Origin of the sequence: Streptomyces sp. NPDC032161 (assembly GCF_040636995.1) — a bacterium.
Taxonomy (GTDB): domain Bacteria; phylum Actinomycetota; class Actinomycetes; order Streptomycetales; family Streptomycetaceae; genus Streptomyces.
This window is the reverse complement of record NZ_JBEZVN010000009.1, coordinates 1-115343: the sequence shown is the minus strand read 5'-3', so window position 1 is coordinate 115343 and position 115343 is coordinate 1. Positions and strand designations below refer to the sequence as shown.

Genomic DNA, 115343 nt, shown 5'->3' with positions numbered 1-115343 from the left:
GGCCCGCGCCCGACAGGTGCGAGACATCACACGCGAGGAGCATTCATGACAGAGCGCGCGCAGGCGGGTCCCGGCCGCAGGACGATGCTGGGGGCGGGGGCCGCCGTCCTGGGCACGGCCGCCCTCGGACTCGCCGGCGGAACGGCCGAGGCCGCCGGCACGACCGGCCGCGACGCCGCCGAACGGGCGGGCCGGCCGGGCACCGGACACGGCTTCCGCCTCGACCTGCCGGTGCCCACCGTCATCGGGCACCGCGGCGCCAGCGGCTACCGGCCCGAGCACACCCTGGGCTCCTACCAGCTCGCGCTCGACATGGGGGCGCACGTCATCGAGCAGGACCTGGTGCCGACCAAGGACGGCCATCTCGTCTGCCGGCACGAGAACGACATCACCGCCACCACCGATGTCGCCGCGCACCCCGAGTTCGCGAGCCGCCGGACCACCAAGCAGGTCGACGGGGTCTCGCTCACCGGCTGGTTCACCGAGGACTTCACCCTCGCCGAACTGAAGACGCTGCGGGCCGAGGAGCGCATCCCCGGCACCCGGCAGAAGAACACGCTCTACGACGGCCGCTGGGAGGTCCCCGCCTTCGAGGAGGTCCTGCGCTGGGCCGACCGCGAGGGCCGTCGGCGCGGAAAGCCGGTCTGGCTGTACGTCGAGACCAAGCACCCCACCTACTTCCGCGGTCTGGGCCTCGGCCTGGAGGAGCCCCTCGCCAAGCTGCTGCGCCGCTACAACCGCCACCGCCGCGACGCGCCGCTCATCCTCCAGTCCTTCGAGCCCAGCAGCATCCAGCGGCTCTCCCGGCTCGTCGCCATGCCGGGCGTCGTCCTGCTCTCCGGGCCGTCCGAGCGGCCCTGGGACTTCGTCGCGTCGGGCGACCCGCGCACCGTCGCCGACCTGGTGAAGCCCGAGGGGCTGAAGTGGATCGCCTCCTACGCCCAGGGCATAGGGCCCACCCTGGACCTGATCATCCCCAAGGACGCCTCCGGGCGGCTCACCGAGCCGACCACCCTGGTGCGGGACGCGCACGCCCGTGGCCTGGTCCTCCACCCGTACACCCTGCGCAACGAGAACTCCTTCCTGCCGGCCGACTTCCGGCGCGGCACGGACCCCGCCGCGTACGGTGACGCGTTCGGCGCCCTGCGGACGTACTTCGAGGCGGGGATCGACGGCATCTTCTCCGACAATCCGGACACCGCCCTTCTCGCCGCGGCGGACTTCACCGCGAGGTGACACCTGCCCGTGCGCGGGACGTCGTCACCATCCGGCCGGGGAATGCCCCGGTCGGATGGTGACCGCCGGACCGGGTGACCGGTTGCCGGGGCGGGGCAGTTGGTTGGGGCATGACCCTTCCCGATCCCGCCGCGAGCACCGCCACTTCCGCGGCCGTCGTCCACGCCCTCCGTCCACTGGTGCACGCCGAGGCCGCGGCGGAGGCCACCACCTGCGCGACCGGGGCCGCGATCGAGCCCGCCGACCTCGAACAGGCCGTCTGGCTGCGGCTGCTGGAACGGCTCGCGCGGGGCGGGCCACCGGCCGACACCGGCCGCTGGGTGCGCGAGACCGTGCGGGCGGAGGTCCGCCGGGCCCGACGCACCGCCCGGCGCGAACACCCCTACCGCGACGCGGCCTTCGCGGATCCGTCCGAAGGACCCGAACGGACCGCCCTCGACGCCGAGGAACGCCGGGCCCTGCGTGCCGCGATCGGGCGGCTGCCCGGCCGGTGCGCCCGGCTGCTGGCGGCGCTGCTCGCCCCCGAGGACCCGACCTACCGGGAAATCGCAGGGAAGTTGGGTATGTCACAGGGGAGTTTGGGCCCTATCCGTTCCCGATGCCTTGGATGTCTGCGCAGAATGCTCGCGGCGGAGGTTGTCGCTCCCGGCCCCCGGGGAAGGGAGCGTGAGACAACCGGTGGATCAGGTGGGCGGAGGCATGCGCACATGGGCATGAGCGTGATCATCTCGGCGGCGACGGCACAGGACGCCGAAGAGATCCTGAAACTTCAGTACCTCTGTTTCCAGGGCGAGGCCGAGCTGTACGGCAACTACCGCATCGATCCGCTCGTCCAGACGCTCGACTCGGTACGCGCCGAGATCGCCACGCAGCTGGTGTTCGTGGCGCGCCTGGGGGACGAGGTCGTCGGTTCGGTCCGCGGCTTCGCCGACGAGGACGGCACCGGCCGGATCGGCCGGCTCTGCGTCCACCCCCGGCTCCGGGGACACGGGCTCGGCGCCCGGCTGCTGCGGGCGGCCGAATCGGGACTCGTCGACGAGCGGTCGGCCACCCGCTTCCGGCTGTGCACCGGGCATCGCAGCGAGAACAACCTCCGGCTGTACCAGCGCGCGGGATACGCCGCGGTGGGCAACGAGACCGGACGGGACGGCGTCCGGATGGTCCTGCTGGAGAAGGACGTGACCGCTCCCGCGTACGTGGCCAGCGCGTAGACACCGGGTACGGGGCGAACAGGCAAGGACGCGGCGGGGTACGGGGGCCCGGTGCGCGCCGGTTCCGCCCGGCGCGCACCCGCGTTCACGCGCTCTTCGCGCGGCGCAGCCAGATCATTCCGGTGACCGGCAGGATCACCGGAATGAACAGGTAGCCCATCCCGAAGTCGGACCAGACGGTGGCGTCCGGGAACGCCGAGGGCGCCACCATCGTCCAGGTCCCGACGACCAGCACACCCAGCAGCTCGGCGGCGCAGCACACCAGCGCCGACCTGCGCGCCCGCTCGCCGCCGCGCGCCAGCGAGTACGTGATGAACCCGTAGACGACGGCGGCACAGGCCGACAGCACATAGGCGAGCGGCGCCTTGTCGAAGTCCAGGATCATCTGCACGATCGAACGGGACGCCGCCGCGACGGTGAAGACCCCGTAGAACCAGAGCAGCACCCGGCCGGGACCGGTGCCGAGGTCGAAGGGCCGCTGCTCGCCGGAGTCCGTCGCGGGGGTGCGGTCGGTGTCGGTCACGGTCGGTTTCCCCACATGTCCACGGTCAGTTTCCCCAGATGTCGTAGAGCCGTACTTCCAGCACGGCCAGCACGACCGCTCCCGCCGACACCGTCACCGAACCCCACCGGGTCCGCTCGCTGAGCGACAGGAAACCGGCCGCGGGCACGGCGAGGAAGGCCCCGGCCAGATAGGCGATGAAGATCGCCGTACCCTGCTCCGGCCGCTCGCCCCGGGCCAGCCGCACGATGCCCACCACCAGCTGGGCCAGCGCCAGCAGCAGGACCACGGCCATCCCGATGAAGTGCCAGTCCTTGGTCGGCTGGTCCCGGTACGCGGCCAGTCCGCACCAGGCGGCGAGGGCGAGCGCGGACACGGCGACCGCGACCGTCAGGGCGTCAAGCATGAAGCGAGGGTATTACGGGGGAGACGACGCCCCGCGTGCGCCCCCGTCCGACGCGAACCGGTCCGACGCCGACCGGTGCGACGCGAACCGGACCGGGGCGCCCCGCCCGCGCCCGCCGGACGTACGGACCGCGGCGTCCCTCGCCCCGGATCGTGGCCTTGACCACAGCGCGTGCCGTCGACGGGGCTGCGGCGCGTGGCGGAGACAGCATGTGCCCGGACGTATTTGCGCAGGTCAAAGCCCCGGAAGCAGGAATTTTGGTGGGCGCGGGAGTGGGTCGGCACGAGTGTCCACGGCTGTCCGCCATCCGGACGCATCGGCAGGGCGGAATCTGACATCTGTTTTACTTGGGACATGACCACGACGAGCAGCCGCACCCTTGCGACCGAGGCGAACATGACGCCCGGTGCTCGTTGTATGTGTCGAATGCGCACCTTCTGAGGGCCCCCGCCCGATCCTCGCGCCCCGAAGCGAGACCGAGCCCGCGCCGTCCGCACCCAGCGGAACGAGCCCTTCCGTGCACCGCCGCCCAGGCCGTCACATGCCTCGCGGCCGTGCCCGGCCCCGCTCGGAACGTCCGAACAGGTCTCATCAGACGAATGCCCCGTGCCCGGCGGACATCGCGCCGCGCACTCGACAGTGACGGAAACCCTGTGATCACCACTACGGGCCTCACGAAGGTCTATCAGGCGCGCGGCCGTGAGGTCACCGCGCTGGACGGCGTCGACCTGCACGTCCGCGAGGGCGAGGTGTACGGCGTCATCGGGCAGAGCGGCGCCGGCAAGTCGTCCCTCATCCGCTGCGTCAACCTCCTGGAACGCCCCACGTCGGGCACCGTGACCGTGGCCGGACAGGACCTCACCGCCCTCGCCGGCCGGGGACGGCGGGCCGGGAAGGAGCTGCGCGAGGCGCGCAGCCGCATCGGCATGGTGTTCCAGCACTTCAACCTGCTGGCCTCCCGCACCGTCCAGGCCAACGTCGAACTGCCGCTGGAGATCCTCGGCGTCGGCGCCAGGGACCGGTCCCGCAAGGCCCTCGAACTCCTCGGCCTGGTCGGCCTCGCCGACAAGGCCGGGGCGTACCCCGGTCAGCTCTCCGGAGGCCAGAAGCAGCGCGTCGGCATCGCCCGCGCCCTCGCCGGGGACCCCAAGGTGCTGCTCTCCGACGAGGCCACGTCGGCGCTCGACCCCGAGACCACCCGTTCCATCCTCCAACTGCTGCGCGACCTCAACCGGCAACTCGGCCTGACCGTGCTGCTCATCACGCACGAGATGGACGTCGTCAAGACGGTCTGCGACTCCGCCGCACTGATGCGCAAGGGGCGCGTCGTCGAGTCCGGCACCGTCTCCGAACTGCTGGCCATTCCCGGCTCCGAGCTGGCCCGCGAACTCTTCCCTGTCGGCGGCACGCCCTCCGGCCCCGACCGCACGGTCGTCGACGTCACCTTCCACGGCGAGGCCGCCACCCAGCCGGTGATCTCCCAGCTCTCCCGCACGTACAACATCGACATCTCGATCCTGGGCGCCGCGATGGACACCGTCGGCGGCAGGCAGATCGGCCGGATGCGCATCGAACTGCCCGGCGGCTTCGACGAGAACGTCGTCCCGATCGGCTTCCTGCGCGAACAGGGACTCCAGGCCGAGGTCGTGACCGACGGCGTCGGTGCCACCGCCGGGAACACCCCGGCACCGCTCACCAAGGAGGTGGCGAAGTGACCTGGTCGGACATGCAGCCGCTGCTGGCCCAGGGGACCGTCGACACCCTCTACATGGTGCTCTGGTCCACCGTCGTCACCGTTCTCGTCGGACTGCCGCTCGGCGTCCTGCTCGTCCTGACGGACAAGGGCGGACTGCTCCAGAACGCCGTGGTGAACAAGGTCGTCGGGGTGATCGTGAACATCGGCCGCTCGCTGCCGTTCATGATCCTGCTGATCGCCCTGATCCCCTTCACCACCTGGGTCGTCGGCACCTTCATCGGCCCCACCGCGATGATCGTGCCGCTCACCGTCGGCGCCGTCCCGTTCTTCGCGCGGCTCGTCGAGACCGCCGTGCGGGAGGTCGACCACGGACTCGTCGAGGCCGTCCAGTCGATGGGCGGATCCATCCCGACGATCGTGCGCAAGGTGCTGCTGCCGCAGGCGCTGCCCTCGCTCGTCTCCGGCGTCACCACCACCGTCATCGTGCTCGTCGGCTACTCCGCGATGGCCGGCGCGGTCGGTGGCGAAGGGCTCGGCTCCAAGGCCGTGACCTACGGATTCCAGCGCTTCGACAACCAGTTCATGCTCGCCACCGTCGTGCTGCTCGTCGTCATCGTGAGCGTGATCCAGCTGATCGGCGACCTGGTGGTACGGCTGCTGGCCCGCCGCGGCCGCGCCACCACCTGACGCGCCGCCACCCGAGACTCCCTTCCCCTCAAGCCCGAACTCCTTGTCCGGGCGCATCACCCTCATCACCAGAAAGAGGCACTTTTCGTGCGTAAGAACATCAAGATCACCGCGGCTGCCGCCGCCACCGCCGCCCTGGCCCTCGGCCTCACCGCCTGCGGCACGGACTCCGACCCCGCGTCCAAGACGGACGGCGCCAAGGCCGACACCTCCAAGGCGCTCGTCATCGGCGCCTCCCCGACCCCGCACGCCGACATCCTGAACTTCGTCGAGAAGAACCTGGCGGCCAAGAAGGGCATCAAGCTGGAGGTCAAGGAGTTCACCGACTACGTCCTGCCGAACACCGCCACCGAGAACGGCCAGGTCGACGTCAACTTCTTCCAGCACCAGCCCTACCTCGACGACTTCAACAAGAAGAACAGCACCCACCTGGTCTCCGTCGCCACCGTCCACCTGGAGCCCCTCGGCGTCTACTCCAAGAAGGTCAAGTCGATCGCAGAGATCAAGCCCGGCCAGACCATCGCGGTGCCCAACGACACCACCAACGAGGGCCGTGCCCTCCACCTCCTCGCCGACAACGGCCTGATCAAGCTGAAGGCGGGTGTCGGCACCGACGCCAATCTCGGTGACATCACCGACAAGAAGGGCCTGTCGTTCAAGGAGCTGGAGGCCGCGACCGTGCCCCGCGCCCTGAACGACGTCGACGCCGCCGTCATCAACAGCAACTTCGCGATCGGGGCCAAGCTCGACCCCACCAAGGACGCCCTGGTGCAGGAGAAGGCCGACGGCAACCCGTACGCCAACATCGTCGTCGTGAAGCAGGGCAACGAGAAGGACCCGCGCGTCCAGAAGCTCGTCGAGCTCCTGCACTCCGACGAGGTCAAGAAGTACATCGAGGACACCTACAAGGGCGCGGTCGTCCCGGCCTTCGGCACCTCCTCCTGACCCTCGCGCACCCGGCCGCCGCACCGGCCGGACGAGCCCCGCGCACCCCGGCCCACGGGGTGCGCGGGGCTCCGTCGTACCGACCCGCCCATGCGCGACGCCCGTCCGATGCGCCATGCTGTGCCTTTACACGGTCTTCGGCATGGAGCGGCGCATGACTTCCACCTTCCCGGACATCTCCATCAGCACGGACCGGTTGGTGCTGCGCCCGTTCGACATGGTGGACGTGCCCGCGTACATCGAGATGATGAACGACGAGCTGGTCACCGCCTGGATCGACGCCCCCCACCCCTTCGGTCGGGTCGACGCCGAGCGCTGGGTGCGCCGGATCGCCCCCGCGCAGCGCACCACCGGTGACGGCATCGTCCTCGCCGTCACCGAGTTCCTCACCCAACGGCTCGTCGGCTCGGTCCGCCTGCACCGCACCGACTGGCGCACCCTCGCCACCGAGGCCACCTACATCACCGCCCCCTGGGCGCGCGGCGAGGGATACGCCACCGAAGCCGTACTCGCACTCGCCCAGTGGCTCTTCCGCGACCAGGGCTTCGAACGGATAGAACTGCGCACCCCCGCCGGAGACACCGCCGCCCAGCAGGTCGCCCAGAAACTCGGCTGCATCAGCGAGGGAGTCCTGCGCAACGCCCGCATAGCCCGCACCCGGACGGAGGACGGCGGCTGGACCGACATCAGGACCGACCTGATCGTGTGGGGCCTGCTCCCCGAGGATCTCGACGGCGTCGCCGAGCAACTCGCCGACGCGGGCGGCTACGGCGCCCGCGGCGACTGGCACTGACCCTTCCCCGGGGGCTCGGGTCCGTACCGGTACCGACCGGGTACTCTCCCCCTCGCACCCCTTTCACGCACTTTTGACCTGCGACAACTCCAGGAGACTGACGACAGATGGCCGATCGGGTCACCGTGATCGGCTGGGACGGGTCGCCCCTGACCGGAGCGGCCACGGCCGCCCTCTCGGCCGCCACGCTCGTCGCCGGAGCCGCCCACCACCTCGCCCTGCCCGAAGTACCCGCGCACGCCGAACGCATCCGCCTGGGCTCCATCGACCTGGCCGCCCGCCGCATCGCCGGACACCGCGGCAGCGCCGTCGTCCTCGCCGACGGCGACCCCGGCTTCTTCGGAGTCGTACGCAACCTCCGCGCGCCCGTGCACGGGCTCGAAGTCGAGGTGGTGCCCGCGGTGTCGTCCGTCGCCACCGCGTTCGCCCGCGCCGGAATGCCGTGGGAGGACGCCCGGATCGTCGTCGCCCACCCCCGCACCCTGCGCCGCGCCGTCAACGTCTGCCGCGCCCACCACAAGGTCGCCGTCCTCACCTCGCCCGGCGCGGGCCCCGCCGAACTCGCCCTGCTCCTCGAAGGAGTCCACCGCACCTTCGTCGTCTGCGAGGAACTCGGCACCGCGCGCGAACAGGTCAGCGTCGTCACCTCGGAGCGCGCCGCCGACCACGTCTGGCGCGACCCCAACGTGGTGATCGTCATCGGCGGCGGCTCCGAACCGCAGGCCGCCGGCGCCTGGATCGCCGGCCACGACCCCGGCGGGCCGCGCGGCGTACGAGGCTGGGCGCTGCCCCCCGAGGCCTACCCGGCCGACCTCCGGGGAGCGAGCGGCGAGGGCGGGGCGCCGGGCCTGCGCGCCGCCCAACTGGCCCTGCTGGGCCCCCGCACCGGGGACCTGCTGTGGGACATCGGTTCCGGCGGCGGGGCTCTGGCCGTGGAGGCCGCGCGCTTCGGGGCGGCCGTGCTCGCCGTCGACAGCGACCCCGCGGCCTGCGCCCGGACAGTGGCCGCCGCCCGCGCGTTCGGGGTCCAGGTCCAGGTCGTCGAGGGCCGGGCGCCGCAGGTGCTGGAGCGACTGCCGGAGCCCGACGTCGTACGGATCGGGGGAGGCGGCGCCGCCGTCGTCACCGCAGTCACCGAACGGCGGCCGGAACGGATCGTGACCCACGCGTCGACACGCGACGAGGCCGAGGCGCTCGGCGCGGCACTCACCGGGCACGGATACGCCGTCCGGTGCTCGCTCCTCCAGTGCGTCGAACTCGAGACATCGGCCTGGTCGGAGCGCGAACGCTCGGTCGTCTTCCTGCTCTCGGCGGTCCGTTCGGACCTCGCCCCCTGACCAGGTCGGCACGGAGCGCGAGGTAGGCTGGCCGATCGTTGCACCGCGGCTGGGCGTTCGTCGCTTCGTTCGTCAATGTCCGGAAAAGGGGACCGTTTTGGTCCCTGTTGTGGTACGGCAGAACCGGGGGACGCGCGACGTGGCGCAGTCCACAGCGGGCCGTGGCGAAATGAGCTGCCGCGGTGGCGAACGACCGGGAGAATGCGGTATGTCCGCGACTCTCTCGTGCCGCGCGGCGCGCCCGCTCGTTCTCATCGACGAGCATCGGCGCGGCGTGGTCGGGCGTCCCGGACGAAGGGCCGAACTAGCACTGACGATGGGCGAGGGGTACGCATGAGTGACACCGGCCAGATCCCGGGTGAGGGACTGCCGGAGAACGCAGGCACGGTGGAGCAGCCGGGCGTCGCCGCCCCGGCCGACTACGCCTACCTCGCCCCCTCCGACTACGTGCCCGAGGACGACGACCTCCTTCTCATGCCCAGCCCCCAGGGCGCCTGGAGCGACCCGCAGCCGGTTCCGGCCCCCGGCCAGTACCCCGACGCCGCCGCGCACGCCTCCGTGCCCGCGCAGGGCGGCCAGGCGGCGCAGGCGGTGCACGTCCAGGCGTCCGAGGAGTCGTCCGCGCGACCGCAGGGGTCCGCGCCGGTTCAGGAACCCCCCCGGGCGCAGCAGCCCGTCCAGGCGCCGGTGCCGGTACCCGCCCAGGTACCGGACGCGTACGCGGGACAGCAGGCGACGGCCGAGCCGCTGCCCGGTACGCACGCGCAGGTGGCCGGTGGCCAGGGCTCCGGCCCCGCCGACCCCGGGGGCGCCCGCGTTCCCGCGCCCACCCCGCCCCCCGGGGCGATGCCGCAGCCCAAGGCCGCGCCGCGTCGGCCGCTGCACCGCGGTCCCGTCGCGGCAGACGGACCGTCCTACGGCGGAACGCCGGCCGGCGGCGTGGTCCGCTCGCTCGCCGACCGCGGCCCGGCGGGCGCACCCCAGCCCCAGGCCCGGCCTCAGCCCCAGGCCCAGGCTCAACCCCAGGTACAGCCCGCGACCGTCGCGCCGCAGGCCGGACTGCCCACCGGTGGGCCCGAGTACCTCCGGACGCCGGGCGACGCGTCGGTGCTGCCCGGCCCGCAGCTGGGCCAGATCCTGCCGCAGGGCGGCAGCCCGTGGTCGGCCCCGACGCCTCAGACGCCTCAGCAGGCCGCTGCCCCGGTGACGGCGGAAGCCGTCGCTCCGGAAGCGCCGGGCGGGGAGTCCGTGGCTCCGGAGGCCGTCGTGCCGGAAGCGGTGGCTCCTGCAGCGGCCCCTGAAGCGCCGGCCGCGGAAGCCGCTCCTCCGGAAGCGGTGGCCCCTGAGGCCGCTGTCGAGCCGGACGTGGAACCGGTCGCCGAGCCCGCCGTGGAACCGGTGCCCGTGGCGGCATTCCCGGAGCAGGTCGTCGCGCCGGAGGCCGTGAGCGCCCCGGAACCCGCGAACGTTCCGGTGGCCGAGGCGGCCCCGGACCAGGCCGGGGCACCGGTCGACGCTCCCGCCGAAGAACCGGTGGACGCCGCGCCGGTCGACGACGCGGCCGCCGGAGCGCCGGATGCCGGGACCGTCGTGCCGGCGGAGGCCGAGGCGCCGTCGGACACGGCGCCGGAACCCGTGATCGAGTCGTCCGAGTCCGAGTCCGAGTCCGAGCCCGTGGCCGAAGCGGCCGAGTCCGTCGACGTCGTCGCCGTACCGGAGCACGCGGAGGCCGGGCCCGCCGCCGAGGCCGTCGAGGGCGCCGCACCCGTCGAGGTCCCGGTACCGGTGGAACAGGCCCCGGCTCCCGTCGCCGAGGAGGCCGTCGCGGCGCAGCCCGAGGACGCGGCGATCGCCGTCGAGCCGGTCCCGGCCGAGGCCGTGGAAGCCGCGACCACCGAGGACACGGCCGCCCCCGAAGCCACACAGGTTCCCGAAGCACCCCAGGCCCCCCAGCCCGCGCAGGCTCCCGAGGCCCCCCAGGCCGTCGAGAACGCCGTACCGGCCGAGGACGCCCCCGCGCAGGCCGCCGAGCAGAGCCCCGCGCAGGCCGCAGAGCAGCCCGTCGCGCCGACGTCCGTCCCGGTGGCCGAGGCCGCCGCCGAGGTGCCGTCGGCCGGCGTCCCGGAGCCCGGAGCGGGCCCGGAGGCCCCCGGGACGGCCGCGGAGGCCCCCGAGGCGGGCCCGGAGGCCGTCGCGGCCCCGGACGCTTCGACGCCCGCGGAGACCGCTCCCGCGCAGGCCGCCGAGCAGGGCCCCGAGCCGTCCGTCGCGCCGGCGTCCGTCCCGGCCGCCGAGCCGCAGCCGGGACCGGAGGGCCACGCCGGGCCCCCGGCCGTGCCGCAGGCTCCCGTGCAGGAGACACCGGCCCCCGTGCAGGAGGCGGAGGACCCCGAGGCACCCGCGCCCGACGGGACGGGGGCGCCCGCCACCCCGCCCGCCCCCGGGTACGACGACGCCGAGCGCGAGGCCGTGCTCCGCGTCATGCGCGAGCGCCGCGACATCCGCAACGGCTTCCGCGGCGACCCGATCCCGCACGAGGTGCTGCTGCGCGTCCTCGAAGCCGCGCACACCGCGCCCAGCGTCGGCCACTCGCAGCCCTGGGACTTCGTCGTCATCCGCTCGGCGGAGACCCGCCGTTCCATGCACGAACTGGCACAGCGTCAGCGCGACGCCTATGCCAAGTCGTTGCCCAAGGGCCGGGCCAAGCAGTTCAAGGAACTCAAGATCGAGGCCATCCTCGACACCCCGGTCAACATCGTCGTCACCGCCGACCCCACCCGCGGCGGCCGGCACACCCTCGGACGGCACACCCAGCCGCAGATGGCCCCGTACTCGTCGGCGCTCGCCGTCGAGAACCTGTGGCTCGCCGCCCGGGCCGAGGGCCTCGGCGTCGGGTGGGTCAGCTTCTTCGACGAGCGCGAGATGGTCCGCGCCCTGGGCCTGCCCGAGCACCTGGAAGTCGTCGCGTACCTGTGCGTCGGATACGTCGACGAGTTCCCCGAGGAGCCCGAGCTGATGCAGGCGGGCTGGTCCAAGCGCCGTCCGCTGTCCTGGGTGGTCCACGAGGAGACGTACGGCCGCCGCGCCCTGCCCGGTGAGGAACCGCACGACCTGCTCCAGGAGACCATCTCCAACATCCGCCCGCTGGACGCCAAGGCGCTCGGCGAGGCGTGGGAGCGCCAGAAGCGGATGACCAAGCCCGCCGGCGCGCTCGGCATGCTGGAGATCATCTCCGCGCAGCTGTCGGGGCTCTCCCGGGTGTGCCCGCCGCCGGTCCCGGAGCCCGCGGCCGTCGCGATCTTCGCGGGCGACCACGGGGTGCACGCCCAGGGCGTCACCGCGTGGCCGCAGGAGGTCACCGGCCAGATGGTCGCCAACTTCCTCGGCGGGGGCGCGGTCTGCAACGCGTTCGCGGCGCAGGTCGGTGCCGAGGTCTGCGTGGTCGACGTCGGCGTGGCCATGGACCTGCCCGCGACGCCCGGTCTCCTCCCGCGCAAGGTGCGCGCCGGAACGGCCGACTTCACGGCCGGCCCCGCCCTCACCCGCGAAGAGGTCCTCGCCGCCGTCGAGGTCGGCATCGAGACCGCCCGCGATCTGGTGGCGGCGGGCAACAAGGGCCTGCTGATCGGCGAGATGGGCATCGCCAACACCACCGCGTCGGCCGCGCTGATCTGCGTGTACACGGGCCTGGACCCGGCCGAGGTGACCGGCCGGGGCACCGGCATCAACGACGAGATGCACGCCCGCAAGGTCGACGTCGTCCGCCGCGCGCTGGAGCTCCACCAGCCCGACCCGGCCGACCCGATCGGCGTCCTGGCAGCGGTCGGCGGACTCGAACACGCGGCGATGGCCGGCTTCCTGCTGGGCGGCGCTTCGCTCCGCACGCCCGTCATCCTCGACGGCGTCAGCGCGGGGGCCGCGGCCCTGGTCGCCCGGGCGATCGCCCCCGAGGCCCTCGCCGCCTGCATCGCGGGCCACCGCAGCGCCGAGCCCGGCCACGTCGCCGCGCTCAACAAGCTGGGGCTGCGCCCGCTCGTCGACCTCGACCTCCGCCTCGGCGAGGGCACGGGCGCGCTGCTGGCGCTGCCGATCGTGCAGAGCGCGGCCCGTGCGATGCACGAGGTGGCGACGTTCGACGCGGCAGGCGTCACGGAGAAGTAGTGCGGTGGGCCTCCCCGGCACCCGGGGAGGCCCACCCGCCCGTGCCGGGGCTCCCGCCGTGCCACTCCGGCCCGCGCCCGCCGCGTATCGTGGACCCACCCGCGAACCCCGCATCACCTCGCATCACCCCACGTCACAGCCGCTCCACCGCCGCAGCGGCCGTCGCACTCCGACCCCGCACGAGGAGCCCGCACCGCCATGGCCGAGCACGCAGACCGCGCCGATCACCCCGCGTACCCCGTCGGACTGCGGCTCGGCGGACGCCGCGTCGTCGTGGTCGGCGGGGGCCAGGTCGCCCAGCGCCGCCTCCCCGCGCTCATCGCGGCGGGCGCCGACGTCGTCCTCGTCTCGCCGACCGCGACCCCGTCCGTCGAAGCCATGGCGGACGCCGGGGAGATCCGCTGGGAGCGCCGCCGGTACGCCGACGGGGACCTGGCCGAGGCCTGGTACGTCCTGATCGCCTCCGACGACACCGCGGCCAACGACGCCGCCTCCGCCGAGGCCGAACGCCACCGCGTCTGGTGCGTCCGCAGCGACGACGCCGATGCCGCCACCGCCTGGACCCCGGCCACCGGCCGAGGCGAGGGCGTCACCGTCGCCGTGCTCACCACCGACACCCACGGCCGCGACCCGCGCCACTCCGCCGCCGTCCGCGACGCCATCGTCGAGGGGCTGCGCGACGGCAGCATCGCCGCGCCCCACCACCGCACCCGCACGCCCGGCGTCGCCCTGGTCGGCGGCGGTCCCGGCGACCCCGACCTGATCACGGTGCGCGGACGCCGCCTCCTCGCCGAGGCGGACGTCGTCATCGCCGACCGCCTCGGCCCGCGCGACCTGCTCGACGAACTCCCCCCGCACGTCGAGGTGATCGACGCCGCGAAGATCCCGTACGGCCGCTTCATGGCCCAGGACGCGATCAATCAGGCGCTCATCGAGCACGCCAAGGCCGGCAAGGCCGTCGTACGGCTCAAGGGCGGCGACCCCTTCGTCTTCGGCCGCGGCATGGAGGAGGCACTGGCGCTGGCCGCCGAGGGCATCGCCTGCACGGTCGTCCCCGGCATCTCCAGCTCCATCTCCGTGCCCGGCGCGGCGGGAATCCCCGTCACCCACCGGGGCGTCGCCCACGAGTTCACCGTCGTGAGCGGCCACGTCGCCCCCGACGACGCACGCTCATTGGTCGACTGGCAGGCCCTCGCCAGGCTGCGCGGCACGCTCGTGCTGCTGATGGCCGTCGACAAGATCGGCGCCATCGCCCGTACCCTCATCGCCCACGGCAAGGCCCCCGAGACCCCTGTCGCCCTGATCCAGGAGGGCACCACCGCAGCCCAGCGCCGGGTCGACGCGACGCTCGCGACCGTCGCCGAACGCGCCGCCGCCGAGGACGTACGCCCCCCGGCCGTCATCGTCGTCGGCGACGTCGTGGCGGTCGGCACGGACATCGCGCCGCCCCGCGCCGAATGACCGGCACCCGCACCTCCCGCCCCGCACCGAGTAACCGGCGGTAACGGAACTCCCGTCAAGCCGTTGGCACCACACACCGGACAAGGCAGTATCGAACCCGTGGCTGACCTCATCACCGTCGACGACCCCGACGACCCCCGCCTGCGCGACTACACCGGACTCACCGACGTCGAACTCCGGCGCAGACGGGAGCCCGCCGAGGGCCTCTTCATCGCCGAGGGCGAGAAGGTGATCCGACGCGCCCGGCACGCCGGGTACGAGATGCGGTCCATGCTGCTGTCCGCGAAGTGGATCGACCTGATGCGCGACGTCATCGACGAGGTCCCCGCCCCGGTGTACGCGGTCAGCCCCGAACTCGCCGAACGGGTCACCGGCTACCACGTCCACCGCGGCGCCCTCGCCTCGATGCAGCGCAAACCGCTGCCGGACGCCGCGGAACTGCTGGCGAAGGCCCGCCGGGTGGCCGTCATGGAAGCCGTCAACGACCACACCAACATCGGGGCGATCTTCCGCAGTGCCGCCGCCCTCGGCATGGACGCCGTCCTGCTCTCCCCGGACTGCGCCGACCCGCTCTACCGGCGCTCCGTCAAGGTGTCGATGGGCGCGGTCTTCTCCGTGCCGTACGCCCGTCTCGACACCTGGCCCAAGGGGCTGGAGACGGTACGGGAGGCCGGCTTCGAACTCCTCGCGCTGACCCCGGACGAGAAGGCCGACAGCATCGACCGGGCGGCCCCGCACCGGATGGACAAGGTGGCGCTGATGCTCGGCGCCGAGGGCGAGGGACTGTCCACCCGGGCCCTTGTCGCCGCCGACCGATGGGTCCGCATTCCCATGGCGCACGGCATCGACTCGCTGAACGTGGGAGCGGCCGCCGCCGTCGCGTTCTACGCCGTGGCCTCGGGCCGCCCGCAGCCCTGAGCGGCCATCGGAGCCTCCGCGGCCGGCCCTAACGGAGTCCCGGGCCCCGGATTCCGCTCGCGTCCGCGTCGGTCTTCCCGGTCCCGCTCCCGTCGTGCCGCTGCGGCTCGACCTGCGTGCGTTCCGTGCCCAGCCCCCTGGCCGGGCCCTGGCAGCCCTGCGCCACCGCGATGCCCAGCGCCACCAGCAGCGTCACCACGACGAAGACGACGAGGCGCTGGCGCAGCAGCCGCGGGTTGGCGGGGCGACGGCCGGTCGAGGTCGTGCGGGTCCCGGGCCGGGTGCCCGGGCGACCGTTCGTCCCGTGCGTGCTCTGCGGGCGCCTGCCGGGCCGGGTGGTGTCACGCACCTGCTGCGGCCGCTGAGGCCGCGAACCGCCCGTGCGCGGCGCCCCGGGACGCGACGGCGCCACCTGCCGACCGCTCTGCGGCTGCCTCTGCTGCTGTTGTTGCCGGCGGGGCGCCGGGGGAGCCGTCCGCCGGGTCCGCTGCTCGGTGTACGGGCCCCCGGTGCGGCCCGTCGGCCGGTCCGGCTCCCGTGCCGAACGCTGCACCGGAGGGCGGCTCTCGTGCAGCCCCTGTGCCTCCCGCGCCGCGATCTCCTTGAGCCGCATGGAGAGTTGGAGCGTGCTCGGGCGTTCCTGAGGGTCCTTCGCCAGGCACGCGCTCACCAGCGGCGCCAGCGCGTCGTGCACGTCGTACAACTGCGGTTCCTCGTGCACCACGCGGTACAGCATCACCTCGGAACTGCCGTGTCCGAAGGGCGAGTCCGCCGTCGCCGCGTACGCCAGCGTGGCACCGAGCGAGAACACGTCCGTCGCGGGTGTCACGGCAGCGCCGCGCACCTGCTCGGGAGCGAGGAATCCGGGCGACCCGACGGCCGTGCCGACGTGCGTGAGCGTGGAGGCCCCGGTCGCCCAGGCGATCCCGAAGTCGATGATCCGGGGGCCCTTGGGGGAGAGGAGGATGTTCGACGGCTTCAGGTCGCGGTGGACGACCCCCGCCTCGTGCACCGCCACCAGCCCCTCGGAGAGCGCCGCCCCGATCGAGGCCACCTCGGCCGCCGACAGCGGGCCCTCCTCGGCCACCTTGTCGTGGAGCGAGGGCCCGGGCACGTACTGCGTGGCGAACCACGGGCGGTCCGCGTCCAGATCGGCGGCCACCAGCCGTGCCGTGCAGCCCCCGCGGATCCGCCGCGCGGCGGACACCTCGCGAGCGAACCGCGAACGGAACTCCTGGTCCTCCGCCAGATCCGGCCGGATCACCTTGAGCGCCACCCGCTGCCCCCGCCGGTCCGAACCGAGGTAGACGACCCCCATCCCGCCCGCGCCGAGCCGCCGGTGCAACCTGAACGAGCCGACGACACGCGGGTCCTCGCGCCGGAGCCGCATCATCGCCATTTTCTGCCCATCCCCGCTGCCTGGTACGCCTGACGAGCACAGCTTACGTACCCGGCGCCCGGGGTGCTCAGAGGCCGCGCCCTCGCCCGCCGATCGTTTACCGGCGCATGGCACGGTCCATGACGACGTGTGGGCACGCTCCGGTTCCCGCGACGTGCGGAACGGAGCATCAAGAGATGTGCGCGGACGTGGTGTTGACACCGCGGCCGCGGCCCGGAGGTGCCGGCTCCGGTACCCCGAGCCCGGTGCGCTCGGAGCCGCGGGAACCGTGCGGCGCACCTGCGGCCCGCCGCTCCCGGGGCGCGACGAGTGAGTGACGTCACGCCCGCGGGGCCGGTCACCGGGGCCCGCCGGTTCGTGTCGGGGACGATCCCCCGGGGACCGGGCGGCCGATCTCCACCCAGGGGAGTACGACGACCGCCCGCGGCTCCTCCTCCGGGATGCCCGGCATTCGGTACGCGGGCATGACGCCGTCCCGCTCCCGCGTCCCTAGTGTTGAGATCAAGCGGTGGGCGGTACTCGTCCCCCGAGGTCACTCGCCCGCCGCCCCATATCGGTCAGGAGAGGAAACATGGCGGACACGGCAACGCGGACCATGATCCGTGCGCGGGGAAGCAGGCTCCACGCCTCCTTCCGCCGTCGCTCGTCGTCCGGCCACCGCCACCCGCTGGTGGCGACGGCGATGGTTCTTCCCCTGGCGGCCCTGCTCGTGGTCGTCTTCGGCGGCTGGGACGCGGTGGTCACACAGGCGTCGTCCGTGGCCGTGATGCTGGGGCGCTGAGCGGCGCCCCGGGTCCGGAAGAGCGGTCCGGACCGGGACATCCGGCCAACAACCCCGTGGGGACGGGGGTGCGGCGGACGGCAGCGTTTGTCCGGTCAGCTGGGGAGCTGACCGGACATCGCGCTGCCCTGGCCCTTTCCGGCCGCGTACGCTCGTCGCCGGGCACGGTGCGACGGACCGGCCCGCATCCGTCCACCACCGGGCCGCGCACGGACCGGCCCGCGTCCGTCCGACCCCGGGGGAGACCGTGACCACCGCAGTCGTACGGGCGCTGGGCGCCCTCGCCCACCGAGCCGCCCATCCGCCGTCCAGGACCGCCTGCGCCTGCCCGCCGCCGGAGACGCTCGCGGACCGGGCGGACGGAACGGTGGTCCGCAGCGGACCCGTCGTGGCCAAGGCCCACGCCCCCGGCACGCCCGTCCCCGACCTGCTGACCCGTATCGCCCTCGCCGACCACCCCCGGCTGACCGGCATCCTGCTCGCCCCGCTGCGGCCCCGGCCCGACGAGGCGTCCGCGGTTCTCCACGGCCGCCCCGTCACTCTGTGGCCGTACGGCGAGCCCGTCGCCCCGGACGATCCCGGTGCGGCCCCCTGGGGGGAGGCGGCCGCGCTGCTCGCCGCGCTGCACCGCACTCCGCCCCCTCCTTCCCTCGCCCTCCCGCCCATGCGGGGACCCGCCAAGGCTGCGCTCGCCGTCGCCCGGATGCGTGCCGCCCGGCCCGACGACCCGGCGACCGCCCCCGTACTCGAGGCCTGGCAGCGCCTGCCCGGCTGGGCACGCGGCGAGGCCCCGCCGCCCGCGCACCGCGCGTGCTTCCTCTGCCACGGCGATCTGCACCTCGGACAACTCGTCCGCCACCCCGCGCCGCACGGCCCCTGGACGCTCATCGACATCGACGACGCCGGACTCGGCGATCCCGCCTGGGACCTCGCCCGCCCCGCCGCCTGGTACGCGGCCGGGCTGCTGCCGCCCGACGTCTGGCTGCGGTTCCTCGACGCCTACCGGGCGGCGGGCGGACCCGCCGTACCCGCCGGGGGCGACCCCTGGCCCGAACTGGACGTCCCGGCCCGGGCCCTGACCGTGCAGACCGCCGCGCTGGCGTACGCCAAGTCCGCGGCGGAGGGCCGGGCCCCGGACGAGGTGGAGCGGGCGATGATCGACGCCTGTGTCCGAATAGCCTCCCTCCCACCCGAGTTGACGGCCGGACACACGTCGTAGGCTGAACCGACCGTCGGCGGGTACGCCGTCCGGCGGCGGCCACCCGACGGCGAGGAGTTGAGAGTCGAATCATGCAGTGTCCCAAGTGCCACGCACCCATGCACACCTACAACCGCAACGGCATACAGATCGAACAGTGCAGCGGCTGCCGGGGGATCTTCCTCGACTACGGCGAGCTGGAGACCCTGACCCGCATCGAGGCGCAGTGGACGCAGCAGGCCCCGCCCGCGCCGCCCGCCCCCCAGGCATACCCGGCCGCGCAGGCCCCCGCCTGGGGCGCGCCGCAGCACCACGGCGGTCACTACCGTCACAAGAGCTTCGGCCGCATGCTCTTCTCGTCCTGATCCCCGCCCTGCGGGGACGGACACCGTTCTCCCGCGCGGGTGACACCGGACTCTCCCCAGTGGGGACACCGGCCGACGGATCACCGCGGGCCCGGACACCCCGTCCGGGCCCGCGGCGAGGCCTCGCCCCGCCCGCCGTCCACGGGCGTGACGCGGAGACCATGGCGTGCCGCAGAAACGGAAAAACCCCCGGCCGCCAAGACGACCGGGGGTTCGGTGGTGCGCGATACTGGGATTGAACCAGTGACCTCTTCCGTGTCAGGGAAGCGCTCTCCCGCTGAGCTAATCGCGCAGGGTGAACCCACGTGTACTGCGTGCGCGATACTGGGATTGAACCAGTGACCTCTTCCGTGTCAGGGAAGCGCTCTCCCGCTGAGCTAATCGCGCGGGGATCCTTGCGGACCAGTGGACGATACTGGGATTGAACCAGTGACCTCTTCCGTGTCAGGGAAGCGCTCTCCCGCTGAGCTAATCGTCCTTGGAGGTGGAGACGGGATTTGAACCCGTGTAGACGGCTTTGCAGGCCGTTGCCTCGCCTCTCGGCCACTCCACCACGAGTGAGGGCTCGGGAAGATCCCCCACCTTCATGCGAGCGGACGACCAGGTTCGAACTGGCGACCTCAACCTTGGCAAGGTTGCGCTCTACCAACTGAGCTACGTCCGCTTGTCTTTCCCGGTCCGCTTCCGCGTCCCGGCGACGTGTTGAACTCTAGCGGATTCCCGGGCCAGTACAAAAACGCGTTTGTGCAGCGTGCTGGCGCGCGTCCGTCCCCGAAGCCCTCCGGGTGCGCCGTTCTAGACTCGACGACGTGCACGACCTCGCTCCCATGGCCCGCTTCGGCGGTCTCGTCGCGTCCGGCCTGCGGGACGTGACCAGTGATCCCGCGGCCCTCGAATCGTCCGGCTTCTGGGCCGTTTCCGCCGACTTCGAGGGCCGCCTCGTCTGCGCGCGCTTCGACACCGTGCGTACGGAGAAGGTGCCCGCGCCGGTGCGCGGGGCCTGGTACGGACCCGCCGCCGACGCCTGGACCTCGTCCCTGGACCGGGCCGCGTACACGGAGGGCGTACGTCGGATCCGTGCGTACATAGCGGCGGGCGAGGTCTACCAGGCCAACCTCTGCCGGGTGCTGACCGCGGCACTGCCCGACCCGGCGGCGGACGTGGACGCGCTCACCGCGCTCCTGGCGCGCGGCAACCCCGCCCCCCACGCCGGAACGATCCGGTTGCCCGCGCACGGCGTGGAGATCGCCACCGCGTCCCCCGAACTCTTCCTCAGCCGGGACGGGCGCACCGTGGAGTCGGGACCCATCAAGGGCACCGGGCGGACCGAGGACGACCTCCTGGACAAGGACCACGCCGAGAACGTGATGATCGTCGACCTGGTCCGCAACGACCTCGGCCGGATCTGCGCCACCGGATCGGTCACGGTCCCCGACCTGTGCGTGGTGGAGAAGCATCCGGGCCTCGTCCACCTCGTCTCCACCGTGCGCGGAGAGCTGGCCGAGGGAACCGGGTGGCCCGGACTCCTCGCAGCCGCCTTCCCGCCCGGTTCCGTCACCGGGGCGCCCAAATCCAGCGCCCTGCGCATCATCGAGGAGCTGGAGACCGCGCCGCGCGGCCCCTACTGCGGCGGCATCGGCTGGGTCGACGCCGACCGCCGCACGGCCTCCCTGGCCGTCGGCATACGGACCTTCTGGATCGACCGGACGCGGGGCGCGCCGGTCCTCCGGTTCGGCACCGGGGCCGGCATCACCTGGGGCTCGGACCCCGAGCGCGAGTGGGACGAGACCGAACTCAAGGCGTCGCGGCTGCTCGCCGTGGCGTCGGGCGAACACGAAGCGACTGACGAACACGAACCGACTGGAGGAATCGCGTGATGAGGATGTGGGTCGACGGCGCACTGAGGGACGCCGACGAGGCCCGGGTGTCCGTGTTCGACCACGGGCTGACCGTGGGCGACGGCGTCTTCGAGACGGTCAGGGCCGTCGACGGCAGGCCCTTCGCCCTCACCCGCCACCTCGACCGGCTGGCCCGCTCGGCCCGCGGCCTCGGCCTGGCCGAGCCCGACCTCGACGAGGTGCGCCGCGCCTGCGCCGCCGTCCTCGGCGCCAACCCGATGCCGCTGGGCCGACTGCGCATCACGTACACCGGTGGGGTCTCGCCGCTCGGCTCCGACCGCGGCGATGCCGGTCCGGGCCTCTTCGTCGCCCTGGGCGAGGCGACCCGCCGCCCCGACAGCACCGCCGTGATCACCGTTCCCTGGACGCGCAACGAGCGCGGCGCGCTGGTCGGGCTCAAGACCACGTCGTACGCCGAGAACGTCGTGGCGCTCGCCCGTGCCCACGAGCACGGCGCCTCGGAGGCCCTCTTCGCCAACACCGCCGGACGGCTCTGCGAGGGGACGGGGTCCAACGTCTTCGTCGTGCTCGACGGGCAGCTGCACACCCCGCCGGTCGCCTCCGGCTGTCTCGCCGGAATCACCCGCGCGCTGGCCGTGGAGTGGACGGGGGCCCAGGAGACCGACCTGCCGTTCGACGTCCTGGAGCGGGCGGAGGAGATCTTCCTGACCTCCACCCTGCGCGACGTGCAGGCCGTCCACCGGGTGGACGGCCGGGAGCTGCCCGGGGCTCCCGGACAGGCGACCGCGAAGGCCATGCGGATCTTCGACGAGCGGGCCGGGAACGACCTCGACCCGTAGACGTGTTCACCCGCGGTTCCGCGGACCGTGGTGCCGGGTCCGCGGAACCGAATCCGTGAAACGGGGTGACGAGCCGGGCGCCGACGGATAGAACAACACCGATGACCACCACCATCCGGCCGACCGGGCCGATTCGGGAAGGCACCGACGGTGCGAGGAACCGCGCGTACGACGTGTGCGACAACGGACGGCCCGTGGGGACCGTCGAGATCGGTACGGATCCGGCGTTCGGCACGACAGCCGGTGTGCTGCGCTCCCTGAGCATCGCCGAGCCGACGCGGCGGCGCGGGCGCGGCACCATCGCCGTGCTCGCCGCCGAGGAGGTGCTGCGCGTCTGGGGCTGCACCCGGGTGTCCGTCGAGGTGCCCGCGGGCAACGAGGCGGCGGCACGACTGGCGGCCGCCCTCGGCTACACCGAGCGCGGCCGCAACATGACCAAGGACCTCGGCCCGACGGCGCCGCCGCTCCCCGAGGACGTCGCCGCCCGGCCGATGACGCCCGAGGAGTTCGCTCACTGGCACGAGACCGCCGTCGAGGCGTACGCGCGGTCCTGGACCGAGCGGGGCGTCCCGGCCGAGCAGGCGATGCGCAAGTCCCGGTCCGACCACGCCCGGGATCTGCCGGACGGCCTGCGCACCGCGGGCGCGCACTTCCACGTCCTCGTCCACGGCGGCGTGGTCGTCGGGTACGTCTGGGTGACGGTGCGGGGGACCGGCCGGGACGGACCGGCCGGGTACGTCTTCGACGTCGGGGTGGGGGAGGAGCACCGGGGCCACGGTTTCGGGCGCGCCCTGATGCTGCGGGCGGAGCACATCACCCTGGACGCGGGCGGCCGCAGCCTCGGACTGCACGTCTTCGCCGCCAACACGCCGGCCCTGCGGCTGTACGAGTCGCTCGGCTACCGCACCACGCGCCGCCACCTGACCAAGCCCCTCTAGGACGTGTTGCGAAAGTCCAGTCCGGCCCGCGACGCCTGGCGCGGCGCCTCGCCACGTGCCGGGATCGTCCTCGTACCGGACGTACGAGGACGGGTCCGACAGCACTGCGAGCGTGTGCGCCGGGCGTCGCACGGCAGGGAGCACTTCGACGACACGGCCTGGGCCCCGGGCGCTCCTCTCGGCACCGGTCCGTTCCCGGGCGGAGGCCGCGTGGTGCGGCGGGTCAGCCCCGCCCGGTGCCTTCGGCGAGCAGCCGGTCGGCGATCTCCTCGATCCGCTCGCGCAGCCCGTCCTGGCTCTTGCCGCCGTCCAGCCGCTCGCCGCCGATCACGTACGTCGGGGTCCCGGTGACCCCGATCGCCTTGCCCTCGGCCTGATCGGCGTCGACGATCAACATGTGACGCCCGTCGATCAGCGCGGTGTCCATCTCCTCGGCGTCCAGGCCGAGTTCGCGCGCCACCTCGATCAGCAGCGGCTCACCGGAGCGGTCCAGGTCGCCGCAGCGGGCGAGGACCGCCTCGACGTACGGCCGGCCCCGGCCCTGGGCCGCGGCCTCCTCGGCGGCCTGCGCGGCGGCGTAGGCGTGCTTGTGCTTCTCCAGGGGGAAGTGCCGCAGCCGCACCTCCAGCCGGTCTCCGTACCGGGCCCGCAGGGCCTGCACGTCGGAGAGGGCGCGGTGGCAGTCGGGGCACTGGAGTTCGCACCAGACGTCGAGGACGAGAGGGGCCGCGGGGGTCGGATCGCTCATGCGGCCAGTCTCGCAGGGCCCGCCGCGACGGCCCAATCGGCTCCGGGGCCGCCGGAGCCGTACCGGGAACCGCCGGTACGGCGGAGTGCTCCTCGGGGCGTCCGGGGAACCTCCCCGGGGCGCGCCCGGATCGGCACCTGGGGAGGATCCCGGCCCTGAGATCACCCTGAAGTGATCCGGGACCGTGGCCGCCCGGCCGTCGGCCGGTGCAGGATGGAAGGGACGTTTCTCTCGTGGGGCGTCAGACGTTCCGCTCGTACCTGGAGGCTCCGATGCTTGCCGAGACCATCTGCTCCGCGGCGTCCGCGGCGGGCCTGGGCATCGCCGCCGTCACCGCGTACCGGAAGCGTTTCCTCGCCGCGACCCGGATCGCCGCCTACTCACTGGTGCCGATCGGCCTGGTCCTGACCGGTGTCGTGGAGTGGGTCGCCGGGATCGCCTTCAAGCCGAGCGTGTGGCTCGGCTTCGGGCTGCTCGCCGTGGCCTGGGTGCTGTTCATGACGACCCGCGCCGTCGAACGCCGGGGGTCCGGCACTCGAAAGGAACGCAGGGCGGCCGAACGGGCGGCGCGCGGCGGTGCCGTCGCCCCCGCCGCGTCGGCGCCCTCGCTCGGCTCCCCGGGCGCCCGCACGCAGCCGGTTGCGGGTACGAGGACCGGGCAGTCGTCCGCGTCCCCCGACGACGACTTCAGCGACATCGAGGCCATTCTGAAGAAGCACGGCATCTGATCGGCGCGCCGCCCCGCCCTCCACCCGGTGGGGCGGCGCGGGGCCGGCCGACGGGCCCGCCGGAGCTGCGACGCGAGCCCGCGCGACCGGCTCCGTACGATGGGGCGACGCCGCGCACCGGCGCGGCGGAGGGCATCTGTGGGGCAGGACGAGTGGCGCGCGTGGCAGGGATCAAGGACGTGGCCCGGCAGGCCGGGGTCTCCGTGGGCACCGTGTCCAATGTGATCAACCGGCCCGAGGCGGTGTCGCCGGAGACCCGGACCAGGGTACTGGCCGCCATCGAGGAGCTCGGCTACGTGCGCAGCGAGTCGGCCCGCCAGCTGAGGGCCGGCCGCAGCCGGATCGTGGCGCTGCTCGTCCTCGACATGGGCAACCCGTTCTTCGTCGACGTGGCTCGGGGTGCCGAACGCGCCGCCCGGGACGCCGGGCTCGGAGTGATGGTCTGCAACAGCGACCAGAGCCCGTCGGAGGAGGCCGAGTACCTGGGCCTCTTCGCCGAGCAGCGGGTGTGCGGGGTGCTGGTCACCCCGGCCGACGCGACCGGTGGCAACCTGGAGGCGTTCCGCCGCCACGGGATCCCGTACGTCCTGGTGGACCGGGTGGCGTCCGGTGCGGACGTGTGCGCGGTCTCCGTCGACGACGTGCGCGGCGGGGCCCTGGCCGTCGGACACCTGCTCTCCTCCGGGCACCGCTCGGTGGCCTACGTCAGCGGTCCCGACGACCTGCAGCAGATCAGGGACCGGCGTGAGGGCGCGCTGTCGGCGCTCGCCGACGCGGGACTGCCGCCCGAGGCCCTCGTCGAGATTCCCTGCGAACGGCTGGACGTGGCGGCGGGCCGGGACGCCGGGGCCCGGCTCCTCGGCCTGGCGCCCCGGCCCACCGCGGTGTTCTGCGCCAACGACCTGCTCGCCCTCGGTGTGCTGCAGGCGCTGTACGCGGCGGGGGTGCGGGTGCCGCACGACGTCGCCCTCGTCGGCTACGACGACATCGAGTTCGCCGCCGCCGCTGCCGTACCGCTCACCTCGGTCCGCAGGCCCGCGGCCGTGATGGGCCGGATGGCCGCGGAACTGCTGCTGGAGGAGGCCGACGATGCCGGCGGCACGCACGAGCACCGCAGCGTGGTGCTCCGGCCGGAACTCGTGGTGCGCGCCTCCAGCACGCCGCCGGTGAGCTGACCGGGCCGGACCCGGACCCTCCGCCACGGTCGGACGCCCATTCCACGTACGCCAATTCGGTTCGAAAAGGGCGAAGTTGGGAGATGTAGGCGTCAACAGTGGGCTACCGCCAGGTCATCGGGCCGAATGGCTGGCGGATGATCGGACGGAGAAGCGAACGCACGTGTCCCTGAAGCGGGTGAACTCCCCTTCTGGGGAGGCTGGTTGGCAGTGAGCAGGCTCCGAGGTGCGTCATGATCGTTCCGAGATGGTCGACACTTCCCGGGGCGATGTCCCCGCAAGCCCTGCCGAAGAGCCGCGTGGTTGCCTCTTCGCGCTGTCCCAGCCCCCTTTGATGATCTTCCTCGGGGTGATCGGCAGCCTGCTGCTGATGGCCGCGTTGCATGATCTGTTCATGCTGTGAGCGGTCAGCCGGCCGCTTCCTTGCGGCGCGCCCGGTACGCGGCCACGTGCAGACGGTTACCGCAGGTGCGGCTCGAGCAGTAGCGGCGTGATCGGTTGCGGGAGAGGTCCACGAAGGCGTGCCGGCAGTCCGGAGCCTCGCAGCGGCGCAGCCGCTCCTGCTCGCCGGCCACCACGATGAAGGCCAGCGCCATGCCGCAGTCGGCCCCGAGGTGGTCGGCGATCGAGGCGTCCGGCGCGAAGTAGTGCACGTGCCAGTCGTAGCCGTCGTGGTTGCTGAGCTGCGGTGTGGTGCCGGCGGCGGCCACGAGGCCGTTCACGAGCGTGGCGGCGGTCTGCGCGTCGTCCGTCGCGAAGATCGTGGCGAAGCGCGTCCGCACGTCCCGTACGGCCCGCAGGTCCTTCTCGTGCAGCTCGCCCACGCCGCTGATGCGATGGCGGCGCGCGAAGTCGTAGAGCGCCGCGACGTCGGGGAGGCCGTCGGCCTGCCCGCCCTCCGGCCGCCCGCTCGCCGGTGCGGTGTTCAGCAGATCGACCACCGTGTCGAGGGCGATCCGGGTGTCGTGGGGGATCAGCACGCTTTCGCTCCCTGGCCTCCGGCGGGCGGCGCCCGCAGTCGATGCCGGCTGACTCTACTGGCTCGGTGCCGCCGCACAGAGGGCCCAGAGGGCCCGTGAACGGCCCGACGAGCGCATACCGGCCACGCCCGGGCGGGGGTCCCGGACGGCGAGTGCTCGTCCGGGCCCGGGGCGGGCCGCTGCGGCCGGGAAGGGCGGGGCGGTGCCGGGCGGCGGTGGAGGGCAGTGTGCTCCGGAGGGGGGCGTACGCCGACGCCGTCACCACGGTGGATTCCGTGATGACGGCGTCGGCGTCACCCTGTGTGGTTTTCCGCGCGGCGCCGTCTCCCCGAGTCGGACGGCGCCGTGCAGCTCTCGGCCTGGCTCAGCTCTCGGCCAGGATGTGTGAGAGCTCCGTGTCGAGGTCGAAGTGACGATGCTCGGTGCCGGGCGGAACCGCGGCGTCGGTCCTCTTCAGGAACGACTCCAGGGCCCGTGCCGGGGCCTCGAGCAGGGCTTCGCCCTCCGGGGAGCTCAGTGCGATGCAGACGACCCCCTGGCCGTGACTACGGGATGGCCAGACGCGGACGTCTCCGGTGCCGGTGGGCCGGTGCAGCCCTTCGGCGAGGAGGTCACGGGCAAAAACCCACTCGACCGTTTCCTCCGCTCCGGTGTGGAAGGTGGCGTGCACGGCATAAGGATCGGCCGTGTCATACCGCAGGCCCGCAGGTACAGGCAGTGATGACTCGCTCGACACAACGAGGCGCAGGTGCAGCTCGCAGCTGACCGTGGTGTTCATAAGCGCCAGGGCCTTTCGCTCAGTGTGCGCTCGGGGATTCGCACGTCGGCGAAATCGACATGCCACCTACGGTGGCGTTGTAAACCCCTCTGACCTTTTTGTGTTCCTTCGGGTCGCTCGTACGGCGCTGTGTAACTTCGGGTTATACGGCCATTCCGGTGATGAAGTCCGTTCCGGTAGGTTGGCTGTCGTGAATGCGGAGAGCGATGAGCGGGACGGTGACGCCGCGGCGGCGAAGCCCGGACCCGTCACGGGGGACATGGCCGAGGGGATGCCCGGAGACGCCTCGGGGAGCGTGACGAAGGAGGACGGCGCGCTCGGCTCCCGGGCGCCCGGCTTCATCAAGGCATCCAGGGCCCTGCACCTGAGCTGGCAGGTCGGCGTCTTCGTGGTCGGCCTCGCGGTGGTCGTGGCCGGGATCGTGATGCTGCCGCTGCCGGGCCCCGGCTGGCTGGTGATCTTCGGCGGCATGGCGATCTGGGCGACCGAGTTCGTCTGGGCGCAGCTGGTCCTGCGCTGGACCCGGCGGAAGGTCACCGAAGCCGCTCAGCGGGCCCTCGACCCCAAGGTCCGGCGGCGCAATGTCATCCTCACGGTGATCGGCCTGGTGATCGCAGCGGTGCTGGTGGGGGTCTACGTCTGGAAGTTCGGCATCACCATGCCCTGGAAGATCCACGAGTGACCCCGGGGTGGTCATGAGGGGCCGCTGACATGGGGTAATGTTTGGTCTGCGCCCGGGCGATTAGCTCAGTGGGAGAGCGCTTCGTTCACACCGAAGAGGTCACTGGTTCGAACCCAGTATCGCCCACCGGGACGGAGGGGCCCATGAGACCGAAGTGTCTCATGGGCCCCTCCGCGTCGTGCGGAATGGCCGGATGCCGGGCGCGGTCGAGAATTCCCGCGTCGTCTTCGCGTGAGCGAAGGCGGAGTCCTTTGTTCGGGAACTGTCGTTCGAATCTCGGGCCGGTGCGGCTCCCGGCGCGCCTCATTCGCATTTCCCTCGCGCACTGTTAGGGGAACGGCCCTCCGGGCAAGCGGAATTCCCGGCGAGTTCGGTGCGCGGGACCGCTTGAACGCAGTTCCCCGACGACTTGCCGAACTCCGCCGCAATTCCCCGCCGGTGCGACGGAATTCGCTGAATTCCGTTCGGGTCGGGGACAGTTCGGCCGGCGCCTCCGCTCTTCCGGTGGTGCCGGGGCAGGGCGTTTGTGGCGTACGGGCGGGGGAGCGGGCCGGCCCGTGGCCCGTGGGGGCGACCGGACCGGCCCGTACGGCGGACCGTCAGCGCATGCGGCCCAGAGCCTCCTTGAGGCGCCGTGCGTCGCGCAGCCGCTGCTCGTACGTGGCACCGACCACCAGGAGCAGCACTCCGGCCAGCGCGGGCGGCACCCAGCGCGGCAGGACGCCGACGACCTGGACGACGTACGGCGCGAGTTCGTGCACGGCGTCCAGGGCCAGCACCGCGCCACCGATCAGCAGCAGGGCCTGAAGCCGCAGCCGCGCACCCAGCAGCGTGATCACCAGCGCCGCCGTGCCCAGCAGCAGCGGTCGCGGCCAGTCCGGATCGGACCACGCCGCGAAGAGGCTCGGCACCAGCGTGGCCGCGAGCCCCGCCCCGTACGCCGTCCACGACGACGCCTCGGGATCACGGCGGCGGCGCAGCACGCCCACCACCAGCGCGGGCACCGTCACCGGCAGGGTGTACGCCTCGGGGGCGAGGACGCCGGAGGCCGACAGCCTCAGCCAGGCCGCCAGGACGAACAGCGCCGTCGCCGCGTATCCGGCCACCGGCCGCCGCTCGGGCCGCAGGGCCGTACCCGCCGCCAGCACCCCGCACAGCGACAGCACCAGGGCCAGGAACGCCCGGTCCTGGACCGCCATGCCGACCGCCACCACCGCGGCCACGGCCCCGGCGGCCTCCACCGCGAGCGCCGGGGGCCGCCCCCGCAGCCACGCCCCTGCCAGCACGGTCAGCGCGGGGACGACGAGGACCACCGGGGCCGCCCGGTGCGCGTCGAGCCCCAGCGACGCCCCGGCCGCGAGGGCCAGCACCGTCGCGCACGCGACCGCCCCGCACGCCGCCACCGCCTGCGCGATGTGCAGCACGTCCTCCCGCCGCACCGCCCGGACGGTCGGTGCCGCGGGCCGTTCCCCGGCCGCCGACGCCGCCACGTCGCCGATCACCACCGCGACCGCCCCCGACACCACCAGCAGCACCCCGAACACCGCGTACGTCGCCGCTTCCGCCGCGAGCGACAGCAACCCCGTACTCCCGGCGCCGACCAGACCGCACACCAGCGCGGCCGTTCCCACCGCGCCGTTCCCGCGACGCAGCGCCCGCACCGCCCCCGCGAACAGTGCGACGACCAGCAGCAGCCACACCGTCACGGCCGCCGCGTACGACAGCCCGAGCACCGCCGGGGTCACGGCGAGCCCCGTCCAGCCGAGCACGACCGCCACGGCCCCCGCCATGCCCCGCCACGCCGGGCCCGGCGCCGACGCCGCGCCGACGATCCGCGCCGCACGCGTCCACCACCGGTGCGCCGCCCCGGCCAGGACGGCCACCAGCACGAGCACCACGGGGGCCGAGCCCGTCCGGGACCACGCCAGGTCCGCCGCGCCCAGCGCGCCCCGGGCACCGCCGTCCGGCGCACCCGCCCACACCCGCGCCAGCTGTGACACCGCGCCTGTCAGCGACAGGACGACCGGAGGCAGCGAGGTCAGCACAGCCGCCGCGACCACCGACGCGGAGGACCACACCACCCCCTGCCCGACCCGGCGCGGCAGCGGGGCCCGCACCACTGCCGACAGCGCCAGCCCGCACAGCAGATAGGCGAGCACCGACCAGCCCCAGGGCTGCCCGGCGCGCAGCACGCCACCCACCGCGGCCACGGCGCACCACCCGGCCACCACACCACCGGCGACCGCGAACCCGGTCGGCGCGCGCCACGCCGCAGACACCGCGACCGCCGCCCCCGCGAGCAGCAGCGCCGTTGGGGCCAGTGCGGCCCCCGCCGTACCGGACGTCAGCGACAGCGTCAGGCCGATCAGCAGCCCCACCGGGCCCGTCGTCCAGCACCCCGTGCAGGCCGTCACCCGCACTTCGAGACCCTTGCCCCGCAACGCGATCGCGCCGTCCATCGCCGCCGTCACCAGCAGCGCCCAGCCGAACGCCGAGGCCCCGGCCCCCGCCGACCACGCCCAGAGCAGCAGCGGGAACTGTGCGCTCACCACCGCCAGGGGCAGCGGCAGCCGCAGTCGGTCCAGCAGCAGTCCGTACCCGGCCCAGAGCGCCGCCAGCACTGCCGAGGCCACTGCGGCGAACCCGGGGCCGTCGGCGTCCGGCACCGCCACCCGGTGCAGCGCGTACGCGTCCAGCACCATCAGCACCGACGCCAGCGCGGCGACCGATTCCGCCGTCGCGGGCAGCCCGCGCCGCAGCAGCACGGCGGGCACGCCCAGCGCCGCGAACGTCACCACCGCGAGCACCGCCGAACGGCCGACGATGCCCATCTCACCCCAACTGACCAGGGTGAACGCGATCGCCGCGACCGCCAGCAGCAGGCCGCCCAGAGTGAGCAGCACGTTGCGGACGCCGCGCTGCCCGGCCGGCGCGGCGTCCACACTGGGCGGGGCCGCGAACGGGACCGGCGGACGGTCCGGAGACGGTCCGGGCGCAGCGGCGTACGGCGGCGTGGGCGGCACGGCGGGTCGCGACAACACGCTCACCAGCCAGGCACGGCGGACGAGCAATTGGGACCGGCGGGCGTCCAGTCGGGCCAGTTCGTGATCGAGGAGCGCCAATTCCTCCGCGGGCGGCGGCACGTGTTCCATGGACGGGAGTGTGGCCGTGGCCCCGGCATCGGACATGCGTGCGCATACTCAGTTCCCCGCATGAGTACACGCCGGACACGGAGACTGGGGGCATGGACTGGAACCACTACCGCTTCACGAGCGTCTGGGACCTGCCCGCCCCGCCCGCCGCCGTCTACGCGGTTCTCGAACGGGCCGACGACTACCCGCGCTGGTGGCGGCAGGTCCGCGAGGTCACCCCGCTCGATGCCGCCACCCGCACCACCCGGATCCGATCGGTCCTCCCGTACGGCCTCGTCGTGACCATGCGCGAACGGCTCCGTGACCCCCGCGCCGGGGTACTGGAGGCGGAGCTCGGCGGTGACCTGGAGGGCTGGGCCCGGTGGACGGTCACCGCGCGCGGCACGGGCAGCCGGGTCGTCTACGAACAGGAGGTGGAGGTGCGCAGGCGGCTGATGCGGCTGCTCGCGGTGCCCGGGCGCGCCGTGTTCCGGGCCAACCACGCCTTGATGATGCGTGCCGGACGCCGGGGTCTCGCGGCCCGGCTGGAAGCGGTTTGAACCGGGGCCGCCGAGCCCTGTATGGTTCAACCCGTTCCCGGGCGATTAGCTCAGTGGGAGAGCGCTTCGTTCACACCGAAGAGGTCACTGGTTCGAACCCAGTATCGCCCACCGGGAGAGGCCGGTCCGTCAGCGGAAACGACGGACCGGCCTCTGTTGTCGTGTCACCGCAGCCCGCGACGCGTCTCGGCGGGGTCACGCCGCGCTGGGAAGCGCAGGGCGCAGCGGCCACGCCGGATCCACCGCCTCTTCCGTGCCGTTCTTCGCGAACCACGCCTGCAGGCCGCGCGCCTGCGCCGCGTGCCACACCGCCTGCAAGGAGTGCAGTTCGGCCGGCGTGAGCCGCTCCAGGCGGGACGAGAAGCGCCGCCCCACCGCCCGTACCAGCTCCAGCGATGCCGTCGCGTCGGCCGCGGCGTCGTGCGCGCCGTCCAAGGTCACCCCGTACAGCGCGCAGAGATCGGTGAGTGTCCGCCGCCCCTTGCGGTATCGGTCCAGATGTTTGTCGAGCACGCGCGGATCCAGCACGCACAGCGGCACGTTCTGCAGGCGCCCGGCCAGAGATGATGCCCGGTGCCTCCTCAACTCGCGGTCCAGCAAAGTCAGATCGAACGGAGCGTTCATCACGACGAGCGGCCGCCCGGCCGTGCACTGCTCGGCCAGCGCACGCGCCAGCTCCTCCATCACCGGTGCCGGCCAACGGCCGTTGCGCTGGAGGTGATCGTCCGTCAGTCCATGGATCTCGGTGGCCGGAGGCGGCACCGGAACCCCCGGATTCACCAGCCACCGGGTGACCTGCACCCGGCCGCCCGCCGTTTCCTGGACGACGAGGGCGGCCGAGACGATCCGGTCCTCCTCGACGTCCACGCCCGTCGTCTCCGTGTCGAAAGCGGCCAGTGGCCCCTCGTACCAGTGAGTCATCCCCGAACTCCTCGCACCCGTAAGGCGGATGGCGGTCCCCGCCCGCAACGCTGATACCCGCGCCCGTGGTTCCGTACGCCGTCTGCGGGTCGCCCCGCGCGGTGACAACTCGGGCGAGGGACAAGGAAGTTGCCCGGCCCCTCCACCGAGGAACCCATCGGCACCGCCCGGGGATCTCTCCGCGCCAGCCGGGAGCGACGTCCGCCTTCACCCTCGACAACGCCCATCCAGCGAAGTTCGCCCGGACGCCTGTCTCGGTGCACCGGATCCTGGTCGTGATGACCGGGCCCCGCGTCCGCGACGACTGGCCGCGCGCCGGTCCCGACGAGCTCGCCCTGCGGCACTGCTGCTACCTACCTGGCGGGGCACGCGGTGACGGGCCGGAACCGGACCACCGTGCGCATCCCACCTCGCGGATCTCCGACGACCGGGCGCTCTGCGAGAGCGCGGCCCGAGTGGGGGCCGGAGGAAGGCCCTGACGCGCCGGCCTGACGCATGATCCCGGCGACGACGACGCCCTCGCGGTTGCCCGTTCGCGCCCCGCCGCCCCGTTCGCGCCCCGCCGACCCGGCCGGGGCCGTCGACCGGCCGGGGCTGGGGAAATGCGCACCGCCGCCCGGCGGGTCCTGCTCGCCGCGGCGCTGTCCGCGCCGGCTACCACGGGGCGTACCACCGCCGGGCACGGGCGGCCCTCGCGGGCGTCCTCGTCGGACCGACGGCCGCCGGTCCACCGCGTTCGTCCCCGCGGAGACGGGGCGGGGCGTGCCGTCGGCGTACGGTTCCACCAGGCCGGCCGTGGACCACCAGCGGGCGACCGGCCGCTTCGACGTGTTCGACGACGCGGTCGCGGCCGGTGCGTGCGGGAGCTCACCCAGGCCGTCGTCGCCCTGGTCCGGGACCGGAGGGGGCCCGCGTCGCCCTGGAGCGGGGAGCCCGCGGCAGGTGTCCCCGAGGGCTGCACGCCCCGCCCCGGGCCGGTCGAGTTCACCTCCGGCGACCTGCCCGCCCTGCACGGGGCGGGCGTCCGCTACCTCCGGGACGAGTCCGCCGTGCGCGTCCGGATCACCGGCACCGTCGTCCGGCTGCGCCGTTCGAGGCCGCGTGGTGCGGGTGTCGTTCCGTTGAGGGTGCTGACCGGTGCCGAGGTGAACCACGTGCGGCTGGAGCCGGACGAGCAGGCGTACGAGATCGCGGGCCACGCGCATCTGGCGGGCCCGCCGGTCCGGGTGGAGGGCCGGCTGGAGAGCCGGGGCGGGTTCCGGCGCCCGACGCGGCTCTCGCGGGTGGCGCCCGTGCGGGTCGACGAGGCGGAGTGCGACCGGCTCATGAAGACGCTCCAGGGCGGCGCCGACTCCGTCGAGGAGGAGCGCGCGGGCGAGGAGGGGCATCCGGGCACGGAAGGGAGCGCGGGCGCATGGCGCCGTCCGCCCCCTCCCGCCGTGCGCGCACCACCGGCCGTGCGCCCGCGACGGCGTCCGCACGGACCCGGCCGGGAGGGTGCCCGCCGGGGGAGTGGCGGGCTTCGCCGCCAAACCGTTTCGCAGAGGGCGCCCGCGGCTCGGTACGATTCGTATCGCACGCCCATCGACGAGAGCGTGCGTTCCCCCTGAGTCAGGAGAGACCGGTGTCAGACGTCCGTGTGATCATCCAACGCGATTCCGAGCGGGAAGAGCGCGTGGTGACGACGGGCACTACGGCCGCCGAGCTCTTCTCCGGCGAGCGCACCGTCGTCGCGGCCCGGGTCGCCGATGAGCTGAAGGACCTCGCGTACGTCGTCGCCGACGGCGAGGTCGTCGAGCCCGTCGAGATCTCGTCCGAGGACGGCCTGAACATCCTGCGGCACTCGACCGCGCATGTCATGGCGCAGGCCGTGCAGCAGCTCTTCCCCGAGGCCAAGCTGGGCATCGGCCCGCCGGTCAAGGACGGCTTCTACTACGACTTCGACGTCGAGAAGCCGTTCACGCCCGAGGATCTCAAGGCCATCGAGAAGAAGATGCAGGAGATCCAGAAGCGGGGGCAGCGGTTCTCCCGCCGGGTCGTGACCGACGAAGCGGCCCGCGAGGAGCTCGCGGACGAGCCGTACAAGCTGGAACTCATCGGCATCAAGGGCTCCGGCTCCGTCGAGACCGCGGGCGATGGCGCGGACGTCGAGGTGGGCGGCGGCGAGCTGACCATCTACGACAACCTCGACCCGAAGACCGGCGAGCTGTGCTGGAAGGACCTCTGCCGCGGCCCGCACCTGCCGACCACCCGGTTCATCCCGGCCTTCAAGCTGATGCGGAACGCCGCGGCGTACTGGCGCGGCAGCGAGAAGAACCCCATGCTCCAGCGCATCTACGGCACCGCCTGGCCCACCAAGGACGAGCTGAAGGCGCACCTGGAGTTCCTGGAGGAGGCCGCCAAGCGCGACCACCGCAAGCTCGGCAACGAGCTGGACCTCTTCTCCTTCCCGGACGAGATCGGCCCGGGTCTCGCGGTCTTCCACCCCAAGGGCGGTGTCGTCCGGCGCGCCATGGAGGACTACTCGCGGCGGCGTCACGAGGAGGAGGGCTACGAGTTCGTCTACTCGCCGCACGCCACCAAGGGCAAGCTCTTCGAGAAGTCGGGTCACCTGGACTGGTACGCCGACGGCATGTACCCGCCCATGCAGCTCGACGACGGGGTGGACTACTACCTCAAGCCGATGAACTGCCCGATGCACAACCTGATCTTCGACGCGCGGGGGCGTTCGTACCGCGAACTGCCGCTCCGCCTCTTCGAGTTCGGCACGGTGTACCGGTACGAGAAGTCCGGCGTGGTGCACGGCCTGACCCGCTCGCGCGGCTTCACGCAGGACGACGCGCACATCTACTGCACCAAGGAGCAGATGGCGGACGAGCTCGACCGCACGCTGACCTTCGTCCTGAACCTGCTGCGCGACTACGGTCTGACCGACTTCTACCTGGAGCTGTCCACCAAGGACCCGGAGAAGTTCGTCGGCTCCGACGAGGTGTGGGAGGAGGCCACCGAGACGCTGCGCCAGGTCGCCGAGAAGCAGGGCCTCCCGCTCGTCCCGGACCCGGGCGGCGCCGCGTTCTACGGCCCGAAGATCTCGGTGCAGGCCCGGGACGCGATCGGCCGCACCTGGCAGATGTCGACGGTGCAGCTCGACTTCAACCTGCCCGAGCGCTTCGACCTGGAGTACACCGGCCCGGACGGCTCCAAGCAGCGCCCGGTCATGATCCACCGCGCCCTGTTCGGTTCCATCGAGCGCTTCTTCGCGGTGCTCCTGGAGCACTACGCGGGTGCGTTCCCGGTGTGGCTGGCCCCGGTGCAGGCGGTCGGCATCCCGATCGGCGACGCCCACATCCCCTACCTCCAGGAGTTCGCGGCCGAGGCCCGGAAGCGGGGCCTGCGGGTCGAGGTGGACGCCTCGTCCGACCGGATGCAGAAGAAGATCCGCAACGCGCAGAAGGCGAAGACGCCGTTCATGATCATCGTCGGCGACGAGGACATGAACGCGGGCACGGTGTCGTTCCGGTACCGCGACGGCTCGCAGGAGAACGGCATCGCCCGTGACGAGGCGATCGCCAAGCTCGTCGACGTGGTGGAGCGCCGCGTGCAGGTGTGACCCGCCGGTCCGGGAGCCCGTCTTTCCGGACACGGCCCGCGCCGGTGAGCGCGGGAGCAGGGCCCCGGGAGCCGACGACCGCCCCCGGGGCCCTGCGCCGTTCCGCCCGCGGCGAGCGGCCACACCCGGGCTTGAGCGGCGGCGGGGGCCGCCGAGCCGGGCCGTACGGCGGGGTCCGCGACGCAGACCACGCCGGGGCGGCCGGGTGCTCCTGGCCCCGGATCCGGAGTGCGCCCGCGGGTGCGGCCCCGGCCACACGTCGCCCCGGAGCGAAGCAATATGCTGATCGGCATGACGAGTGAGCCGGAGCAGCAGATCGGAGTGGGGACGCCCGACGCCTTTCAGCGCCTGTGGACGCCCCATCGGATGGCGTACATCCAGGGCGAGAACAAGCCGACCGGTTCGGAGGCCGGTGACGGCTGTCCGTTCTGCGCGATCCCGTCGAAATCGGACGAGGACGGGCTCGTCGTCGCGCGCGGCAGCAGCGTCTACGCCGTCCTGAACCTGTATCCGTACAACGGCGGGCACCTCATGGTGGTGCCGTACCGGCACGTGGCCGACTACACGGAGCTGGACGGTCCCGAGACCATGGAGCTGGCGGACTTCACCAAGCGGGCGATGGTCGCCCTGCGGGCGGCGTCCGGGGCGCACGGGTTCAACATCGGGCTCAACCAGGGGGCTTCCGCGGGGGCCGGTATCGCCGCTCACCTCCACCAGCACCTGGTGCCGCGCTGGGGCGGCGACACCAACTTCATGCCGGTGATCGGGCACACGAAGGTGCTGCCGCAGCTGCTCGCCGACACGCGTGCGATGCTGGCCGCGGCCTGGCCGACGGACTGATTCCGGTGGACGGACCGGTCCCCGGCGTCGGGCCCGGCTCCGGGCGGCCGACCGGCCGGACCCGGCCCTGACCGACAGCCGGACCCGCCCCTGACCGACAGACCGGGTCCGGCCGCGTTCCGGGCCGCAGGCCCCCGGGGTCCCATCATGGGCCGGCGTGCTCGGCGGTTCGAGTCAGGCCGTGACCATACGGGAAGGCCGCCCCGCGTGCCGGACGACCATGTGTCGTCCGGCACGCGGGGCGGCCTTCGTGCGTCCGGATCCGTGGTGCGGACGGTCGGACTGGGCCGGGGCGGCGGTGCCCGCCGTCCGAGCCGGGCCGCGGGAGCCCGGCGCGATCCGCAGGCGGTGTCACGCGTCGTACAGGTCGGCCTTGCGCGGGGTCGGGTCCTGCACCAGCCCGCTCAGCACCATCGAGCGGTTGTCGAAGCGCTCCGTGTCGACGCCGTTCTCCTCCAGGACGCGCAGTGCGGCGCTGTGCACGGCGCGCAGCACGGGAGTGGCCGCGCGCATCGCGTCGTCCGCCATGAAGCGGTGCCGCCACGGCTTCTCGGCCCAGGCGTGGCGCAGACCGAACGGCTCGGGCAGGGCGATCTTGCCGCCCAGGTAGTCGAGCAGCGGCGGATACCAGGTCAGCGGGGCGCGCAGGGCGAGACGCACGACCTCCGAGGCGTCGACCAGCGGGAGGGTGATGTCGCGCGTCTCCCAGAACCGGACGGTCTTGTTGACCGTCTTCGTCTTCGCCGAGGGCTTGCTGGTGAAGAGCGAGTGGACCGGGCCGAGCGCATGACCGGTGACCTCGATGCGCAGGGTCTCGTAGAGCACCGTGACCGTGATCATCATGGTGATGACCAACTGGCCGTCCCACAGGGTGAACTGGACGCCCAGATAGTGCCGGTCGCCGCCGCCGAACTGCTGATGGTTGCAGATCCGCTGTATCTCGTGCGGCTTGACCTGGAACGTCGCCACGTCCTCGCCGTCCGGACGGGACACCGAGTCGGCGTTCTCGCCGACGGGCGACACGATCCAGTGGGTGACCGACGGCGTGGGGAATCCACCCGTGTTCAGCGGGCCGCGCTCCAGCACCTTGAGCTGGTCGTGGACGGCTCGTATCAGATCCCAGCTCCGGAAGCGGTTGAACTCCTTGTCGGGGTCCTTGGAGACGAGTTCCTCGGCGAGCTGCCAGCTTCCCCACCGGGTCCCCATGCCGAGGATCCCCTTGGGGCCCGCGTAGAAGACCGAGTTGGACTGCTGCTCCGCGGAGAGCTTCTCCAGGCTCTGGCGCAGCGCCTCGCGCGAGGTCTCGCTGGGGTTCTTCGGCGAGGCCTCGGGGACCTTGGCGACGATGCCGCCACCGGAGAGCAGCCCCTCCCAACGGTCGCGCAGGTCCTTGGCGGAGGACTCGGCGATCCGTTTGGCGACGTACCAGCCGATGACGGGCGCGACGATCACCGCCCGTGCGTAGATCGCCAGGAAACCGGTGAGCGGGAGCTGGAGCAGGAGGAGCACGGCCACGATGCCGACGACCGGCAGCAGGAGGTTGCCCAGCGAGGAGAGCGCCTTGTCCTTCGTCCGGCCGAGCCCGTCGCGCAGCCGGAACGCGATGATCCACAGGAGCATCCCGGGCAGGAAGAGAACGCCGAACAGGACGGTGACGGCGGTCAGTTTGATGTCGCGGGCCCGGCGCAGACGCGTCGCGGACAGGCAGTGCTCGACGACCGTCCGCGGGTCGCTCCCGAAGGACTGGATGAGCGCCTTGCGGGCACCGCCCAGCGTGCGTTCCTGCACGGCACGGGAGAACGCCTCACCGAGGTTGGGCTTGAAGTAGTCGGACTTGAAGAACTTCGAACGCCCCGCTTTCACCTCCGACTTGTGCCACTCGCTGTTGGCGTCGAGGATCTTCTCCACGGGGCTGTCGCGGTACGCGGCGGAGGCGAGGGCGTTCGTCGCCACCGCCGCTCCGCCCGAACCCTGGATCGGGATCTGCGCTCCGGGAGAGAAATCGAATCCTTCGTTGGCCACCGTCGCCCCCACTCACCGCCGAGGAACCACTCCTGCGGCTGTTTCCCAACTGCCGTGCCCCGCACACCTTCTGAGCTGGGACCACAGGGTAACGTCCGGACCCCCGCGCCGTCCGCCCCTGTGGACAAACGGCGGACGGGGGAGGGCGGTGTGGGTGATTACACGCCAACGGGGCTGATTTCCTGCTGCTCGCGGATGCGTTCGGCCAGCCGCGGGGGCATCGGTTCGTGCCGGGCGTACGCCCGGTCGAACCGCCCGGTGCCGTGGGAGAGGGAGCGCAGGTCGACGGCGTACCGTCCGACCTCCAGCTCCGGGACCTCGGCCCGCACGAGAGTACGTCCAGGGCCGGACTGTTCGGTCCCGACGACCCGGCCGCGCCGCCCGGACAGATCGCTCATCACCGGCCCCACGTACTCGTCGGGCACCAGGACCCGGATCTCGGCGACCGGTTCCAGGAGCTGGATGCGGGTGTCCGCCGCGGCCTCGCGCAGGGCCAGCGCGCCCGCGGTCTGGAACGCGGCGTCGGAGGAATCCACCGAGTGCGACTTCCCGTCCCGCAGCGTGACGCGTACGTCGACGAGCGGATATCCGGCCGCCACTCCGCGGGCCGCCTGGGCGCGCACCCCCTTCTCCACGGACGGGACGAACTGACGGGGCACCGCCCCGCCGACCACCGCGTCGACGAACTCGAGGCCCGACCCCGGCGGCAACGGCTCCACGTCGATCTCGCAGATGGCGTACTGGCCGTGCCCGCCGGACTGCTTCACGTGCCGGCCCCGTCCACTGGCGGGCGCGGCGAAGGTCTCGCGCAGTGCCACCTTGTGCGGAACGGCGTCGACCCGGACCCCGTAGTGGCTGCGCAGCCGGTCCAGGGCGACGTCCTGATGGGCCTCGCCGAGACACCACAGCACCACCTGGTGGGTGTCCTGATTCTGTTCGAGACGCAGGGTCGGGTCCTCGGCAACGAGCCGCGCGAGCCCCTGGGAGAGCTTGTCCTCGTCCGCCTTGCCGTGGGCCCTGACGGCCAGCGGAAGCAGCGGGTCCGGCGCGGCCCAGGGCTCCATCAGCAGCGGCAGGTCGCTGCCGGACAGGGTGTCCCCGGTCCCTGCGTCGCCCAGCTTGGCGACGCAGGCAAGATCGCCGGCGACGCACGCGGTGAGCGGGCGCTGCTGGGCGCCGAAGGGCGAGGAGAGCGCCCCGACACGCACCTCGGATTCGTGGAAGGGGGTCTCCCGGCCGGGTTCGGCGAGGCCGTGACCGAAGACGTGGACGGTGTCGTCGGGGCGCAGCGTGCCGGAGAAGACCCGTACGAGCGACATCCGGCCGACGTACGGGTCGGAGGTCGTCTTGACCACCTCGGCGAGGAGCGGGCCCTCGGGGTCGCAGGTCAGGGTCGGGGGCCGGGCGCCGTGCAGCGGGGTGACCCCGGGCAGGGGGCGTTCCCGCGGGGCCGGGAGACCGCCGGTGACCAGGTCCAGGAGTTCGACCGTGCCGACGCCCTGGCTGGCCCCCTCTGCGGCGGGCGCAGCGGCGAGGACGGGGTGGAAGGTTCCGCGCGCGACGGCGCGTTCCAGGTCGCCCAGGAGCGTCTCGACGTCGATGTCGGCGCCGCCCAGATAGCGGTCCATCAGGGTCTCGTCCTCGCTCTCCGCGATGATGCCCTCGATGAGCCGGTCCCGCGCCTCACGGAGCGGGGCCCGCCCGCTCTCGTCGGGGGGCGTCTCCCGGCGCTCGCCCGAGGAGTAGTCGAGGACACGCCGGGTGAGGAGCCCGGTGAGCCCGGTGAGCGGGGCGTGCCCGTCGGCGCCCGCGGGGCCGTGCACCGGCAGGTAGAGCGGGAGCACGGCGTCGGGGTCGTCGCCGCCGAGGGCCTCGCCGCAGATCCGGGTCATCTCGTCGAACGAGGTGCGCGCGGTGTCCAGGTGGGTGACGACGATGGCGCGCGGCATGCCGACGGCGGCGCACTCGTCCCACACGGCCCGGGCCGCGCCGACCACCGCGTCGGCCTCCTGGGCGGCCGACACCACGAACAGGGCCGCGTCCGCCGCCCGCAGACCGGCCCTGAGTTCCCCGACGAAGTCGGCGTACCCCGGGGCGTCCAGCAGATTGATCCGGCAGCCGCGCCAGACGACGGGCACCACCGAGAGCTGCACGGACCGCTGCCGCCGCCGTTCGATCTCGTCGTAGTCGGAGACGGTCGCGCCGTCCTCGACCCGGCCCGCCCGGTTGACCGCCCCGGCCGTCTGCGCCAGCGCCTCGACGAGGGTGGTCTTGCCGGAGCCGCTGGGGCCGACCAGCACCACGTTCCGGAGGGACGGCGCCGGGTCGGCCGTCGCCGCCCCGCCGGCGGCCCCGGTGTGTGCGTGTGTCCTGTCGCCCATGATGCGTGCCTCCCAGGTAGTGGCCCGGATCGGGAAGGAGAACCTGCGCGATGTGGGAAGAAAGGCCGTACGGGCACGGAGAGCCCACGCGGCGGCCACCGCCGACGCCCGCGGTAATTCGAGCTTTCCACTCGGGCCGGGCCGCGTCCATCCGTCGCCGGCCCGGCCCGCATCCGGCGCCATGACCCGCGGTGTCCGCCCGCCCTCGCATCCGGTCGCCCGCGCCCGCGCGTTCCCGGGCCGCAGAGCGGGTTCTCGGGCCGCGACCGCGGTGCGCCGGGCCGATTCCGTACTCCGCCGCGCAGCGGCCGTCCGTCGTGCGGCCCGGCGCGCGGCCGGTGCCCGGGGGGTGGAGTCCGGCGGGCGTGACTACGATGGGCCAGCCGGAGGCCGAAGGGGCCGCCCGGCCCACAGACCCTCGGGAAGGCCATGCTGAACAAGTACGCGCGTGCCTTTTTCACGCGTGTCCTCACACCGTTCGCCGCACTGCTGCTCCGTCTCGGCGTGAGCCCCGACGCGGTCACCCTGATCGGTACGGCAGGGGTGGTGGCAGGTGCGCTGGTCTTCTTCCCCATGGGGGAGTTCTTCTGGGGCACGGTCGTCATCACGATCTTCGTCTTCTCCGACCTCGTCGACGGCAACATGGCCCGGCAGGCCGGGATCTCCAGCCGCTGGGGCGCGTTCCTCGACTCGACCCTCGACCGGGTCGCCGACGGCGCGATCTTCGGCGGCTTCGCGCTCTGGTACGCGGGCCGGGGCGACGACGACGTGCTGTGCGCGGTCGCGATCTTCTGCCTGGCGAGCGGCCAGGTGGTGTCGTACACGAAGGCGCGCGGCGAGTCGATCGGGCTGCCGGTCGCGGTCAACGGGCTCGTGGAGCGCGCCGAGCGGCTGGTGATCTCGCTGGTCGCGGCCGGGGTCGCGGGCCTGCACACCTTCGGCGTCCCCGGCGTCCAGGTCCTGCTGCCGATCGCGCTGTGGATCGTCGCCGCGGGCAGCCTGGTCACGCTCGTGCAGCGGGTGGTGACCGTACGCCGCGAGTCCGCCGAGGCCGACGCGGCCGACGCCGCCGCCGGGCGGGGGAGCGGGGCGGCGCGGTGAGCGACGCGACGGGTGACGCGCGCACCGGGCTGCGGGACCGGCTGACCGACGGCCTGTACGGGCTCGGCTGGACCGCGGTCAAGAAGCTTCCCGAACCGGCCGCCCGCGGCCTCTTCCGTACGCTCGCCGATCAGGTCTGGAAGCGACGGGGCAAGGGGGTGCTGCGGCTGGAGGCCAATCTGGCACGCGTCGTGCCCGGGGCGTCACCGGCCCGGCTCGCCGAGCTCTCCCAGGCCGGTATGCGTTCGTACATGCGCTACTGGATGGAGTCGTTCCGGCTCCCCACCTGGAGCCCGGCACGGATCAAGGCGTCCATAGAGGTCGCCGACGCGCACCGGCTGACCGAAGGTCTCGACGCCGGCCGCGGCGTCGTCCTCGCCCTGCCGCACCTGGCGAACTGGGACCTGGCGGGCGCCTGGGTGACCACCGAGCTCAAGGTCCCCTTCACCACGGTCGCCGAGCGGCTGAAGCCCGAGACGCTGTACGACAGGTTCGTGGCCTACCGCGAGGGACTCGGCATGGAGGTGCTCCCGCACAGCGGCGGTGCCGCCTTCGGCACCCTGGCACGGCGGCTGCGCGCGGGCGGCCTGGTCTGCCTGGTCGCCGACCGCGACCTGTCCGCCTCCGGCGTCGAGGTGAGCTTCTTCGGCGAGAGCGCGCGCATGCCCGCCGGACCCGCGCTGCTCGCTCAGCAGACCGGCGCGCTGCTGCTGCCGGTGACGCTCGGCTACGACGACACGCCCGTGATGAAGGTGCGGGTCCACCCGCCGGTCCCGGTCCCCGAGTCGGGCAGCCGCGCGGAGAAGACGTCCTCGATGACGCAGGCGCTGGCCGATGCCTTCGCCGTCGGGATCGCCGACCACCCGGAGGACTGGCACATGCTGCAACGGCTCTGGCTCGCGGACCTGGAGCCCCGGAACGGGACGAAGGACCGGGCGCACGCGCAGGACCGGGAGAACGGGGAGGTCCGCCCGTGAAGATCGGCATCGTGTGCCCGTACTCCTGGGACGTGCCCGGCGGAGTGCAGTTCCACATCCGGGACCTGGCCGAGCACCTGATCCGGCTCGGGCACCAGGTCTCGGTGCTGGCCCCCGCCGACGACGAGACGCCGCTGCCGCCGTACGTGGTCTCGGCGGGCCGGGCCGTGCCCGTGCCGTACAACGGCTCCGTGGCCCGGCTGAACTTCGGCTTCCTGTCCGCCGCGCGGGTGCGCCGCTGGCTGCACGACGGCACCTTCGACGTCATCCACATCCACGAGCCGACCTCGCCGTCGCTGGGGCTGCTCGCCTGCTGGGCCGCGCAGGGGCCGATCGTCGCCACGTTCCACACCTCCAACCCGCGCTCCCGGGCCATGATCGCCGCGTACCCGATCCTGCAGCCCGCGCTGGAGAAGATCAGCGCGCGCATCGCGGTGAGCGAGTACGCGCGCCGGACCCTGGTCGAACACCTCGGTGGCGACGCCGTCGTCATCCCGAACGGCGTCGACGTCGGCTTCTTCGCCTCCGCCGAACCCCGGCCCGAGTGGCAGGGGGGCACGATCGGCTTCATCGGACGCATCGACGAGCCCCGCAAGGGCCTGCCCGTCCTGATGCGGGCGCTGCCCGCGATCCTCGCCGCACGCCCGGACACCCGACTTCTGGTGGCGGGCCGGGGCGACGAGGAGGAAGCCGTCGCCCAGCTGCCGCCGGAGATGCGCGGGCGCGTCGAATTCCTCGGCATGGTGAGCGACGAGGACAAGGCACGACTGCTGCGCAGCGTCGACGTGTACGTCGCCCCCAACACGGGCGGCGAGAGCTTCGGGATCATCCTGGTCGAGGCGATGTCGGCCGGCGCACCGGTCCTGGCCAGCGATCTGGACGCGTTCGCACAGGTCCTGGACCAGGGCGCGGCGGGGGAACTCTTCGTCAACGAGAACGCCGAGGCGCTGGCGACGGCCGCCATCGGGCTGCTCGGCGACCCGGACCGGCGCGCGGAACTGCGCGAGCGGGGCAGCGCGCACGTGCGGCGCTTCGACTGGTCGACGGTCGGCGCCGACATCCTCGCGGTGTACGAGACCGTGACGGACGGCGCGGCGTCGGTCGCGACCGACGAGCGCACGGGGCTGCGCGCACGCTTCGGACTGGCGCGGGACTGACCGGACGCGGGACCGGGAAGGGCACCGGCCCCGGGGCCGGGTCCGGCCCGTGCTCCGGGCCGCGCACGCGCCGACGGTAGCCTTGCCGCCCGTGATCGAAACCCTTATCTGGATCGCCGTCGCGCTCGTCGCGATCGGCATGTACCTCAGCTGGACCGCGGGACGGCTGGACCGGCTGCACACTCGCATCGACGCCGCCCGGGCCGCCCTCGACGCGCAGTTGCTGCGCCGTGCCTCGGTGACCCAGGAACTGGCGACGTCGGGTGTGCTCGATCCGGCCGCGTCCATCGTGCTGTACGAGGCCGCGCACGCCGCCCGTCAGGCGGAGGAGGAGCAGCGCGAGGTCGCGGAGAGCGAGCTGAGCGCCGCGCTGCGGGCGGTGTTCGGCGAGACGGCGCAGGTGGAGGCCGTGAAGGAGATCCCCGGCGGCCAGGAGGCGGCACTCGAACTCGCCGCGGCCGTGCGCCGGGTGCCGATGGCCCGGCGCTTCCACAACGACGCGGTGCGCGCGGCACGCGCCCTGCGTCGCCACCGCACCGTGCGGTGGGTCCGGCTGGCCGGGCACGCCCCGTTCCCGCTCGCCTTCGAGATGGACGACGAACCGCCGGTGGCCCTGGCGGACCGTCCCGCCGGCTGATCCCGGCGGCCGTTCCCGCGCGTGACCGGGGTCACAAGCAGCCCCGTACGCGTCCAAAACGATCCACCGGCCTCGCATTGGCCCTTGAAGTGGACCGCTCCCGGAGAGTTTGCTCAGGCCTGCACCAATCAGCGCTTTTCAGCGACTTTCTCCGAGTGAGGTCGATCCGTGTCCACTCTCCCCACCACCCCGCAGTCCGCCGACTCCCCGGCCACCGGCACCGCCCGCGTCAAGCGCGGCATGGCCGAGCAGCTCAAGGGCGGCGTGATCATGGACGTCGTCAACGCGGAGCAGGCGAAGATCGCCGAGGACGCGGGTGCCGTGGCCGTCATGGCCCTGGAACGGGTGCCGGCCGACATCCGCAAGGACGGCGGTGTGGCCCGCATGTCCGACCCGAACATGATCGAGGAGATCATGGAGGCCGTCTCCATCCCGGTGATGGCCAAGTCCCGCATCGGCCACTTCGTCGAGGCCCAGGTCCTCCAGGCACTCGGCGTCGACTACATCGACGAGTCCGAGGTCCTCACCCCGGCCGACGAGATCAACCACAGCGACAAGTTCGCGTTCACCACCCCCTTCGTGTGCGGCGCCACCAACCTCGGCGAGGCCCTGCGCCGCATCGCCGAGGGCGCGGCCATGATCCGTTCGAAGGGCGAGGCCGGCACCGGGAACGTCGTCGAGGCCGTCCGCCACCTGCGCCAGATCAAGAACGAGATCGCCCGCCTGCGCGGCTACGACAACAACGAGCTGTACGCCGCCGCCAAGGAGCTGCGCGCCCCGTACGAGCTGGTCAAGGAGGTCGCGGAGCTCGGCAAGCTGCCTGTCGTGCTCTTCTCCGCGGGCGGCGTCGCCACCCCCGCCGACGCGGCCCTGATGCGCCAGCTCGGCGCCGAGGGCGTCTTCGTGGGCTCCGGCATCTTCAAGTCCGGCGACCCGGCCAGGCGCGCCGCCGCCATCGTGAAGGCCACCACCTTCTACGACGACCCGAAGGTCATCGCGGACGCCTCCCGGAACCTGGGCGAGGCCATGGTCGGCATCAACTGCGACACCCTGCCCGAGGCCGAGCGCTACGCCAACCGCGGCTGGTAAGCACCGATGAGCGACACCCCTGTGATCGGAGTCCTGGCCCTCCAGGGCGACGTACGGGAGCACCTGATCGCCCTGGCCTCGGCGGACGCCCAGGCCAGGCCGGTCCGGCGGCCCGAGGAACTCGCCGAGGTCGACGGCCTGGTCGTGCCCGGTGGCGAGTCCACCACGATGTCCAAGCTCGCGTCCCTGTTCGGCATGCTGGAACCGCTGCGCGAGCGGATACGGGACGGGATGCCGGTCTACGGCACCTGCGCCGGGATGATCCTCCTCGCCGACAAGATCCTCGACCCGCGCTCCGGACAGGAGACGCTCGGCGGCATCGACATGATCGTGCGCCGCAACGCCTTCGGGCGTCAGAACGAGTCGTTCGAGGCCGCCGTGGAGGTCGCCGGGATCGGGGGCGGCCCCGTCGAGGGCGTCTTCATCCGGGCCCCCTGGGTGGAGTCGGTCGGCGCGCGGGCCGAGGTGGTGGCCGAGTACGGCGGCCACATCGTCGGCGTGCGCCAGGGAAACGCGCTGGCGACATCCTTCCACCCGGAATTGACCGGGGACCACCGTGTTCACGCCTTGTTCGTGGACATGGTGCGCGCAGTCGGCTGATTCGATCCCGGTAGGATCTCCCGGGTTCGGATCGATTTTTGGTGACGCGAAGGAGAAGGCAGATGTCCGGCCACTCTAAATGGGCTACGACGAAGCACAAGAAGGCCGTGATCGATGCCAAGCGCGGCAAGCTCTTCGCGAAGCTGATCAAGAACATCGAGGTCGCGGCCCGCACCGGCGGTGTGGACCCCGATGGAAACCCGACCCTTGTGGACGCGATCCAGAAGGCGAAGAAGAGCTCCGTACCGAACAAGAACATCGATTCCGCGGTCAAGCGCGGCGGTGGTCTCGAAGCGGGCGGGGTCGATTACCAGACGATCATGTACGAGGGTTACGGCCCGAACGGTGTCGCGGTGCTCATCGAGTGCCTCACCGACAACCGGAACCGTGCCGCCTCCGACGTGCGCGTCGCGATGACCCGCAACGGCGGTTCGATGGCCGACCCCGGTTCGGTCTCGTACCTCTTCAACCGCAAGGGCGTCGTCATCGTCCCCAAGGGCGGGCTGACCGAGGACGACGTCCTCGGTGCCGTGCTCGACGCGGGCGCCGAGGAGGTCAACGACCTCGGCGAGACCTACGAGGTCGTCAGCGAGGCCACCGACCTGGTCGCGGTCCGTACCGCGCTCCAGGGGGCCGGCATCGACTACGACTCCGCCGAGGCCAGCTTCCTGCCCACCATGCAGGTCGAGCTGGACGAGGAGGGCGCGCGCAAGATCTTCAAGCTGATCGACGCCCTGGAGGACAGCGACGACGTCCAGAACGTCTTCGCCAACTTCGACGTCTCGGACGAGGTCATGGAGAAGGTCGACGCCTGAGCCGGGCTCGGGACGGTACGGCACAGCCTTCTACGCACGGGCCGACGGGGACACGCCCCGTCGGCCCGACGCATTGTCAGCGCGAGCCGATAGCCTGCGGGAACAGTTGACCGATCGGTACGGAGGGGGATCACCCATGCGGGTACTCGGCGTCGACCCGGGGCTGACCCGGTGCGGTGTCGGCGTCGTCGAGGGCGTGGCCGGCCGGACCCTGACGATGCGCGGCGTCGGCGTCGTCCGCACCCCGGCCGACGCGGAGCTCGGTCACCGCCTGGTCGCCATCGAACGCGGCATCGAGGAGTGGCTCGACGAGCACCGCCCCGAATTCGTCGCCGTGGAGCGGGTCTTCAGCCAGCACAACGTCCGCACGGTGATGGGCACCGCCCAGGCCAGCGCCGTCGCCATGCTCTGCGCGTCCCGCCGCGGCATACCCGTCGCGCTGCACACCCCCAGCGAGGTCAAGGCGGCCGTCACCGGCAGCGGCCGTGCCGACAAGGCACAGGTCGGTGCCATGGTCACCAGGCTCCTGAGGCTCGACGCCCCGCCGAAACCGGCCGACGCCGCCGACGCCCTCGCCCTCGCCATCTGCCACATCTGGCGTGCCTCCGCCGTCAACCGCCTCCAGCAGGCGCACGCGGCGGCCGTCGGCGCGTCCCGAACCCCGCGCGCGCCCCGTACCCCCGCGGTCCGTACACCCGCGCCCCCCGTCCGGAAGGTCCCCCGATGATCGCCTTCGTCAGCGGCCCCGTCGCCGCGCTCGCCCCGACCACGGCCGTGATCGAGGTCGGCGGCGTCGGCATGGCCGTCCAGTGCACCCCGAACACCCTCGCCGGCCTCCGGATCGGCGAGGAGGCCAGGCTTGCCACCTCCCTCGTCGTACGGGAGGACTCGCTCACCCTCTACGGCTTCGCCGACGACGACGAGCGGCAGGTCTTCGAGCTGCTCCAGACCGCCAGCGGAGTCGGCCCGCGGCTGGCCCAGGCCATGCTCGCCACGCACAGCCCGGACGCCCTGCGGACCGCGGTCGCGACCGGCGACGAGAAGGCGCTCACGGCCGTCTCCGGCATCGGCAAGAAGGGCGCGCAGAAACTCCTCCTCGAACTGAAGGACAGGCTCGGCGAGCCCGTCGGCGCCCGGATCGGCCGGCAGGGCGTCGGCACCGCCGTGACCCCGTCGTGGCGCGACCAGCTGCACGCCGCGCTGATCGGCCTCGGCTACGCCACCCGGGAGGCCGACGACGCGGTCGCCGCCGTGACCCCGCAGGCCGAGGCGGCACTCGCCGAGAACGGGCAGGCCCCCGTGCCGCAGCTGCTGCGGGCCGCGCTCCAGACCCTCAACCGCGCGCGCTGACCGGAGCGCGCACCCGGGCACCACACCCCGACGCCGCGCCGGGCACCGCACGGCACCGAAACACCCGAGGCGGGACAGACTGAATGAACTGGGACGAGACCGGACCCGACGCCGACGAACGACTCGACGGGCGATTCGACGAGCGCCTCGTCGACGCCGACGCGGACGGCGAGGACACCGCGGTCGAAGCCGCGCTGCGACCGAAGGACCTCGACGAGTTCGTCGGCCAGGAGAAGGTGCGCGAACAACTGGACCTGGTCCTCAAGGCGGCCAGGGCCCGCGGCGCCACAGCCGACCACGTCCTGCTCTCCGGCGCCCCCGGCCTCGGCAAGACCACCCTCTCCATGATCATCGCGGCCGAGATGGGCGCCCCCATCCGGATCACGTCGGGCCCGGCCATCCAGCACGCGGGCGACCTCGCCGCGATCCTCTCCTCGCTCCGGGAGGGCGAGGTCCTCTTCCTCGACGAGATCCACCGCATGTCGCGGCCCGCCGAGGAGATGCTGTACATGGCGATGGAGGACTTCCGGGTCGACGTGATCGTCGGGAAGGGCCCGGGAGCCACCGCGATCCCGCTGGAACTCCCGCCCTTCACCCTGGTCGGCGCCACCACCAGGGCAGGGCTGCTGCCGCCCCCGCTGCGCGACCGCTTCGGCTTCACCGGCCACATGGAGTTCTACGCCCCCACCGAACTCGAACGCGTCATCCGGCGCTCGGCCCGCCTCCTCGACGTGGCGATAGACGAGGACGGCGCCGCCGAGATCGCCGGGCGGTCCCGCGGCACCCCGCGCATCGCCAACCGGCTGCTGCGCCGTGTCCGTGACTATGCCCAGGTCAAGGCCGACGGGCGGATCGACCGACCGGTCGCCTCCGCCGCCCTCGGTGTCTACGAGGTCGACGCGCGTGGTCTCGACCGGCTGGACCGGGCGGTGCTCCGCGCGTTGCTCACGCTGTTCGGCGGCGGCCCCGTGGGCCTGTCGACCCTGGCGGTCGCCGTGGGCGAGGAACGCGAGACGGTCGAGGAGGTCGCCGAGCCGTTCCTCGTCCGGGAAGGGCTGCTCGCCAGGACCCCGCGCGGGCGCGTCGCGACCCCCGCGGCATGGGCCCATCTCGGTCTCGTCCCTCCTCAGCACGGCGGAAAGGGACAACAGGGCCTGTTCGGGGCGTGACGCGTCACAGGTTCACCCGGACAGGAACCAACGAGCGGCGTCGGGCGTTGTTCCATCGATGCGGACTCGCCTAGACTCCGCCGATGCCGCCCCAATGGGTCGGTGTGCCCACCCCCGAAGACCAGGCCGCCCCTCAGCGCGGTCGTGCGAAGGAAACTCGTCCCGTGAATCTCGTGTCTCTCCTCCCTTTCATCGTGCTCATCGGGGCCATGTTCCTGATGACGCGGTCCGCCAAGAAGAAGCAGGCGGCCGCCGTCCAGATGCGTGACGAGATGCAGCCCGGCGCCGGTGTCCGGACGATCGGGGGCATGTACGCCACCGTCAAGGAGGTCCACGACGACACGGTTCTCCTGGAGGTCGCCCCCGGCGTCCACGCCGTCTACGCCAAGAACGCCATCGGCGCCGTTCTCGACGACGCCGAGTACAACCGCATCGTCCACGGCGACGACGGCGCCCTGGATCTCGACGGCACGGTCGTCCCGGACGACGCCTCCTCGCTGACCGGGGCGGACGCCGCGTCGGACACCTCGGACGACGCCAGGATCGACCTGGGCAAGAAGGCCGACGACGCCGAGCCGAAGGACGCCGAGTCCGGCAAGAAGTCCGAGGGCAAGACCGACGGCGAGGCCGACGCGAAGTAGTCGCGCGAACCGGGGATGCCGCGGGCCCATGGGCGTCCGGCACTCCCCGGCCCGTGCGATCTTCTGCGGGGTGGGTCCCCACTACACTTCGTGGCCGCTCGGGCGCGCACCCGGCTCGGGGCGGTTGGACAGGGAGAAACGAGAAGGTGGCAGCACCGAAGAAGAGCCGGGGACCGGCCGGCGGTCAAGGCAGGCCGGGGCGATCCCTGGCTCTGATCCTGATCGCCATGGTCGCCCTCACCGGAGGGATGTTCCTGGCTGATCAGCCGACGCCACGACTGGGCATCGACCTGGCGGGTGGCACGTCCATCACGCTCAAGGCGCAGAGCCAGCCCGGCAAGCCGAACGCGATCAACCAGACGAACATGGACACGGCGGTCGGCATCATCGAGCGCCGGGTCAACGGTCTGGGTGTCTCCGAGGCCGAGGTCCAGACCCAGGGCCGGGACAACATCGTCGTCAACATCCCCAAGGGGACGAACTCGCAGCAGGCCCGGGAGCAGGTCGGCACGACCGCCCAGCTCTACTTCCGGCCGGTGCTCAGCATGGCGGCCGGCGGCCCCACGCCCAAGGGCACCGCCAGCCCCTCGCCCTCCGGGTCGCCGAAGCCGAGCGCGTCCACCGCCACCGGTGAGAAGGCGTCCGGTTCCTCGGCCACTCCCTCGGCCACCGCGACCACCCAGGGACGTGCGGTCACCGGCGCCCTGACGAAGGACACGCCCAGCCCCGGGGCGTCCGACGATCCCAAGGCGTCCACGACCCCCCCGGCCCCCGCCGACCAGGCCGGGACGGCGCTGGAGAAGAAGTTCGCCGCCCTGGACTGCTCCACGAAGGCCGGCCGCGCGGCGGCCGGTGCCAACGTGAAGCCCACCGAGCCCACCGTCGCCTGTGACTCCACGGGTGAGGCCAAGTACATCCTCGGCCCGGCCGAGGTCTCCGGCACGGACGTGGACAGCGCCAAGGGCGCGATCAACCAGCAGACCGGCCAGTGGATCGTCCAGATGGAGTTCACCAAGGGCGGCGCCAAGAAGTTCCAGAAGATCACGGGCCGGCTCGCGCAGCAGCAGACCCCGCAGAACCAGTTCGCCATCGTGCTCGACGGCGAGGTCGTCTCCGCCCCCTACGTGCGCGAGGCGCTGAGCGCCAACGCCGAGATCTCCGGCAGCTTCGACCAGCAGTCCGCCGAGGACCTGGCCAACGTGCTCTCCTACGGTGCCCTGCCGCTCAGCTTCAAGGAGCAGACGGTCACCACCGTCACGGCCGCCCTCGGCGGCGAGCAGCTCCAGGCGGGCCTGATCGCCGGCGCCATCGGCCTGGCACTGGTCGTCATCTACCTGGTCACCTACTACCGCGGCCTGGCGTTCATCGCGCTTCTGAGCCTCCTGGCCTCGGGCATCCTGACCTACACCCTCATGTCGCTGCTCGGCCCGGCCATCGGGTTCGCGCTCAACCTCCCCGCGGTCTGCGGGGCCATCGTGGCCATCGGTATCACCGCCGACTCCTTCATCGTGTACTTCGAGAGGATCCGCGACGAGATCCGCGAGGGCCGCACCCTGCGCCCCGCCGTCGAGCGGGCCTGGCCGCGCGCCCGGCGCACCATCCTGGTCTCCGACTTCGTGTCCTTCCTCGCCGCGGCGGTGCTCTTCGTCGTCACAGTCGGCAAGGTCCAGGGCTTCGCCTTCACGCTGGGGCTCACCACCCTCCTCGACGTGGTCGTGGTCTTCCTCTTCACCAAGCCGGTCATGACGCTGCTGGCCCGTACGAAGTTCTTCTCCAGCGGTCACCCGTGGTCCGGGCTGGACCCGAAGCGCCTCGGTGCCAAGCCGCCCCTGCGCCGCTCGCGGCGTGTCAACGCCCGTACCGACCACCCGAAGGAGGCGTGAGATGTCGCGACTCGGCACTCTCGGCGCCCGTCTCTACCGCGGCGAAGTCGGCTACGACTTCATCGGCAAGCGCAGGATCTGGTACGGCGTCTCCATCCTGATCACCATCACGGCCATCGTCGGCCTGGCGGTCAGCGGCCTCAACATGGGCATCGAGTTCAAGGGCGGTGCCGTCTTCACCACCCCGAAGACGAGCGTGACCGTCAGCGAGGCCGAGGACATCGCGACCGAGGCCTCCGGCCACCAGGCGATCGTCCAGAAGCTCGGCAACGGCGGTCTGCGCATCCAGATCACCGAGGTCGACACGGCGAAGTCCGACGAGATCAAGGACCTGCTCGCCAGGGACCTCTCCGTCCCGGAGGAGAAGATCGCCGCCGACCTGGTCGGTCCCAGCTGGGGCGAGCAGATCGCCAACAAGGCGTGGACCGGTCTCGGCGTCTTCATGGTCCTCGTGGTGATCTACCTGGCCATCGCGTTCGAGTGGCGCATGGCGATCGCGGCCCTGGTCGCGCTGATCCACGACCTCACCATCACGGTCGGCGTCTACGCGCTGGTCGGCTTCGAGGTCACCCCGGGCACCGTGATCGGTCTGCTGACCATCCTCGGGTACTCCCTGTACGACACGGTCGTCGTCTTCGACAGCCTCAAGGAGAGCACCGTCGACGTCACCAAGCAGACCCGGTGGACGTACGGCGAGATCGCCAACCGCTCGATCAACGGCACCCTGGTCCGTTCGATCAACACCACCGTCGTGGCCCTGCTCCCGGTCGCCGGCCTGCTGTTCATCGGCGGCGGCGTCCTCGGCGCCGGCATGCTGAACGACATCTCGCTGTCGCTGTTCGTCGGCCTCGCCGCCGGTGCGTACTCCTCGATCTTCATCGCCACCCCGCTCGTCGCCGACATCAAGGGGCGCGACCCGCAGATCAAGGCGCTGAAGAAGCGGGTCCTCGCCAAGCGCGCGGCCGCCGCCGCCAAGGACGAGTCCGCCGGGGACGAGGATCCCGGCGACGACCTCCCGCAGGACACCGCGCCCGCCGCCGCGGTCGTCGGCCAGCGCCAGCAGTCCCCCAGGGGCCGCGGCCGGACCCCTGGGAAGCACTGATGACCAGCAGCACCACCGAAAGCGTCCGGGAGCTTCTGCTCAGCCGGATCCGTGACATCCCGGACCACCCGAAGCCGGGTGTGGTCTTCAAGGACATCACCCCCCTGCTGGCGGACCCGACGGCGTTCGCGGCCCTCACCGACACCCTCGCTGAGCTGTGCCTGCGGCACGGCGCCACGAAGATCGTCGGGCTCGAGGCGCGCGGCTTCATCCTGGCCGCCCCGGTAGCGGTGCGGGCCGGTCTCGGCTTCGTGCCCGTCCGCAAGGCGGGCAAGCTTCCCGGAGCCACCCTCGGCCAGCGCTACGAGCTGGAGTACGGCACCGCCGAGATCGAGATCCACGCGGAGGACCTGTCCGCCGACGACCGGATCATGGTCATCGACGACATCCTCGCGACCGGCGGCACCGCGGAGGCGTCGCTGGAGTTGATCCGGCGGGCCGGTGCCGGCGTCGCGGGCGTCGCGGTCCTCATGGAGCTCGGCTTCCTCGGTGGCCGGGCCCGTGTGGAGCGGGGCCTGGCGGGCGCGCCGCTGGAGGCCCTCATCCACGTGTGAGTGCCCGAGAAGACATGAACCGGGTGGCCAGACGCTGTTCTGGCCACCCGGTTCTCTTCGTGTGCGCACCGCGGGCCGGACGGCCGCCCGGCCCGGGGCTCGGCACACGGCGCGAAACGGCAGGGCCAGCACCGAGGCCGGGAACACGTGTGCGGCGAGGCCGGGAACAACCGGCTGCCGGTCCGTCGTTGTGAGTGGTCTCACCGTCCCCGGGGGAGGACCGGCCACCGGCTCGATACGATGGCCTTTCCGGGAGTCCGGACCCGCACGAGGAGCGCTCTTGCCAGACGAGGCCCAGCCAGTCGCCGCCCCGCAGCCCGACAAGCCCGCGGCGGCCTCAGCCGCGCCCGGGACGAGGCAGCCCGCGCAGCAGCCGAAGCCCCCGGCACCCGAGGCCGGCTCGGGCCCGGAGCGGTCCGCCGCCCCGGCACTGCGGCCCGCCTCGCCCGCGCAGCCGGCCGCCCCGGCCTCCCCGGTCGCCTCCACGCCGAAGCCCCCGGCGAAGCCCGCCGCCAGGCCGGCCGTCCCGGCCACCTCGGCATCGCGTTCCGGAGGTTCCTCCAACCGGGTACGGGCCAGGCTCGCCCGCCTCGGCGTGCAGCGTTCGAGCCCGTACAACCCGGTGCTCGAACCGCTGCTGCGCATCGTCCGCGGCAACGACCCCAAGATCGAGACCGCCACGCTCCGCCAGATCGAGCGCGCCTACCAGGTCGCCGAGCGCTGGCACAGGGGGCAGAAGCGCAAGAGCGGCGACCCGTACATCACCCATCCGCTCGCCGTCACCACGATCCTCGCCGAACTCGGCATGGACCCGGCGACGCTGATGGCCGGGCTGCTGCACGACACGGTCGAGGACACCGAGTACGGCCTGGACACCCTGCGCCAGGACTTCGGCGACCAGGTCGCCCTGCTCGTCGACGGCGTCACCAAGCTGGACAAGGTCAAGTTCGGCGAGGCCGCGCAGGCCGAGACCGTGCGCAAGATGGTCGTCGCCATGGCCAAGGACCCCCGGGTCCTCGTCATCAAGCTCGCCGACCGGCTCCACAACATGCGCACCATGCGCTATCTCAAGCGGGAGAAGCAGGAGAAGAAGGCCCGCGAGACGCTGGAGATCTACGCCCCCCTGGCCCACCGCCTGGGCATGAACACCATCAAGTGGGAGCTGGAGGACCTCGCCTTCGCGATCCTCTATCCCAAGATGTACGACGAGATCGTCCGCCTCGTCGCCGAGCGGGCCCCCAAGCGCGACGAGTACCTCGCCGTCGTGACCGACGAGGTCCAGGCCGACCTGCGCGCCGCCCGGATCAAGGCCACGGTCACCGGACGGCCGAAGCACTACTACAGCGTCTACCAGAAGATGATCGTGCGAGGCCGGGACTTCGCCGAGATCTACGACCTGGTGGGCATCCGGGTCCTCGTCGACACCGTCCGCGACTGCTACGCGGCGCTCGGCACCGTGCACGCGCGATGGAATCCGGTCCCCGGCCGGTTCAAGGACTACATCGCGATGCCCAAGTTCAACATGTACCAGTCGCTGCACACCACGGTGATCGGTCCCAGCGGCAAGCCCGTCGAACTCCAGATCCGCACGTTCGACATGCACCGGCGCGCCGAGTACGGCATCGCGGCGCACTGGAAGTACAAGCAGGAGGCCGTCGCGGGCGCCTCCAAGGTGCGCACCGACGTCCCGAAGAGCACCGGCAAGGGCGCGCGGCAGGACACCGTCAACGACATGGCGTGGCTGCGGCAGCTCCTGGACTGGCAGAAGGAGACCGAGGACCCCGGCGAGTTCCTGGAGTCCCTGCGCTTCGACCTCTCCCGCAACGAGGTCTTCGTCTTCACGCCCAAGGGTGACGTCATAGCGCTCCCCGCGGGCGCGACCCCCGTCGACTTCGCGTACGCGGTCCACACGGAGGTCGGCCACCGGACCATAGGGGCGCGGGTCAACGGGCGGCTCGTACCGCTCGAATCGACCCTCGACAACGGCGACCTGGTGGAGGTCTTCACCTCCAAGGCGGCCGGCGCCGGACCCTCCCGGGACTGGCTGGGCTTCGTCAAGTCGCCCCGCGCCCGCAACAAGATCCGCGCCTGGTTCTCCAAGGAGCGCCGCGACGAGGCGATCGAGCAGGGCAAGGACGCCATCGCACGCGCGATGCGCAAGCAGAACCTGCCGATCCAGCGCATCCTGACCGGCGACTCGCTGGTCACCCTCGCGCACGAGATGCGCTACCCGGACATCTCGTCCCTGTACGCCGCGATCGGCGAGGGCCATGTGGCCGCGGCCGGGGTCGTGCAGAAGCTGGTCCAGGCACTCGGCGGCGAGGACGCGGCCAACGAGGACATCGCGGAGAGCTCGCCGCCCTCGCGCGGCCGCGGCAAGCGCCGCTCCAACGCCGACCCCGGAGTCGTCGTCAAGGGTGTCGAGGACGTCTGGGTCAAACTGGCCCGCTGCTGCACACCCGTCCCCGGCGACCCGATCATCGGGTTCGTCACCCGCGGCAGCGGCGTCTCCGTGCACCGCGCCGACTGCGTCAACGTCGACTCGTTGTCGCAGCAGCCGGAACGCATCCTGGACGTCGAATGGGCGCCCACCCAGTCCTCGGTCTTCCTGGTCGCCATCCAGGTCGAGGCCCTGGACCGCTCCCGGTTGCTGTCGGACGTCACCCGCGTCCTGTCCGACCAGCACGTCAACATCCTGTCGGCGGCCGTGCAGACCTCCCGGGACCGGGTGGCCACCTCGCGCTTCACCTTCGAGATGGGCGACCCCAAGCACCTCGGGCACGTGCTCAAGGCGGTGCGCGGAGTGGAGGGCGTCTACGACGTCTACCGGGTGACCTCGGCCCGCAGGCCCTGACCAGGCCGCCGGGATCCGCGCGCCGGCCGGGCCCGTACGCACGACGGGCAAAGGCCCCCGTACACGTCCTTCGGGACGCGTACGGGGGCCTCGACGGCGGCGGGGATCAGCCGCCGAACTCCTCCAGCCCCTTCAGCGCCTGGTCCAGCAGCGCCTGACGGCCTTCGAGCTCCTTGGCCAGCTTGTCGGCGCGGGCGTTGTTCCCCGACGCGCGGGCGGTGTCGATCTGGGCGCGCAGCTTGTCGACGGCGGCCTGCAGCTGACCGGTCAGACCCTCGGCACGCGCACGTGCCTCCGGGTTCGTCCGGCGCCACTCCGCCTCCTCGGCCTCCTGGAGCGCTCGCTCCACCGCGTGCATCCGCCCCTCGACCTTCGGGCGGGCGTCACGCGGCACATGGCCGATGGCCTCCCAGCGCTCGTTGATGCCCCGGAACGCGGCGCGGGCCGCCTTCAGGTCCTTCACCGGCACCAGCTTCTCGGCCTCGACCGCGAGCTCCTCCTTGAGCTTGAGGTTCTCGCCCTGCTCCGCGTCCCGCTCGGCGAAGACCTCGCCGCGGGCGGCGAAGAAGATGTCCTGGGCGCCGCGGAAACGGTTCCACAGGTCGTCCTCGGCCTCGCGCTGGGCGCGGCCCGCCGCCTTCCACTCCGTCATCAGCTCGCGGTAACGGGCGGCCGTGGCCCCCCAGTCCGTGGAGCCGGAGAGCGACTCGGCCTCCGCGACCAGCTTCTCCTTCGCCTTGCGGGCCTCCTCGCGCTGGGCGTCCAGCGAGGCGAAGTGGGCCTTGCGGCGCTTGGAGAACGCCGAGCGGGCGTGCGAGAAGCGGTGCCACAGCTCGTCGTCGGACTTGCGGTCGAGCCGCGGCAGGCCCTTCCACGTGTCGACGAGCGCGCGCAGCCGCTCGCCCGCCGAGCGCCACTGCTCGCTCCGCGCCAGCTCCTCCGCCTCGGCGACCAGAGCCTCCTTGGCCTGCCTCGCCTCGTCGGACTGACGCGCCTTCTGGGCCTTGCGCTCCTCGCGCCGCGCCTCGACCGTCGCCACCAGGGCGTCGAGCCGCACGCGCAGGGCGTCGAGGTCGCCGACCGCGTGATGCTCGTCCACCTGCAGACGCAGATGCTCGATGGCGGCCGTCGCGTCCTTCGCCGACAGGTCGGTGGTCCTCACCCGACGTTCGAGGAGGCCGATCTCGACCACCATGCCCTCGTACTTGCGCTCGAAGTAGGCCAGAGCCTCCTCGGGGGAACCCGCCTGCCACGATCCGACGACCTTCTCGCCGTCGGCCGTACGCACGTACACGGTGCCCGTCTCATCGACGCGGCCCCACGGGTCGCTGCTCACAGCGCCTCCTCCACCTGATGCCCGCGAGAGGGTTCGCCCCCCTGGCATCGTCCACAGTTTCCTCGGGCGGGCAGCGCCCGCCCTGCACAACGCCAATCTAGGCGACCGGCCGCCCGGCTGTCCGCACTCGGCGGGGCCGAAAATAATCCGCTCCCACCGAGGTCGTCGCCACCGGACGGCCCGGGCCGGTCGCCCGGTCGCCTCACGACTTGTCGACGGCGGCCTTCGAGATGTCCACGGCCGTCTTCGGCGCACCGTCGCCGCCCGCACCACCGGCCACTCCCGCCGCGCCGACCTTCTCGACGGTCTTCAGCGAGGCGGCGTCCATGGTGCCGAACGGGGTGTAGCTCGGCGGCAGCTTGCTGTCCTTGTACACCAGGAAGAACTGGCTGCCTCCGGTGTGCGGCTGCCCGGTGTTGGCCATCGCCACCGTGCCCGCCGGATAGGTCACCGTGCCGTCCGCGCCCGCCTTGCCCAGCGCCGTCAGGTTCTCGTCCGGGATCGTGTAGCCGGGGCCGCCGGTGCCGTCGCCCTTGGGGTCGCCGCACTGCAGCACGAAGATGCCCTGCGTGGTCAGGCGGTGACATTTCGTGCCGTCGAAGAAGCCCTTGTCGGCGAGCGCCTTGAACGAGTTGGTGGTGTGCGGGGTCTTCGCCGCCTCCATGGTGAACGCGATGTCGCCCGCTCCGGTCTTGAGCGACATCGTGTACTTCGCCTTCTTGTCGATCGCCATCGCGGGCTCGGGCTCGGCGCTCTCGGTCGTCGACGGCGAGGGGGAGGCGCTGGCGGCCGCGTCGCTCTTGTCCTTCTTGTCGTCGCCGTCGAGGACGAGGTACGTGCCCACTCCGCCGACCGCGACCACGGCCACCGCGGCCGAGACGGCGATGGTCAGCCGCTTCGACCGGCGGCGGGCCTCCTCCCGGCGCTGCTGCTGCCGCTCGAACTTCTCCCTGGCGAGCTGCCGCCGCCGCTGATCGTTGCTGACCACCGGGTGATCTCCTTGTAGGTCGTTTGTGGGGCCTGGGTTGCCCGTACCGTATCTGGGTTGGCTGTGTGATGAGGAGCGCCGGTAGGCTCTGAACTGCCGCGACCTTCGTCAGTCGCGAATCCGCCGTCGGACGACCAGTAAGGACGATCGTGCTCATTGCCGGGTTCCCCGCAGGGGCCTGGGGGACCAACTGTTACCTGGTCGCCCCGGCCGCAGGCGAGGAGTGCGTGATCATCGATCCGGGCCATCGGGCCGCGGCCGGGGTCGAGGAGGCGCTGAAGAAGCATCGGCTGAAGCCCGTCGCCGTCGTCCTGACCCACGGACACATCGATCACGTCGCCTCGGTCGTCCCGGTGTGCGGCGCGCACGACATCCCCGCCTGGATCCACCCCGAGGACCGGTACATGATGAGCGACCCGGAGAAGGCCCTCGGCCGCTCCATCGGCATGCCGCTCATGGGTGAGCTGACGGTGGGGGAGCCGGACGACGTCAAGGAGCTGAGCGACGGTGTGCCGCTGAAGCTGGCCGGTCTGGAGTTCCACGTCGCGCACGCGCCCGGCCATACCAAGGGGTCGGTGACGTATCGGATGCCCGAGGCCGCGGACGTTCCGCAGATCCTCTTCTCGGGCGACCTGATCTTCGCCGGCTCCGTCGGACGCACCGACCTGCCCGGTGGCGACCACGCCGAGCTGCTCGAGTCGCTGGCCCGTGTGTGCCTGCCGCTCGACGACTCGACCGTGGTGCTGTCGGGCCACGGCCCCCAGACGACCATCGGCCGCGAGCGCGCCACGAACCCGTATCTGCACGGGATGGACGCGCCCCGACGAGGAATGTGACGAGAGTAAAGACCGTGAGCACCTTCAAGGCCCCCAAGGGCACGTACGACCTGATCCCGCCCGATTCCGCGAAGTACCTCGCCGTGCGCGAGGCGATCGCCGCACCCCTGAAGAACTCCGGCTACGGATACATCGAGACGCCCGGCTTCGAGGACGTCGCCCTCTTCTCGCGCGGAGTCGGCGAGTCCACCGACATCGTGACCAAGGAGATGTACACCCTCACCACCAAGGGCGGCTCCCAGCTGGCGCTGCGCCCCGAGGGCACCGCCTCCGTGCTGCGCGCCGCGCTGGAGGCCAACCTCCACAAGGCGGGCAACCTCCCCGTGAAGCTGTGGTACTCCGGCTCGTACTACCGCTACGAGCGCCCGCAGAAGGGCCGCTACAGGCACTTCTCCCAGGTGGGCGCCGAGGCGATCGGCGCCGAGGACCCGGCGCTGGACGCCGAGCTGATCATCCTGGCCGACCAGGCGTACCGCACGCTGGGCCTGCGGAACTTCCGCATCCTGCTCAACTCGCTGGGCGACCGGGAGTGCCGCCCCGTCTACCGGGACGCGCTCCAGGGCTTCCTGCGCGGGCTCGACCTTGACGAGGACACCCGCCGCCGCATCGAGATCAACCCGCTCCGGGTCCTCGACGACAAGCGGCCCGAGGTCCAGAAGCAGCTGGTCGGCGTGCCGGTGCTGCGCGACTACCTGTGCGACGCCTGCAAGGCGTACCACGAGGAGGTCCGCGACCTGCTCTCCGCGGCGGGTGTGGCGTTCGAGGACGACGAGAAGCTCGTCCGCGGGCTCGACTACTACACCCGCACCACGTTCGAGTTCGTCCACGACGGACTCGGTTCGCAGTCCGCGGTGGGCGGCGGTGGCCGCTACGACGGCCTGTCCGAGATGATCGGCGGCCCGGCGCTCCCGTCGGTCGGCTGGGCGCTCGGCGTGGACCGCACGGTGCTCGCCCTGGAGGCCGAGGGCATCGAGCTCGAACTCCCGGCGACCACCAGCGTCTTCGCGGTGCCGCTGGGCGAGGAGGCCCGGCGGGTGCTCTTCGGGATCGTCACGCAGCTGCGCCGCGAGGGCGTGGCGACGGACTTCGCCTACGGCAACCGCGGCCTCAAGGGCGCCATGAAGAGCGCGAACCGGTCGGGGGCACGGCTCACGATCGTCGCGGGCGAACGCGATCTGGCCGAGGGCGTCGTCCAGCTCAAGGACATGGAGTCCGGCGAGCAGACGGCGGTCGCGCCGGCGGACGTGGCCGGGGCGGTGCGCGAGCGCCTGGCCTGACCGCGGACGGTCCCCGGAGCCTCTCCCGGCAGTGTTCGCCGAGCCGCGGACACTGCCGGTCACCGCACCGGCGTCCTGCCCGGACCCGGCCGGATATGCCGTCGATTCCCGGATATGCCGTCAATTCGATGAGTCGGAAAGTCACCCTGCCGGGCGATTCCTTGCGGGTGGGGCACGGGGGCGCAGCCGTTCCTGTCATCGTCGGTGGGCGTCGCCCGCCGCGGCGGCGCACCGACGGGGTCGCGTCCCCGGCCCGCTCCGGGGAACCGTCCGGCCCGATCCGCCCGGGCGATTCCGTCCCGCCGGATCCGCAGGTCGGGACGGTCGGGCCGGGGCGGTGCCCCTGTGGGTGGTCCCTCCTCTCCTCGCCCCCGCGCCGGTCCCGGACGGCCCGCGCCCCTGTGTCACGCACTTGCTCCGCGTGGAATCCGCCAGACATGTTTATGTCCATCGAACGGATGAGCGCTGGAGGGGTGCGGCACAATGACCGTGCCCAGCAGGCCACTCACTGATGGAAACGGCGATATGACGACTGCAGCGGTTGACCGCCCCTCCTCCGACCAGGACGGGAAGGGGGTGGAGAGGTCCTTCGGCGCCGGCCGGGCGTTCGCGCTGCTGCTGGTGATCACGGGCGCCGCCGGGCTCCTCGCGGCCTGGATCATCACGATCGACAAGTTCAAGCTGCTGGAGGACCCGAACTTCACGCCGGGGTGCAGCCTCAACCCGGTCGTCGCCTGCGGCAACATCATGAAGAGCGAGCAGGCGTCCGCCTTCGGGTTCCCGAACCCGATGCTCGGCCTGGCCGCCTACCCGGTGATCATCGGCATCGGCCTGGCGCTCCTCTCGGGCGCCCGCTTCCGCAGCTGGTACTGGCTGGGGATGAACGCCGGAACGCTGTTCGGCGTCGGCTTCTGCACCTGGCTCCAGTACCAGTCGCTGTACCACATCAACTCGCTCTGCCTCTGGTGCTGCCTGGCCTGGGTCGCCACCATCGTCATGTTCTGCTACGTCACCAAGCACAACATCGAACACCGGATCATCCCCGCACCGAACTGGCTGCGCAACGGACTGACGGAGTTCCACTGGGTGCCGCCGGTCCTGTGGATCGGCATCATCGGCATGATGGTCCTGACCCGCTGGTGGGACTTCTGGACGAGCTGAGCCGTCGGCCCGTGCGGCGGGCCCTGCCGGGCCGGCCCGGCAGGGGTGTCGGTGCCGTGACATAGGCTTCAGTACGTGGAGCCCGACCTCTTTACCGCAGCCGCCGAGGAACGCCAGGAGAACGACCCGTCAAGCAGCCCCCTCGCTGTACGGATGCGCCCCCGCACTCTCGACGAGGTCGTCGGACAACAGCATCTGCTCAAGCCGGGCTCGCCACTGCGCCGTCTCGTCGGCGAGCGGAACGGCGGCCCGGCGGGCCCGTCCTCCGTGCTCCTGTGGGGCCCGCCCGGCATCGGGAAGACGACGCTGGCCTACGTGGTCAGCAAGGCCACCAACAAGCGCTTCGTCGAACTCTCCGCGATCACCGCGGGCGTCAAGGAGGTGCGGGCCGTCATCGACGGGGCCCGCCGCGCCACCGGAGGCTACGGCAAGGAGACCGTCCTCTTCCTCGACGAGATCCACCGCTTCTCCAAGGCCCAGCAGGACTCGCTGCTCCCCGCCGTGGAGAACCGCTGGGTGACCCTGATCGCCGCGACCACGGAGAACCCCTACTTCTCCGTCATCTCGCCGCTCCTGTCGCGCTCGCTGCTCCTCACCCTGGAACCGCTCACGGACGACGACCTGCGCGGTCTGCTCCGCCGAGCCCTGAGCGACGAGCGCGGACTGGGCGGCGCGGTGAGTCTGCCGGGCGACGCCGAGGAGCATCTGCTCCGCATCGCGGGCGGCGACGCCCGCCGGGCGCTCACCGCGCTGGAGGCGGCGGCCGGCGCGGCCCTGGACAAGCAGGAGAAGGAGATCACCCTCCGCACCCTGGAGGAGACCGTCGATCGCGCCGCCGTCACCTACGACCGGGACGGCGACCAGCACTACGACGTGGCGAGCGCGCTCATCAAGTCCATCCGCGGCTCCGACGTCGACGCCGCCCTGCACTATCTGGCCCGGATGATCGAGGCGGGGGAGGACCCCCGCTTCATCGCCCGGCGGCTGATGATCTCGGCCAGCGAGGACATCGGTCTCGCCGATCCCACGGCGCTGCCCACCGCCGTCGCGGCGGCGCAGGCGGTCGCCATGATCGGATTCCCGGAGGCCGCGCTCACCCTGAGCCACGCCACGATCGCCCTGGCCCTGGCGCCCAAGTCCAACGCGGCGACGCTCGCGATCTTCGCCGCGCAGGAGGACGTGCGCAAGGGCCTCGCCGGCTCCGTACCGGCCCATCTGCGCGACGGCCACTACAAGGGAGCCGCCAAGCTGGGCCATGCCCAGGGCTATGTGTACCCGCACGACGTCCCCGGCGGCATCGCCGCGCAGCAGTACGCCCCGGACGCCGTCCGTGACCGGCGGTACTACCGCCCCACGCGCTACGGAGCGGAGGCGCGCTACGCGGACGTGGTGGAACGGGTGCGCGAGCGGCTCGGCCGGCCCGGTCCCGACGACGAGGCGTCGCGGTCCGGCGACTGAGCGCGGCGGGCAGGGGCGGGTCTCCGCCCGTATCAGCGGGGCGCGAGCCTTCTGGGGCCCGCCCCCCAGAGGAGCGCGACCCGTCTCAACGCGCCGCGGCCTCGAAGAGCGTGCGCATGGCGTGCCGCAGCTCGACGACGTCACGCACCGGCTCGGGGAACTCGAAGCGCGCGTCGAAGCACCGGTCGCGGTCCTCGCACACGCGTACCCGCAGCCCGAACCGGTCCAGTGCCAGAGGTACGACGGAGGGCCGGTGTGCCGCGCAGCGACGGGACGTCCGCCCGCCCAGCAACGAGCACAGCGTGCCCAGCTGCTCCCCGTGGGCCGCGTGCAGATGCTGGAGCAGCTCCGTCTCGTGACCGGCGAGCGGATCGGGCACCGCGTCCCGGAAGGCGTCGGGTTCCACCGCCTCGGCGCCCCACAGGTCGTCGACGTACGCCTCGCCCGTCTCCAGCCGCAGTGTCGTCCGGCCGGGGCCCGACAGTCCGGGCACGGTGGCGAGCCATCCCGAGACCCGGGCGTGGGCCCGGACGCGGTGCGGCACGGAGACCGGGGCGACGTCCGTGATCTCCAGCACCGCGACCAGCTCGTCGTGCTCGGAGTGCGTCGCGGCCCGTACGACGGGGGAGGCCGCGGGCAGTTCGAGGAACAGGTCGCCTTCGGGCCCCACGCTCCTGGGGGACGTCACCAGCCCGTCCCAGTCGGCCCTGCGCAGCCCGGGCACGAGCAGCACCGCCGAGCAGGTACTCTGTACGAGAGTTCGTGTGCGCTCGGCTGCTGACGGCATCCGAGTGGTTTCTGGCCCGCTGGGACGCGGCTGACCACGATCTGATCGGTCCTCCGTCATGTCGGTACCCGGTGAGGTGCCGAGATTGTCAGTGCTGTCCGTGATGTGACTGGTGTTCCCCGGGCGAGACATGCGATCTCCTCAACTAAGGTGAGCCTAACCTAACCTACAACGGAGGTCTGGAGAACGTGCCTAACCAGTCGCGTCCCAAGGTCAAGAAGAGCCGCGCCCTCGGCATCGCGCTGACGCCGAAGGCTGTCAAGTACTTCGAGGCCCGCCCCTACCCGCCGGGCGAGCACGGCCGTGGCCGCAAGCAGAACTCGGACTACAAGGTCCGTCTGCTGGAGAAGCAGCGTCTGCGCGCCCAGTACGACATCAGCGAGCGCCAGATGGTGCGTGCCTACGACCGCGCCAAGAAGGCCGAGGGCAAGACGGGCGAGGCGCTCGTCGTCGAGCTGGAGCGCCGTCTCGACGCCCTGGTGCTGCGTTCGGGCCTCGCCCGCACCATCTACCAGGCCCGTCAGATGGTCGTGCACGGCCACATCGAGGTCGACGGCCGCAAGGTCGACAAGCCGTCCTTCCGCGTCCGCCCCGACCAGGTCGTGACGGTCCGCGAGCGCAGCCGCGACAAGTACCCCTTCCAGGTGGCCCGCGAGGGTGGCTACGCCACGGACGGCGAGACCCCGCGCTACCTGCAGGTGAACCTGAAGGCCCTGGCCTTCCGCCTCGACCGGGACCCGAACCGCAAGGAAATCCCCGTCATCTGCGACGAGCAGCTCGTCGTCGAGTACTACGCCCGCTGATCCAGGCGTAGCCGCTCACGGTTCGTGCTCGGGCCCGACCGCCCCCGTCCTGGGGGACGGGGCGGGCCCGAGTGCTTTCCCGGGGCCGAGCACCGGTCCGCGGGGACGGCCGGGATCCTGCGGCTCCTCGTCGGCCCCGTCCGTCAGCACGCGCGCCACCACTGCGTCCGGATCCAGCGCGCCACCCGCGCGCAGCCCGGCCTCGTACGGGCCGTCGCCCAGCTCCCGCCGCGCCAGCTTCTCGCACCGGACCCGCAGATGGCCGAAGTGCGCCGAGCCGAACAGGGGCGGCCCCACCGACGCCCAGATCCGGTCGGCGGCCCCCTGGAGCAGCGCGGCCTCCGCCGCGTCGCCCTCGACCGCCGTGACCAGGGCCAGCAGTTCCAGGACGAGCACCGAGACCAGCAGGTCGTGGAAGGTGTGCCCGATGGTCAGGGACTCCCTGAGCAGCTCCCGGGCCCGTCCGGGCCGGCCCTCCTGCAGGGCGGCGTAGGCCAGGACGTACAGGGCGTACGAGAGGGCCCACCGCTCCCCGTGGTCCTCGCAGATCTCCCTGACCTCCTCGCAGATCTCCACCGCGGCGTCGACGCCCCCGTGGAACCCGACCGCCATCGCGAGCTCGATCCGCGCCATCAGCACGTTGCTGTTCAGTTCGCCGAGCTCCCGGTAGCGGCCGATGGCCTCGGTCAGCAGTTCCCGCGCCCTGACCATGTCGTCCGTGACCAGTGCCAGGCACCCCAGTCGGTGCACCGCGTACGCCAGCGCCGTGGCGTCGCCGGCCCGGTCCGCCTCCTCCTGGCACTCCTGGAGCGCGGCGATCGCGCCGATCGGGTCGCCCTGCAGCACGGCCACGTGCCCGAGCACCCACAGCGCCTTCAGCCGCGAGGGGTCGTACGGCGTCTCCTCCTCCAGCACGTGGTCCAGCCAGCGTCTGCCCTCCGAGAGGCGCCCGCAGCCCACCCAGAGGAACCAGAGCGTGCCCGCCAGGTACTGCGCGAGGTGCTCCTCGCCGGGGATCTCCAGCGAACACTCCATCGCCTGCCGCAGATTCGGCAGTTCGCTCTCCGCCCGGGCGGCCACCTGGCTCTGCCGGGGGCCGAACCAGTCCAGCTCGCACCAGGTGGCGAGCCCCAGGAACCAGTCGCGGTGGCGGCGGCGCAACCGGTCCGTTTCGCCGGTGGCCACCAGCCACTCGGCGCCGTACTCCCGCATCGTGTCCAGCATCCGGTACCGGCTGCCGGCCGCCGCCTCCTCGCGCACCACGACCGACTGCGCGAGCAGCCCGGAGAGCGCGTCGAGCACCGCGTCGCCCGGCAGACCGGTGCCTCCGCAGATGTACTCGACCGCCTCCAGATCGAACTGCCCGGCGAAGACCGAGAGCCTCGCCCACAGCAGACGCTGCTCCGGAGTGCAGAGCTCGTGGCTCCAGCCGATGGCCGTGCGGAGCGTCTGGTGCCGGGGCAGCGCGCTGCGACTGGAGCCGGTGAGCAGCCGGAACCGGTCGTCCAGGCGTTGCAGCACCTGCTCGGTGGACAGGACGCGCAGCCGTCCCGCGGCGAGTTCCAGGGCGAGCGGGATCCCGTCCAGACGGCGGCAGAGCTCGCGTGCGGCCGCCCGGTTCTCCTCGGTCAGCCGGAACTCCGGCCGTACCGCGGCGGCGCGCTCGGCGAACAGCCGTATCGCGTCCTCGTCCGTCATCGGCGCGAGAGGGAAGACGTGCTCGCCGTCCACGTCCAGCGGAAGCCGCCCGGCGGCCAGCACCCGCAGCCGCGGATGCCGGCGCAGCAGCTCGCCCACCAGGTCGGCACAGGCGTCCACGAGATGCTCGAAGCCGTCGACCACCAGGAGGAGTCGGCGTCCGTCGAGGTGTTCGTGGAGGATCGTGCGGGGCGGCCTGCCGGTGTGGTCGGTGAGGCCGAGGGCGTCGACCACGGTGTGGTCCAGCAGCTCGGGATCGTGGACGGCGGACAGCTCCACCATCCGGACATGGCCGCAGTACCGTTTCTCCAGCTGCGTCGCGATCTTGAGCGCGCAGCGGGTCTTGCCCACTGCGCCGACGCCGACGACGGTGACCAGCCGCGCCCGGTCCATCACGCGGCCGAGGGAGGCCAGTTCGTCCTCCCGCCCCACGAATCCGCTGAGTTCCGCCGGGAGATTGCCGGCGGCGGTGGGGGCGCTCGAGTCGTGGGGGAGCTGAGGGCGTCGCATGAAACACGCACAGTACTTGTCCGAGTGCTCTCCGTACAATCACCTGATGGGATCGCATACTTGTCCGCAGAGAATGCGGTACGGGACGCGACCACCGGCGCGATAGGCTCGGTAGACGACGTCCCGCTGTCCGCGGCGGAGGGCGTCGGTACCGAGCAGAGACAGCACAGAGACAGCGACTATCCAGAGAGCGGTGCACACAGTGTCCGGTGGAGAGGTGGCCGGGATCCTGGTGGCCGTCTTCTGGGCGATCCTGGTTTCGTTCCTCGCCGTCGTACTGGTGAGGCTGGCCCAGACGCTCAGGGCGACCACCAAACTCGTGGCGGACGTGACCGAACAGGCCGTCCCGCTGCTCGCGGACGCCTCCGCGACCGTGCGCTCCGCGCAGACCCAGCTCGACCGGGTCGACGCGATCGCGACGGACGTCCAGGAAGTCACCTCGAACGCCTCGGCGCTCTCCACCACCGTCGCCTCGACCTTCGGCGGCCCGCTCGTCAAGGTCGCCGCGTTCGGGTACGGGGTCCGCCAGGCCATCGGCCGCCGGACCGGTGCCGAACAGGAACCCGCCCGCCGGGCGGCCCGGCGCACGGTGATCGTCGGCCGTACCGTGCCCCCCGTGCGCGGTGGGAGGCGCACCGGCAGAAACCCCCGCGGACCGAAGGACTGACGCAGCGATGTTCCGCCGCACGTTCTGGTTCACCGCCGGCGCAGCCGCCGGTGTCTGGGCCACCACCAAGGTCAACCGCAAGCTCAGGCAGCTGACCCCCGAGAGCCTCGCGGCCCAGGCCGCGGACCGGGCCATCGAGACCGGCCACCGGATCAAGGACTTCGCCCTGGACGTCCGTGAGTCGATGGTGCGGCGCGAGGCCGAACTGGGCGAGGCCCTGGGGCTGGAGGCGCCGGTCGACCCCGAGCTGCCCGCGCGGCCCCGCTTCGCCGTCGTCGAGGCGGCCGAGCCCGTCGGGCCGGACAGGGCCCTCGCGGCCGGCGACCGCCGTACGCCTCCCCGTAACTCGTACACCTACAACCCGTACAACCGGAATGAGGACCACTGATGGAGTCGGCTGAAATTCGTCGCCGCTGGCTGAGCTTCTTCGAGGAGCGCGGTCACACCGTCGTCCCTTCGGCGTCGCTCATCGCGGACGACCCGACTCTGCTGCTGGTCCCGGCGGGCATGGTGCCCTTCAAGCCGTACTTCCTCGGCGAGGTCAAGCCGCCCGCCCCGCGCGTCACCAGCGTGCAGAAGTGCGTCCGCACGCCGGACATCGAGGAGGTCGGCAAGACCACCCGGCACGGCACGTTCTTCCAGATGTGCGGCAACTTCTCCTTCGGGGACTACTTCAAGGAAGGCGCCATCACGCTCGCCTGGGAGCTGCTCACCAGCTCCGTGGCGGACGGCGGCTACGGCCTCGACCCCGAGCGGCTGTGGATCACGGTCTACCTCGACGACGACGAGGCCGAGCAGATCTGGCGCGACAAGATCGGCGTGCCGGCCGAGCGCATCCAGCGCCTGGGCAAGAAGGACAACTTCTGGTCCATGGGCGTCCCCGGCCCCTGCGGCCCCTGCTCCGAGATCAACTACGACCGCGGCCCCGAGTTCGGCGCCGAGGGCGGTCCGGCCGTCAACGACGAGCGCTACGTGGAGATCTGGAACCTGGTCTTCATGCAGTACGAGCGCGGCGCCGGTGACGGCAAGGAGGACTTCCCGATCCTCGGCGACCTGCCGTCGAAGAACATCGACACGGGCCTCGGCCTGGAACGCCTCGCCATGATCCTGCAGGGCGTGCAGAACATGTACGAGACGGACACGCTCAAGGTCGTCATCGACAGGGCCACCGAGCTCACCGGCGTCGCCTACGGCAGGGCCCACGGCAGCGACGTCTCGCTGCGCGTGGTCGCCGACCACATCCGCACCTCCGTGATGCTCATCGGCGACGGCGTCACCCCCGGCAACGAGGGCCGCGGCTACGTGCTGCGCCGCATCATGCGCCGCGCCATCCGCAACATGCGGCTGCTGGGCGCCACCGGGCCGGTCGTCAAGGACCTGGTCGACGTCGTGGTCGACACGATGGGGCAGCAGTACCCGGAGCTGGCCACCGACCGCAAGCGCATCGAGAGCGTCGCCCTCGCCGAGGAGGCCGCCTTCCTCAAGGCCCTCAAGGGCGGCACCAACATCCTCGACACCGCCGTCACCGAGACCAAGGCCGCGGGCGGCAAGGTCCTGCCCGGCGACAAGGCGTTCCTGCTCCACGACACCTGGGGCTTCCCGATCGACCTCACCCTGGAGATGGCCGCCGAACAGGGCCTGTCCGTGGACGAGGACGGCTTCCGCCGCCTGATGAAGGAGCAGCGGGAGCGGGCCAAGGCCGACGCCAAGGCCAAGAAGACCGGTCACGCCGACCTGTCCGCCTACCGTGCGGTCGCGGACGACTCCGGCACCACCGAGTTCACCGGCTACACCGCCACCGAGGGCGAGTCGACCGTCGTCGGCCTGCTCGTCGACGGCGTGCCCTCGCCCGCCGCCTCCGAGGGCGACGAGGTCGAGGTCGTCCTCGACCGCACCCCGTTCTACGCCGAGGGCGGCGGCCAGCTCGCCGACCAGGGCCGGATCCGGCTGGACAGCGGCGCCGTCATCCAGGTCCGCGACGTCCAGCAGCCCGTCCCCGGCGTCTCCGTGCACAAGGGGTCGGTCCAGGTCGGCGAGGTCACGGTGGGCGCCTCCGCGTACGCCGTCATCGACACCACCCGCCGCCGTGCCATCGCCCGCGCCCACAGCGCCACCCACCTCACGCACCAGGCGCTGCGCGACGCGCTGGGCCCGACGGCCGCCCAGGCCGGTTCGGAGAACTCGCCGGGCCGCTTCCGCTTCGACTTCGGTTCGCCGTCCGCCGTGCCGGGCACGGTCCTCACCGACGTCGAGCAGAAGATCAACGAGGTTCTCGCCCGCGAACTCGACGTCCACGCCGAGGTCATGCCGATCGACGAGGCCAAGAAGCAGGGTGCCATCGCCGAGTTCGGCGAGAAGTACGGCGAGCAGGTCCGGGTCGTCACCATCGGGGACTTCTCCAAGGAGCTGTGCGGCGGTACGCACGTCCACAACACCGCCCAGCTGGGCCTGGTGAAGCTGCTCGGCGAATCGTCCATCGGTTCCGGTGTGCGCCGCATCGAGGCCCTCGTCGGTGTCGACGCGTACAACTTCCTGGCCCGGGAGCACACGGTCGTCGCCCAGCTCCAGGAGCTGGTCAAGGGCCGCCCCGAGGAGCTTCCGGAGAAGATCGCCGGGATGCTCGGCAAGCTGAAGGACGCCGAGAAGGAGATCGAGAAGTTCCGTGCGGAGAAGGTCCTCCAGGCCGCCGCCGGGCTCGCCGAGTCCGCCAGGGACGTACGGGGCGTCGCCCTCGTCACCGGGCAGGTCCCGGACGGCGCCTCCGCCGACGACCTGCGCAAGCTGGTCCTCGACGTGCGCGGGCGCATCCAGGGCGGACGCCCGGCCGTCGTGGCCCTGTTCACCACGGCGAACGGGCGCCCGCTGACCGTGATCGCCACCAACGAGGCCGCCCGCGAGCGCGGTCTCAAGGCCGGCGACCTGGTCCGCACGGCCGCCAAGACCCTGGGCGGCGGTGGCGGCGGCAAGCCGGACGTCGCGCAGGGCGGCGGCCAGAACCCCGAGGCCATCGGCGAGGCCGTGGCCGCGGTCGAACGCCTCGTCGCCGAGACGGCATGATCGCGGACGTGACGGGAGCGACGGGGATGCGCCGGGGCCGCCGTCTCGCGATCGATGTCGGGGACGCCCGGATCGGGGTCGCCTCGTGCGACCCCGACGGGATCCTCGCCACACCGGTGGAGACCGTGCCGGGGCGTGACGTCCCGGCGGCCCACCGGCGGCTGAGGCAGATCGTCGAGGAGTACGAGCCGATCGAGATCATCATCGGTCTGCCGCGCTCCCTCGGCGGCGGCGAAGGGCCCGCGGCCGCCAAGATCCGGGCCTTCGCACGGGAGATGGCCCGCTCGGTGTCACCCCTTCCGGTGCGGCTGGTCGACGAGCGGATGACGACGGTGACGGCCAGTCAGGGACTGCGCGCCTCGGGCGTGAAGTCCAAGAAGGGCCGCTCCGTCATCGACCAGGCCGCCGCCGTGGTGATCCTCCAGAACGCCCTCGAGTCCGAACGGGCGTCGGGCAGAGCACCCGGTGAAGGCGTCGAGGTGGAGGGCTGATCGCGATACGGTAACGTTCCGCGCGATGCGGCGGTGTTCGAACAAGCACCGCACAGCGAAGAGGCGGAACGTCGCCTCGCGGCTCTAGGGGATCGATGACTGAGTATGGCCGGGGCCCCGGCTCCGAACCGTGGCATCCCGAGGACCCCTTGTACGGGGACCAGGGATGGGGGGGACAGCAGTCCGCCCACGGCCGGGGCCAGTACGGCGGCGGGCAGCAGCCCCATCCCCAGGACCCCTATGCCCAGGATCCGTACCACCAGGACGCGTACCACCAGGACCCGTACGGTCAGGGCGGCTACGCGCAGCAGCCGCAGGACCCGTACGCGCAGCACCCGCAGGCGTCCGATCCGTACGGGCAGCAGTACCACCAGCAGCCCGCGTACGGAACCCCGCAGGATCCGTACGCGCAGCAGCAGCCGCAGGGGCACCAGCCGCAGCGGCCCCAGCAGCCCTCCCACCACAACGGTGGCTGGGACCCGGGGCAGCAGCCGGCCGCGCCGTACGACGCCCACGCGGCCGACCCGTACGGCGGTCGGCCGGCGGGCCAGGGCGAGATGCCCGACCAGTACGGCACGCCGGACGCCTACCCGCCGCCGCAGCCCCCGTCCGGTCGTGACACCGCTCCCGGACCGGCCCCCGCGAAGAACCCCGACTGGGACCCGGAGACCGAACCGGAGGAGACCCACCCCTTCTTCACCGGCGCCGACGCCCCGGGCGGCAAGGACGACCACGGCGACGAGGACGACGACCCGCCCGCCTCGCGCCGGGCCGCACGCGGCGGAGGTGAGCGCCGGGGCAAGGGCAAGGGCAAGAAGAAGAGCCGCAACGGCTGCGCCTGTCTGGGCGTCGCGGTGGTCCTGGTCGGCGGCCTCGGCGGGGTCGGGTATCTCGGCTACTCGTTCTGGCAGGACAAGTTCGGCGCGCCGCCGGACTACTCCGGACAGGGAACCGGCCAGGTCGAGATCGAGATCACGAAGGGCCTCTACGGCTACGACATCGGCAACATCCTGAAGGAGAAGGGTGTCGTCAAGAGCGTCGACGCGTTCGTGGCCGCGCAGAAGGAGAACCCCAAGGGCGGACAGATCCAGGCCGGGGTCTATCTGCTCCACGAGAAGATGTCCGCGGCCGAGGCCGTCAAGATGCTGGTCGACAACAAGAACCAGAATCTTCTGGTGATTCCCGAGGGACGCCGCAACGTCCAGATCTACGAGCTGATCGACAAGAGGCTGGGCCTCAAAAAGGGCACGACCAAGGAAGTCGCCGCATCCAAGGCGTCCGACCTCGGTCTGCCCGAGTGGGCCGGCAATGACAAGGACATCAAGGATCCGCTGGAAGGGTTCCTCTATCCGGTCGCGTATCCGGTCACCAAGGGGACCAAGCCGGAGGCCGTTCTCAAGGCGATGGTCTCCCGGGCCAACGAGGAGTACGACAAGCTCGACCTCGAGAAGGCCGCCAAGGAGCACGATCTGGACGGTCCCTGGCAGGTCCTCACCGTCGCAAGCCTCGTCCAGGCCGAGGGTCTCACGCACGACGACTTCCGCAAGATGAGCGAGGTCGTCTACAACCGCCTGAAGCCGGACAACACGATCACGAATCGCAAGCTCGAATTCGACTCCGCGTTCAATTACCTCAAGAACCAGAGCAAGATCAAGATCGGCTCCAACGAGATCCGTAGCAATCCGGATCCGTACAACACCTATTACCACGAAGGTCTTCCGCCGGGGCCGATCAGCAATCCGGGCGCCGAAGCCCTGCGTGCCACGCTCAATCCCACCGGTGACGGGTGGATGTTCTTCATCTCGCTCGACGGCAAGAAGACCCAATTCACCAAGACGGCCGCCGAGCACGAGAAGCTCAACGACAAGTTCAAGGAACTGCATGGCCTCAAATGACCGGCGCCGGGCGGCCGTCCTCGGCTCGCCGATCGCCCACTCGCTCTCCCCGGTCCTGCACCGGGCCGCGTACGCCGAACTCGGCCTCACCGACTGGACGTACGACCGCTTCGAGGTCGACGAGGCGGGCCTGCCCGCCTTCCTGGAGGGCCTCGACGCCTCCTGGGCCGGGCTGTCCCTGACCATGCCGCTCAAGCGCGTGGTCATCCCGCTGCTGGACTCCATCAGCGAGACCGCGTCGTCGGTGGAGGCCGTCAACACGGTCGTGTTCACCCGGGACGGCCGGCGGACCGGTGACAACACCGACGTCCCCGGCATGATCGCCGCCCTGCGGGAACGCGGCGTCGAGAAGGTCGAATCGGCCGCCGTGCTCGGCGCCGGGGCGACCGCGTCCTCGGCGCTCGCCGCACTGTCCGAGATCTGCGCGGGACCGGTCACGGCGTATGTGCGCAGCGCGGAACGCGGCCGGGAGATGCACGGCTGGGGCGAACGACTCGGCGTCGACGTCAGGACCCGCGACTGGTCACGGGCCGCCGAGGCGCTGCGCGCCCCCCTGGTCGTCGCCACCACCCCGGCCGGTGCCACCGACGCGCTGACCGGCGACGTGCCCGAGCGGCCCGGCACGCTCTTCGACGTGCTGTACGAGCCCTGGCCGACCGGACTCGCCGCCTCGTGGGCGGCCCAGGACGGCACAGTCATCGGAGGTCTCGACCTCCTGGTGCACCAGGCGGTGCTCCAGGTCGAGCAGATGACCGGCCGCGCGCCCGCTCCTCTCGCGACCATGCGACAGGCCGGGGAAGCGGCGCTCGCTTCCCGCTGACCTCGTGTTCCGGCCGCCGGGAGGCGTCCGCCTGCTGGACCGGCGACCGGTTCACGCCCCCGGACGTGGGAGGATCGAGGGCGGCGGGCCAGGGCCGCGCACCCGGTCGCGCCGTCGCAGTTCGAGGCGCGAGCATGAGGAGCACCGTTGAGCAGGTTGCGCTGGCTGACCGCCGGGGAGTCGCACGGCCCCGCACTCGTGGCGACGCTGGAGGGTCTTCCCTCCGGTGTCCCGATCACCACTGGGATGGTGGCGGACGCGCTCGCGCGGCGGCGGCTCGGATACGGCCGCGGGGCGCGGATGAAGTTCGAGAAGGACGAGGTCACGTTCCTCGGCGGGGTCCGCCACGGCCTCACCCTGGGCTCCCCGGTCGCCGTGATGGTGGGCAACACCGAGTGGCCCAAGTGGGAGCAGGTCATGTCGGCCGACCCGGTCGACCCCGAGGCGCTGGCCGAACTGGCCCGCAACGCCCCGCTCACCCGCCCGCGCCCCGGCCACGCCGACCTCGCGGGCATGCAGAAGTACGACTTCGACGAGGCCCGGCCGATCCTGGAGCGCGCCAGCGCCCGGGAGACCGCGGCCAGGGTCGCGCTCGGCACCGTTGCCCGGTCGTACCTCAAGGAGACGGCCGGCATCGAGATCGTCAGCCACGTGGTCGAGCTGGCCGCCGCCAAGGCGCCCCGCGGCGTCCTCCCGACCCCCGCCGACGTCGAACGGCTCGACGCCGACCCCGTGCGCTGCCTCGACCCCGACGCGAGCGAGGCGATGGTCGCGGAGATCGACCAGGCACACAAGGACGGCGACACCCTCGGCGGGGTGGTCGAGGTGCTCGCGTACGGGGTGCCCGTCGGCCTCGGCTCGCACGTCCACTGGGACCGCCGCCTCGACGCCCGGCTCGCCGCCGCGCTGATGGGCATTCAGGCCATCAAGGGCGTCGAGGTCGGTGACGGCTTCGACCTGGCCCGCGTCCCCGGCTCCCGGGCGCACGACGAGATCCTGGTCACCGAGGACGGCATCAGGCGCGCCTCCGGCCGCTCGGGCGGCACCGAGGGCGGTCTGAGCACCGGCGAGCCGCTGCGGGTCCGCGCCGCGATGAAGCCCATCGCGACGGTGCCGCGCGCCCTCGCGACCGTCGACGTCGCCACCGGCGAGGCCGCCAAGGCCCATCACCAGCGCTCCGACGTCTGCGCCGTCCCGGCCGCGGGCATCGTCGCCGAGGCGATGGTCGCCCTGGTCCTGGCCGACGCCGTCGCGGAGAAGTTCGGCGGCGACAGCGTCACCGAGACCCGCCGCAACGTGCGCTCGTACCTCGACCACCTGAGGATCCGATGAGCGGCCCGCTGATCGTCCTCGTCGGACCGATGGGCGTCGGCAAGTCCACCGTCGGGCAGCTGCTCGCCGAACGGCTCGGCACCACCTACCGGGACACCGACGCGGACATCGTGGCGGCCGAGGGCCGGGAGATCTCGGACATCTTCGTCGACGACGGCGAGCCCCGCTTCCGTGAGCTGGAGCGGGCCGCCGTACGGACCGCGGCCGCCGAGCACGAGGGCGTCCTCGCCCTCGGCGGCGGCGCGGTCCTCGACGCGGGCACGCGGGAACTGCTGTCCTCGCTGCCCGTCGTCTACCTCTCGATGGACGTCGAGGAGGCGGTCAGGCGCACCGGCCTCAACGTCGCCCGCCCGCTGCTGGCCGTCAACCCGCGCAAGCAGTGGCGCGAGCTGATGGAGGCCCGCCGCCCTCTGTACACCGAGGTCGCCCGGGTGGTCGTCGCCACCGACGGCCGCACCCCCGACGAGGTCGCCCAGGCGGTCCTCGACGCAATGGAGTTGAAGAAGGAGACATGACGGACGCAGTGACCCGCATCCACGTCGCGGGCAGCGCGGGCACCGACCCGTACGACGTGCTGATCGGCCGGCAGCTCCTCGGCGAACTGCCCACGCTCATCGGCGACTGGGCCAGGCGCGTCGCGGTCCTGCACCCCGAGGCGCTCGCCGAGACCGGTGACGCGGTCCGCCAGGACCTCGCCGAGCAGGGCTACGAGGCCATCGCCGTCCAGGTGCCCAACGCGGAGGAGGCCAAGACCGCCGAGGTCGCCGCGTACTGCTGGAAGGCCCTGGGCCAGTCCCACTTCACGCGTTCCGACGTCATCGTCGGCATCGGCGGCGGAGCCACCACGGACCTGGCCGGATTCGTCGCCGCGACCTGGCTGCGCGGGGTGCGCTGGATCGCCGTGCCGACGACCGTGCTCGCCATGGTCGACGCGGCGGTCGGCGGCAAGACGGGCATCAACACCGCCGAGGGCAAGAACCTCGTCGGCGCCTTCCACCCGCCCGCCGGGGTCCTGTGCGACCTCGCCGCCCTGGACTCGCTGCCCGTCCACGACTACGTCAGCGGCCTGGCCGAGATCATCAAGGCCGGATTCATCGCCGACCCCGCGATCCTCGACCTGATCGAGGCGGACCCCGAGGGCGCCCGTAAGCCCACCGGACCGCACACCGCCGAGCTGATCGAACGTTCCATCCGGGTCAAGGCCGAGGTCGTCTCCGGCGACCTCAAGGAGTCCGGACGGCGCGAGATCCTCAACTACGGCCACACGCTGGCCCACGCCATCGAGAAGAACGAGCGCTACAAGTGGCGGCACGGCGCGGCCGTCTCGGTCGGCATGGTCTTCGCCGCCGAGCTGGGACGACTGGCCGGACGTCTCGACGACGCCACCGCCGACCGGCACCGTGCCGTCCTGGAGTCCGTCGGGCTGCCCCTGACCTACCGCGGCGACCAGTGGCCCAGGCTGCTGGAGACCATGAAGGTCGACAAGAAGTCCCGCGGCGACCTGCTGCGCTTCATCGTCCTCGACGGACTCGGCAAGCCGACCGTGCTGGAGGGCCCCGACCCGGCCGTCCTGCTCGCCGCGTACGGGGAGGTGTCGGCGTGAGCCGCCGGGTCCTGGTCCTCAACGGACCGAATCTCGGCCGGCTCGGGTCCCGCGAACCCGACGTGTACGGGGCCACCTCGTACGCCGGACTCGTCGAGACCTGCCGGGCCGTCGGCGAGGAGCTCGGCATGGACGTCGAGGTCCGCGAGACCAACGACGAGGGGGAGCTGATCCGCTGGCTCCACGAGGCCGCCGACGGTTCGGTCCCGGTCGTCCTCAACCCGGGCGCCTTCACCCACTACTCGTACGGGATGCGGGACGCGGCGGCCCAGCGCACCGCCCCGCTGATCGAGGTGCACATCTCGAACCCGTACGCGCGGGAGGAATTCCGCCACACCTCCGTGGTCGCGGCGGTCGCCACCGGGACCGTGGCCGGATTCGGCATCGGTTCCTACCGCCTCGCCCTGCGTGCCCTCGCGGACGAGGTGACCGGCTGACGGACCGGCACATCCGACGGCCGGCCGGGCACTGTCGGCCGTCCCCGTCCGTTCATCCTGTGGCGGCCGGGGACGGTACGGTTGCCGTCCCAGTCCCAGTCGCTTGTACGAGACGGAGTGGCACCGGATGCAGCACGCAGTGGGGGCACCGCTGCCACCGCCCCAGGGCCCGGCGAACGGGCCGCACCAGGCACGGCACCCAGGCCACCCCGGCCCCCCGGGCCCGCCGCCCCCCGCCGCGCCCGCCGGAGGGGGCTGGGGCGGCCCGGCCCCGCAGCACGCCCCCGGACCTCCCGCCAGGGAGGTCACCGGACACGTCCCGCTGCCCCCCGGCGGGCCAGTCCCGCTGCCCGCGCCGCCGGCCGGTGCCGGTACCGGCACCGCGACGCTCGCCGTCCTGTTGATCGGCCCGGCGGGGGCGGGCAAGACCACCGTGGCCCGGCTCTGGGCCGGCCGCCGCCGCGTCCCCACGGCCCACGTCAGCCTCGACGACGTCCGTGAATGGGTCTGCTCCGGCTTCGCCGACCCGCAGTCGGGGTGGAACGAGCACTCCGAGGCGCAGTACCGCCTCGCCCGCCGCACCTGCGGCTTCGCCGCCCGCAACTTCCTCGCCAACGGCATCTCCTGCATCCTGGACGACGCCGTCTTCCCCGACCGGCCCGTCGTCGGCCTCGGTGGCTGGAAGCGTCATGTCGGCCCAGGGCTGCTGCCCGTCGTCCTGCTGCCCGGCCTGGAGGTCGTGCTGGAGCGCAACGCCGCCCGCAGCGGGAACCGCCGCCTCTCCGACGAGGAGGTCGCCCGCATCCACGGCCGGATGGCGGGCTGGTACGGCTCCGGCCTGCCGATCATCGACAACTCGACGTACGACGTGGAGACCACCGCGCGGGTCCTGGACGACGTGCTCGCCCGTTCCATAACGAGCCCGCCCTCCTGGTGAGCCGCCGGTGAGCCGCGTCCGGACGGCGCTCCGGGGGAGGCCCTTGCGGGCGCCGTTCCCGGGCCGGGGACGGCCCGTCCGCGGCCCCGGTCGGACGCGCTGACCGAGCACGCCCGGGCCGGTCCTCGTAGGCTCGTGACATGTCAGACGTGTACGCCGTCCGTCGCGGGCTGCTCCGCGACCGGTGCGCAGCCGTCGGATCCGCGGCCGCGCTGGTCTCCCGTCCCGCCAACGTCCGCTACCTCGCGGGCGGGGCGCCCCCCGGCGCCGTGCTGCTGCTCGGTCCCGGCGAGGACGTGCTGCTGCGCCCCCGTGACGCGGTCGGTGAACCCGGGGACGGGCGGACCGACGACCGGCTGCGGGTGGCGTCCCTGTCGGCCGCCGACGGGGATCCGGTGGTCGCCGCCGCCGAACTGGCCGCGTCGTCGGGCGCGGACTCCCTGGCCGTCGAGGAGCACCATCTGACGGTCTCGCGCCACCGCGCCATGGGATCGGTGGTCCCGCGGGTCCGGCTGGCCGATCTCGGCCCCACCGTCGAACAGCTCCGGGTGGTCAAGGACGAGGAGGAGATCGCGTGTCTGCGGATCGCCGCCGAGATCACCGACCAGGCCCTGGGGGAACTCCTCGAATCCATCCTGGTCGGCCGCACCGAGCGGCACCTCGCCCTGGAGCTGGAACGCCGGCTGGTGGACCACGGGGCCGACGGCCCGGCCTTCCCCACCTCCGTGGCCACCGGGCCCAACTCCGGCCGGGGCCGCCACCGCCCCACGGACCGGCGGGTGGAGGAGGGGGACTTCCTCTCCGTCTGCCTCGGCGCCAACTACCGCGGCTACCGCTGCGAGATCGGCCGCACGTTCGTGATCGGGACGGCGCCCGCCGACTGGCAGATCGAGCTGTACGACCTGGTCTTCGCCGCCCAGCGGGCCGGGCGGGAGGCCCTCGTCCCCGGCGCCGCCTACCGCGACGTGGACCGCGCGGCCCGCTGTCTCCTGGACTCGGCGGGCCACGGCGGCAGCCTCGCGCCCTGCACCGGGCACGGTGTGGGACTGGAAATCGACGAGGACCCGCAGCTGGCACCCGCGGCCATGGGTAAACTGGACGCTTGCGTGCCGGTCACCGTCGAACCGGGGGTCCACCTCCCGGGCCGGGGCGGGGTCCGGATCGATGACACGCTCGTCGTGCGCCCCGAGGCGGACGGCGGACCCGAGCTACTCACCATTACGACCAAGGAGCTGCTCGCGCTCTGACGCGTTTCCTCGGTCGTTCCACCAGCTTCAGTCCAGGAGATTCCGCAACCGTGGCTTCCACGAACGACCTCAAGAACGGCCTGGTGCTCAAGCTCGACGGAGGCCAGCTCTGGTCCGTCGTCGAGTTCCAGCACGTCAAGCCCGGCAAGGGCCCGGCCTTCGTGCGCACCAAGCTCAAGAACGTGCTCTCCGGCAAGACCGTCGACAAGACGTTCAACGCCGGCGTGAAGGTCGAGACGGCCACCATCGACCGCAGCGACATGCAGTTCTCGTACATGGACGGCGACTACTTCGTCTTCATGGACATGGACACGTACGACCAGCTCATGGTCGACCGCAAGGCTGTCGGCGACGCCGCCAACTACTTGATCGAAGGCTTCACCGCCACCGTCGCCCAGCACGAGGGCGAGGTGCTCTACGTCGAGCTGCCCGCCGCCGTCGAGCTGACCGTCCAGCACACCGAGCCGGGCGTCCAGGGCGACCGCTCCACCGGCGGCACCAAGCCCGCCACCCTGGAGACCGGCTACGAGATCGGTGTCCCGCTCTTCATCACCACGGGTGAGAAGATCAAGGTCGACACCCGCACGGGCGACTACCTCGGCCGGGTGAACAGCTGACCGTGGCTGCCCGGACCAAGGCCCGCAAGCGCGCCTTCCAGATCCTCTTCGAGGCCGACCAGCGCGGCACATCCGTGCAGACCGTCCTCGCGGACTGGGTGCGGCACGCGCGGGCCGACCACCGCCAGCCGCCGGTCACCGAGTACACGATGGAGCTCGTCGAGGGGTACGCGCGGCACGCGGACCGCATCGACGAACTCATCGTGACCTACGCGGTGGACTGGGAGATCGACCGCATGCCGGTCGTCGACCGGAACATCCTGCGGCTCGGCGCGTACGAGCTGATATGGGTCGACGAGACCCCGGACGCGGTGGTGATCGACGAGGCGGTCCAGCTCGCCAAGGAGTTCTCCACCGACGAGTCCCCGTCCTTCGTGAACGGCCTGCTGGCCCGCTTCAAGGACCTCAAGCCGAACCTCCGCCGGGCGCAGTAGCCCCGCGAGACGTTCTTCGGCGGTCGTGGAGCCCGCGGTCGGACCGGCCGCGGGCTCCACGACGTCCAGCAAATCGACCGCGGCCCGCCGCGGCCCCCGTGCCGGCGACCGCCGGGGAGCCGTCGGTGCGAGCCGCGCACGGGACGAAAAAGCCGTGCCGACCGGACACCCGGGAAGGGGATGCCCGCGTCGGCACGGCGACACGTTTTCTTCGGGGGAGGGGCTCAGCCCTCCTCGTGGGCGACGGCACGGCGCGCGTCCGCGTCGAGCACACCCCAGCTGATCAGCTGCTCCGTGAGCACGGACGGCGACTGGTCGTAGATCACGGCCAGCGTGCGCAGGTCGTCCTGGCGGATCGAGAGCACCTTGCCGTTGTAGTCACCGCGCTGGCTCTGGATCGTCGCGGCGTAGCGCTGGAGCGGTCCGGCCTTCTCCTGCGGGACGTGGGCGAGGCGCTCCAGGTCCAGGACGAGCTTCGGCGGCGGCTCGGCGGCTCCGCCGGGCGTCGTGCCGGGCAGGAGCTCCTGCACCGGGACCCCGTAGAAGTCCGCGAGCTCGGCGAGTCGCTGCACGGTCACGGCGCGGTCACCGCGCTCGTACGAACCGACCACGACGGCCTTCCAGCGGCCCTGCGACTTCTCCTCCACGCCGTGGAGGGAGAGGCCCTGCTGGGTGCGGATGGCGCGGAGTTTGGCCCCGAGCTGTTTTGCGTATTCGCTGGACATAAGGCTCCCCGGACGCTGGAACAATGCGCGGCTCCGCCGCGTTGCTGGTAACTCACTGTGAGGTTACGCAGCGTTACTTGGCTGCGTCAAGCCGAACGGTCCGGACCGACACCCGCGGGGGTGCGGTCGGAGCCCGGCACAAGCCCTGCTACCGTGGATGACGCAAATTCGACGTCCTTTAAAGTCCGTCCCGTGAGGCGGAGAAGGAGGTCCGTTTCTTATGGACGCACAGCATGAACCCCCCGGCAATGCGGCACGCCCCGTTCTGGAGGCCCCCGACATCTCCCGGGCACTGACCCGCATCGCCCACGAGATCGTCGAACGCGCCAAGGGCGCCGACGACGTGGTGCTCCTCGGCATCCCGACACGTGGCGTCTTCATCGCCCGTCGACTGGCCGAAAAGCTTCAGGAGATCACCGGCAGGAAGATGCCGGTCGGCTCCCTCGACATCACCATGTACCGCGACGACCTGCGGCTGCGCCCGGCGCGCGCCCTGGCCCGCACCGAGATCCCCGGCGAGGGCATCGAGGGCCGTCTGGTGGTCCTGGTGGACGACGTCCTCTTCTCGGGCCGCACGATCCGCGCCGCGCTCGACGCCCTGGGCGACATCGGCCGTCCCCGCGCCGTGCAGCTCGCGGTCCTCGTCGACCGGGGACACCGCGAACTCCCGATCCGCGCCGACTACGTCGGAAAGAACCTCCCCACGTCGCTGCGGGAGACGGTCAAGGTCCAGCTCGCCGAGGAGGACGGCCGTGACGCCGTGCTGCTCGGTGTCCAGCGGGCCGTCCCGGTCGGCGAGCAGTAGCCGCACTTCACCCGTACGGAGGACCCTGAGCCCGTACGGCCGCTTCCGCACGCCCGCATGCCTGAATCCTCCCTCCTTCGGAGAACACCCAGATGAAGCGCCACCTCATCTCGGCCGCCGACCTCACCCGCGACGACGCCGTCCTGATCCTCGACACCGCCGAGGAGATGGCCCGGGTCGCCGACCGGCCGATCAAGAAGCTCCCCACCCTGCGCGGCCGTACCGTCGTCAACCTCTTCTTCGAGGACTCGACGCGTACCCGCATCTCCTTCGAGGCCGCCGCCAAGCGCCTCTCCGCGGACGTCATCAACTTCTCCGCGAAGGGCTCGTCCGTCTCCAAGGGCGAGTCGCTCAAGGACACCGCGCTGACCCTGGAGGCGATGGGCGCCGACGCCGTCGTCATCCGGCACGGCGCCTCCGGCGCCCCGTACCGGCTCGCCACCTCCGGCTGGATCGACGGTGCCGTCGTCAACGCGGGCGACGGCACCCACGAGCACCCCACCCAGGCCCTCCTGGACGCCTTCACGATGCGTCGCCGCCTCGTCGGCGCCGACAGCGGCCTGGGCCGGGACCTGGAGGGCCGCCGGATCACGATCGTCGGCGACATCCTGCACAGCCGGGTCGCCCGTTCCAACGTCCACCTGCTGACCACGCTCGGCGCGCACGTCACGCTCGTCGCCCCGCCCACGCTCGTCCCGGTCGGTGTCGAGCAGTGGCCGTGCGAGGTCAGCTACGGCCTCGACGAGGTGCTGCCGAAGTCCGACGCGGTGATGATGCTGAGGGTGCAGCGCGAGCGGATGAACGCCGCGTACTTCCCGACCGAGCGCGAGTACTCCCGCCGCTACGGCCTGGACGCCGACCGCATGGCGCGGATGCCCGGGCACGCCGTCGTCATGCACCCCGGCCCGATGGTCCGGGGCATGGAGATCACCGCGGAGGTCGCCGACTCCGACCGCTGCACGGCCGTCGAGCAGGTCGCCAACGGCGTCTCGATCCGCATGGCCGTCCTCTACCTGCTGCTGGGCGGCGCCGAGCCCGCCGCCCCGGCCACCCCGTCGCCCGCCGTCCCCGCCCGTACCGAGGAGAACCAGTGACCATGAGCAAGACCCTTATCCGCGGTGCGAAGGTCCTCGGCGGCGAGGCCCAGGACGTCCTGATCGACGGCGAGACCATCGCCGCCACCGCCCGGACGGGCGAAATCGACTGGAGTGGCACCGGTCTCGACGCCGGGGACGCGACCGTCGTCGACGCCGTCGGCCGGATCCTGCTGCCCGGCCTGGTCGACCTCCACACCCACCTGCGCGAGCCCGGCCGCGAGGACTCCGAGACCGTCCTCACCGGCACGAAGGCCGCGGCCGTCGGCGGCTTCACCGCCGTGCACGCCATGGCGAACACCTTCCCGGTCGCCGACACCGCCGGCGTCGTCGAGCAGGTCTGGCGGCTGGGCAGGGAGTCCGGCTACTGCGACGTGCAGCCCGTCGGCGCCGTCACCGTCGGCCTGGAGGGCAGGAAGCTCGCCGAGCTCGGTGCCATGCACGACTCGGCCGCCGGGGTGAAGGTCTTCTCCGACGACGGAAAGTGCGTCGACGACGCGGTGATCATGCGCCGCGCGCTGGAGTACGTGAAGGCGTTCGACGGGGTCGTCGCCCAGCACGCCCAGGAGCCCCGGCTCACCGAGGGCGCCCAGATGAACGAGGGCGTCGTCTCCGCGGAACTCGGCCTCGGCGGCTGGCCCGCCGTCGCGGAGGAGTCGATCATCGCCCGCGACGTCCTGCTCGCCGCCCACGTCGGCTCCCGGGTGCACATCTGCCACCTGTCGACCGCCGGGTCCGTCGAGATCGTCCGCTGGGCCAAGTCCAAGGGCTGGGACGTCACCGCCGAGGTCACCCCGCACCACCTGCTCCTGACCGACGAGCTCGTACGGACCTACGACCCGGTCTACAAGGTGAACCCGCCGTTGCGCACCGAGGCCGACGTCATGGCCCTGCGCGAGGCGCTGGCCGACGGCACCATCGACTGCGTCGCCACCGACCACGCCCCGCACCCGCACGAGGACAAGGACTGCGAGTGGGCCGCCGCCGCCATGGGCATGGTGGGCCTGGAGACCGCGCTCTCCGTCGTCCAGCAGACCATGGTGGACACCGGGCTGCTGGACTGGGCGGGCGTCGCGGACCGGATGTCGTTCCGTCCGGCCACCATCGGCCGGCTCGACGGACACGGCCGTCCCGTCTCGGTCGGTGAGCCCGCCAACCTCACCCTGGTCGATCCGGCATACCGTGGTGTGGTGGACCCCGCGGGCTTCGCCTCCCGCAGCCGCAACACCCCCTACGAGGGGCGCGAGCTGCCGGGCCGAGTCACTCACACCTTCCTGCGGGGCCGTGCCACGGTCGTCGACGGGAAGCTCGCGTGACATCACTCACCCCCCTGTACCTCCAGCTCGCCGCCGAGCAGAAGTCGGCCGAAGTGACCGACTGGGCCGCCCGCATCAGCTGGGTCGTCGGACTGCTCGTCTTCATCGCCTTCGTCTACTGGCTGATGCGCCAGGGATGGAAGTGGCGCGGCAGCCTCCAGTCCGATCTGCCGGAGCTCCCGACCGCGCCGGAAGGGTTCGCGGACGGCGCGGAGCCGCTGACGCTGTCCGGCCGGTACCACGCCTCGACGACCGCCGGACAGTGGCTCGACCGGATCGTCGCCCACGGCCTCGGCACCCGCAGCCGGGTCGAGCTCACCCTGACCGACCGGGGCCTGGACGTCGTGCGCCCCGGCGCGGCCGACTTCTTCGTCCCGGCCGCCGCGCTGCGCGGGGCCCGGCTCGACAAGGGCATCGCGGGCAAGGTCCTCCCCGAGGGCGGCCTGCTGATCATCACCTGGGCCCACGGCGACAAGCTGATCGACTCCGGGTTCCGCTCCGACCGCTCGGCCGAGCACCCGGCCTGGGTCGAGGCCATCGAACAACTCACCAGCACTACGGAAGGCATCGCACGATGACGACCTCCGCCCGGGGAGCCGGCAGAGCTCCCGCCGTACTCGTCCTGGAGGACGGCCGCGCCTTCCGCGGCCGTGCCTACGGGGCCGTGGGGGAGACCTTCGGCGAAGCGGTGTTCTCCACCGGCATGACCGGTTACCAGGAGACGCTGACCGACCCCTCCTACCACCGCCAGGTCGTCGTGATGACCGCCCCGCACGTCGGCAACACCGGCGTCAACGACGAGGACCCCGAGTCGAAGCGGATCTGGGTCTCCGGCTACGTCGTCCGCGACCCCGCCCGGGTGTCCTCCAACTGGCGCGCCCGGCGCTCGCTCGACGACGAACTGGAGAGCCAGGGCGTCGTCGGCATCAGCGGCGTCGACACCCGTGCCCTCACCCGCCACCTGCGCGAACGCGGCGCCATGCGCGTCGGCATCTTCTCCGGCGACGCGCTGGCCGACGAGGCCGCGCTGCTGGCCCGCGTCCAGCAGGCGCCCCAGATGGTGGGCGCCGACCTCTCCGCCGAGGTCGCCACGGAGGAGGCGTACGTCGTCCCCGCGATCGGCGCCAAGAAGTTCACCGTCGCCGCCGTCGACCTCGGCATCAAGGGCATGACCCCGCACCGGATGGCCGAGCGCGGCGTCGAGGTGCACGTGCTGCCCGCCACCGCCACGCTGGAGGACGTGTACGCGGTCGAGCCCGACGGCGTGTTCTTCTCCAACGGTCCCGGCGACCCGGCCACCGCCGACCACCCGGTCTCCGTCATGCGAGGCGTCCTGGAGCGCGGCACCCCGCTCTTCGGGATCTGCTTCGGCAACCAGATCCTGGGCCGCGCCCTCGGCTTCGGCACCTACAAGCTGAAGTACGGGCACCGCGGGATCAACCAGCCCGTGCAGGACCGTACGACCGGAAAGGTCGAGGTCACCGCGCACAACCACGGCTTCGCCGTCGACGCCCCGCTCGACAAGGTCACCGAGACGGAGTTCGGCCGCGTCGAGGTCTCCCACGTCTGCCTGAACGACCAGGTCGTCGAGGGGCTGCGGCTCCTGGACCGGCCCGCCTTCAGCGTCCAGTACCACCCCGAGGCGGCCGCGGGCCCGCACGACGCCGCGTACCTCTTCGACCGTTTCGTCTCCCTGATGGAGGACCGGCGTGCCTAAGCGCTCCGACATCCAGTCCGTCCTGGTCATCGGCTCCGGGCCGATCGTCATCGGACAGGCCGCCGAGTTCGACTACTCCGGCACCCAGGCCTGCCGCGTGCTCAGGGCCGAGGGCCTGCGCGTCATCCTGGTCAACTCCAACCCGGCCACGATCATGACCGACCCGGAGATCGCCGACGCCACCTACGTCGAGCCGATCACCCCCGAGTTCGTCGAGAAGATCATCGCCAAGGAGCGCCCCGACGCGCTCCTGCCCACCCTGGGCGGCCAGACCGCGCTCAACACCGCGATCTCCATGCACGAGAACGGCGTCCTGGAGAAGTACGGCGTCGAGCTGATCGGCGCCAACGTCGAGGCCATCCACAAGGGCGAGGACCGCGACCTGTTCAAGGGCGTCGTCGAGGCCGTCCGTGCGAAGACCGGCCACGGCGAGTCCGCCCGCTCGGTCATCTGCCACTCCATGGACGAGGTCCTCGCGGGCGTCGACACGCTCGGCGGCTACCCCGTGGTCGTCCGCCCCTCCTTCACCATGGGCGGCGCCGGCTCCGGCTTCGCGCACGACGAGGAGGAGCTGCGCCGCATCGCCGGCCAGGGCCTGGCGCTCTCCCCGACCACCGAGGTGCTCCTGGAGGAGTCCATCCTCGGCTGGAAGGAGTACGAGCTGGAGCTGATGCGCGACAGGAACGACAACGTCGTGGTCGTCTGCTCCATCGAGAACTTCGACCCGATGGGCGTCCACACCGGTGACTCGATCACCGTCGCCCCCGCGATGACGCTCACCGACCGCGAGTACCAGCGGCTGCGCGACATCGGCATCGCGATCATCCGCGAGGTCGGCGTCGACACCGGCGGCTGCAACATCCAGTTCGCCGTCGACCCGGTCGACGGCCGGATCATCGTCATCGAGATGAACCCGCGGGTCTCCCGCTCCTCGGCGCTCGCCTCGAAGGCCACCGGCTTCCCGATCGCCAAGATCGCGGCCAAGCTGGCCGTCGGCTACACGCTCGACGAGATCCCCAACGACATCACCGAGCAGACCCCGGCCTCCTTCGAGCCGACCCTCGACTACGTCGTGGTCAAGGCCCCCCGGTTCGCCTTCGAGAAGTTCCCCTCCGCCGACTCCACCCTCACCACCACCATGAAGTCGGTCGGCGAGGCCATGGCGATCGGCCGGAACTTCACCGAGGCGCTCCAGAAGGCGCTGCGCTCCCTGGAGAAGAAGGGCTCACAGTTCTCCTTCACCGGCGACCCCGGCGACAAGGACGAACTGCTCGCCGCGGCGGTCCGCCCGACCGACGGCCGGATCAACACCGTCATGCGCGCGATCCGGGCCGGTGCCACCCAGGAGGAGGTCTTCGAGGCCACCAGGATCGACCCCTGGTTCGTCGACCAGCTCTTCCTGATCAAGGAGATCGCCGACGAGCTGGCCGCGGCCGACGAACTCGTCCCCGAACTGCTCGCGGAGGCCAAGCGGCACGGCTTCTCCGACCAGCAGATCGGCGAGATCCGCGGGCTGCGCGAGGACGTGGTCCGCGAGGTGCGGCACGCGCTGGGCGTGCGCCCGGTGTACAAGACGGTCGACACCTGCGCCGCCGAGTTCGCGGCGAGGACGCCGTACTTCTACTCGTCCTACGACGAGGAGAACGAGGTCGCACCGCGCGAGAGGCCCGCGGTCATCATCCTCGGCTCCGGCCCGAACCGCATCGGCCAGGGCATCGAGTTCGACTACTCCTGCGTCCACGCCTCCTTCGCACTGAGCGACGCGGGCTACGAGACCGTGATGGTCAACTGCAACCCGGAGACCGTCTCCACCGACTACGACACCTCCGACCGCCTGTACTTCGAGCCGCTGACGCTTGAGGACGTGCTGGAGATCGTGCACGCGGAGACGCTCGCGGGCCCGGTCGCCGGTGTCGTCGTCCAGCTCGGCGGCCAGACCCCGCTCGGTCTGTCGCAGGCGCTCAAGGACAACGGCGTCCCCGTCGTCGGCACGCCCCCGGAGGCCATCCACGCCGCCGAGGACCGCGGCGCCTTCGGCCGCGTCCTGGCCGAGGCCGGGCTGCCCGCGCCGAAGCACGGCACCGCCACCACGTTCGGCGAGGCCAAGGCCATCGCGGACGAGATCGGCTACCCCGTCCTCGTACGCCCGTCGTACGTGCTCGGCGGGCGCGGCATGGAGATCGTCTACGACGAGGCCCGGCTCTCCTCGTACATCGCCGAGTCCACCGAGATCAGCCCCACCCGGCCGGTCCTGGTCGACCGCTTCCTCGACGACGCGATCGAGATCGACGTCGACGCGCTCTACGACGGCACCGAGCTCTACCTCGGCGGCGTCATGGAGCACATCGAGGAGGCCGGCATCCACTCCGGCGACTCCGCCTGCGCGCTGCCCCCGATCACCCTCGGCGGCTTCGACATCAAGCGGCTGCGGGCCTCCACCGAGGGCATCGCGAAGGGCGTCGGCGTCCGCGGACTGATCAACATCCAGTTCGCGCTCTCCGGCGACATCCTGTACGTCCTGGAGGCCAACCCGCGTGCCTCGCGCACGGTCCCCTTCACCTCGAAGGCGACCGCCGTCCCGCTCGCCAAGGCCGCCGCCCGGATCTCCCTGGGCGCGACCATCGCCGAACTGCGCGCGGAGGGCCTGCTCCCGGCGCACGGCGACGGCGGCACCCTGCCGCTCGACGCCCCGATCTCCGTCAAGGAGGCCGTCATGCCGTGGTCGCGCTTCCGCGACATCCACGGCCGCGGCGTCGACACCGTCCTCGGCCCGGAGATGCGCTCCACCGGCGAGGTCATGGGCATAGACTCGGTCTTCGGCACGGCGTACGCCAAGTCGCAGTCCGGCGCCTACGGGCCGCTGCCCACCAAGGGCCGCGCGTTCATCTCGGTGGCCAACCGCGACAAGCGCTCGATGATCTTCCCGGCGCGCGAACTCGTCGCCCACGGCTTCGAGCTGCTCGCCACCTCCGGCACCGCCGAGGTCCTCAAGCGCAACGGCATCCACGCCACCGTCGTGCGCAAGCAGTCCGAGGGCACCGGCCCGCAGGGCGAGCGCACCATCGTCCAGCTGATCCACGACGGCGAGGTCGACCTGATCGTCAACACGCCGTACGGCACCGGCGGCCGACTCGACGGCTACGAGATCCGCACCGCCGCCGTGGCCCGGTCCGTGCCGTGCCTGACGACGGTCCAGGCGCTCGCCGCCGCCGTCCAGGGCATCGACGCGCTCACCCACGGAGACGTCGGCGTCCGCTCCCTCCAGGAACACGCGGAACACCTGATCGCCGCCCGCGACTAGCCGAAGGGGGACACCGGAAACGGTGTCCCCCTCTCCATGAGGACACCCCCGATGTACAAACTCTTCTTCCAGCTGTTCTTCAAACGGATGGACACGGAGCGGGCGCACCACCTGGCCTTCGGCTGGATCCGCCTCGCGGCCCGCGTCCCCGTGCTGCGCACCTTCGTCGCCGCCGTGCTCGCTCCCCGGTACAAGGAGCTGCGCACGGAGGCGTTCGGCCTGCGGATGCACGGCCCGTTCGGCCTCGCCGCAGGCTTCGACAAGAACGCCGTCGGGATCGACGGCATGGCGATGCTCGGCTTCGACCACGTCGAGATCGGAACGGTCACCGGCGAACCGCAGCCCGGCAACCCCAAGAAGCGCCTCTTCCGCCTCGTCGCGGACCGCGCGCTGATCAACCGCATGGGCTTCAACAACGAGGGCTCCGCGGTGGTGGCCCGACGGCTCGCGGACCGCACCCCGGTCTTCCGGACCACGGTCGGGGTCAACATCGGCAAGACGAAGGTCGTGCCGGAGGCCGAGGCGGTCGGCGACTACGTGAAGTCCACCGAACGGCTCGCCGCCCACGCCGACTACCTCGTCGTCAACGTCTCCTCGCCCAACACCCCCGGCCTGCGCAACCTCCAGGCCGCCGAGGCGCTGCGCCCCCTGCTCGCCGCCGTGCGCGAGGCGGCCGACCGCACCGTCGCCGGACGGCGCGTCCCGCTGCTGGTCAAGATCGCCCCGGACCTCGCGGACGAGGACGTCGACGCGGTCGCCGACCTCGCGGTCGAGCTGGGTCTCGACGGCATCATCGCCACCAACACCACCACCGCCCGGGACGGTCTCGGTCTGAAGTCCCCACGCGCCCTCACCGGCGAGACCGGCGGACTGTCCGGCGCGCCCCTCAAGGCGCGCTCCCTGGAGGTCCTGAGCCGCCTGTACGCGCGGGTCGGGGACCGGATCACCCTGGTCGGCGTCGGGGGCGTCGAGAACGCCGAGGACGCCTGGCAGCGCATCCTCGCGGGCGCCACGCTCGTCCAGGGGTACAGCGCCTTCATCTACGAGGGCCCGTTCTACGCCCGGGCGATCCACAAGGGCCTGGCCGCGCGCCTGGCCGCCTCCCCGTACGCCACCCTCGCCGAGGCCGTCGGCGCGGAGACCAGGAAGGCAACCGCATGACCACCCCGGAACCGTTCGGCGCGCGTCTGCGCCACGCCATGGACACCCGCGGGCCGCTCTGCGTCGGCATCGACCCGCACGCCTCGCTGCTCACCGCCTGGGGCCTGGGCGACGACGTCGCCGGCCTGGAGCGGTTCACGCGTACCGTCGTCGAGGCGCTGGCCGACCGCGTGGCGGTCCTCAAGCCGCAGTCGGCGTTCTTCGAGCGCTTCGGCTCGCGCGGCATCGCGGTCCTGGAGAAGGCCGTCGAGGAGGCACGCGCGGCCGGCGCGCTGGTCCTGATGGACGCCAAGCGCGGCGACATCGGCTCGACCATGGGCGCCTACGCGGCGACCTACCTGGACCCCGGCTCCCCGCTGTTCTCGGACGCCGTCACCGTCTCGCCGTACCTGGGCTTCGGCTCGCTGCGTCCGGCGCTCGACGCGGCGGTCCTCTCCGGCTCGGGCGTCTTCGTGCTCGCCCTCACCTCCAACCCCGAGGGGGCCGAGGTGCAGCGCGCCACCGCCGCCGACGGCCGCTCGCTGGCCCAGGTGATGCTCGACCACCTGGCCGCCGAGAACGAGGGGGCCCGGCCGCTCGGCTCCGTCGGCGCGGTGGTCGGCGCCACGCTCGGCGACGCGGGCGTGGACCTCGCCGTCAACGGTCCGCTGCTCGCCCCGGGCATCGGGGCCCAGGGGGCGACCCCCGCGGACCTCCCCGGCGTCTTCGGGGACGCGGTGGGCAACGTACTGCCCAGTGTGAGCCGCGGCGTGCTGAGCCGGGGGCCGCACGCGGCGGGGCTGCGCGACGCCGCCGAACGGCTGACGGACGAGGTCCGGACGGCCGTCGCGGGCGCATGACCGTGCCCGATGTCACTGCGTTGAGTGAATTCTGAACGAAAAACTCGGATATTATGCCCGAAATGTCCTGGTCGGCGGAGGCTGACCAGGACTTTTCGTTGGTTCTCGCTGACTCGGGCCGCCCGGGCCGCTAGTCTCCGTCGAGAGCCGACGTGCACGAGTGGCGCGTCGCTCGCCTGGTGTGGGGCGCACAGCTTCTCACCGGTCCGTATCCGACAGATCGACATCCGAGGTGACGTAGGCGTGGCTCTTCCGCCCCTTACCCCTGAACAGCGCGCAGCCGCGCTCGAAAAGGCCGCCGCGGCTCGCCGGGAGCGGGCCGAGGTCAAGAATCGACTCAAGCACTCCGGCGCCTCCCTCCACGAGGTCATCAAGCAGGGCCAGGAGAACGACGTCATCGGGAAGATGAAGGTCTCCGCCCTCCTGGAGTCCCTGCCCGGCGTGGGCAAGGTCCGCGCCAAGCAGATCATGGAGCGGCTCGGCATCTCCGAGAGCCGCCGGGTCCGGGGTCTCGGCTCCAACCAGATCGCATCCCTGGAGCGAGAGTTCGGCGGCAGCGCCGCCTGACGTTCTCGGGCACCCCCGAGAACCTGGATAATCGCTCCATGGCTGCAACATCCCGGGGGACGTCCCCCGTACCCCCGGACGTACGTCCGCGGCTGACCGTGCTCTCCGGCCCCTCCGGGGTCGGCAAGAGCACGGTCGTCGCCCATATGCGCAAGGCCCACCCCGAGGTGTGGCTCTCGGTGTCGGCGACGACCCGCAAGCCGCGCCCCGGCGAGCAGGACGGCGTCCACTACTTCTTCGTGGACAACGACGAGTTCGACAAGCTGATCGCCAACGGCGAGCTGCTGGAGTGGGCCGAGTTCGCAGGCAACCGCTACGGCACGCCGCGCCGGGCCGTGCTCGAACGCCTGGAGGCCGGTGAGCCGGTGCTGCTGGAGATCGACCTCCAGGGTGCCCGGCTGGTCCGGCAGTCCATGCCGGACGCCCGGCTCGTCTTCCTGGCCCCGCCGAGCTGGGAGGAGCTGGTCCGCCGGCTCACCGGCCGCGGGACCGAGTCGGTCGAGGTGATCGAGCGTCGGCTCGCCGCCGCCAAGGTCGAGCTGGCCGCCGAGTCCGAGTTCGATACGACGCTGGTCAACACCTCCGTCCAGGACGTGGCACGCGAGCTGCTAGCCTTGATGTTGGAGGCTTCCGGCCGCAGCGACGGTACGGACGGTACCGACTGACCCACCCGGGCACGTGCGGTGTACACGCGGCATGTGTGACAGACGGACACGTCGGTACCGTCACCAGTGCGGAGCCTCACGCCGTCAAAGGTTTCTTTGATCCTCACCCCCTTCGGAAGGCAGAGAGTGTCCTCTTCCATCACCACGCCCGAGGGCATCATCAACCCGCCGATTGATGAACTCCTCGAGGCCACCGACTCGAAGTACAGCCTCGTGATCTACGCCGCCAAGCGCGCGCGCCAGATCAACGCGTACTACTCGCAGCTCGGCGAGGGCCTCCTGGAGTACGTCGGTCCGCTCGTCGACACCCACGTGCACGAGAAGCCGCTCTCGATCGCGCTCCGCGAGATCAACGCGGGCCTGCTCACCTCCGAGGCCGTCGAGGGCCCCGCGCAGTAGGCAGGAATCGCACCTCCACCACAGGCCCGGCGGCCGCGACCGCCGGGCCTGTGGTGCGCCCGGGGGCGACGGCGCCGCACCCGACGCGGTGCGGCAGCATGGGGGAGTCCGAATACGAGTGCGGGGAGACGCAGTGGACAAGCCGAAGGTCGTTCTTGGGGTCAGCGGGGGCATCGCCGCGTACAAGGCGTGCGAGCTCCTGCGCCGGTTGACCGAGTCCGGTCACGACGTACGGGTCGTCCCGACCGAGTCGGCACTGCACTTCGTGGGCGCGGCCACCTGGTCGGCGCTCTCGGGCCACCCGGTCGCCACGGAGGTCTGGAACGACGTCCACGAGGTCCCGCACGTCCGGATCGGGCAGGGCGCGGACCTCGTCGTCGTCGCCCCCGCGACCGCGGACACGCTCGCCCGGGCCGCTCACGGCCTCGCCGACGACCTGCTCACCAATACGCTCCTCACGGCCCGCTGTCCGGTCGTCTTCGCACCCGCCATGCACACCGAGATGTGGGAGCACCCCGCCACCCGCGAGAACGTCGCCACGCTGCGCCGCCGCGGCGCCGTCGTCATCGAGCCCGCCGTCGGCCGGCTCACCGGCGTCGACACCGGCAAGGGCCGGCTGCCCGACCCCGGGGAGATCTTCGAGGTCTGCCGCCGGGTGCTGACCCGCGGCGCGGCCGAACCGGACCTGGTGGGCCGGCACGTCGTGATCAGCGCGGGAGGCACGCGCGAGCCGCTCGACCCGGTGCGCTACCTCGGCAACCGTTCCTCCGGCAAGCAGGGCTACGCACTGGCGCGCACCGCGGTCGCCCGAGGCGCCCGGGTCACCCTGATCGAGGCCAACACCGGCCTGCCCGACCCGGCGGGCGCCGACGTCGTGAGCGTCGGCACCGCCGTCCAGCTGCGCGAGGCCGTGCTGAGGGCCGCCGCGGACGCCGACGTGGTCGTGATGGCCGCCGCGGTCGCCGACTTCCGCCCCGCCGCCTACGCGCCGGGCAAGATCAAGAAGAAGGACGGGCAGGAGCCGGAGCCCGTCGCGCTCGTTCGTAATCCGGACATCCTCGCCGAGGTCTCCGCCGGACGCGCCCGGCCGGACCAGATCGTCGTCGGTTTCGCCGCCGAGACCGACGACGTCCTCGCCAACGGCCGCGAGAAGCTCCGCCGCAAGGGCTGCGATCTCCTCGTCGTCAATGAGGTCGGCGAGCGCAGGACCTTCGGGTCCGAGGACAACGAGGCGGTGGTGCTCGGCGCCGACGGCACCGAGACACCGGTGCCCCACGGCCCCAAGGAGGCCCTCGCCGACACGGTCTGGGACCTCGTGTCGCCGCGGTTGGGATGAAGATCTCGTTCCATGTCCGGCACTCCGCGAAACCCCCGGAAAACCGGGCACGGAGGGCATGTCGGCGAGGCTGATTCCATGCCCTGACGAGCCCTTTCGGCGGCCGCGGGACTCCCAAGGAGCGAGACACGCTGTCCGCCGGACGAAAGTGACCGATAAACTGTCCGCGGATCGTGCCGGGCGCAGCTCCCGGACGGTCCGCCAAATGATCAGCCAGCAGCCGCTGCAACCCCAGGGAGCGATGTGTCCCGCCGTCTCTTCACCTCGGAGTCCGTCACCGAGGGCCACCCCGACAAGATCGCTGACCAGATCAGCGACACGATCCTCGACGCACTGCTCCGTGAGGACCCCACCTCGCGCGTCGCCGTCGAGACCCTGATCACCACCGGTCTGGTGCATGTTGCGGGTGAGGTCACGACCAAGGCCTACGCCGACATCCCGACCCTCGTGCGCAACAAGGTCCTGGAGATCGGCTACGACTCCTCCAAGAAGGGCTTCGACGGCGCCTCCTGCGGTGTCTCGGTCTCCATCGGCGCCCAGTCGCCCGACATCGCGCAGGGCGTCGACACGGCCTACGAGGCACGGGTCGAGGGCTCCGCCGCGGGCGGCGAGGGCGACGACCTCGACAAGCAGGGTGCCGGCGACCAGGGGCTGATGTTCGGCTACGCGTGCGACGAGACGCCCGAGCTCATGCCGCTCCCGATCTACCTCGCGCACCGGCTCTCGCGCAGGCTCTCCGAGGTCCGTAAGAACGGGACCATCCCCTACCTGCGCCCCGACGGCAAGACCCAGGTCACCATCGAGTACGACGGCGACAAGGCGGTCCGCCTTGACACGGTCGTCGTCTCCTCGCAGCACGCCAGCGACATCGATCTCGACTCGCTGCTCGCCCCCGACATCCGCGAGTTCGTCGTCGAGCACGTGCTGGCGCAGCTCGTCGAGGACGGCATCAAGCTGGACACCGACGGCTACCGGCTGCTGGTCAACCCGACCGGCCGCTTCGAGATCGGCGGCCCGATGGGCGACGCCGGTCTGACCGGCCGCAAGATCATCATCGACACGTACGGCGGCATGGCCCGCCACGGCGGCGGAGCCTTCTCCGGCAAGGACCCGTCCAAGGTCGACCGCTCGGCCGCCTACGCCATGCGCTGGGTCGCCAAGAACGTCGTCGCCGCGGGTCTCGCCGCCCGCTGCGAGGTGCAGGTCGCGTACGCGATCGGCAAGGCCGAGCCGGTCGGCCTCTTCGTCGAGACCTTCGGCACCGCCACGATCGAGACCGAGAAGATCGAGCACGCCATCGGCGAGGTCTTCGACCTCCGCCCGGCCGCGATCATCCGCGACCTCAACCTGCTGCGCCCGATCTACGCGCAGACCGCGGCCTACGGCCACTTCGGCCGCGAGCTCCCCGACTTCACCTGGGAGCGCACGGACCGCGTGGAGGCGCTGCGCGTGGCGGCCGGTCTGTAACGACCCGGGGGAACTGCCCTCAGCCGTACGCCGGGGCCCGGACACCGCACCAGGTGTCCGGGCCCCGGCGCGTGCTCCCGGCGCTCTGCCCCGGGGCGGGCTCCGACTCGGGAGGCGCTGTCCGCGGGGTCTGGTAGGAATGTGGCTGTGAGCAGCGACGACAAGCGATCCGGCGACCCCGGGCCCGGGGCCGGGGAGCAGCTCGCGCTGATCCGGGAGACGGTGCGCAGGGCGAAGGTGCCGCGGGCCAAGCCGCGGACCTGGCGCGGTGCCGCGCTCGCCGAGGAGCTGCCCGTCGCCCGGGTCCTGGTCAACAAGGGCGCGCTCCATCTCGACCAGTACTTCGACTACGCCGTGCCCGAGGAGCTCGACGCCGACGCCCGGCCCGGGGTGCGGGTGCGCGTGCGGTTCGGCGCCGGTTCCCGCCACGTCCGCGGCGGACGGCGCGAGGGCGGGGGACTGATCGACGGCTTCCTCGTCGAGCGGCTCGCCGAATCCGACTACCCGGGGGCCCTCGCCGCGCTCGCCTACGTCGTGTCGCCCGAGCCGGTGCTGAGCCCGGAACTGCTCGCGCTCGCGCGCGCCGTCGCCGACCGGTACGCGGGCAGCCTCGCCGACGTGCTGCAACTGGCCGTGCCGCCCCGCAACGGCAGGGCCGAGTCCAGGCCCTCGCCCGCGCCCCTGCCTCCGCCGCCCCCGCCGCGTCCGGGCAGCTGGGAGCGGTACCCGCAGGGGCCCGCGTTCCTGCGGGCCCTGGCCGACGGCGGCGCGCCCCGGGCCGTGTGGACGGCGCTGCCCGGACCGCACTGGCCCCGCGAGATCGCCGGGGCCGTGGCCGCGACGCTCGCCTCCGGCCGGGGCGCCCTCGTCGTCGTACCGGACGGCCGGGCCGCGGGCCGGGTGGACGCGGCCCTCACCGAGCTGCTCGGCGAGGGGCGCCACGCCCTGCTGACCGCCGACTCCGGGCCGGAAAAGCGCTACCGGGAGTGGCTGGCCGTGCGGCGCGGCTCGGTGCGGGCGGTGGTGGGGACGCGCGCCGCGATGTTCGCGCCGGTCGTGAACCTGGGCCTGGTGGCCGTCTGGGACGACGGGGACTCCAGCCACAGCGACGACAACGCCCCCTTCCCGCACGTGCGCGAGGTGCTCGAACTCAGGGCGGCGCACGCGCGGTGCGCGTTCCTGCTCGGCGCCACGAGCTGCACGGTGGAGGCCGCGCAGCTCGTGGAGAGCGGCTGGGCGCTGCCGCTGGCCGCGGACCGGGAGCAGCTGCGGACCGCGGCGCCCCTGGTGCGCACCGTGGGCGACGGGGAACTGGCGAGGGACGAAGCCGCCCGGGCGGCCCGGCTCCCCAGCCTGGCCTGGCGGACCGTCCGTGACGGGCTGCGCGCGGGCCCCGTGCTGGTCCAGGTGCCGCGCCGGGGGTACGTGCCCCGGCTGGCCTGCGAGCGCTGCCGCGAACCGGCCCGGTGCCGGCACTGCGCGGGACCGCTCCAGGCACCGGACCAGCGGGATCTCGAATGCGCCTGGTGCGGACGAGCCGAGACCGACTGGCACTGCGCCGCCTGCGGCTCCGTCCGGCTGCGGGCCCAGGTCGTCGGCGCGCGCCGGACCGCCGAGGAGCTCGGCCGGGCGTTCCCCGCCGTACCGGTCCGCACCTCGGGCCGTGACCACGTCCTGGAGTCGGTGCCGGACGCGCCCGCGCTGGTCGTCAGCACCCCCGGCGCCGAACCCGTGGCCGAGGGCGGCTACGCGGCGGCGCTGCTGCTGGACGGGTGGGCGCTGGTGGGACGACCCGATCTGCGGGCCGGTGAGGAGGCGCTGCGGCGCTGGACGGCCGCCGCCTCGCTGGTACGGGGCCGGGCGGAGGGCGGCACGGTGGTGGTCGTCGCGGAGCCGACCCTGCGGCCCGTGCAGGCGCTGGTGCGGTGGGACCCGGTCGGGCACGCCCGCCGCGAGCTGGCGGAACGGGCGGAGCTGGGCTTTCCGCCGGTGTCGCGGATGGCGTCGGTGACCGGTTCGCCGGACGCGCTCGCCGCCTTCTTCGCCGTCGCCGAGCTCCCGCCGGAGGCCGAGGTGCTCGGCCCGGTCCCGCTCCCGCGCACCGAACCGGGCAGGCCGCGCAGGCCCAGGGACGCACCGCCGGGGGAGTCCTGGGAGCGGGCGCTGGTGAGGGTTCCGCCGGGGGGCGGCACGGCCCTGGCGTCCGCGCTGAAGGCGGCCCAGGCTGCGCGGCTCGCCCGGGGCGGCGGCGACCAGGTCCGGATCCGGGTGGACCCGCCGGACATCGGCTGACGGCCCGGGGCCGGAACGGGCGCGTCCGTCGCCCGCGCACCCGGGGCGTGGTGGTCGGGCGCCGGGCACACGCGCCGGCCCGTCCGCCGCGCCGACGACCGCCACGGACGACGGGGCCCGGAGCGCGGGCACGCGGCTGCCCCGCCGTGCGTCGGGCGCGGCGGGGCAGTGGACGGGGTGGTCAGCCGTTGCGCGGGCCGGGGAAGACCCCGGGGCGCAGGTCCTCGCGCAGTGCCGGACGGTCCGCCGGGTGCTGCGGGGGCATGGAGCGCGCGGCGGGCACGGCCGGCAGGGGCGGGGTGCCGCCGGAGCCGGGCGCCATGGGCATCGGGCGCGGCACGGCGCCCTCCCCGGCCGGCTCGGCCGCTCCGGCCTGCCGGGCGTTGCGGCGTGCGCCGTAGCGGCGGTGGACCGCCTGCTTGGTGACCCCGAGCGCGGAGCCCACCGCGTCCCAGGAGAAACCCAGCGAGCGGTCGAAGTCCACCGCCGCGGTGACCAGGGTCTCTACGCTGTCGCGCAGTTCCTGGGCGAGCCTGACGGTGGGGGCCGGGGCCCTGCCGTAGACGACGAAGCCCGTGGACGGGCCGGAGCGGCGCGGTCGGTAGACGTTGCCCAGTTGGGCGGTGAGCGTGCGCAGCGCGTCCACCTGCCGCCGGACCCGCTCGATGTCCCGCACCAACAGATGCAGGCTGGCCCGCGCTTGGGCGTCGTGGGTTGCGTGGTCGGCCATGAAGAAGCCTCTCGAACCGGCGTTGAAAGGGATCGGGCCGCACCGTGGCGGCCCGCTTCGGTCAATCTCTCTTGACCAACGCGACAGTCGGTGATCTGGTCACGTGCGGGGGCGCGAGCGCATCCCCGAGGGGCGCGCGGTGACGCGTACGCCCCCCGAGCACCCGGCCCATAGACTTGAGGGCCGACCGGCGGACCGGAGCGGCGTCACTCCACCGTGCCGGTCGGCCCCCCGCGTCGCAGTTCACCGTACGTTCCGGCCCGAGAGGCAGTCAGCCACCCATGAAGCTCGTCTTCGCAGGCACCCCCGAGGTTGCCGTACCCGCCCTGGACGCCCTGATCGCCTCCGACCGGCACGAGGTGGCGGCCGTCGTCACCCGGCCCGACGCACCGGCCGGGCGGGGCCGCCGGCTGGTCGCCAGCCCTGTCGCGGAGCGTGCCGAGGAGGCCGGGATCGAGGTGCTCAAGCCCGCCCGGCCGCGCGACGAGGACTTCCTGGCGCGGCTGCGGGAGATCGCTCCGGACTGCTGCCCGGTCGTCGCCTACGGGGCGCTGCTGCCCAGGACCGCGCTCGACGTGCCCGCCCACGGCTGGGTCAACCTCCATTTCTCGCTGCTGCCCGCCTGGCGCGGCGCGGCCCCCGTCCAGCACGCGGTCATGGCCGGGGACGAGGTGACCGGGGCGTCGACCTTCCTGATCGAGGAGGGGCTGGACTCCGGTCCGGTGTACGGCGTCCTCACCGAGGAGGTGCGCCCCACCGACACCAGCGGCGACCTGCTCACCCGCCTGGCGTTCGCCGGGGCGGGGCTGCTCGTCGCGACCATGGACGGCATCGAGGACGGCACGCTGCACGCGGTGCCCCAGCCCGCCGACGGCGTGACCCTCGCCCCGAAGATCACCGCCGAGGACGCCCGGGTGCGGTGGTCCGAGCCCGCCCTGCGGGTCGACCGGGTGGTGCGCGGCTGCACCCCCGCTCCCGGCGCGTGGACGGTGTTCCGCGGCGAACGCCTGAAGCTGGTCCAGGTGACCCCGGTGACGGACCGCGCGGACCTCGCGCCCGGCGAGCTGTCGGCGGCGAAGAACAACGTGTACGTCGGCACCGGGTCGCACGCCGTCGAACTGCTCTGGGTCCAGCCGCAGGGCAAGAAGCCGATGCGGGCCGCGGACTGGGCCCGCGGGGTGCGGATCGTCCACGGCGAGCTGCTGGGGGCCTGAGAGCCCGTCGGGCGACGCCCCCGAGGGCCCCGGGGGCCGGGCACGGCGACGTAGGCTTGGGGGGTTCGTCCCCTCACCACCAGCGGAGCACCTTTCACGTGAACGACCAGCAGCGTCGCCGTCCCGCCAAGCCGCATCGCCGTCCGAAGAAGGACCCCGTCCGGTTCCTCGCCTTCGAGGCGCTCAGGGCCGTCGACGAACGCGACGCGTACGCCAACCTCGTCCTGCCCCCGCTGCTGAAGAAGGCCCGCGCCACGGGTGACTTCGACAACCGGGACGCGGCGCTGGCGACCGAGCTGGTCTACGGGACGCTGCGCCGCCAGGGGACGTACGACGCGATCGTCGCGGCCTGCATCGACCGGCCGCTGCGCGAGGTCGACCCGCCGGTCCTCGACGTGCTCGACATGGGCGTGCACCAGCTGCTCGGCACCCGCATCCCCACCCACGCCGCGGTCTCCGCCAGTGTGGAACTGGCCCGGGTGGTGCTCGGCGAGGGGCGGGCCAAGTTCGTCAACGCCGTGCTGCGGAAGGTCGCCGCGGACGACCTCGACGGCTGGCTGGCGCGCGTCGCCCCGCCGTACGACGAGGACCCCGAGGACCACCTCGCGGTCGTGCACTCGCATCCCCGCTGGGTCGTCTCCGCCCTCTGGGACGCGCTGGGCGGCGGCCGGGCCGGCATCGAGAACCTTCTGGAGGCGGACAACGAACGGCCCGAGGTCACGCTCGTCGCCCGCCCCGGCCGGGCCACGACCGAGGAGCTCCTCACCGCCCTCGGCGAGGAGAACGGCCTGCCCGGCCGCTGGTCGCCCTACGCCGTGCGGATGGCCGAGGGCGGCGAGCCCGGCGTCCTGGAGGCGGTCCGGGAAGGCCGCGCCGGGGTCCAGGACGAAGGCAGCCAGCTGGTGGCCGCGGCCCTCGCCCACGCCCCGCTGGAGGGCCGTGACTCCCGGTGGCTCGACGGCTGCGCGGGACCGGGGGGCAAGGCCGCCCTGCTCGGCGCGCTGGCCGCCGGACGCGGGGCCGCCCTGCTCGCCGCCGAGAAGCAGCCGCACCGGGCCCGCCTGGTCGAGCGCGCGCTGGCCGGCAACCCCGGTCCGTACCAGGTGGTCACCGCCGACGGCACCCGCCCGCCGTGGCGTCCGGGCACCTTCGACCGGATCCTGATGGACGTGCCGTGCTCCGGACTGGGCGCGCTGCGGCGCCGCCCGGAGGCGCGCTGGCGGCGCCGGCCGGAGGACCTGGAGGGTTTCGCGCCGCTGCAACGCGGCCTGCTGCGCGAGGCGTTGGCGGCGGTCCGGGTCGGCGGCGTCGTCGGCTACGCGACCTGCTCGCCGCATCTCGCGGAGACCCGGGTCGTCGTCGAGGACGTGCTCAGGGGGCGCGGCGGCAGGCCGGTCGAGGCGGAATGGATCGACGCCCGCCCGCTGATGCCGGGAGTGCCCGCGCTCGGGGACGGACCCGACGTCCAGCTGTGGCCGCATCTGCACGGCACGGACGCGATGTACCTGGCGCTGCTGCGGCGCACCGGCTGACGACGGAGCGGGCGGGGGAGCGCCGCGCGGCATCCCGGCCGACCGGCCGTCGTCCACGGGCCGCCCGGGGCCCGCGCGCGACGGCCGAAACGTCCGGATCGGGCGGATGGTGCGGCTCGGACCCCGCGAACTGTAACGATCCGGTGAGGCTTTGGCCCGCGCAGGGGCGGGGAACCGGTGCGGAGCATGGCAGGCTTGGCACATGGCCCAGATCAACCCCAGCATCCTGTCCGCCGATTTCGCCCGCCTCGCCGAGGAGGCGAAGGCGGTCGAAGGCGCCGACTGGCTCCACGTCGACGTGATGGACAACCACTTCGTCCCCAACCTGACCCTCGGCGTGCCGATCGTGGAATCGCTCAGCCGGGCCACGGACACCCCGCTGGACTGCCATCTGATGATCGAGGACGCGGACCGCTGGGCGCCGCAGTACGTCGAGGCGGGAGCCGGATCCGTCACCTTCCACGCGGAGGCCGCCGCCGCCCCCGTGCGGCTGGCGCGGGAGATCAGGGCCAAGGGCGCCCGCGCCTCCATGGCGCTCAAGCCCGCGACGCCCATCGAGCCGTACGAGGACCTGCTCCCCGAGCTCGACATGCTGCTGATCATGACGGTGGAGCCGGGCTTCGGCGGCCAGGCGTTCCTTGACATCATGCTGCCGAAGATCCGCCGCACCCGTGAGCTGATCTCCAAGCACGGACTCGAACTCTGGCTCCAGGTCGACGGTGGCGTCTCCGGGTCCACCATCGAGCAGTGCGCCGAGGCAGGTGCGGACGTCTTCGTCGCCGGCTCGGCGGTCTACGGGGCCGAGGACCCCGCCGAGGCGGTGCGCGCCCTGCGCGCCCAGGCCGACGCGGCCACCGCCTCGGCCGCCTGGGCCTGCCGCCACTGACCCAGAACCACGGCCGGACCGCGCTCCGGCCCCGAACGGAAGTCGGCCCGGCCAAGGGCAGATGAACGCGGTCCGACGGGACCGATCAGGGATCGCCGGATCTGACAGGATGAACGGCGTATCGAGAGTGTGAACAGCAGTGAGGAGATCGCGGTGTCTGCAATGTCGGCGGGACGGTCCGCCCTGCGGATGGGGCCCGCGGAGCTGGTGCAGGCGGCGGCCATGGCCCGCCGCTTCTACCTCGAAGGAAAGTCGAAGATCCAGATCGCCGAGGAGTTCGGTGTCAGCCGCTTCAAGGTGGCCCGGGTCCTGGAGACGGCACTCGAACGCGACCTCGTGCGCATCGAGATCCGTGTTCCCGCCGAGCTGGACGCCGAGCGTTCCGACGCGCTCCGGGCCCGTTACGGGTTGCGTCACGCGGTGGTCGTCGAATCGCCCGCGGAGGAGCCCGACGACGCACCCGACCCGGAGAACCTGGGGGAGGTCGCGGCCGATCTGCTCGGCGAGCTGGTGACCGAGGGCGATGTGCTCGGTCTCGCCTGGGGACGGTCCACGATCCACATGGCCGCCGCCCTCGACCGGCTGCCCCCGTGCACCGTCGTGCAGCTCACCGGTGTGTACGACGCGGGGACGGCCGAACGCGGCTCGGTCGAGGCGGTCCGACGCGCCGCCCAGGTGGCGGGCGGCGAGGCCCACCCGATCTACGCGCCGATGCTGCTGCCCGACTCGGCCACGGCCGCCGCGCTGCGCCACCAGACGGGCATCGCCCGCGCCTTCGACTACTTCGACAAGGTCACGGTCGCCGCGGTGTCCATCGGCTCCTGGGAGCCGGGCATCTCCACCGTCCACGACATGCTCACGGACGAGGAGCGCGCCCATTACGCCTCGCTCGGTGTCGCCGCGGAGATGTCCGCGCACCTCTTCGACACGGAGGGGCGCCGGGTCGGCCGGGACCTGGGGGAGCGGTGCATCACGGTCGAGGCCGACCGGCTGCGCCGGATCCCGGAAGTGGTGGCGATCGCGGGCGGTCGGCGCAAGGCCGCCGCGATCGGGGCGGTGCTGCGGTCCGGTCTGGTCACCAGCCTGGTGACGGACACGGCGGCGGCGGAGTATCTGCTGACCGAGTCGGCGGCGCCGAGGCGCCCGGCCCTGGAACGGGCCGACCCGGACGGGGCCTGAGCGGGGACGGTGCGGCCGGGCGGCCGCGGGCGGCGCCGACGGCCGTCCGCGCCGCCCGGCCCGCGGTCGGCCGTCGCGCCCGTGCCGCGTCATGTACGGCGGCGTCCGTACGACGGTGGGAACGGCGTCCGCCCGCGGACCGTCCGGACGGTCCGCGGGCGGAGTGCGAGGTGTCAGTCCTGGACGACGCCCAGGACCGTCGCCTCCAGGTATTCCTCCGGTTCCTCGTACTGGCCCACGTCCGCCGGGTTGTAGCGGGGGGTCTGGCGCGACCAGTCCAGGTTGCCGCGCATCCAGCTCCGCATCCCGTCCAGGTACGGCAGGAGCATCCCGGACAGCTGCGGGTAGGAGCTCAGCAGCTCGGCCTCGGCGGCGAGGAACCGCCGGGTCTCCCTGTCGGTCTCGGCGCAGACGTGTTCCAGCGCCTCCCGCTTTCCGTATCCGCGGTGGTGCCGGACCAGATGGACGAGGTTGTGGATCTCGCCGAGGACCTGTTCCTTCTCGTACGAGTACACGTCGTTCGCCCAGCACACGACGTTGCACGAGGCTTCCAGGGCGGTGATGAACCGGGAGTCGTTGTGGATCGACTCGGGGGCCTCGATCCCGGCGACGATCTCTATGAGATCCATGCACACGTGGATCGCGCCCGTGTGGCGCCGCTTGGCGATGTAGGTCTCCTCGGACGGCACCACACCGTCCGCGCGGTTCCCGGCCTCCCAGGTGGTGGTCGTCATGAGGTACTCGGTCAGGTGCCAGCCGAACCGGGCGCGCCAGTGTGCGGCGGCGGCGGGGGTCGTGCGTTCCCACAGGTCGACCAGGGCGACCACGGCGGCGGGAAGCTCCTCGTCCGGCGCGGTCCCCGTGCCCTTGCCCTCGATCACGGACCTCATCACGGCCACCACGTCGCGCACCCGCTCCGGGCTGCGGCCCAGGTGGCCGTCGTCGAGCTGGTCGTCGACGAGGAACAGCCACACGAACCAGTCGGCGACGAGGTCGAGCCTCTCGGCGTCGGCGGTCGGATACACCATGCCGACGAAGGCTCCGAAGTCCGCCTGCTCGAAGCGTTCCCTGGCCGAATCCCGATGTACCAGACCGGTGTTGCGGATCCAGGCGTCGAGATGGACCCGGGTGTGCGGGACGTGCGGATTGGTGCGCTGGGGGAACGGGCAGTAGATGTCCGGCAGTTCATTGTCCACGGTGGGTCCTTGATCCTCTCCGGTCGTACCTCTGACGGAGGTTGTGGCTCCTCCGCATCCTCCTCCGGGCGTCGTGGTGGCCCACGGGACCTGCGGGTTTTGAAGCTACCCGACCGCTTGCAGCCAGGTCCAGGGATGATGATCGTGAATGATTCCGAATGCCGCGGGACATGATGCGAGGACGACCGGGTGCGTGGCGCGACGAGGAGGGGGTCCGTTCGTCCGGGGTTCCCGCACGCCTCATCGGAGGAACGTACGAGCACGGGGGCGTTTTGCTGTGCCTTCGTGAACGCGACCTGCGCCGTTTCGTATGAAAAAATGAGCATCATGCGCTTTCTTGAGCCCGGCACCGGTCGCTACACGGAGTCCCCCTCGGTCCCGTACGACCTCACGTACGACGACGTCTTCATGGTCCCGGGGCGTTCGGCGGTCGGTTCCCGCCAGGGAGTCGATCTCTCCTCGCCCGACGGCACCGGCACCACCATCCCGCTGGTCGTGGCGAACATGACGGCCATCGCGGGCCGCCGGATGGCCGAAACGGTCGCCCGCCGCGGCGGGCTCGTCGTCATCCCGCAGGACATCCCGATCGACGTGGTCACCGATGTCGTCTCCTGGGTGAAGAAGCGCCATCTGGTGCTGGACACGCCGATCGTGCTGACGCCCGGCCAGACGGTGGCCGACGCGTTGTTCCTGCTGCCGAAGCGCGCGCACGGCGCCGGCGTCGTCGTGGACGAGGACCACCGGCCCGTCGGTGTCGTCACCGACCACGACCTGGGCGGTGTCGACCGCTTCACCCAGCTCTCCGAGGTCATGTCCAGGGACCTGATGCTGCTGGACGCGGACATCGCGCCGCGCGACGCGTTCCACGAACTCGACGGTGCCCACCGCAAGTTGGCTCCCGCGGTCGACGCGGACGGCCGGCTCGTCGGCATCCTCACCCGCAAGGGCGCGCTGCGCGCCACGCTGTACACACCGGCCACCGACGCCGAGGGCCGGCTGCGGATCGCCGCCGCGGTCGGGATCAACGGCGATGTCGCGGGCAAGGCCAAGCAGTTGCTCGACGCGGGCGTCGACACGCTCGTGGTGGACACCGCGCACGGTCACCAGGAGTCCATGATCGGCGCCATCCGCGCGGTCCGGGCGCTCGACCCGAGGGTGCCGGTCGTCGCGGGCAACGTCGTCGCCGCCGCAGGGGTGCGCGACCTCGTCGAGGCGGGCGCGGACATCGTCAAGGTCGGTGTCGGACCGGGTGCCATGTGCACCACCCGGATGATGACGGGTGTGGGCCGGCCGCAGTTCTCCGCGGTCCTCGAATGCGCCGCCGAGGCGAAGAAGTACGGCAAGCACGTGTGGGCCGACGGCGGCGTCCGGCACCCGCGCGACGTCGCGATGGCACTCGCGGCGGGCGCGTCCAACGTGATGATCGGCTCGTGGTTCGCCGGTACGTACGAGTCGCCCGGCGACCTCCAGCAGTCCGCCGACGGGCGCTTCTACAAGGAGTCCTTCGGCATGGCGTCCGCGCGCGCCGTGAAGAACCGCACCTCGGACGAGTCGGCGTACGACCGGGCCCGCAAGGCGCTCTTCGAGGAGGGGATCTCCACCTCGCGGATGTTCCTCGACGCGGCCCGGCCCGGCGTGGAGGACCTGATCGACTCGATCATCGCGGGCGTCCGTTCCTCCTGCACCTACGCCGGTGCGGCGTCGCTGGAGGAGTTCGCCGAGAAGGCGGTCGTCGGGGTGCAGAGCGCCGCCGGGTACGCCGAGGGCAAGCCGCTGCACGCCAGCTGGAGTTGATCACGCCACCGCCACGAAGCGGTTCACCGGCAGGAGTTGATCCCGCCGCGGCGTGGTGTGGCCGGAGCCGATCCCGCGCCCGTCACAACACCGTTGCCCCTTACGGCCGTTCGCGCCGTGAGGGGCAACCGCTTTCCCGCCCGGGAACGGGGCGAGGATGTCCGATTACGGCGGGTGGGTGGCCTGAGCCACGGCCCAACTTGCCCGGCCCCTCAGTAGTATGAACGGCAATCAGCTGCCCGGCTCTCTCTGCGGTAAGGGATCTCATGTCCTTCTTCACTGACCTGGCCCATCAGTACATCGACGGAGAGTGGAGGCCGGGCAAGGGGTCCTGGGACATCATCGACTTCAACCCGTACAACGGGGAGAAGCTCGCCTCGATCACGGTCGCCACGGCCGACGAGGTGGACCAGGCGTACCGCTCGGCCGAGACCGCCCAGCAGGCCTGGGGCGAGACCAACCCGTACGCCCGGCGGCAGGTGCTGGAGCGGGCGCTGCGCATCGTCGAGGAGCGCGAACAGGAGATCAGCGACGCGATCGTCGCGGAGCTCGGCGGCACCCGGGTGAAGGCGGCGTTCGAGCTGCATCTGGCCAAGGAGTTCCTGCGCGAGTCGATCCAGCTCGCGCTGCGGCCCGCCGGTCAGATCCTGCCCTCGCCGACCGAGGGCAAGGAGAACCGCGTCTACCGGGTGCCGGTCGGCGTCGTCGGCGTGATCAGCCCCTTCAACTTCCCGTTCCTGCTGTCGCTGAAGTCGGTCGCCCCGGCCCTGGCGCTCGGCAACGCCGTGGTGCTCAAGCCGCACCAGAACACCCCGGTCTGCGGTGGCACGCTGGTGGCGAAGGTGTTCGAGGACGCGGGGCTGCCGGCCGGGCTCCTCAACGTCGTGATCACCGACATCGCCGAGATCGGCGACGCGCTGCTGGAGCACCCCGTTCCGCAGGTCATCTCCTTCACCGGCTCGGACAAGGTGGGGCGGCACGTCGCCACGGTGTGCGCGGCCCACCTCAAGCGGGCCGTGCTGGAGCTCGGCGGGAACAGCGCGCTGATCGTCCTCGACGACGCCGACCTGGACTACGCCGTGGACGCGGCCGTCTTCAGCCGCTACGTGCACCAGGGCCAGGTCTGCATGGCCGCGAACCGCATCCTGGTCGACCGGGCGGTGGAGAAGGAGTTCACCGAGAAGTTCGTCGCCAAGGTCGCATCGCTGCCGGTCGGCGACCCCGCGGCGCCGGACACCGTGATCGGCCCGCTGATCAACGCCACCCAGGCCGAGGCGATCACCTCGCTCGTCGACCAGGCGGTGGAGGACGGGGCCACCGCCCTGCTGCACGGCCGGGCAGAGGGCAACCTGGTGAGCCCGTCCGTGCTGACCGGCCTGCCCGCCGATGCCCCCGTCCTGTCCCAGGAACTGTTCGGACCGGTCGCGCTCGTCGTGCCGTTCGACGGTGAGGACGAGGCGGTGCGGATCGCCAACGACAGCCCGTACGGGCTCAGCGGCGCGGTGCACACCGGCAACATCGAGCGCGGCGTGCGCGTCGGGCAGCGCATCCACACCGGAATGATCCACATCAACGACGGCACGGTCCACGACGAGCCCATCGTCCCGTTCGGTGGCGAGAAGAGCTCCGGCCTCGGCCGGCTGAACGGCGACTCCATGGTCGAGGCGTTCACCACCCAGAAGTGGATCTCGGTGCAGTACGGCCGCTCGCGCTTCCCCTTCTGACGGGGTCGCGCCCACGACGCGGTTCCCTTCCCCACCGCCCCGCCGGGTGCGTCCGGCGGGGCGGTGGCGTGTTCTACTTCGGAGGGCGGCCCGCGCCGCCCCCGAACCGGCCATCGCAGAGAAGTGAACCGCCCGACGTGCGCCTGAACGACCTCGACGAACGCATCGTCCACGCCCTCGCCGAAGACGCCCGGCGCTCCTACGCGGACATCGGCGCGCTCGTCGGTCTCTCCGCACCCGCGGTGAAGCGCCGCGTGGACCGGCTGCGCGCCGAAGGGGCGATCACCGGGTTCACGGTGCGGGTCGACCCGGCGGCGCTGGGATGGGAGACCGAGGGCTACATCGAGATCTACTGCAGCCGCAACACCTCCCCGGAGGCGATCAAGCAGGGGCTGGAGCGCTATCCGGAGGTCGCGTCGGCGTCCACGGTGACGGGCGAGGCCGACGCGCTGGTGCAGGTCTTCGCCGAGGACATGCGCCACTTCGAGCAGGTGCTGGAACGGATCGCGGGCGAGCCGTACGTGGAGCGGACCAAGTCCGTGCTGGTGCTGTCGCCGTTGCTGCGCCGGTACACCTCGGGGCCGCCGCAGTAGGCGCGGTGCGCCGGGACCGGGCCGACCCCGTCCGGGCGGACCGGCTGAGACCTGCGTCACCCTTCTGACCTGGGACGACGCCCGGCGCAATGAATCGCCGCCGCGGGCCGGTGACGCGCAATGGATCGACGGTGGATGCGCAACGGTCGCGCCTTGTCCGCCCCGAGCGGCGGACCGTACCGTCGATACGTCCCGCCCCGCCCCCATCGCCCGAGGTCAGACATGCCGTCGCTGCGCACCGCCCTGCTCCAGAGCTCCGGACGCCCCGGGCACGTGGACACGAATCTCGCGGCGCTCGACGAGGCGGCGCGGCGGGCGGCGGACGCCGGGGCCCGGCTCATGGTCTGCCCCGAACTGTTCCTGACCGGGTACGCGATCGGCGCCGACGTGGCACGGCTGGCCGAGCCGGCCGACGGCCCGTCCGCCGGGGCCGTCGCAAGGATCGCGGCCCGGCACGGGCTCGCGGTCCTGTACGGCTGCCCGGAGCGCGACGGCGAGCGGATCTTCAACACCGCACGGCTCGTCGGCCCGGACGGGGCGACGCTCGCGAACTACCGCAAGACCCATCTCTTCGGCGACTTCGAGCAGGAGTGGTTCACCCCGGGCGAGCACCCCGTCGTGCAGGCCGAACTGGACGGCGTCCGCGTCGGGATGCTGATCTGCTACGACGTCGAGTTCCCGGAGAACGTCCGCGCACACGCCCTCGCCGGTACCGAGCTGCTGCTGGTGCCCACCGCGCTCATGCACCCGTACCAGTTCGTCGCCGAATCGCTCGTCCCGGTACGGGCGTTCGAGAGCCAGATGTACGTGGCCTACGCCGACCGCACGGGCCCGGAGGGCGCGTTCGAGTTCGTCGGGCTGAGCTGTCTGGCCGGCCCCGACGGCACCGTCCGCGCCCGCGCCGGACGCGGCGAGGAACTGATCACCGGCGACGTCGACACCGCGCTCCTGGGCGCGTCGCGCGAGGCCAACCCGTATCTGCGCGACCGCCGGCCCGGCCTGTACGGCTCCCTCGCCTGAGTCCGGGCCCGCCACCCCTTCCGCCACACCGTCCCGTTCCATTGCTCTCGTTCCCGTGCAAGGAGTCCGTACCCCATGACGTCCACGGTGCCCAACGCCGCCCAGCACACCGAGGCGGCCGAGCCCATCACCATGTTCGGACCGGACTTCCCGTACGCGTACGACGACTATCTGGCGCATCCCGCGGGGCTCGGGCAGATCCCGGCGACGGAGCACGGCACCGAGGTCGCCGTCATCGGCGGCGGGCTGTCCGGCATCGTCGCCGCGTACGAGCTGATGAAGATGGGCCTGCGGCCCGTGGTGTACGAGGCCGACCGGATCGGCGGCCGGCTGCGCACCGTCGGCTTCGACGGCTGCTCCGCCGCAGGTGAGGGAGGGGAACTCACCGCGGAGATGGGCGCGATGCGCTTCCCGCCCTCCTCCACCGCGCTCCAGCACTACATCGACCTGGTCGGCCTGGAGACCAGGCCGTTCCCCAACCCGCTCGGCCCGGCCACCCCGTCGACCGTCGTCGACCTCAAGGGCGAGTCGCACTACGCGCGGACCATCGACGACCTGCCGCAGGTGTACCGGGACGTGATGGACGCCTGGAACCGGTGCCTGGAGGAGGACGCCGACTTCTCGGACATGAACCGCGCGATGCGCGAGCGCGACGTGCCGCGCGTCCGGGAGCTCTGGTCGAGGCTCGTCCACCGGCTCGACAACCAGACCTTCTACGGCTTCCTCTGCGACTCCGACGCCTTCAGGTCGTTCAAGCACCGGGAGATCTTCGGCCAGGTCGGTTTCGGCACCGGAGGATGGGACACCGACTTCCCCAACTCCATCCTGGAGATCCTGCGCGTCGTCTACACCGAGGCGGACGACCACCACCGCTCCATCGTCGGCGGCAGCCAGCAACTCCCGCTGCGGCTCTGGGAACGCGAACCGCGCAAGATCGTCCACTGGCCGCTGGGCACCTCGCTGTCCTCGCTGCACGGTGGCGAACCGCGCCCCGCAGTCACCCGGCTGCACCGCACCGCCGGCAACCGGATCACCGTCACCGACGCCACCGGTGACATCCGCACCTATCCCGCAGTGATCTTCACCGGACAGTCCTGGCTGTTGCTCTCGAAGATCGACTGCGACGACGCGCTCTTCCCGATCGACCACTGGACGGCGATGGAGCGCACCCACTACATGGAGTCGTCCAAGCTGTTCGTGCCCGTCGACCGGCCGTTCTGGCTGGACAAGGACGAGAGAACCGGGCGGGACCGCATGTCGATGACGCTCACCGACCGGATGACCCGGGGGACGTACCTCCTGGACGACGGCCCCGACCGGCCCGCCGTCATCTGCCTCTCGTACACCTGGTGCGACGACAGCCTGAAGTGGCTGCCGCTCTCCGCGAACGAGCGCATGGAGGTCATGCTGAAGTCGCTCGGCGAGATCTACCCGGACGTCGACATCAGGAAGCACATCATCGGCAACCCGGTGACCGTCTCGTGGGAGAACGAGCCGTACTTCATGGGCGCGTTCAAGGCCAACCTGCCGGGCCACTACCGGTACCAGCGACGGCTGTTCACCCACTTCATGCAGGACCGGCTGCCCGCCGACCGGCGCGGCATCTTCCTCGCGGGCGACGACATCTCCTGGACGGCCGGATGGGCCGAGGGCGCCGTGCAGACCGCGCTCAACGCCGTCTGGGGTGTGATGGCCCGGTTCGGCGGCGCGACCGACCCGACCAACCCCGGCCCCGGCGACGTGTTCGACGACATCGCCCCGGTCGAACTCCCCGAGGACTGAGGGGCGTTCGGGCCGGGGCGGGGCGTCAAAGGGAGGGCGCGGTCCCGATCCGACGGGGGGGCGGGGCCGCGCCCGGCGGATCGGCGTCAGGCGGGGCGGCAGACGCTGCGCTGGCGTCCCAGCCCCGAGATCTCGACCTCCATCACGTCGTCCGCTCCCAGGTACGGGAAGCGGCCGGACAGCGCCACGCCCTGCGGGGTGCCGGTGTTCACGATGTCACCCGGCTCCAGCACCAGGTACTGCGACAGGTGGTGCACCAGGTGCGCCACGCTGAAGATCATGTCCGCGGTGCTGGAGTCCTGCCGCGGCTCGCCGTTGACGAAGCTGCGCAGCCGCAGCCGCTGCGGGTCGCCGACCTCGTCGGCCGTCACCAGCACCGGGCCCAGCGGGTTGAACGTGGCGCAGCTCTTGCCCTTGGACCACTGGCCGCCCGACTCCTCCAGCTGGAAGGCGCGTTCGGACACGTCGTTGCTGACGGCGTAGCCCGCGATGTGCGCGGCGGCGTCGGCGGGGGAGTCCAAGTACGAGGCGCGGCGGCCGATGACGACGGCCAGCTCCACCTCCCAGTCGGTCTTCTTCGAACCGCGCGGGATCAGCACGTCGTCGTACGGGCCGACGACCGTGTTCGGCGACTTGTAGAAGAGGATCGGCTGCTCGGGCGGCTCGCTGCCGGACTCCGCCGCGTGCGCCGCGTAGTTCTGGCCGATGCAGAGCAGCGCGGAGGGACGGGCCACGGGGGCGCCGATCCGCTCGCCGGTGATGTCGATCTCGGGGAGCGCGGTCTCGGCGGGGACCAGGTGCGGATCGTCCGCGAGCGCGGCGAGGAACGCGCCGTCGATGTCGTCGGTGATGCCGGACAGGTCGTAGTGACGGCCTTCGGGGCGGACGAGGACCGGGCGCTCGTGGCCGGGCTCGCCGATGCGCATCAGTCGCATGGGAGGAACTCTCTCAAGGGGTAGGGGTGTCGGGGGTTTCGCAGGGGGCTCAGTGCAGTCGGGCGAGGGCGTCGACGGTGACGGCGTGCGCCGGGGGGCGTCCGGCGAGCAGCCGCAGCACCTCGTCGACGGCGCTCGCGCCGAGCCGCCGACGGCACTCGACGGTGCCCGCCGCCTGGTGCGGGGTGAGCAGGACGTTCGGCAGGGAGCGCAGCGGGTGGTCCACGGGCAGCGGCTCGGCGTCGAAGACGTCGATCGCCGCGTCCAGCCGGCCCGACGACAGCTCGGCCAGCAGCGCGTCCTCGTCGACCAGCCACGATCTGGCGGTGTTCACCAGACCCGCCCCGTCCGGCATCAGCGCCAGCTGCGCGGCGCCGATCATCCGGTGCGTCTCCTCGGTGACCGGCGCGTGCACGGCCACGATCCGGCTGCGCGACAGCAGCGTCTCCAGCGGGACGGACCGTACACCGAGCTCCTCGGCGTCCGCCTCGGACAGGAACGGGTCGGTGACGCTCACCCGCGCCCCCATCGCCCGGACCAGGGCGATGTAGGCGCGGCCGGTGCGGGAGGCGCCGATGACCCCGATGTCGCTGCCGCGGATCTCGTGGCGCGGCGGCGCCTCGCCCGCCGCCGCCCACGGCGCCCCGCCGCGCAGCGCGTGGTCGAAGCGGTGGACGCGGTGCAGCAGCGCGAGCGTGAACGCGAGCGCCACCTCGGCGACCGGGCGGGCCATCTCGTCCCCGGCCTGGGTGACCGAGATGCCCCGCCGGAACACGTCCTCGGTGACGTACGGGGCGACCGCCGAACCGGTGTGCGCCACCAGCTCCAGCCGGTCCGCCGAGGCCAGCAGCCCGGCATCCACCCGCGGCGCGCCCCACGCGGTGATCAGGGCGCGGGCGCCCGGAAGCGCGGCGGCGACCGCGTCCCGGTCCCGGTGGTGGTCCAGGACCGTCAGCTCCGCCGCCCGCTCCAGCTCCCGCCACACCTCGGCGGCGAAGAACTGCTCCCGCAGCCGGGGCGGCACGGCGACGACCACCCGGTCGCGGGTGGTCGCCGGGTCAGGACAGCCAGGCATCGAGATGCTCCGCGACGAAGGCGTCATCGGTCAGCCACGGGTAGGCCGCGGCCACCCGGCTGATCTCCTCGGCCTGCCCGGGGGACAGTGTCTCGGCCGGGTCCAGGCAGCGGATGTTCGCCAACAGGCCCTGGCGGTACAGGACTTCGTGCACCCCGGCGATGCAGCCCCGGAACGCGCCGCGCACGTCGAAGACCGCGCTGTTGGCGTCGGTCAGCTCGGGGCGGCGTGCCAGGCAGCGCACCATCGCCTCGTGGTCCCCGGCGCGCGCCCTGCGCACGTCGTCGAGGAGCGCCACGGCGGAGCCGGTCCAAACGGCCCACTGGCCGAGCAGCCCGCCGGCGAACCAGCGCCGGGTGCCGCCGGCCGTCTCGTACGGGGTGAGCAGGTC

General features: G+C 72.3%; 99 protein-coding genes, 7 tRNA genes and 4 pseudogenes. 85 read left to right on the top strand and 25 right to left on the bottom strand.

All coding sequences use genetic code 11. The features are described from left to right. Positions 1-45: 45 nt before the first annotated feature. The 3 genes and pseudogenes from AB0E67_RS19660 (at position 46) to AB0E67_RS19650 (ending at position 2447) form a co-directional block, all read left to right on the top strand. Entirely contained in the window at positions 46-1236 is a 1191-nt protein-coding gene (locus AB0E67_RS19660) for a glycerophosphodiester phosphodiesterase family protein (protein WP_362028192.1), read from the top strand. A 110-nt stretch (positions 1237-1346) separates the two neighbouring features. Further along, positions 1347-1895, top strand: a pseudogene (locus tag AB0E67_RS19655) (sigma-70 family RNA polymerase sigma factor); the annotation flags it as partial. Between the two features lie 48 nt (positions 1896-1943). After that, a complete protein-coding gene (locus AB0E67_RS19650) occupies positions 1944-2447 on the top strand; it encodes a GNAT family N-acetyltransferase (protein WP_362028375.1) in 504 nt (167 codons plus the stop codon). A gap of 85 nt (positions 2448-2532) precedes the next feature. On the opposite strand, the gene AB0E67_RS19645 is transcribed toward AB0E67_RS19650, so the two are convergent. Both AB0E67_RS19645 and AB0E67_RS19640 read right to left on the bottom strand, forming a co-directional pair. Further along, entirely contained in the window at positions 2533-2970 is a 438-nt protein-coding gene (locus AB0E67_RS19645) for a hypothetical protein (RefSeq protein WP_362028190.1), read from the bottom strand. Between the two features lie 25 nt (positions 2971-2995). Next, positions 2996-3355 (bottom strand): hypothetical protein, encoded by a 360-nt coding sequence (locus AB0E67_RS19640; protein ID WP_073787731.1) that lies wholly within the window; start codon positions 3353-3355, stop codon positions 2996-2998. Positions 3356-4008: 653 nt separating this feature from the next. Here AB0E67_RS19640 and AB0E67_RS19635 point away from each other — a divergent pair. The 8 genes from AB0E67_RS19635 to AB0E67_RS19600 all read left to right on the top strand — a co-directional run bounded on the left by AB0E67_RS19635 (position 4009) and on the right by AB0E67_RS19600 (position 15353). Further along, positions 4009-5070, top strand: a complete 1062-nt coding sequence (locus tag AB0E67_RS19635) for an ATP-binding cassette domain-containing protein (RefSeq protein ID WP_362028187.1) — start codon at positions 4009-4011, stop codon at positions 5068-5070. Further along, positions 5067-5738, top strand: coding sequence for a methionine ABC transporter permease (locus AB0E67_RS19630; RefSeq protein ID WP_362028185.1), 672 nt, complete (start codon positions 5067-5069; stop codon positions 5736-5738). Before AB0E67_RS19635 ends, AB0E67_RS19630 begins: the two co-directional genes overlap by 4 nt. Positions 5739-5825: 87 nt before the next feature. Continuing rightward, positions 5826-6683, top strand: coding sequence for a MetQ/NlpA family ABC transporter substrate-binding protein (locus tag AB0E67_RS19625; RefSeq protein ID WP_362028182.1), 858 nt, complete (start codon positions 5826-5828; stop codon positions 6681-6683). A gap of 115 nt (positions 6684-6798) precedes the next feature. Continuing rightward, on the top strand, positions 6799-7476 hold the full coding sequence (locus tag AB0E67_RS19620; RefSeq protein ID WP_362028179.1) for a GNAT family N-acetyltransferase: 678 nt from the start codon (positions 6799-6801) through the stop codon (positions 7474-7476). 107 nt (positions 7477-7583) lie between these two features. Then, positions 7584-8813, top strand: coding sequence for a precorrin-6y C5,15-methyltransferase (decarboxylating) subunit CbiE (gene cbiE / locus AB0E67_RS19615; protein WP_362028176.1), 1230 nt, complete (start codon positions 7584-7586; stop codon positions 8811-8813). A gap of 333 nt (positions 8814-9146) precedes the next feature. Continuing rightward, a complete protein-coding gene (cobT, locus tag AB0E67_RS19610; RefSeq protein ID WP_362028173.1) occupies positions 9147-12974 on the top strand; it encodes a nicotinate-nucleotide--dimethylbenzimidazole phosphoribosyltransferase in 3828 nt (1275 codons plus the stop codon). A 198-nt stretch (positions 12975-13172) separates the two neighbouring features. Further along, positions 13173-14435 carry a uroporphyrinogen-III C-methyltransferase gene (cobA, locus tag AB0E67_RS19605; RefSeq protein WP_362028170.1) on the top strand — a complete coding sequence of 421 codons (1263 nt, stop codon included), beginning with the start codon at positions 13173-13175 and terminating at the stop codon, positions 14433-14435. A gap of 99 nt (positions 14436-14534) precedes the next feature. Then, positions 14535-15353 (top strand): RNA methyltransferase, encoded by an 819-nt coding sequence (locus AB0E67_RS19600; RefSeq protein ID WP_362028168.1) that lies wholly within the window; start codon positions 14535-14537, stop codon positions 15351-15353. A 28-nt stretch (positions 15354-15381) separates the two neighbouring features. Here AB0E67_RS19600 and AB0E67_RS19595 read toward each other — a convergent pair whose 3' ends face one another. Further along, positions 15382-16752: a serine/threonine-protein kinase gene (locus AB0E67_RS19595; RefSeq protein ID WP_362028165.1), complete on the bottom strand. Its 1371-nt coding sequence runs from the start codon at positions 16750-16752 to the stop codon at positions 15382-15384. Positions 16753-17323: 571 nt separating this feature from the next. Between AB0E67_RS19595 and AB0E67_RS19590 the strand changes: the two genes are divergently transcribed. The 3 genes from AB0E67_RS19590 to AB0E67_RS19580 all read left to right on the top strand — a co-directional run bounded on the left by AB0E67_RS19590 (position 17324) and on the right by AB0E67_RS19580 (position 19096). Next, a complete protein-coding gene (locus tag AB0E67_RS19590) occupies positions 17324-17533 on the top strand; it encodes a hypothetical protein (protein WP_362028163.1) in 210 nt (69 codons plus the stop codon). A gap of 247 nt (positions 17534-17780) precedes the next feature. Continuing rightward, positions 17781-18752 carry an aminoglycoside phosphotransferase family protein gene (locus AB0E67_RS19585; RefSeq protein WP_362028160.1) on the top strand — a complete coding sequence of 324 codons (972 nt, stop codon included), beginning with the start codon at positions 17781-17783 and terminating at the stop codon, positions 18750-18752. A 71-nt stretch (positions 18753-18823) separates the two neighbouring features. Beyond that, positions 18824-19096 (top strand): zf-TFIIB domain-containing protein, encoded by a 273-nt coding sequence (locus AB0E67_RS19580; protein ID WP_351525137.1) that lies wholly within the window; start codon positions 18824-18826, stop codon positions 19094-19096. A gap of 217 nt (positions 19097-19313) precedes the next feature. On the opposite strand, the gene AB0E67_RS19575 is transcribed toward AB0E67_RS19580, so the two are convergent. The 5 genes from AB0E67_RS19575 to AB0E67_RS19555 all read right to left on the bottom strand — a co-directional run bounded on the left by AB0E67_RS19575 (position 19314) and on the right by AB0E67_RS19555 (position 19760). Continuing rightward, positions 19314-19388, bottom strand: a tRNA-Val gene (locus tag AB0E67_RS19575). A 23-nt stretch (positions 19389-19411) separates the two neighbouring features. Continuing rightward, a tRNA-Val gene (locus AB0E67_RS19570) sits at positions 19412-19483 on the bottom strand. Between the two features lie 19 nt (positions 19484-19502). Next, positions 19503-19574 (bottom strand) — tRNA-Val (locus AB0E67_RS19565). A 1-nt stretch (position 19575) separates the two neighbouring features. Next, positions 19576-19649 (bottom strand) — tRNA-Cys (locus AB0E67_RS19560). A gap of 38 nt (positions 19650-19687) precedes the next feature. Then, a tRNA-Gly gene (locus tag AB0E67_RS19555) sits at positions 19688-19760 on the bottom strand. Positions 19761-19923: 163 nt separating this feature from the next. Here AB0E67_RS19555 and AB0E67_RS19550 point away from each other — a divergent pair. From AB0E67_RS19550 to AB0E67_RS19540, 3 genes are all read left to right on the top strand, one after another. After that, on the top strand, positions 19924-20973 hold the full coding sequence (locus AB0E67_RS19550; protein WP_362028372.1) for a chorismate-binding protein: 1050 nt from the start codon (positions 19924-19926) through the stop codon (positions 20971-20973). Next, a complete protein-coding gene (locus tag AB0E67_RS19545; RefSeq protein WP_362028157.1) occupies positions 20973-21794 on the top strand; it encodes an aminodeoxychorismate lyase in 822 nt (273 codons plus the stop codon). Before AB0E67_RS19550 ends, AB0E67_RS19545 begins: the two co-directional genes overlap by 1 nt. 101 nt (positions 21795-21895) lie before the next feature. Continuing rightward, the gene (locus AB0E67_RS19540; RefSeq protein ID WP_362028155.1) at positions 21896-22732 is read left to right on the top strand and encodes a GNAT family N-acetyltransferase; all 837 of its coding nucleotides are present in this window, start codon (positions 21896-21898) and stop codon (positions 22730-22732) included. 223 nt (positions 22733-22955) lie between these two features. Here the strand turns inward: AB0E67_RS19540 and AB0E67_RS19535 are convergent, their stop codons facing one another. After that, the gene (locus tag AB0E67_RS19535) at positions 22956-23480 is read right to left on the bottom strand and encodes a DsbA family protein (RefSeq protein WP_362028152.1); all 525 of its coding nucleotides are present in this window, start codon (positions 23478-23480) and stop codon (positions 22956-22958) included. 272 nt (positions 23481-23752) lie between these two features. Between AB0E67_RS19535 and AB0E67_RS19530 the strand changes: the two genes are divergently transcribed. From AB0E67_RS19530 to AB0E67_RS19520, 3 genes are all read left to right on the top strand, one after another. Next, positions 23753-24208, top strand: a complete 456-nt coding sequence (locus tag AB0E67_RS19530; RefSeq protein WP_362028369.1) for a hypothetical protein — start codon at positions 23753-23755, stop codon at positions 24206-24208. 152 nt (positions 24209-24360) lie between these two features. Then, positions 24361-25383, top strand: a complete 1023-nt coding sequence (locus AB0E67_RS19525; RefSeq protein WP_362028150.1) for a LacI family DNA-binding transcriptional regulator — start codon at positions 24361-24363, stop codon at positions 25381-25383. Between the two features lie 247 nt (positions 25384-25630). Further along, positions 25631-25786: a hypothetical protein gene (locus AB0E67_RS19520; RefSeq protein ID WP_199883293.1), complete on the top strand. Its 156-nt coding sequence runs from the start codon at positions 25631-25633 to the stop codon at positions 25784-25786. 4 nt (positions 25787-25790) lie between these two features. Here AB0E67_RS19520 and AB0E67_RS19515 read toward each other — a convergent pair whose 3' ends face one another. Beyond that, positions 25791-26363 carry a CGNR zinc finger domain-containing protein gene (locus AB0E67_RS19515; RefSeq protein WP_362028147.1) on the bottom strand — a complete coding sequence of 191 codons (573 nt, stop codon included), beginning with the start codon at positions 26361-26363 and terminating at the stop codon, positions 25791-25793. Positions 26364-26727: 364 nt separating this feature from the next. Further along, on the bottom strand, positions 26728-27141 hold the full coding sequence (locus AB0E67_RS19510) for an SsgA family sporulation/cell division regulator (protein ID WP_003959770.1): 414 nt from the start codon (positions 27139-27141) through the stop codon (positions 26728-26730). A 190-nt stretch (positions 27142-27331) separates the two neighbouring features. On the opposite strand from AB0E67_RS19510, the gene AB0E67_RS19505 reads away from it, so the two are divergent. After that, complete coding sequence (locus AB0E67_RS19505; RefSeq protein ID WP_362028144.1) at positions 27332-27823, top strand: TIGR02611 family protein; 492 nt, start codon at positions 27332-27334, stop codon at positions 27821-27823. 54 nt (positions 27824-27877) lie between these two features. Then, positions 27878-27949, top strand: a tRNA-Val gene (locus tag AB0E67_RS19500). A 473-nt stretch (positions 27950-28422) separates the two neighbouring features. Here the strand turns inward: AB0E67_RS19500 and AB0E67_RS19495 are convergent. Next, positions 28423-30975 (bottom strand): hypothetical protein, encoded by a 2553-nt coding sequence (locus AB0E67_RS19495; RefSeq protein ID WP_362028141.1) that lies wholly within the window; start codon positions 30973-30975, stop codon positions 28423-28425. A 92-nt stretch (positions 30976-31067) separates the two neighbouring features. Here AB0E67_RS19495 and AB0E67_RS19490 point away from each other — a divergent pair, with 92 nt between their 5' ends. Together AB0E67_RS19490 and AB0E67_RS19485 are read left to right on the top strand one after the other, a co-directional pair. Further along, on the top strand, positions 31068-31514 hold the full coding sequence (locus AB0E67_RS19490; RefSeq protein WP_362028139.1) for an SRPBCC family protein: 447 nt from the start codon (positions 31068-31070) through the stop codon (positions 31512-31514). A 39-nt stretch (positions 31515-31553) separates the two neighbouring features. Beyond that, positions 31554-31625: transfer RNA gene (locus tag AB0E67_RS19485), tRNA-Val, on the top strand. An 84-nt stretch (positions 31626-31709) separates the two neighbouring features. Here AB0E67_RS19485 and AB0E67_RS19480 read toward each other — a convergent pair. Further along, the gene (locus AB0E67_RS19480; RefSeq protein WP_362028136.1) at positions 31710-32435 is read right to left on the bottom strand and encodes an exonuclease domain-containing protein; all 726 of its coding nucleotides are present in this window, start codon (positions 32433-32435) and stop codon (positions 31710-31712) included. 188 nt (positions 32436-32623) lie between these two features. On the opposite strand from AB0E67_RS19480, the pseudogene AB0E67_RS19475 reads away from it, so the two are divergent. The 4 genes and pseudogenes from AB0E67_RS19475 to AB0E67_RS19460 form a co-directional block, all read left to right on the top strand. Beyond that, positions 32624-32914 (top strand): annotated as a pseudogene (locus tag AB0E67_RS19475) (DUF4365 domain-containing protein); the annotation flags it as partial. A 120-nt stretch (positions 32915-33034) separates the two neighbouring features. After that, positions 33035-33817, top strand: a pseudogene (locus AB0E67_RS19470) (hypothetical protein); the annotation flags it as partial. 242 nt (positions 33818-34059) lie between these two features. Further along, positions 34060-36045 (top strand): threonine--tRNA ligase, encoded by a 1986-nt coding sequence (gene thrS, locus AB0E67_RS19465; RefSeq protein WP_362028133.1) that lies wholly within the window; start codon positions 34060-34062, stop codon positions 36043-36045. A 279-nt stretch (positions 36046-36324) separates the two neighbouring features. After that, positions 36325-36885 carry an HIT domain-containing protein gene (locus tag AB0E67_RS19460; protein ID WP_351517289.1) on the top strand — a complete coding sequence of 187 codons (561 nt, stop codon included), beginning with the start codon at positions 36325-36327 and terminating at the stop codon, positions 36883-36885. A gap of 351 nt (positions 36886-37236) precedes the next feature. Here AB0E67_RS19460 and AB0E67_RS19455 read toward each other — a convergent pair whose 3' ends face one another. Beyond that, the gene (locus AB0E67_RS19455) at positions 37237-38907 is read right to left on the bottom strand and encodes a hypothetical protein (RefSeq protein ID WP_362028131.1); all 1671 of its coding nucleotides are present in this window, start codon (positions 38905-38907) and stop codon (positions 37237-37239) included. Positions 38908-39065: 158 nt separating this feature from the next. Then, positions 39066-41288, bottom strand: coding sequence for an elongation factor G-like protein EF-G2 (locus tag AB0E67_RS19450; RefSeq protein WP_362028128.1), 2223 nt, complete (start codon positions 41286-41288; stop codon positions 39066-39068). Between the two features lie 429 nt (positions 41289-41717). On the opposite strand from AB0E67_RS19450, the gene pgsA reads away from it, so the two are divergent. From pgsA to AB0E67_RS19375, 15 genes are all read left to right on the top strand, one after another. After that, the gene (pgsA, locus tag AB0E67_RS19445; RefSeq protein ID WP_360114705.1) at positions 41718-42389 is read left to right on the top strand and encodes a phosphatidylinositol phosphate synthase; all 672 of its coding nucleotides are present in this window, start codon (positions 41718-41720) and stop codon (positions 42387-42389) included. Further along, complete coding sequence (locus tag AB0E67_RS19440) at positions 42386-43366, top strand: phosphatidylinositol mannoside acyltransferase (RefSeq protein ID WP_362028125.1); 981 nt, start codon at positions 42386-42388, stop codon at positions 43364-43366. The genes pgsA and AB0E67_RS19440 overlap by 4 nt, the downstream gene beginning before the upstream one ends. Beyond that, on the top strand, positions 43363-44523 hold the full coding sequence (locus AB0E67_RS19435; protein WP_362028123.1) for a glycosyltransferase family 4 protein: 1161 nt from the start codon (positions 43363-43365) through the stop codon (positions 44521-44523). The genes AB0E67_RS19440 and AB0E67_RS19435 overlap by 4 nt, the downstream gene beginning before the upstream one ends. Positions 44524-44662: 139 nt before the next feature. Next, complete coding sequence (locus tag AB0E67_RS19430) at positions 44663-45160, top strand: hypothetical protein (RefSeq protein ID WP_362028366.1); 498 nt, start codon at positions 44663-44665, stop codon at positions 45158-45160. Between the two features lie 168 nt (positions 45161-45328). Then, positions 45329-46249: a pyridoxal 5'-phosphate synthase lyase subunit PdxS gene (pdxS, locus tag AB0E67_RS19425; RefSeq protein WP_362028120.1), complete on the top strand. Its 921-nt coding sequence runs from the start codon at positions 45329-45331 to the stop codon at positions 46247-46249. 6 nt (positions 46250-46255) lie between these two features. Continuing rightward, on the top strand, positions 46256-46849 hold the full coding sequence (gene pdxT / locus AB0E67_RS19420) for a pyridoxal 5'-phosphate synthase glutaminase subunit PdxT (protein WP_362028117.1): 594 nt from the start codon (positions 46256-46258) through the stop codon (positions 46847-46849). A gap of 62 nt (positions 46850-46911) precedes the next feature. Then, positions 46912-47664, top strand: a complete 753-nt coding sequence (locus tag AB0E67_RS19415) for a YebC/PmpR family DNA-binding transcriptional regulator (RefSeq protein ID WP_362028114.1) — start codon at positions 46912-46914, stop codon at positions 47662-47664. A gap of 136 nt (positions 47665-47800) precedes the next feature. Further along, complete coding sequence (gene ruvC / locus AB0E67_RS19410; protein WP_362028111.1) at positions 47801-48391, top strand: crossover junction endodeoxyribonuclease RuvC; 591 nt, start codon at positions 47801-47803, stop codon at positions 48389-48391. Then, entirely contained in the window at positions 48388-49014 is a 627-nt protein-coding gene (gene ruvA / locus AB0E67_RS19405) for a Holliday junction branch migration protein RuvA (RefSeq protein ID WP_362028108.1), read from the top strand. Before ruvC ends, ruvA begins: the two co-directional genes overlap by 4 nt. 83 nt (positions 49015-49097) lie before the next feature. After that, a complete protein-coding gene (gene ruvB / locus AB0E67_RS19400) occupies positions 49098-50183 on the top strand; it encodes a Holliday junction branch migration DNA helicase RuvB (protein WP_362028105.1) in 1086 nt (361 codons plus the stop codon). Between the two features lie 164 nt (positions 50184-50347). Further along, complete coding sequence (yajC, locus tag AB0E67_RS19395; protein ID WP_362028103.1) at positions 50348-50824, top strand: preprotein translocase subunit YajC; 477 nt, start codon at positions 50348-50350, stop codon at positions 50822-50824. 146 nt (positions 50825-50970) lie between these two features. After that, positions 50971-52707 (top strand): protein translocase subunit SecD, encoded by a 1737-nt coding sequence (gene secD, locus AB0E67_RS19390; RefSeq protein ID WP_362028100.1) that lies wholly within the window; start codon positions 50971-50973, stop codon positions 52705-52707. A gap of 1 nt (position 52708) precedes the next feature. Beyond that, the gene (secF, locus tag AB0E67_RS19385) at positions 52709-53809 is read left to right on the top strand and encodes a protein translocase subunit SecF (protein ID WP_362028097.1); all 1101 of its coding nucleotides are present in this window, start codon (positions 52709-52711) and stop codon (positions 53807-53809) included. Further along, positions 53809-54363 (top strand): adenine phosphoribosyltransferase, encoded by a 555-nt coding sequence (locus AB0E67_RS19380; protein WP_362028095.1) that lies wholly within the window; start codon positions 53809-53811, stop codon positions 54361-54363. Before secF ends, AB0E67_RS19380 begins: the two co-directional genes overlap by 1 nt. A 280-nt stretch (positions 54364-54643) precedes the next feature. Then, positions 54644-57217, top strand: a complete 2574-nt coding sequence (locus AB0E67_RS19375; RefSeq protein WP_362028093.1) for a bifunctional (p)ppGpp synthetase/guanosine-3',5'-bis(diphosphate) 3'-pyrophosphohydrolase — start codon at positions 54644-54646, stop codon at positions 57215-57217. Positions 57218-57323: 106 nt separating this feature from the next. On the opposite strand, the gene AB0E67_RS19370 is transcribed toward AB0E67_RS19375, so the two are convergent. Both AB0E67_RS19370 and AB0E67_RS19365 read right to left on the bottom strand, forming a co-directional pair. After that, the gene (locus tag AB0E67_RS19370; RefSeq protein ID WP_362028090.1) at positions 57324-58553 is read right to left on the bottom strand and encodes a DUF349 domain-containing protein; all 1230 of its coding nucleotides are present in this window, start codon (positions 58551-58553) and stop codon (positions 57324-57326) included. A 202-nt stretch (positions 58554-58755) separates the two neighbouring features. Then, the gene (locus AB0E67_RS19365; protein WP_362028087.1) at positions 58756-59541 is read right to left on the bottom strand and encodes a peptidylprolyl isomerase; all 786 of its coding nucleotides are present in this window, start codon (positions 59539-59541) and stop codon (positions 58756-58758) included. Between the two features lie 149 nt (positions 59542-59690). Between AB0E67_RS19365 and AB0E67_RS19360 the strand changes: the two genes are divergently transcribed. The 4 genes from AB0E67_RS19360 to AB0E67_RS19345 all read left to right on the top strand — a co-directional run bounded on the left by AB0E67_RS19360 (position 59691) and on the right by AB0E67_RS19345 (position 64273). Beyond that, a complete protein-coding gene (locus tag AB0E67_RS19360; protein ID WP_351631460.1) occupies positions 59691-60377 on the top strand; it encodes an MBL fold metallo-hydrolase in 687 nt (228 codons plus the stop codon). Between the two features lie 14 nt (positions 60378-60391). Beyond that, positions 60392-61654, top strand: a complete 1263-nt coding sequence (gene hisS / locus AB0E67_RS19355; protein ID WP_362028083.1) for a histidine--tRNA ligase — start codon at positions 60392-60394, stop codon at positions 61652-61654. Between the two features lie 525 nt (positions 61655-62179). Next, complete coding sequence (locus tag AB0E67_RS19350; RefSeq protein ID WP_362028080.1) at positions 62180-62815, top strand: vitamin K epoxide reductase family protein; 636 nt, start codon at positions 62180-62182, stop codon at positions 62813-62815. 75 nt (positions 62816-62890) lie between these two features. Beyond that, a complete protein-coding gene (locus tag AB0E67_RS19345) occupies positions 62891-64273 on the top strand; it encodes a replication-associated recombination protein A (RefSeq protein WP_362028077.1) in 1383 nt (460 codons plus the stop codon). Positions 64274-64358: 85 nt separating this feature from the next. Here the strand turns inward: AB0E67_RS19345 and AB0E67_RS19340 are convergent, their stop codons facing one another. Continuing rightward, positions 64359-65060 (bottom strand): DUF2470 domain-containing protein, encoded by a 702-nt coding sequence (locus tag AB0E67_RS19340; RefSeq protein ID WP_362028074.1) that lies wholly within the window; start codon positions 65058-65060, stop codon positions 64359-64361. Between the two features lie 188 nt (positions 65061-65248). Here AB0E67_RS19340 and rpsD point away from each other — a divergent pair, with 188 nt between their 5' ends. Further along, positions 65249-65863 (top strand): 30S ribosomal protein S4, encoded by a 615-nt coding sequence (gene rpsD / locus AB0E67_RS19335; RefSeq protein WP_073787633.1) that lies wholly within the window; start codon positions 65249-65251, stop codon positions 65861-65863. A 15-nt stretch (positions 65864-65878) separates the two neighbouring features. Here rpsD and AB0E67_RS19330 read toward each other — a convergent pair whose 3' ends face one another. Next, positions 65879-68071, bottom strand: coding sequence for an NB-ARC domain-containing protein (locus tag AB0E67_RS19330; RefSeq protein ID WP_362028070.1), 2193 nt, complete (start codon positions 68069-68071; stop codon positions 65879-65881). A 217-nt stretch (positions 68072-68288) separates the two neighbouring features. Between AB0E67_RS19330 and AB0E67_RS19325 the strand changes: the two genes are divergently transcribed. The 14 genes from AB0E67_RS19325 to nusB all read left to right on the top strand — a co-directional run bounded on the left by AB0E67_RS19325 (position 68289) and on the right by nusB (position 81608). Beyond that, positions 68289-68738 (top strand): DUF948 domain-containing protein, encoded by a 450-nt coding sequence (locus tag AB0E67_RS19325; protein WP_362028363.1) that lies wholly within the window; start codon positions 68289-68291, stop codon positions 68736-68738. A 7-nt stretch (positions 68739-68745) separates the two neighbouring features. Continuing rightward, entirely contained in the window at positions 68746-69126 is a 381-nt protein-coding gene (locus tag AB0E67_RS19320; RefSeq protein WP_351631447.1) for a hypothetical protein, read from the top strand. Further along, complete coding sequence (gene alaS, locus AB0E67_RS19315; protein ID WP_362028067.1) at positions 69126-71795, top strand: alanine--tRNA ligase; 2670 nt, start codon at positions 69126-69128, stop codon at positions 71793-71795. The genes AB0E67_RS19320 and alaS overlap by 1 nt, the downstream gene beginning before the upstream one ends. A 26-nt stretch (positions 71796-71821) precedes the next feature. Next, positions 71822-72286: a Holliday junction resolvase RuvX gene (gene ruvX / locus AB0E67_RS19310; protein WP_362028360.1), complete on the top strand. Its 465-nt coding sequence runs from the start codon at positions 71822-71824 to the stop codon at positions 72284-72286. 95 nt (positions 72287-72381) lie between these two features. Next, complete coding sequence (gene mltG, locus AB0E67_RS19305; RefSeq protein WP_362028064.1) at positions 72382-74181, top strand: endolytic transglycosylase MltG; 1800 nt, start codon at positions 72382-72384, stop codon at positions 74179-74181. Beyond that, the gene (locus tag AB0E67_RS19300) at positions 74168-75001 is read left to right on the top strand and encodes a shikimate dehydrogenase (protein WP_362028061.1); all 834 of its coding nucleotides are present in this window, start codon (positions 74168-74170) and stop codon (positions 74999-75001) included. The genes mltG and AB0E67_RS19300 overlap by 14 nt, the downstream gene beginning before the upstream one ends. Positions 75002-75148: 147 nt before the next feature. After that, the gene (aroC, locus tag AB0E67_RS19295) at positions 75149-76333 is read left to right on the top strand and encodes a chorismate synthase (protein ID WP_362028058.1); all 1185 of its coding nucleotides are present in this window, start codon (positions 75149-75151) and stop codon (positions 76331-76333) included. Continuing rightward, positions 76330-76848: a shikimate kinase gene (locus AB0E67_RS19290; protein ID WP_360114622.1), complete on the top strand. Its 519-nt coding sequence runs from the start codon at positions 76330-76332 to the stop codon at positions 76846-76848. Before aroC ends, AB0E67_RS19290 begins: the two co-directional genes overlap by 4 nt. After that, positions 76845-77936 carry a 3-dehydroquinate synthase gene (gene aroB, locus AB0E67_RS19285; RefSeq protein ID WP_362028055.1) on the top strand — a complete coding sequence of 364 codons (1092 nt, stop codon included), beginning with the start codon at positions 76845-76847 and terminating at the stop codon, positions 77934-77936. The genes AB0E67_RS19290 and aroB overlap by 4 nt, the downstream gene beginning before the upstream one ends. Then, positions 77933-78373, top strand: coding sequence for a type II 3-dehydroquinate dehydratase (gene aroQ, locus AB0E67_RS19280; protein ID WP_362028052.1), 441 nt, complete (start codon positions 77933-77935; stop codon positions 78371-78373). The genes aroB and aroQ overlap by 4 nt, the downstream gene beginning before the upstream one ends. A gap of 127 nt (positions 78374-78500) precedes the next feature. Continuing rightward, positions 78501-79310: a Pro-rich N-terminal domain-containing protein gene (locus AB0E67_RS19275; RefSeq protein WP_362028049.1), complete on the top strand. Its 810-nt coding sequence runs from the start codon at positions 78501-78503 to the stop codon at positions 79308-79310. 140 nt (positions 79311-79450) lie between these two features. Further along, positions 79451-80557, top strand: a complete 1107-nt coding sequence (locus AB0E67_RS19270) for an aminopeptidase P family protein (RefSeq protein WP_362028046.1) — start codon at positions 79451-79453, stop codon at positions 80555-80557. Positions 80558-80607: 50 nt separating this feature from the next. Continuing rightward, positions 80608-81174 (top strand): elongation factor P, encoded by a 567-nt coding sequence (gene efp, locus AB0E67_RS19265; protein WP_073787608.1) that lies wholly within the window; start codon positions 80608-80610, stop codon positions 81172-81174. A 2-nt stretch (positions 81175-81176) separates the two neighbouring features. Then, positions 81177-81608 (top strand): transcription antitermination factor NusB, encoded by a 432-nt coding sequence (nusB, locus tag AB0E67_RS19260; protein WP_362028043.1) that lies wholly within the window; start codon positions 81177-81179, stop codon positions 81606-81608. Between the two features lie 224 nt (positions 81609-81832). Here nusB and bldD read toward each other — a convergent pair whose 3' ends face one another. Continuing rightward, positions 81833-82333: a transcriptional regulator BldD gene (bldD, locus tag AB0E67_RS19255; RefSeq protein WP_030355502.1), complete on the bottom strand. Its 501-nt coding sequence runs from the start codon at positions 82331-82333 to the stop codon at positions 81833-81835. A 220-nt stretch (positions 82334-82553) separates the two neighbouring features. On the opposite strand from bldD, the gene pyrR reads away from it, so the two are divergent. The 14 genes from pyrR (at position 82554) to AB0E67_RS19185 (ending at position 99292) form a co-directional block, all read left to right on the top strand. Further along, a complete protein-coding gene (gene pyrR, locus AB0E67_RS19250) occupies positions 82554-83138 on the top strand; it encodes a bifunctional pyr operon transcriptional regulator/uracil phosphoribosyltransferase PyrR (protein ID WP_351631423.1) in 585 nt (194 codons plus the stop codon). A gap of 92 nt (positions 83139-83230) precedes the next feature. Continuing rightward, complete coding sequence (locus tag AB0E67_RS19245; RefSeq protein ID WP_362028039.1) at positions 83231-84232, top strand: aspartate carbamoyltransferase catalytic subunit; 1002 nt, start codon at positions 83231-83233, stop codon at positions 84230-84232. Positions 84233-84234: 2 nt separating this feature from the next. After that, positions 84235-85548 (top strand): dihydroorotase, encoded by a 1314-nt coding sequence (locus tag AB0E67_RS19240; RefSeq protein ID WP_362028036.1) that lies wholly within the window; start codon positions 84235-84237, stop codon positions 85546-85548. After that, positions 85545-86126, top strand: coding sequence for a hypothetical protein (locus AB0E67_RS19235; protein ID WP_362028034.1), 582 nt, complete (start codon positions 85545-85547; stop codon positions 86124-86126). The genes AB0E67_RS19240 and AB0E67_RS19235 overlap by 4 nt, the downstream gene beginning before the upstream one ends. Then, positions 86123-87265 carry a glutamine-hydrolyzing carbamoyl-phosphate synthase small subunit gene (carA, locus tag AB0E67_RS19230; RefSeq protein ID WP_362028031.1) on the top strand — a complete coding sequence of 381 codons (1143 nt, stop codon included), beginning with the start codon at positions 86123-86125 and terminating at the stop codon, positions 87263-87265. The genes AB0E67_RS19235 and carA overlap by 4 nt, the downstream gene beginning before the upstream one ends. Next, positions 87258-90566: a carbamoyl-phosphate synthase large subunit gene (carB, locus tag AB0E67_RS19225; RefSeq protein ID WP_362028028.1), complete on the top strand. Its 3309-nt coding sequence runs from the start codon at positions 87258-87260 to the stop codon at positions 90564-90566. The genes carA and carB overlap by 8 nt, the downstream gene beginning before the upstream one ends. A 51-nt stretch (positions 90567-90617) precedes the next feature. Then, complete coding sequence (locus tag AB0E67_RS19220; RefSeq protein WP_362028025.1) at positions 90618-91727, top strand: quinone-dependent dihydroorotate dehydrogenase; 1110 nt, start codon at positions 90618-90620, stop codon at positions 91725-91727. Next, positions 91724-92566, top strand: coding sequence for an orotidine-5'-phosphate decarboxylase (gene pyrF, locus AB0E67_RS19215; protein ID WP_362028022.1), 843 nt, complete (start codon positions 91724-91726; stop codon positions 92564-92566). Before AB0E67_RS19220 ends, pyrF begins: the two co-directional genes overlap by 4 nt. 243 nt (positions 92567-92809) lie before the next feature. Further along, a complete protein-coding gene (locus AB0E67_RS19210) occupies positions 92810-93133 on the top strand; it encodes an integration host factor (protein ID WP_014157387.1) in 324 nt (107 codons plus the stop codon). Positions 93134-93171: 38 nt separating this feature from the next. After that, complete coding sequence (gene gmk / locus AB0E67_RS19205) at positions 93172-93798, top strand: guanylate kinase (protein ID WP_362028018.1); 627 nt, start codon at positions 93172-93174, stop codon at positions 93796-93798. A gap of 126 nt (positions 93799-93924) precedes the next feature. Next, entirely contained in the window at positions 93925-94197 is a 273-nt protein-coding gene (gene rpoZ, locus AB0E67_RS19200; RefSeq protein ID WP_030610454.1) for a DNA-directed RNA polymerase subunit omega, read from the top strand. A 133-nt stretch (positions 94198-94330) separates the two neighbouring features. Beyond that, the gene (gene coaBC, locus AB0E67_RS19195) at positions 94331-95533 is read left to right on the top strand and encodes a bifunctional phosphopantothenoylcysteine decarboxylase/phosphopantothenate--cysteine ligase CoaBC (protein ID WP_362028015.1); all 1203 of its coding nucleotides are present in this window, start codon (positions 94331-94333) and stop codon (positions 95531-95533) included. A gap of 243 nt (positions 95534-95776) precedes the next feature. Continuing rightward, positions 95777-97000, top strand: coding sequence for a methionine adenosyltransferase (metK, locus tag AB0E67_RS19190; RefSeq protein ID WP_362028012.1), 1224 nt, complete (start codon positions 95777-95779; stop codon positions 96998-97000). A 147-nt stretch (positions 97001-97147) separates the two neighbouring features. Then, positions 97148-99292 carry a primosomal protein N' gene (locus tag AB0E67_RS19185; RefSeq protein WP_362028010.1) on the top strand — a complete coding sequence of 715 codons (2145 nt, stop codon included), beginning with the start codon at positions 97148-97150 and terminating at the stop codon, positions 99290-99292. Positions 99293-99473: 181 nt separating this feature from the next. On the opposite strand, the gene AB0E67_RS19180 is transcribed toward AB0E67_RS19185, so the two are convergent. Continuing rightward, positions 99474-100022: a hypothetical protein gene (locus AB0E67_RS19180; protein ID WP_362028007.1), complete on the bottom strand. Its 549-nt coding sequence runs from the start codon at positions 100020-100022 to the stop codon at positions 99474-99476. Positions 100023-100303: 281 nt separating this feature from the next. Between AB0E67_RS19180 and fmt the strand changes: the two genes are divergently transcribed. The 4 genes from fmt (at position 100304) to AB0E67_RS19160 (ending at position 104833) form a co-directional block, all read left to right on the top strand. Next, positions 100304-101236 carry a methionyl-tRNA formyltransferase gene (fmt, locus tag AB0E67_RS19175; protein WP_351525543.1) on the top strand — a complete coding sequence of 311 codons (933 nt, stop codon included), beginning with the start codon at positions 100304-100306 and terminating at the stop codon, positions 101234-101236. A gap of 98 nt (positions 101237-101334) precedes the next feature. Further along, complete coding sequence (locus AB0E67_RS19170; protein WP_362028004.1) at positions 101335-102768, top strand: transcription antitermination factor NusB; 1434 nt, start codon at positions 101335-101337, stop codon at positions 102766-102768. Between the two features lie 202 nt (positions 102769-102970). Then, a complete protein-coding gene (gene rpe / locus AB0E67_RS19165; RefSeq protein WP_360114669.1) occupies positions 102971-103654 on the top strand; it encodes a ribulose-phosphate 3-epimerase in 684 nt (227 codons plus the stop codon). Positions 103655-103816: 162 nt separating this feature from the next. Further along, positions 103817-104833, top strand: a complete 1017-nt coding sequence (locus tag AB0E67_RS19160; RefSeq protein WP_073787572.1) for a sugar-binding domain-containing protein — start codon at positions 103817-103819, stop codon at positions 104831-104833. A 173-nt stretch (positions 104834-105006) separates the two neighbouring features. On the opposite strand, the gene AB0E67_RS19155 is transcribed toward AB0E67_RS19160, so the two are convergent. Continuing rightward, positions 105007-106029 (bottom strand): terpene cyclase, encoded by a 1023-nt coding sequence (locus AB0E67_RS19155; RefSeq protein WP_362028000.1) that lies wholly within the window; start codon positions 106027-106029, stop codon positions 105007-105009. 327 nt (positions 106030-106356) lie between these two features. Here AB0E67_RS19155 and AB0E67_RS19150 point away from each other — a divergent pair, with 327 nt between their 5' ends. From AB0E67_RS19150 to AB0E67_RS19130, 5 genes are all read left to right on the top strand, one after another. Beyond that, positions 106357-107823 carry a GuaB1 family IMP dehydrogenase-related protein gene (locus AB0E67_RS19150; RefSeq protein WP_362027998.1) on the top strand — a complete coding sequence of 489 codons (1467 nt, stop codon included), beginning with the start codon at positions 106357-106359 and terminating at the stop codon, positions 107821-107823. A 266-nt stretch (positions 107824-108089) separates the two neighbouring features. Beyond that, on the top strand, positions 108090-109547 hold the full coding sequence (locus AB0E67_RS19145) for an aldehyde dehydrogenase family protein (protein ID WP_362027995.1): 1458 nt from the start codon (positions 108090-108092) through the stop codon (positions 109545-109547). 137 nt (positions 109548-109684) lie between these two features. Beyond that, positions 109685-110140: an Lrp/AsnC family transcriptional regulator gene (locus tag AB0E67_RS19140; RefSeq protein WP_362027993.1), complete on the top strand. Its 456-nt coding sequence runs from the start codon at positions 109685-109687 to the stop codon at positions 110138-110140. 222 nt (positions 110141-110362) lie between these two features. Continuing rightward, positions 110363-111160 (top strand): carbon-nitrogen hydrolase family protein, encoded by a 798-nt coding sequence (locus AB0E67_RS19135; protein ID WP_362027990.1) that lies wholly within the window; start codon positions 110363-110365, stop codon positions 111158-111160. Positions 111161-111235: 75 nt separating this feature from the next. Beyond that, entirely contained in the window at positions 111236-112942 is a 1707-nt protein-coding gene (locus AB0E67_RS19130; RefSeq protein WP_362027987.1) for an NAD(P)/FAD-dependent oxidoreductase, read from the top strand. A gap of 86 nt (positions 112943-113028) precedes the next feature. Here the strand turns inward: AB0E67_RS19130 and AB0E67_RS19125 are convergent, their stop codons facing one another. From AB0E67_RS19125 to AB0E67_RS19115, 3 genes and pseudogenes are all read right to left on the bottom strand, one after another. Next, positions 113029-113877 carry a fumarylacetoacetate hydrolase family protein gene (locus AB0E67_RS19125; RefSeq protein ID WP_362027984.1) on the bottom strand — a complete coding sequence of 283 codons (849 nt, stop codon included), beginning with the start codon at positions 113875-113877 and terminating at the stop codon, positions 113029-113031. A gap of 49 nt (positions 113878-113926) precedes the next feature. Next, positions 113927-114952 carry a hydroxyacid dehydrogenase gene (locus AB0E67_RS19120; RefSeq protein ID WP_362027981.1) on the bottom strand — a complete coding sequence of 342 codons (1026 nt, stop codon included), beginning with the start codon at positions 114950-114952 and terminating at the stop codon, positions 113927-113929. After that, positions 114936-115343: pseudogene (locus tag AB0E67_RS19115) on the bottom strand (dihydrodipicolinate synthase family protein); the annotation flags it as partial. The gene AB0E67_RS19120 and the pseudogene AB0E67_RS19115, both read right to left, overlap by 17 nt.

What these genes read in the sequence shown, in the direction of transcription:
- AB0E67_RS19245 (WP_362028039.1), top strand. Translation starts at nt 83,231, where the DNA reads ATGAAGCGCCACCTCATCTCGGCCGCCGACCTCACCCGCGACGACGCC.
- AB0E67_RS19530 (WP_362028369.1), top strand. Translation starts at nt 23,753, where the DNA reads ATGCTTGCCGAGACCATCTGCTCCGCGGCGTCCGCGGCGGGCCTGGGC.
- pyrR (WP_351631423.1), top strand. Translation starts at nt 82,554, where the DNA reads ATGGACGCACAGCATGAACCCCCCGGCAATGCGGCACGCCCCGTTCTG.
- AB0E67_RS19415 (WP_362028114.1), top strand. Translation starts at nt 46,912, where the DNA reads ATGTCCGGCCACTCTAAATGGGCTACGACGAAGCACAAGAAGGCCGTG.
- AB0E67_RS19545 (WP_362028157.1), top strand. Translation starts at nt 20,973, where the DNA reads ATGAGGATGTGGGTCGACGGCGCACTGAGGGACGCCGACGAGGCCCGG.
- AB0E67_RS19490 (WP_362028139.1), top strand. Translation starts at nt 31,068, where the DNA reads ATGGACTGGAACCACTACCGCTTCACGAGCGTCTGGGACCTGCCCGCC.
- AB0E67_RS19430 (WP_362028366.1), top strand. Translation starts at nt 44,663, where the DNA reads ATGTACCTCAGCTGGACCGCGGGACGGCTGGACCGGCTGCACACTCGC.
- ruvA (WP_362028108.1), top strand. Translation starts at nt 48,388, where the DNA reads ATGATCGCCTTCGTCAGCGGCCCCGTCGCCGCGCTCGCCCCGACCACG.
- AB0E67_RS19460 (WP_351517289.1), top strand. Translation starts at nt 36,325, where the DNA reads ATGCTGATCGGCATGACGAGTGAGCCGGAGCAGCAGATCGGAGTGGGG.
- cobA (WP_362028170.1), top strand. Translation starts at nt 13,173, where the DNA reads ATGGCCGAGCACGCAGACCGCGCCGATCACCCCGCGTACCCCGTCGGA.
- AB0E67_RS19135 (WP_362027990.1), top strand. Translation starts at nt 110,363, where the DNA reads ATGCCGTCGCTGCGCACCGCCCTGCTCCAGAGCTCCGGACGCCCCGGG.
- secF (WP_362028097.1), top strand. Translation starts at nt 52,709, where the DNA reads ATGTCGCGACTCGGCACTCTCGGCGCCCGTCTCTACCGCGGCGAAGTC.
- AB0E67_RS19650 (WP_362028375.1), top strand. Translation starts at nt 1,944, where the DNA reads ATGGGCATGAGCGTGATCATCTCGGCGGCGACGGCACAGGACGCCGAA.
- AB0E67_RS19290 (WP_360114622.1), top strand. Translation starts at nt 76,330, where the DNA reads ATGAGCGGCCCGCTGATCGTCCTCGTCGGACCGATGGGCGTCGGCAAG.
- AB0E67_RS19620 (WP_362028179.1), top strand. Translation starts at nt 6,799, where the DNA reads ATGCTGTGCCTTTACACGGTCTTCGGCATGGAGCGGCGCATGACTTCC.
- pdxT (WP_362028117.1), top strand. Translation starts at nt 46,256, where the DNA reads ATGAGCGACACCCCTGTGATCGGAGTCCTGGCCCTCCAGGGCGACGTA.
- AB0E67_RS19590 (WP_362028163.1), top strand. Translation starts at nt 17,324, where the DNA reads ATGGCGGACACGGCAACGCGGACCATGATCCGTGCGCGGGGAAGCAGG.
- AB0E67_RS19350 (WP_362028080.1), top strand. Translation starts at nt 62,180, where the DNA reads ATGACGACTGCAGCGGTTGACCGCCCCTCCTCCGACCAGGACGGGAAG.
- AB0E67_RS19640 (WP_073787731.1), bottom strand. Translation starts at nt 3,355, where the DNA reads ATGCTTGACGCCCTGACGGTCGCGGTCGCCGTGTCCGCGCTCGCCCTC.
- AB0E67_RS19480 (WP_362028136.1), bottom strand. Translation starts at nt 32,435, where the DNA reads ATGACTCACTGGTACGAGGGGCCACTGGCCGCTTTCGACACGGAGACG.
- pyrF (WP_362028022.1), top strand. Translation starts at nt 91,724, where the DNA reads ATGACCACCCCGGAACCGTTCGGCGCGCGTCTGCGCCACGCCATGGAC.
- AB0E67_RS19270 (WP_362028046.1), top strand. Translation starts at nt 79,451, where the DNA reads ATGTCAGACGTGTACGCCGTCCGTCGCGGGCTGCTCCGCGACCGGTGC.
- AB0E67_RS19125 (WP_362027984.1), bottom strand. Translation starts at nt 113,877, where the DNA reads ATGCGACTGATGCGCATCGGCGAGCCCGGCCACGAGCGCCCGGTCCTC.
- AB0E67_RS19150 (WP_362027998.1), top strand. Translation starts at nt 106,357, where the DNA reads ATGCGCTTTCTTGAGCCCGGCACCGGTCGCTACACGGAGTCCCCCTCG.
- AB0E67_RS19550 (WP_362028372.1), top strand. Translation starts at nt 19,924, where the DNA reads ATGGCCCGCTTCGGCGGTCTCGTCGCGTCCGGCCTGCGGGACGTGACC.
- AB0E67_RS19130 (WP_362027987.1), top strand. Translation starts at nt 111,236, where the DNA reads ATGACGTCCACGGTGCCCAACGCCGCCCAGCACACCGAGGCGGCCGAG.
- AB0E67_RS19145 (WP_362027995.1), top strand. Translation starts at nt 108,090, where the DNA reads ATGTCCTTCTTCACTGACCTGGCCCATCAGTACATCGACGGAGAGTGG.
- gmk (WP_362028018.1), top strand. Translation starts at nt 93,172, where the DNA reads ATGGCTGCAACATCCCGGGGGACGTCCCCCGTACCCCCGGACGTACGT.
- AB0E67_RS19595 (WP_362028165.1), bottom strand. Translation starts at nt 16,752, where the DNA reads ATGGCGATGATGCGGCTCCGGCGCGAGGACCCGCGTGTCGTCGGCTCG.
- bldD (WP_030355502.1), bottom strand. Translation starts at nt 82,333, where the DNA reads ATGTCCAGCGAATACGCAAAACAGCTCGGGGCCAAACTCCGCGCCATC.
- AB0E67_RS19320 (WP_351631447.1), top strand. Translation starts at nt 68,746, where the DNA reads ATGTTCCGCCGCACGTTCTGGTTCACCGCCGGCGCAGCCGCCGGTGTC.
- AB0E67_RS19540 (WP_362028155.1), top strand. Translation starts at nt 21,896, where the DNA reads ATGACCACCACCATCCGGCCGACCGGGCCGATTCGGGAAGGCACCGAC.
- AB0E67_RS19340 (WP_362028074.1), bottom strand. Translation starts at nt 65,060, where the DNA reads ATGCCGTCAGCAGCCGAGCGCACACGAACTCTCGTACAGAGTACCTGC.
- AB0E67_RS19520 (WP_199883293.1), top strand. Translation starts at nt 25,631, where the DNA reads ATGGTCGACACTTCCCGGGGCGATGTCCCCGCAAGCCCTGCCGAAGAG.
- aroB (WP_362028055.1), top strand. Translation starts at nt 76,845, where the DNA reads ATGACGGACGCAGTGACCCGCATCCACGTCGCGGGCAGCGCGGGCACC.
- AB0E67_RS19330 (WP_362028070.1), bottom strand. Translation starts at nt 68,071, where the DNA reads ATGCGACGCCCTCAGCTCCCCCACGACTCGAGCGCCCCCACCGCCGCC.
- AB0E67_RS19275 (WP_362028049.1), top strand. Translation starts at nt 78,501, where the DNA reads ATGCAGCACGCAGTGGGGGCACCGCTGCCACCGCCCCAGGGCCCGGCG.
- AB0E67_RS19660 (WP_362028192.1), top strand. Translation starts at nt 46, where the DNA reads ATGACAGAGCGCGCGCAGGCGGGTCCCGGCCGCAGGACGATGCTGGGG.
- fmt (WP_351525543.1), top strand. Translation starts at nt 100,304, where the DNA reads ATGAAGCTCGTCTTCGCAGGCACCCCCGAGGTTGCCGTACCCGCCCTG.
- cobT (WP_362028173.1), top strand. Translation starts at nt 9,147, where the DNA reads ATGAGTGACACCGGCCAGATCCCGGGTGAGGGACTGCCGGAGAACGCA.
- AB0E67_RS19495 (WP_362028141.1), bottom strand. Translation starts at nt 30,975, where the DNA reads ATGGAACACGTGCCGCCGCCCGCGGAGGAATTGGCGCTCCTCGATCAC.
- AB0E67_RS19450 (WP_362028128.1), bottom strand. Translation starts at nt 41,288, where the DNA reads ATGGGCGACAGGACACACGCACACACCGGGGCCGCCGGCGGGGCGGCG.
- AB0E67_RS19380 (WP_362028095.1), top strand. Translation starts at nt 53,809, where the DNA reads ATGACCAGCAGCACCACCGAAAGCGTCCGGGAGCTTCTGCTCAGCCGG.
- carA (WP_362028031.1), top strand. Translation starts at nt 86,123, where the DNA reads ATGACGACCTCCGCCCGGGGAGCCGGCAGAGCTCCCGCCGTACTCGTC.
- AB0E67_RS19300 (WP_362028061.1), top strand. Translation starts at nt 74,168, where the DNA reads ATGGCCTCAAATGACCGGCGCCGGGCGGCCGTCCTCGGCTCGCCGATC.
- AB0E67_RS19580 (WP_351525137.1), top strand. Translation starts at nt 18,824, where the DNA reads ATGCAGTGTCCCAAGTGCCACGCACCCATGCACACCTACAACCGCAAC.
- AB0E67_RS19510 (WP_003959770.1), bottom strand. Translation starts at nt 27,141, where the DNA reads ATGAACACCACGGTCAGCTGCGAGCTGCACCTGCGCCTCGTTGTGTCG.
- AB0E67_RS19120 (WP_362027981.1), bottom strand. Translation starts at nt 114,952, where the DNA reads ATGCCTGGCTGTCCTGACCCGGCGACCACCCGCGACCGGGTGGTCGTC.
- mltG (WP_362028064.1), top strand. Translation starts at nt 72,382, where the DNA reads ATGACTGAGTATGGCCGGGGCCCCGGCTCCGAACCGTGGCATCCCGAG.
- AB0E67_RS19160 (WP_073787572.1), top strand. Translation starts at nt 103,817, where the DNA reads ATGTCGGCGGGACGGTCCGCCCTGCGGATGGGGCCCGCGGAGCTGGTG.
- AB0E67_RS19220 (WP_362028025.1), top strand. Translation starts at nt 90,618, where the DNA reads ATGTACAAACTCTTCTTCCAGCTGTTCTTCAAACGGATGGACACGGAG.
- AB0E67_RS19240 (WP_362028036.1), top strand. Translation starts at nt 84,235, where the DNA reads ATGAGCAAGACCCTTATCCGCGGTGCGAAGGTCCTCGGCGGCGAGGCC.
- AB0E67_RS19180 (WP_362028007.1), bottom strand. Translation starts at nt 100,022, where the DNA reads ATGGCCGACCACGCAACCCACGACGCCCAAGCGCGGGCCAGCCTGCAT.
- alaS (WP_362028067.1), top strand. Translation starts at nt 69,126, where the DNA reads ATGGAGTCGGCTGAAATTCGTCGCCGCTGGCTGAGCTTCTTCGAGGAG.
- AB0E67_RS19535 (WP_362028152.1), bottom strand. Translation starts at nt 23,480, where the DNA reads ATGAGCGATCCGACCCCCGCGGCCCCTCTCGTCCTCGACGTCTGGTGC.
- pgsA (WP_360114705.1), top strand. Translation starts at nt 41,718, where the DNA reads ATGCTGAACAAGTACGCGCGTGCCTTTTTCACGCGTGTCCTCACACCG.
- ruvX (WP_362028360.1), top strand. Translation starts at nt 71,822, where the DNA reads ATGCGCCGGGGCCGCCGTCTCGCGATCGATGTCGGGGACGCCCGGATC.
- ruvC (WP_362028111.1), top strand. Translation starts at nt 47,801, where the DNA reads ATGCGGGTACTCGGCGTCGACCCGGGGCTGACCCGGTGCGGTGTCGGC.
- cbiE (WP_362028176.1), top strand. Translation starts at nt 7,584, where the DNA reads ATGGCCGATCGGGTCACCGTGATCGGCTGGGACGGGTCGCCCCTGACC.
- rpe (WP_360114669.1), top strand. Translation starts at nt 102,971, where the DNA reads ATGGCCCAGATCAACCCCAGCATCCTGTCCGCCGATTTCGCCCGCCTC.
- ruvB (WP_362028105.1), top strand. Translation starts at nt 49,098, where the DNA reads ATGAACTGGGACGAGACCGGACCCGACGCCGACGAACGACTCGACGGG.